95 protein-coding genes, 12 pseudogenes and 1 riboswitch are annotated in these 111,874 nt (G+C 69.9%); of the genes and pseudogenes, 59 read left to right on the top strand and 48 right to left on the bottom strand.

The features are described from left to right. Positions 1-82 precede the first annotated feature (82 nt). Positions 83-1,359, top strand: a pseudogene (locus ACTWQC_RS23055) (aminotransferase class I/II-fold pyridoxal phosphate-dependent enzyme). A gap of 297 nt (positions 1,360-1,656) precedes the next feature. Here ACTWQC_RS23055 and ACTWQC_RS23050 read toward each other — a convergent pair. After that, positions 1,657-2,733 (bottom strand): protein kinase family protein, encoded by a 1,077-nt coding sequence (locus ACTWQC_RS23050; RefSeq protein ID WP_443317695.1) that lies wholly within the window; start codon positions 2,731-2,733, stop codon positions 1,657-1,659. A gap of 136 nt (positions 2,734-2,869) precedes the next feature. Between ACTWQC_RS23050 and ACTWQC_RS23045 the strand changes: the two are divergent. Continuing rightward, positions 2,870-3,070 (top strand): annotated as a pseudogene (locus ACTWQC_RS23045) (IS982 family transposase); the annotation flags it as partial. A gap of 142 nt (positions 3,071-3,212) precedes the next feature. Here the strand turns inward: ACTWQC_RS23045 and ACTWQC_RS23040 are convergent. From ACTWQC_RS23040 to ACTWQC_RS23030, 3 genes are all read right to left on the bottom strand, one after another. Further along, positions 3,213-3,848, bottom strand: a complete 636-nt coding sequence (locus ACTWQC_RS23040) for a maleylpyruvate isomerase N-terminal domain-containing protein (RefSeq protein WP_443317684.1) — start codon at positions 3,846-3,848, stop codon at positions 3,213-3,215. Further along, positions 3,845-4,162: a hypothetical protein gene (locus tag ACTWQC_RS23035; protein WP_443317683.1), complete on the bottom strand. Its 318-nt coding sequence runs from the start codon at positions 4,160-4,162 to the stop codon at positions 3,845-3,847. The genes ACTWQC_RS23040 and ACTWQC_RS23035 overlap by 4 nt, the downstream gene beginning before the upstream one ends. A 263-nt stretch (positions 4,163-4,425) precedes the next feature. After that, positions 4,426-4,938: a GNAT family N-acetyltransferase gene (locus ACTWQC_RS23030; RefSeq protein WP_443317682.1), complete on the bottom strand. Its 513-nt coding sequence runs from the start codon at positions 4,936-4,938 to the stop codon at positions 4,426-4,428. A 75-nt stretch (positions 4,939-5,013) separates the two neighbouring features. Between ACTWQC_RS23030 and ACTWQC_RS23025 the strand changes: the two genes are divergently transcribed. From ACTWQC_RS23025 to ACTWQC_RS23010, 4 genes are all read left to right on the top strand, one after another. After that, the gene (locus ACTWQC_RS23025) at positions 5,014-5,436 is read left to right on the top strand and encodes a hypothetical protein (protein ID WP_443317681.1); all 423 of its coding nucleotides are present in this window, start codon (positions 5,014-5,016) and stop codon (positions 5,434-5,436) included. A 1,399-nt stretch (positions 5,437-6,835) separates the two neighbouring features. Then, on the top strand, positions 6,836-7,612 hold the full coding sequence (locus tag ACTWQC_RS23020) for a hypothetical protein (RefSeq protein WP_443317680.1): 777 nt from the start codon (positions 6,836-6,838) through the stop codon (positions 7,610-7,612). Next, positions 7,525-8,199 carry a recombinase family protein gene (locus ACTWQC_RS23015; protein WP_443317679.1) on the top strand — a complete coding sequence of 225 codons (675 nt, stop codon included), beginning with the start codon at positions 7,525-7,527 and terminating at the stop codon, positions 8,197-8,199. The genes ACTWQC_RS23020 and ACTWQC_RS23015 overlap by 88 nt, the downstream gene beginning before the upstream one ends. After that, positions 8,196-9,308, top strand: coding sequence for an ABC transporter substrate-binding protein (locus ACTWQC_RS23010; protein ID WP_443317678.1), 1,113 nt, complete (start codon positions 8,196-8,198; stop codon positions 9,306-9,308). Before ACTWQC_RS23015 ends, ACTWQC_RS23010 begins: the two co-directional genes overlap by 4 nt. Positions 9,309-9,461: 153 nt before the next feature. Here the strand turns inward: ACTWQC_RS23010 and ACTWQC_RS23005 are convergent. Together ACTWQC_RS23005 and ACTWQC_RS23000 are read right to left on the bottom strand one after the other, a co-directional pair. Next, positions 9,462-10,311, bottom strand: a pseudogene (locus tag ACTWQC_RS23005) (IS5 family transposase). 52 nt (positions 10,312-10,363) lie between these two features. Beyond that, positions 10,364-10,861: an N-acetyltransferase gene (locus ACTWQC_RS23000; RefSeq protein WP_443317677.1), complete on the bottom strand. Its 498-nt coding sequence runs from the start codon at positions 10,859-10,861 to the stop codon at positions 10,364-10,366. 47 nt (positions 10,862-10,908) lie between these two features. Between ACTWQC_RS23000 and ACTWQC_RS22995 the strand changes: the two are divergent. Next, positions 10,909-11,048, top strand: a pseudogene (locus tag ACTWQC_RS22995) (IS5/IS1182 family transposase); the annotation flags it as partial. Between the two features lie 30 nt (positions 11,049-11,078). Here the strand turns inward: ACTWQC_RS22995 and ACTWQC_RS22990 are convergent. Then, positions 11,079-11,357, bottom strand: a complete 279-nt coding sequence (locus ACTWQC_RS22990) for a hypothetical protein (RefSeq protein ID WP_443317676.1) — start codon at positions 11,355-11,357, stop codon at positions 11,079-11,081. A 167-nt stretch (positions 11,358-11,524) separates the two neighbouring features. Between ACTWQC_RS22990 and ACTWQC_RS22985 the strand changes: the two genes are divergently transcribed. From ACTWQC_RS22985 to ACTWQC_RS22940, 10 genes and pseudogenes are all read left to right on the top strand, one after another. Beyond that, entirely contained in the window at positions 11,525-12,553 is a 1,029-nt protein-coding gene (locus ACTWQC_RS22985) for an MBL fold metallo-hydrolase (protein ID WP_443317675.1), read from the top strand. A 114-nt stretch (positions 12,554-12,667) separates the two neighbouring features. Beyond that, positions 12,668-12,940 (top strand): transposase, encoded by a 273-nt coding sequence (locus ACTWQC_RS22980; RefSeq protein WP_443317674.1) that lies wholly within the window; start codon positions 12,668-12,670, stop codon positions 12,938-12,940. Then, positions 12,864-13,166: pseudogene (locus ACTWQC_RS22975) on the top strand (transposase); the annotation flags it as partial. The gene ACTWQC_RS22980 and the pseudogene ACTWQC_RS22975, both read left to right, overlap by 77 nt. Before the next feature lie 669 nt (positions 13,167-13,835). Then, positions 13,836-14,531 carry a type 1 glutamine amidotransferase domain-containing protein gene (locus tag ACTWQC_RS22970; RefSeq protein ID WP_443317673.1) on the top strand — a complete coding sequence of 232 codons (696 nt, stop codon included), beginning with the start codon at positions 13,836-13,838 and terminating at the stop codon, positions 14,529-14,531. A gap of 3 nt (positions 14,532-14,534) precedes the next feature. Then, on the top strand, positions 14,535-15,098 hold the full coding sequence (locus ACTWQC_RS22965) for a TetR/AcrR family transcriptional regulator (protein WP_443317672.1): 564 nt from the start codon (positions 14,535-14,537) through the stop codon (positions 15,096-15,098). Positions 15,099-15,335: 237 nt separating this feature from the next. Continuing rightward, complete coding sequence (locus tag ACTWQC_RS22960; protein ID WP_443317671.1) at positions 15,336-16,862, top strand: MFS transporter; 1,527 nt, start codon at positions 15,336-15,338, stop codon at positions 16,860-16,862. Positions 16,863-16,950: 88 nt separating this feature from the next. After that, positions 16,951-17,820 carry an aldo/keto reductase gene (locus ACTWQC_RS22955; protein WP_443317670.1) on the top strand — a complete coding sequence of 290 codons (870 nt, stop codon included), beginning with the start codon at positions 16,951-16,953 and terminating at the stop codon, positions 17,818-17,820. 56 nt (positions 17,821-17,876) lie between these two features. After that, positions 17,877-18,539, top strand: a complete 663-nt coding sequence (locus ACTWQC_RS22950; protein WP_443317669.1) for an NADPH-dependent F420 reductase — start codon at positions 17,877-17,879, stop codon at positions 18,537-18,539. A 56-nt stretch (positions 18,540-18,595) separates the two neighbouring features. Then, positions 18,596-19,546: a LysR family transcriptional regulator gene (locus tag ACTWQC_RS22945; protein WP_443317668.1), complete on the top strand. Its 951-nt coding sequence runs from the start codon at positions 18,596-18,598 to the stop codon at positions 19,544-19,546. A 297-nt stretch (positions 19,547-19,843) separates the two neighbouring features. Continuing rightward, entirely contained in the window at positions 19,844-20,083 is a 240-nt protein-coding gene (locus tag ACTWQC_RS22940) for a hypothetical protein (RefSeq protein WP_443317667.1), read from the top strand. On the opposite strand, the gene ACTWQC_RS22935 is transcribed toward ACTWQC_RS22940, so the two are convergent. Then, a complete protein-coding gene (locus tag ACTWQC_RS22935) occupies positions 20,067-20,519 on the bottom strand; it encodes an Lrp/AsnC family transcriptional regulator (protein ID WP_443317666.1) in 453 nt (150 codons plus the stop codon). The two genes, ACTWQC_RS22940 and ACTWQC_RS22935, sit on opposite strands and share 17 nt — an antisense overlap. Positions 20,520-20,666: 147 nt before the next feature. Here ACTWQC_RS22935 and ACTWQC_RS22930 point away from each other — a divergent pair, with 147 nt between their 5' ends. Together ACTWQC_RS22930 and ACTWQC_RS22925 are read left to right on the top strand one after the other, a co-directional pair. Further along, entirely contained in the window at positions 20,667-21,677 is a 1,011-nt protein-coding gene (locus ACTWQC_RS22930) for a DMT family transporter (RefSeq protein ID WP_443317665.1), read from the top strand. Between the two features lie 236 nt (positions 21,678-21,913). Next, positions 21,914-22,876 (top strand): quinone oxidoreductase family protein, encoded by a 963-nt coding sequence (locus ACTWQC_RS22925; protein ID WP_443317664.1) that lies wholly within the window; start codon positions 21,914-21,916, stop codon positions 22,874-22,876. Positions 22,877-22,998: 122 nt separating this feature from the next. Here the strand turns inward: ACTWQC_RS22925 and ACTWQC_RS22920 are convergent. From ACTWQC_RS22920 to ACTWQC_RS22910, 3 genes and pseudogenes are all read right to left on the bottom strand, one after another. Then, positions 22,999-24,391, bottom strand: a pseudogene (locus tag ACTWQC_RS22920) (NF041680 family putative transposase). A 115-nt stretch (positions 24,392-24,506) separates the two neighbouring features. Next, on the bottom strand, positions 24,507-24,722 hold the full coding sequence (locus ACTWQC_RS22915) for a hypothetical protein (protein WP_443317663.1): 216 nt from the start codon (positions 24,720-24,722) through the stop codon (positions 24,507-24,509). A gap of 185 nt (positions 24,723-24,907) precedes the next feature. Further along, positions 24,908-25,228, bottom strand: a complete 321-nt coding sequence (locus ACTWQC_RS22910) for a DUF6191 domain-containing protein (RefSeq protein WP_443317694.1) — start codon at positions 25,226-25,228, stop codon at positions 24,908-24,910. Positions 25,229-25,433: 205 nt separating this feature from the next. Between ACTWQC_RS22910 and ACTWQC_RS22905 the strand changes: the two are divergent. After that, positions 25,434-25,798, top strand: a pseudogene (locus ACTWQC_RS22905) (transposase); the annotation flags it as partial. Positions 25,799-26,119: 321 nt separating this feature from the next. After that, positions 26,120-26,611 carry a hypothetical protein gene (locus tag ACTWQC_RS22900; protein WP_443317662.1) on the top strand — a complete coding sequence of 164 codons (492 nt, stop codon included), beginning with the start codon at positions 26,120-26,122 and terminating at the stop codon, positions 26,609-26,611. Positions 26,612-26,814: 203 nt separating this feature from the next. Here the strand turns inward: ACTWQC_RS22900 and ACTWQC_RS22895 are convergent, their stop codons facing one another. After that, positions 26,815-27,228, bottom strand: a complete 414-nt coding sequence (locus tag ACTWQC_RS22895) for a pyridoxamine 5'-phosphate oxidase family protein (protein ID WP_443317661.1) — start codon at positions 27,226-27,228, stop codon at positions 26,815-26,817. 223 nt (positions 27,229-27,451) lie between these two features. On the opposite strand from ACTWQC_RS22895, the pseudogene ACTWQC_RS22890 reads away from it, so the two are divergent. Together ACTWQC_RS22890 and ACTWQC_RS22885 are read left to right on the top strand one after the other, a co-directional pair. Then, positions 27,452-27,687: pseudogene (locus ACTWQC_RS22890) on the top strand (DNA-binding protein); the annotation flags it as partial. Between the two features lie 276 nt (positions 27,688-27,963). After that, on the top strand, positions 27,964-28,224 hold the full coding sequence (locus ACTWQC_RS22885) for an SH3 domain-containing protein (protein WP_443317660.1): 261 nt from the start codon (positions 27,964-27,966) through the stop codon (positions 28,222-28,224). A gap of 716 nt (positions 28,225-28,940) precedes the next feature. Here the strand turns inward: ACTWQC_RS22885 and ACTWQC_RS22880 are convergent. Continuing rightward, a complete protein-coding gene (locus ACTWQC_RS22880) occupies positions 28,941-30,038 on the bottom strand; it encodes a TniQ family protein (protein WP_443317659.1) in 1,098 nt (365 codons plus the stop codon). A gap of 991 nt (positions 30,039-31,029) precedes the next feature. Between ACTWQC_RS22880 and tal the strand changes: the two genes are divergently transcribed. The 5 genes from tal (at position 31,030) to ACTWQC_RS22855 (ending at position 35,813) form a co-directional block, all read left to right on the top strand. Further along, positions 31,030-32,154 (top strand): transaldolase, encoded by a 1,125-nt coding sequence (gene tal, locus ACTWQC_RS22875; RefSeq protein ID WP_443317658.1) that lies wholly within the window; start codon positions 31,030-31,032, stop codon positions 32,152-32,154. Positions 32,155-32,156: 2 nt separating this feature from the next. Continuing rightward, positions 32,157-33,407: an NAD(P)/FAD-dependent oxidoreductase gene (locus ACTWQC_RS22870; RefSeq protein ID WP_443317657.1), complete on the top strand. Its 1,251-nt coding sequence runs from the start codon at positions 32,157-32,159 to the stop codon at positions 33,405-33,407. A gap of 187 nt (positions 33,408-33,594) precedes the next feature. Then, positions 33,595-33,957, top strand: a complete 363-nt coding sequence (locus tag ACTWQC_RS22865) for a DUF488 domain-containing protein (protein ID WP_443317656.1) — start codon at positions 33,595-33,597, stop codon at positions 33,955-33,957. Positions 33,958-34,210: 253 nt separating this feature from the next. Then, positions 34,211-34,924, top strand: coding sequence for a GTP cyclohydrolase I (gene folE / locus ACTWQC_RS22860; RefSeq protein WP_443317655.1), 714 nt, complete (start codon positions 34,211-34,213; stop codon positions 34,922-34,924). After that, positions 34,917-35,813, top strand: a complete 897-nt coding sequence (locus ACTWQC_RS22855) for a RibD family protein (RefSeq protein ID WP_443317654.1) — start codon at positions 34,917-34,919, stop codon at positions 35,811-35,813. The genes folE and ACTWQC_RS22855 overlap by 8 nt, the downstream gene beginning before the upstream one ends. Positions 35,814-36,185: 372 nt before the next feature. On the opposite strand, the gene ACTWQC_RS22850 is transcribed toward ACTWQC_RS22855, so the two are convergent. Together ACTWQC_RS22850 and ACTWQC_RS22845 are read right to left on the bottom strand one after the other, a co-directional pair. Continuing rightward, positions 36,186-36,581, bottom strand: coding sequence for a DinB/UmuC family translesion DNA polymerase (locus ACTWQC_RS22850; RefSeq protein ID WP_443317653.1), 396 nt, complete (start codon positions 36,579-36,581; stop codon positions 36,186-36,188). Positions 36,582-36,737: 156 nt separating this feature from the next. Then, positions 36,738-37,127 carry a VOC family protein gene (locus ACTWQC_RS22845; protein WP_443317652.1) on the bottom strand — a complete coding sequence of 130 codons (390 nt, stop codon included), beginning with the start codon at positions 37,125-37,127 and terminating at the stop codon, positions 36,738-36,740. 309 nt (positions 37,128-37,436) lie between these two features. On the opposite strand from ACTWQC_RS22845, the gene ACTWQC_RS22840 reads away from it, so the two are divergent. Next, positions 37,437-38,402, top strand: a complete 966-nt coding sequence (locus ACTWQC_RS22840; RefSeq protein WP_443317651.1) for an SDR family NAD(P)-dependent oxidoreductase — start codon at positions 37,437-37,439, stop codon at positions 38,400-38,402. A gap of 212 nt (positions 38,403-38,614) precedes the next feature. Here ACTWQC_RS22840 and ACTWQC_RS22835 read toward each other — a convergent pair. The 6 genes and pseudogenes from ACTWQC_RS22835 to ACTWQC_RS22810 all read right to left on the bottom strand — a co-directional run. Next, positions 38,615-38,923, bottom strand: a pseudogene (locus ACTWQC_RS22835) (SAM-dependent methyltransferase); the annotation flags it as partial. Between the two features lie 402 nt (positions 38,924-39,325). After that, entirely contained in the window at positions 39,326-39,871 is a 546-nt protein-coding gene (locus ACTWQC_RS22830; protein ID WP_443317650.1) for a thioredoxin family protein, read from the bottom strand. An 855-nt stretch (positions 39,872-40,726) separates the two neighbouring features. After that, the gene (gene tpg, locus ACTWQC_RS22825; protein WP_443317649.1) at positions 40,727-41,281 is read right to left on the bottom strand and encodes a telomere-protecting terminal protein Tpg; all 555 of its coding nucleotides are present in this window, start codon (positions 41,279-41,281) and stop codon (positions 40,727-40,729) included. 3 nt (positions 41,282-41,284) lie between these two features. Continuing rightward, complete coding sequence (gene tap / locus ACTWQC_RS22820; RefSeq protein ID WP_443317648.1) at positions 41,285-43,441, bottom strand: telomere-associated protein Tap; 2,157 nt, start codon at positions 43,439-43,441, stop codon at positions 41,285-41,287. A gap of 408 nt (positions 43,442-43,849) precedes the next feature. Then, positions 43,850-46,048 (bottom strand): bifunctional polysaccharide deacetylase/glycosyltransferase family 2 protein, encoded by a 2,199-nt coding sequence (locus tag ACTWQC_RS22815; RefSeq protein WP_443317647.1) that lies wholly within the window; start codon positions 46,046-46,048, stop codon positions 43,850-43,852. A gap of 1,303 nt (positions 46,049-47,351) precedes the next feature. Further along, the gene (locus ACTWQC_RS22810) at positions 47,352-47,609 is read right to left on the bottom strand and encodes a hypothetical protein (RefSeq protein WP_443317646.1); all 258 of its coding nucleotides are present in this window, start codon (positions 47,607-47,609) and stop codon (positions 47,352-47,354) included. 149 nt (positions 47,610-47,758) lie between these two features. Between ACTWQC_RS22810 and ACTWQC_RS22805 the strand changes: the two genes are divergently transcribed. Next, positions 47,759-48,181: a TIGR03618 family F420-dependent PPOX class oxidoreductase gene (locus ACTWQC_RS22805; protein WP_443317645.1), complete on the top strand. Its 423-nt coding sequence runs from the start codon at positions 47,759-47,761 to the stop codon at positions 48,179-48,181. Positions 48,182-48,252: 71 nt separating this feature from the next. On the opposite strand, the gene ACTWQC_RS22800 is transcribed toward ACTWQC_RS22805, so the two are convergent. The 6 genes and pseudogenes from ACTWQC_RS22800 to ACTWQC_RS22775 form a co-directional block, all read right to left on the bottom strand. Continuing rightward, the gene (locus ACTWQC_RS22800; protein WP_443317644.1) at positions 48,253-48,840 is read right to left on the bottom strand and encodes a GNAT family N-acetyltransferase; all 588 of its coding nucleotides are present in this window, start codon (positions 48,838-48,840) and stop codon (positions 48,253-48,255) included. Positions 48,841-48,903: 63 nt separating this feature from the next. Continuing rightward, on the bottom strand, positions 48,904-49,011 hold the full coding sequence (locus ACTWQC_RS22795) for a hypothetical protein (RefSeq protein ID WP_443317693.1): 108 nt from the start codon (positions 49,009-49,011) through the stop codon (positions 48,904-48,906). A 318-nt stretch (positions 49,012-49,329) separates the two neighbouring features. Beyond that, positions 49,330-49,581, bottom strand: a pseudogene (locus ACTWQC_RS22790) (DeoR family transcriptional regulator); the annotation flags it as partial. A gap of 234 nt (positions 49,582-49,815) precedes the next feature. Beyond that, positions 49,816-50,994 (bottom strand): hypothetical protein, encoded by a 1,179-nt coding sequence (locus ACTWQC_RS22785; RefSeq protein WP_443317643.1) that lies wholly within the window; start codon positions 50,992-50,994, stop codon positions 49,816-49,818. 61 nt (positions 50,995-51,055) lie between these two features. Beyond that, positions 51,056-51,868: a dioxygenase family protein gene (locus tag ACTWQC_RS22780; protein WP_443317642.1), complete on the bottom strand. Its 813-nt coding sequence runs from the start codon at positions 51,866-51,868 to the stop codon at positions 51,056-51,058. A 174-nt stretch (positions 51,869-52,042) separates the two neighbouring features. Further along, entirely contained in the window at positions 52,043-54,979 is a 2,937-nt protein-coding gene (locus tag ACTWQC_RS22775; protein ID WP_443317641.1) for an ATP-binding protein, read from the bottom strand. A 179-nt stretch (positions 54,980-55,158) separates the two neighbouring features. Between ACTWQC_RS22775 and ACTWQC_RS22770 the strand changes: the two genes are divergently transcribed. Further along, positions 55,159-59,736 carry a glycoside hydrolase family 2 TIM barrel-domain containing protein gene (locus ACTWQC_RS22770; RefSeq protein WP_443317640.1) on the top strand — a complete coding sequence of 1,526 codons (4,578 nt, stop codon included), beginning with the start codon at positions 55,159-55,161 and terminating at the stop codon, positions 59,734-59,736. Between the two features lie 602 nt (positions 59,737-60,338). Continuing rightward, positions 60,339-60,974, top strand: coding sequence for a peptidoglycan-binding domain-containing protein (locus ACTWQC_RS22765; RefSeq protein WP_443317639.1), 636 nt, complete (start codon positions 60,339-60,341; stop codon positions 60,972-60,974). Between the two features lie 107 nt (positions 60,975-61,081). Here ACTWQC_RS22765 and ACTWQC_RS22760 read toward each other — a convergent pair whose 3' ends face one another. Further along, positions 61,082-61,933: a DUF427 domain-containing protein gene (locus ACTWQC_RS22760; protein ID WP_443317638.1), complete on the bottom strand. Its 852-nt coding sequence runs from the start codon at positions 61,931-61,933 to the stop codon at positions 61,082-61,084. Positions 61,934-62,098: 165 nt separating this feature from the next. Next, on the bottom strand, positions 62,099-62,512 hold the full coding sequence (locus ACTWQC_RS22755; RefSeq protein WP_443317637.1) for an organic hydroperoxide resistance protein: 414 nt from the start codon (positions 62,510-62,512) through the stop codon (positions 62,099-62,101). Positions 62,513-62,611: 99 nt separating this feature from the next. On the opposite strand from ACTWQC_RS22755, the gene ACTWQC_RS22750 reads away from it, so the two are divergent. The 4 genes from ACTWQC_RS22750 (at position 62,612) to ACTWQC_RS22735 (ending at position 65,395) form a co-directional block, all read left to right on the top strand. Beyond that, positions 62,612-63,106, top strand: coding sequence for a MarR family winged helix-turn-helix transcriptional regulator (locus tag ACTWQC_RS22750; protein WP_443317636.1), 495 nt, complete (start codon positions 62,612-62,614; stop codon positions 63,104-63,106). Between the two features lie 58 nt (positions 63,107-63,164). Beyond that, on the top strand, positions 63,165-64,031 hold the full coding sequence (locus ACTWQC_RS22745; RefSeq protein ID WP_443317635.1) for an SDR family NAD(P)-dependent oxidoreductase: 867 nt from the start codon (positions 63,165-63,167) through the stop codon (positions 64,029-64,031). Further along, positions 64,021-64,623 carry a TetR/AcrR family transcriptional regulator gene (locus tag ACTWQC_RS22740; protein WP_443317634.1) on the top strand — a complete coding sequence of 201 codons (603 nt, stop codon included), beginning with the start codon at positions 64,021-64,023 and terminating at the stop codon, positions 64,621-64,623. The genes ACTWQC_RS22745 and ACTWQC_RS22740 overlap by 11 nt, the downstream gene beginning before the upstream one ends. 202 nt (positions 64,624-64,825) lie before the next feature. Next, complete coding sequence (locus ACTWQC_RS22735) at positions 64,826-65,395, top strand: extensin (RefSeq protein ID WP_443317633.1); 570 nt, start codon at positions 64,826-64,828, stop codon at positions 65,393-65,395. Positions 65,396-65,641: 246 nt separating this feature from the next. Here ACTWQC_RS22735 and ACTWQC_RS22730 read toward each other — a convergent pair whose 3' ends face one another. Continuing rightward, on the bottom strand, positions 65,642-67,147 hold the full coding sequence (locus tag ACTWQC_RS22730; protein ID WP_443317632.1) for an FAD-dependent monooxygenase: 1,506 nt from the start codon (positions 67,145-67,147) through the stop codon (positions 65,642-65,644). Positions 67,148-67,530: 383 nt separating this feature from the next. Between ACTWQC_RS22730 and ACTWQC_RS22725 the strand changes: the two genes are divergently transcribed. The 3 genes from ACTWQC_RS22725 to ACTWQC_RS22715 all read left to right on the top strand — a co-directional run bounded on the left by ACTWQC_RS22725 (position 67,531) and on the right by ACTWQC_RS22715 (position 69,822). Further along, positions 67,531-67,653: a hypothetical protein gene (locus tag ACTWQC_RS22725; RefSeq protein WP_443317631.1), complete on the top strand. Its 123-nt coding sequence runs from the start codon at positions 67,531-67,533 to the stop codon at positions 67,651-67,653. Positions 67,654-68,369: 716 nt separating this feature from the next. Next, positions 68,370-68,519, top strand: a complete 150-nt coding sequence (locus ACTWQC_RS22720; protein ID WP_443317630.1) for a hypothetical protein — start codon at positions 68,370-68,372, stop codon at positions 68,517-68,519. 238 nt (positions 68,520-68,757) lie between these two features. Then, on the top strand, positions 68,758-69,822 hold the full coding sequence (locus ACTWQC_RS22715; RefSeq protein WP_443317629.1) for a lytic murein transglycosylase: 1,065 nt from the start codon (positions 68,758-68,760) through the stop codon (positions 69,820-69,822). 113 nt (positions 69,823-69,935) lie between these two features. On the opposite strand, the gene ACTWQC_RS22710 is transcribed toward ACTWQC_RS22715, so the two are convergent. Both ACTWQC_RS22710 and ACTWQC_RS22705 read right to left on the bottom strand, forming a co-directional pair. Next, the gene (locus ACTWQC_RS22710; protein ID WP_443317628.1) at positions 69,936-71,519 is read right to left on the bottom strand and encodes a S8 family peptidase; all 1,584 of its coding nucleotides are present in this window, start codon (positions 71,517-71,519) and stop codon (positions 69,936-69,938) included. A gap of 226 nt (positions 71,520-71,745) precedes the next feature. Then, on the bottom strand, positions 71,746-74,007 hold the full coding sequence (locus ACTWQC_RS22705) for a family 2 encapsulin nanocompartment cargo protein terpene cyclase (protein ID WP_443317627.1): 2,262 nt from the start codon (positions 74,005-74,007) through the stop codon (positions 71,746-71,748). 380 nt (positions 74,008-74,387) lie between these two features. Between ACTWQC_RS22705 and ACTWQC_RS22700 the strand changes: the two genes are divergently transcribed. Beyond that, positions 74,388-75,221 (top strand): hypothetical protein, encoded by an 834-nt coding sequence (locus ACTWQC_RS22700; protein ID WP_443317626.1) that lies wholly within the window; start codon positions 74,388-74,390, stop codon positions 75,219-75,221. 8 nt (positions 75,222-75,229) lie between these two features. Further along, the gene (locus tag ACTWQC_RS22695; RefSeq protein WP_443317625.1) at positions 75,230-75,937 is read left to right on the top strand and encodes a class F sortase; all 708 of its coding nucleotides are present in this window, start codon (positions 75,230-75,232) and stop codon (positions 75,935-75,937) included. A gap of 140 nt (positions 75,938-76,077) precedes the next feature. On the opposite strand, the gene ACTWQC_RS22690 is transcribed toward ACTWQC_RS22695, so the two are convergent. Further along, positions 76,078-76,635, bottom strand: a complete 558-nt coding sequence (locus ACTWQC_RS22690; RefSeq protein ID WP_443317624.1) for a PadR family transcriptional regulator — start codon at positions 76,633-76,635, stop codon at positions 76,078-76,080. A gap of 108 nt (positions 76,636-76,743) precedes the next feature. Here ACTWQC_RS22690 and ACTWQC_RS22685 point away from each other — a divergent pair, with 108 nt between their 5' ends. Then, positions 76,744-77,175: a nuclear transport factor 2 family protein gene (locus ACTWQC_RS22685; RefSeq protein ID WP_443317623.1), complete on the top strand. Its 432-nt coding sequence runs from the start codon at positions 76,744-76,746 to the stop codon at positions 77,173-77,175. A 76-nt stretch (positions 77,176-77,251) separates the two neighbouring features. Beyond that, the gene (locus tag ACTWQC_RS22680; protein ID WP_443317622.1) at positions 77,252-77,608 is read left to right on the top strand and encodes a DUF2255 family protein; all 357 of its coding nucleotides are present in this window, start codon (positions 77,252-77,254) and stop codon (positions 77,606-77,608) included. A gap of 74 nt (positions 77,609-77,682) precedes the next feature. On the opposite strand, the gene ACTWQC_RS22675 is transcribed toward ACTWQC_RS22680, so the two are convergent. From ACTWQC_RS22675 to ACTWQC_RS22660, 4 genes are all read right to left on the bottom strand, one after another. Continuing rightward, positions 77,683-78,657, bottom strand: coding sequence for an acetylxylan esterase (locus tag ACTWQC_RS22675; RefSeq protein WP_443317621.1), 975 nt, complete (start codon positions 78,655-78,657; stop codon positions 77,683-77,685). Positions 78,658-78,829: 172 nt separating this feature from the next. Then, the gene (locus tag ACTWQC_RS22670) at positions 78,830-79,837 is read right to left on the bottom strand and encodes an alpha/beta fold hydrolase (RefSeq protein ID WP_443317620.1); all 1,008 of its coding nucleotides are present in this window, start codon (positions 79,835-79,837) and stop codon (positions 78,830-78,832) included. 506 nt (positions 79,838-80,343) lie between these two features. Continuing rightward, a complete protein-coding gene (locus ACTWQC_RS22665; RefSeq protein ID WP_443317619.1) occupies positions 80,344-80,760 on the bottom strand; it encodes an STAS domain-containing protein in 417 nt (138 codons plus the stop codon). A 208-nt stretch (positions 80,761-80,968) separates the two neighbouring features. Next, complete coding sequence (locus ACTWQC_RS22660; protein WP_443317618.1) at positions 80,969-82,744, bottom strand: ricin-type beta-trefoil lectin domain protein; 1,776 nt, start codon at positions 82,742-82,744, stop codon at positions 80,969-80,971. 124 nt (positions 82,745-82,868) lie between these two features. Here ACTWQC_RS22660 and ACTWQC_RS22655 point away from each other — a divergent pair, with 124 nt between their 5' ends. Then, positions 82,869-83,360: a GNAT family N-acetyltransferase gene (locus ACTWQC_RS22655; RefSeq protein WP_443317617.1), complete on the top strand. Its 492-nt coding sequence runs from the start codon at positions 82,869-82,871 to the stop codon at positions 83,358-83,360. A 23-nt stretch (positions 83,361-83,383) separates the two neighbouring features. On the opposite strand, the gene ligD is transcribed toward ACTWQC_RS22655, so the two are convergent. Further along, the gene (ligD, locus tag ACTWQC_RS22650) at positions 83,384-84,403 is read right to left on the bottom strand and encodes a non-homologous end-joining DNA ligase (protein ID WP_443317615.1); all 1,020 of its coding nucleotides are present in this window, start codon (positions 84,401-84,403) and stop codon (positions 83,384-83,386) included. Positions 84,404-84,602: 199 nt separating this feature from the next. Next, complete coding sequence (locus tag ACTWQC_RS22645) at positions 84,603-84,803, bottom strand: hypothetical protein (protein WP_443317614.1); 201 nt, start codon at positions 84,801-84,803, stop codon at positions 84,603-84,605. Positions 84,804-84,979: 176 nt separating this feature from the next. On the opposite strand from ACTWQC_RS22645, the gene ACTWQC_RS22640 reads away from it, so the two are divergent. Both ACTWQC_RS22640 and ACTWQC_RS22635 read left to right on the top strand, forming a co-directional pair. Next, positions 84,980-85,249: a hypothetical protein gene (locus ACTWQC_RS22640; protein WP_443317613.1), complete on the top strand. Its 270-nt coding sequence runs from the start codon at positions 84,980-84,982 to the stop codon at positions 85,247-85,249. 140 nt (positions 85,250-85,389) lie between these two features. After that, positions 85,390-87,183: a beta-ketoacyl-[acyl-carrier-protein] synthase family protein gene (locus ACTWQC_RS22635; protein ID WP_443317612.1), complete on the top strand. Its 1,794-nt coding sequence runs from the start codon at positions 85,390-85,392 to the stop codon at positions 87,181-87,183. Between the two features lie 102 nt (positions 87,184-87,285). On the opposite strand, the gene ACTWQC_RS22630 is transcribed toward ACTWQC_RS22635, so the two are convergent. Next, positions 87,286-88,257 carry a M23 family metallopeptidase gene (locus ACTWQC_RS22630; protein ID WP_443317611.1) on the bottom strand — a complete coding sequence of 324 codons (972 nt, stop codon included), beginning with the start codon at positions 88,255-88,257 and terminating at the stop codon, positions 87,286-87,288. 173 nt (positions 88,258-88,430) lie between these two features. Between ACTWQC_RS22630 and ACTWQC_RS22625 the strand changes: the two genes are divergently transcribed. Then, on the top strand, positions 88,431-88,928 hold the full coding sequence (locus ACTWQC_RS22625) for a cupin domain-containing protein (RefSeq protein ID WP_443317610.1): 498 nt from the start codon (positions 88,431-88,433) through the stop codon (positions 88,926-88,928). A 148-nt stretch (positions 88,929-89,076) separates the two neighbouring features. Here the strand turns inward: ACTWQC_RS22625 and ACTWQC_RS22620 are convergent, their stop codons facing one another. After that, on the bottom strand, positions 89,077-90,297 hold the full coding sequence (locus ACTWQC_RS22620) for a transglycosylase family protein (RefSeq protein ID WP_443317609.1): 1,221 nt from the start codon (positions 90,295-90,297) through the stop codon (positions 89,077-89,079). A 3-nt stretch (positions 90,298-90,300) separates the two neighbouring features. Further along, a riboswitch (cyclic di-AMP (ydaO/yuaA leader) is annotated at positions 90,301-90,477 on the bottom strand. Positions 90,478-90,973: 496 nt separating this feature from the next. On the opposite strand from ACTWQC_RS22620, the gene ACTWQC_RS22615 reads away from it, so the two are divergent. Together ACTWQC_RS22615 and ACTWQC_RS22610 are read left to right on the top strand one after the other, a co-directional pair. After that, on the top strand, positions 90,974-92,065 hold the full coding sequence (locus ACTWQC_RS22615; protein WP_443317608.1) for a permease: 1,092 nt from the start codon (positions 90,974-90,976) through the stop codon (positions 92,063-92,065). Next, positions 92,062-92,835 (top strand): TIGR03943 family putative permease subunit, encoded by a 774-nt coding sequence (locus tag ACTWQC_RS22610; RefSeq protein ID WP_443317607.1) that lies wholly within the window; start codon positions 92,062-92,064, stop codon positions 92,833-92,835. The genes ACTWQC_RS22615 and ACTWQC_RS22610 overlap by 4 nt, the downstream gene beginning before the upstream one ends. A 45-nt stretch (positions 92,836-92,880) precedes the next feature. Here ACTWQC_RS22610 and ACTWQC_RS22605 read toward each other — a convergent pair whose 3' ends face one another. After that, on the bottom strand, positions 92,881-94,107 hold the full coding sequence (locus tag ACTWQC_RS22605) for an acyl-CoA dehydrogenase family protein (RefSeq protein ID WP_443317606.1): 1,227 nt from the start codon (positions 94,105-94,107) through the stop codon (positions 92,881-92,883). A gap of 149 nt (positions 94,108-94,256) precedes the next feature. On the opposite strand from ACTWQC_RS22605, the gene ACTWQC_RS22600 reads away from it, so the two are divergent. Continuing rightward, positions 94,257-94,901 carry a TetR family transcriptional regulator gene (locus ACTWQC_RS22600; protein WP_443317605.1) on the top strand — a complete coding sequence of 215 codons (645 nt, stop codon included), beginning with the start codon at positions 94,257-94,259 and terminating at the stop codon, positions 94,899-94,901. Between the two features lie 115 nt (positions 94,902-95,016). Here ACTWQC_RS22600 and def read toward each other — a convergent pair whose 3' ends face one another. Further along, the gene (gene def / locus ACTWQC_RS22595) at positions 95,017-95,556 is read right to left on the bottom strand and encodes a peptide deformylase (protein WP_443317604.1); all 540 of its coding nucleotides are present in this window, start codon (positions 95,554-95,556) and stop codon (positions 95,017-95,019) included. A 187-nt stretch (positions 95,557-95,743) separates the two neighbouring features. Between def and ACTWQC_RS22590 the strand changes: the two genes are divergently transcribed. The 5 genes from ACTWQC_RS22590 to ACTWQC_RS22570 all read left to right on the top strand — a co-directional run bounded on the left by ACTWQC_RS22590 (position 95,744) and on the right by ACTWQC_RS22570 (position 100,412). Next, entirely contained in the window at positions 95,744-96,982 is a 1,239-nt protein-coding gene (locus ACTWQC_RS22590) for a MurT ligase domain-containing protein (protein ID WP_443317603.1), read from the top strand. A gap of 50 nt (positions 96,983-97,032) precedes the next feature. Next, entirely contained in the window at positions 97,033-97,761 is a 729-nt protein-coding gene (locus tag ACTWQC_RS22585) for a type 1 glutamine amidotransferase (protein WP_443317602.1), read from the top strand. Between the two features lie 184 nt (positions 97,762-97,945). Continuing rightward, entirely contained in the window at positions 97,946-98,971 is a 1,026-nt protein-coding gene (locus ACTWQC_RS22580) for a 6-phosphofructokinase (protein ID WP_443317601.1), read from the top strand. A gap of 166 nt (positions 98,972-99,137) precedes the next feature. Beyond that, on the top strand, positions 99,138-100,088 hold the full coding sequence (locus ACTWQC_RS22575) for a cytochrome c oxidase assembly protein (protein WP_443317600.1): 951 nt from the start codon (positions 99,138-99,140) through the stop codon (positions 100,086-100,088). A 156-nt stretch (positions 100,089-100,244) separates the two neighbouring features. Continuing rightward, entirely contained in the window at positions 100,245-100,412 is a 168-nt protein-coding gene (locus tag ACTWQC_RS22570) for a hypothetical protein (protein ID WP_443317599.1), read from the top strand. 129 nt (positions 100,413-100,541) lie between these two features. Here ACTWQC_RS22570 and ACTWQC_RS22565 read toward each other — a convergent pair whose 3' ends face one another. Continuing rightward, positions 100,542-101,069, bottom strand: coding sequence for a toll/interleukin-1 receptor domain-containing protein (locus ACTWQC_RS22565; RefSeq protein WP_443317598.1), 528 nt, complete (start codon positions 101,067-101,069; stop codon positions 100,542-100,544). 16 nt (positions 101,070-101,085) lie between these two features. After that, a complete protein-coding gene (gene helR / locus ACTWQC_RS22560; RefSeq protein ID WP_443317597.1) occupies positions 101,086-103,233 on the bottom strand; it encodes an RNA polymerase recycling motor ATPase HelR in 2,148 nt (715 codons plus the stop codon). A 248-nt stretch (positions 103,234-103,481) separates the two neighbouring features. On the opposite strand from helR, the gene ACTWQC_RS22555 reads away from it, so the two are divergent. Continuing rightward, positions 103,482-103,904, top strand: coding sequence for an SDR family oxidoreductase (locus ACTWQC_RS22555; protein ID WP_443317596.1), 423 nt, complete (start codon positions 103,482-103,484; stop codon positions 103,902-103,904). Between the two features lie 520 nt (positions 103,905-104,424). Further along, complete coding sequence (locus ACTWQC_RS22550; protein ID WP_443317595.1) at positions 104,425-105,618, top strand: aminotransferase class I/II-fold pyridoxal phosphate-dependent enzyme; 1,194 nt, start codon at positions 104,425-104,427, stop codon at positions 105,616-105,618. Positions 105,619-105,637: 19 nt separating this feature from the next. On the opposite strand, the gene ACTWQC_RS22545 is transcribed toward ACTWQC_RS22550, so the two are convergent. After that, the gene (locus ACTWQC_RS22545; RefSeq protein ID WP_443317692.1) at positions 105,638-107,620 is read right to left on the bottom strand and encodes a diguanylate cyclase domain-containing protein; all 1,983 of its coding nucleotides are present in this window, start codon (positions 107,618-107,620) and stop codon (positions 105,638-105,640) included. Positions 107,621-108,071: 451 nt separating this feature from the next. Continuing rightward, a complete protein-coding gene (locus ACTWQC_RS22540; protein ID WP_443317594.1) occupies positions 108,072-109,517 on the bottom strand; it encodes an FAD-dependent monooxygenase in 1,446 nt (481 codons plus the stop codon). A gap of 169 nt (positions 109,518-109,686) precedes the next feature. On the opposite strand from ACTWQC_RS22540, the gene ACTWQC_RS22535 reads away from it, so the two are divergent. Beyond that, complete coding sequence (locus tag ACTWQC_RS22535; protein ID WP_119102998.1) at positions 109,687-110,286, top strand: TetR/AcrR family transcriptional regulator; 600 nt, start codon at positions 109,687-109,689, stop codon at positions 110,284-110,286. A 164-nt stretch (positions 110,287-110,450) separates the two neighbouring features. Here ACTWQC_RS22535 and ACTWQC_RS22530 read toward each other — a convergent pair. Then, a pseudogene (locus ACTWQC_RS22530) lies at positions 110,451-111,294 on the bottom strand (IS5 family transposase). A 94-nt stretch (positions 111,295-111,388) separates the two neighbouring features. Here ACTWQC_RS22530 and ACTWQC_RS22525 point away from each other — a divergent pair. Beyond that, positions 111,389-111,760 (top strand): annotated as a pseudogene (locus tag ACTWQC_RS22525) (transposase); the annotation flags it as partial. Positions 111,761-111,874: the final 114 nt, after the last annotated feature.

Here is a 111,874-nt window from a genome sequence, read left to right as displayed (position 1 = left end):
CATGGCTGAGGTCATTGCATAACCGCACGGGCATCACGCCCAAGATGAAGCACAGGAAGTCATACATGACAAGGAAGTTCCCATGATTTCAACGGACTTGAGCGCCGACGCCCTGATCGAGCGCCTGGAGGCGGCGCGGCGGGACTACGCCGCACTGGTCGAGCGCGCCCTGTTGCTGGACCTCACCCGCGGCAAGCCGTCCACGCGCCAGGCTCGACTTGTCCGCCGAACTTCTCGCGCTGCCCGGTGACTGCCATGCCACCGCCGACGGCACCGACTGCCGCAACTACGGCGGGTTGCAAGGCCTGCGCGAACTCCGGGAGATCTTCAGCGAGTTCCTCCAAGTGCCAGTTGAGCAGCTGGTGGCCGCCGGCAACTCCAGCCTGGAACTGATGCACGACTGCCTGGTGCACGCGTTGCTCGGCACGCTCCCCGGATCGCGGCTCCGGTGGGCGGACGAGGAGCGGATCGCGTTCGTGTGCCCCGTCCCCGGGTACGACCGGCACTTCGCGCTGTGCGAGCGGTTCGGCATCGAGATGATCCCGGTGCCGATGACGGCCGAGGGCCCCGACATGACGGTCGTGGAGCGTCTGGTGCGCGAGGACGCCGCAGTCAAGGGCATCGTGCGTGCCCAAGTACAGCAACCCCGACGGCACGTGCTACAGCGACGAGACCGTGCGGCGGCTGGCGGCCATGCCCACGGCGGCACCGGACTTCCGGGTCTTCTGGGACAACGCCTACGCGGTGCACCATCTGACCGATGACGAGGTGCACATCGCCGACTTCCTCGCGGCCTGCGCGGACAGCGGCCACCCCGACCGGGCCTTCGTCTTCGGCTCCACCTCGAAGATCACCTTCGCCGGTGCCGGTGTCGCCTTCTTCGGTGCCTCCCCGGCCAACATCACCTGGCTACTCGGCCACAGCGCCAAGCGCTCTATCGGTCCCGACAAGGTCAACCAGCTGCGCCACGCGCTGTTCCTGAGCGATGCCGAGGGCTTGCGCGCGCACATGCGGCGCCACCGCGAGCTGCTGCGGCCGAAGTTCGACGCGGTGCAACGGATCCTCACCGAGGAGCTCGGCGGCACCGGCCTGGCCACCTGGTCCGTCCCCAGGGGCGGCTACTTCATCTGCCTCGACGTCCTCGAGGGGTGCGCCCGCGAGGTGGTGCGCCGGGCGGCCGAGGCCGGGATCGCGCTGACGCCCGCGGGAGCCACTCATCCCCATGGCGACGACCTGCGGGACCGCACCATCCGCATCGCCCCCAGCTACCCGGACCTGACGGAGCTGGAGCAGGCCATCGCCAGCCTGGCCACGTGCGTGCGGCTGGTCGGCTACGAGAGGTTCGGGCAGCGCGCATGACCACCGTCGTTCCGAACTGAGGGGTACGTCTGCCCCGTGGACGGGACGACGGCGCGATGGTCACGGTGCGGGACCGGAGGCGTGCGACCCCAGGCGGCGGAGCGCAAGCCTGGTTCGGGCATGGTCACGGTGGTCACGGATGCGGCAACGGGGCGCCCGAGTGATCCATTGTCCGAGCTGTTGCGCGGGTTTGATGTTGAATGCGCGCGTGGTCGGGCCAGCGTCGTGCCCTGGGGTGCTGCTGGAGGCCGACGTAGGGTGACTGATCCATGTCGAGTGCTGGCCTCCAGGCGTCCGTCAGCAAATGGAGGAGCTGTACATCCCGCCAAGCTGGCGGATCTCCTCCAGCGGGTACGGGGTCTGCCTGCTCTGGCGCTGGAGCTTGCGGTTGAAGTCCGATATCACGGCAGCGATCGGCGCGTGCCGGGCGATGATCGCTGCGGCCTTCTCTGGGATTCCTGTGGGGCGCTTGCCCTCTGCGTATTCGCGCACCAGCGCGTAGCGTCCGTCCCGGTCCTCCCTCTGGTACCCGTACAGAGCGGTGACCAGCCAGTTCACCAGATAGGTGGCGGTGTAACAGCGGTCGTAGGCCTGATGCCGGTCGAAGAAGTCGGCCTCGTCCTGTGACAGCTCGAAGCGGGAGGAGATCGCGAGGCCGTAGTCCGCGAAGTAGAGGCGCCGGCCGTCGGTGAGGATGTTCTCGAAGTGCGCGTCGAAGTGCAGGAGCCCCCGCGCGTTCATGAACGAGGTTCCGGCTTCCAGGTTCTTCTCCACCATGGCGCAGGCCCGGTCGGCGGCCTCGTCGCCTGCTTCGATCTGAGTGCCCAGCCACTGGTGCAGGCTCTGCGGTATGTACTCCAGGAACAGCGCGACGCTCGCCGAGGATTGCTGGAGAGCCTCGATCCGGCGACGCACCTGCGATCCGCCGCCCCAGTAGGCAACAGCCCGTTCGATGTCGGCCAGTTCCTCGGGCAGGGGCGTCGAGTCCGGCAGCACCCTCCAGTGGTACATCAGGGGGAAGCCCTCGTGTTCCGCCGCGAGCACCCAGTTCGCCGTCATGGTGTGCACGGCGAGTTCTCTCCAGGCCCCGAAGCCCGGCCCGCCGATGGTGCCGATGCCGTACTGGCAGAAGACGGGCAGCTCGAACAGGTTCGCCGTGGACCGGACGTGCTCAGGTTGCATCTCCAAGTCGGTGAGGGGCACCCGCTTCACGAAGACCGGGGTTCCGGCGACCTCCAGCAGGGCCGACTTCCCGCCGATGCCGGATCCGATCGGCACGGCCGTGTCCAGGAGCTCGCGCAGGGCGCGATCACTGCACAAGGCCAGGGATGTGGAGACGGCACTATGGGCGGTCAGTCGCGCACCGTGCGACATGTCAGGGCACTTCACTCGGCCTCCACCTTGGTGCCGACCTCGATTCTGCAATGGCTACGCAGTCCCACCGAGCGCAACGACGCGTGGCTCTGCGGTTCGGCCTCCAGAGCGGGCAGAGGGCGTCCAAGATCCGTGTGTGACGACAGACCTGAACACCCTCCTGACCGCACTCTACGTGAAGATCGACGACGAAATTGGAGGAACCCGGCGCCTCGGTAGACCCCCGCTGCTCAGTGACTCCGAACTCGTCTGTCTTGCTGTGGCCCAGGCCCTGCTCGGGTACCACTCGGAGGCCCGGTGGCTGCGCTACGCGAACAAGCACCTGACCGACATGTTCCACGGCTTCGTCGATCCGAGCGTGCCGGTTGTTCCGAATCTCTTCAAGCCGAGGCCGTTCAGTGGGATTCACGATAAGAACGGGGCAGCGAACGCAGGCTTATCTGAACTATGAAGTGATCAGCGTTGTGTGTTGAGGTCGGTCAGATAGCGTTGATCGCCGCGGGTGCTCGCTCCGCGCGGGTCAAAGCTCTTAGCAGCGCGGCTTGGCCGTGCCGTCCAGCGGCGAGTCGGGCCAGTAGCACGAGCACGGGGTCGAAGACGGCGTCCGGGAGATCTTGCGTGGTGACTCCCACGCTGACGGCGAGATCGTCCATGTGCACGGCGACCTCCAACATCCGCGTGACTAGAAAATCGTCAAGACGTAGCGTCCATCCCGTCTGCGGCATGAACACCGCTTGGTCGCCTGAACACCCAGCAAGATTGGTCTGCTGCTCAGCGAGCGCGGTGCGGGCGCGCTCGGCCAACGACAGCGCTCCTTCGGATGCGATGCCCTCGCCCTTCCCTCGGATGCCAGCGTTGACCTCCCCGTCGAGTGGTGCGTCGATCCAGGCTGCTCGCGCGTAATGTTCCAGCAACGGGATCGGTTGCCGTTGCGACTCGGGCTCTTCCAAGGCCGAGCTGACACTGAAGATCTGATAGGCGAGGTGGCCGGCCAGACCGCCGACCGTCATCTTGGCCAGCGCGCTGGGCCGCTCCCATGCCGCGTCAACTTCCGGAGTCCGCAGCAGTGATGCTGCTTGGCTCGCGGCGGCGAGGTAGGCGTCCATGACGCTCATGAAGTCCTCCGTGATCCGAGATCTCCGACATTATGGGCCTTGGGAGGTGCGTGGGTGGCAGCCTGCAGCCCGGCGGTGACGTGACGTCCGACGATGTCGGGGAACGCAGGCATGCCCAGGTTCACGGTCGCCTTGCGGCAGGCGATGAAGTTGTCGAGCTGGGCGAGTTTCTCTTCGGCGCCGGCGAGGCTGACCTGGAGTCCTTCGATTTCGCCGAGCCGATGCGCGCGATGAGGTTGTCGCGGATGTTGACGAGCCGTGCCCGTTGGGTCGGATCGGTCGTAGGAGTGAGCATCTGACACAAGCATGCTCATGGATGCAAGGGGTTCCGAAGGCGCGTGCGCAGGTGCCGATGGACACCTTCCGTTTCTCGAAGTAGGCGAGGAAAGCGTCCCGCTCCTCCTCGGTCGGGGTACTCTTCGCTGGGGCGAGTGGCTCGGCGGCGGGCGATGAACGCCCGGTGGGCCTCGATCGTCTCGGCGGGCTAGACCGCTGATGGTGGAGTCGGGTATTGGAACCGTCTGAATAGGGCGCTTGCGGCAGCCGCGTCCCTGGTGCGGGTGTCGGCTGGTCGCAGTCAACCTGGCTCTTCGGTGAACCGCTTGATCAGGAACCGTGCAGGGGCGGCGACCTCGTGGCGCAGGCCGTGGTCGTCGATGTAGTGGTAGCGGTCGAGGTAGTGGCAGCCGGTTTCCCGGTAACCGAGTCGGAGGTAGAGCGCGGCTGCGCGGTGGTTCTGGTCGTCCACGCCCAGGCCGATCTGGTCGTGCCCGCTGCGGCGGGCGTGGGATTCCGCTGCGCGGATGATGGCCGTCCCGATGCCCTGGGATCGCAGTTGCGGTGGCCAGACCCCCAGGCCGTTCAGTTCAGGGCATTCGGGGAAGCACTTGTGTACTTCGGGTGCTGTGCACCCTTGCCACAGAATCTGTGCCGACCCGACGGGGATTCCGTTGGACCAGGCGACCAGGAAGGTGCTGAGACCTTGCTGTTGCTTGTCAAACCGCATCGCGTGGCGTCGAGTTTGCCCGGGCGAGGGTATGTGCCTTTCCAGGAGTTCAAGATCTTCTTCCTGGCATTGTCGGATGTCCATGAGCTACTTCCTCATCTGTCGGTGGCTGACATCAGCCGCGTAGGCGGCCCAATCTCCTGCTGATGCCTTCTGCCATTGGACGGCGACCTGAATGTGGACGCCGAGCATCCGCGCGAGGACGGCAGCGGGGAGTTCGGCGGCGAGGGCGAACAGTGCGGTGGAGCGGTCCTGTCGGGGCTGCAGCCCGATCTTCTGCAGGCGAAGGGCGAACTGGTCATCGCCGATGGGCTGGCCTGGGCGGCCGCCGGGAAAGAGCCAGGGCACGTCCTCGGGTGTGCCGATCTTGGCTTTGCCGCGGTGAGTGGCAACGAGTTTGCGGATCAGATCGGCCAGGGGCTCGGGCATGATGACTGGCGAGATGACTGGCGAGGTGCCGAATGTGATCTCGACGTGGCTCTCGCCGAGGTGGACATCGTCGGTGGTGAGTCGACAGATGGTGGCGATCTTCTGGGCATAGAGGACCAGGAGCAGGCCGGCGATGCGGTCTGGTGTGGGTAGCGTGTCGTCGTGGAGGAGGCGCCGGGCGTCTGTCCATCGCTTCTCGCTGTCGATGGTGCTAGTGGGGCCGGTCAGCGGACGATGCCATAGGTCAGTCCCTGGGCATGTCGGTGCTGTACGGACCAGCGGACGAAGTGGCCCGTCTCCTCCCGGTAGCCGGCCTCGGTTTCTGAGCCCCAGGTCTCCAGGTCGCGCTGGGTGCCGGTTCCGAGTGTCCGGCCGTGGCTGGACAGCCAGTCGAGAAAGTTGACCGCGGCGGTGACATGGCAGTCGTCCTTGGGCGGCAGCTTGCGCAGTGCGGCCCGTCGGGAAGTCGGGGTGCGACCGGTCGGCGCCGTCTGCAGCCGACTGGTGCACTCGCTGCCAGCAGCGATGGGCGACCTGCAGCGGCTGCGGAGCCATCGCCCAGACCCGCAGCGGCACCTTCGAGACGCCCTTGTGCACCCGGTGCACCAACCCCGACCCCGACTTCTGGGGTCGGCTCTGAACCGTCGCGGTGATCCAGTTTTCCAGGGCGACGAGACGCTCGTCGCGGGACGGTAGGGCTCCGGTGGCGACCAGGACACTGCGAAGACGCGCGAGTGTCTTGTCCCGCGGGCAGTTCATCGAGAGCCTCACACATTCAGGGCCTGGACGTGAGTGGTGTACTCGTTCCCAAGGCGCCGGCGGAGCCTGCGGAGGTGGTGCCAGCGTGACAGGCCGCTCGTAGCGGCCCAGCTGCTCAGGAGATCTCGAACCGGTCTGCACCGCCACCTGGCAGCTCAGCACCCGCCCCTGCCAGAGATGCGTTTCCGACCGGATCGCCGTCGGCGTCCGGGCATCTGGCGCATCGGGGCTCGCCGTTGGGCGCTGACGCGACCGCGGTCTACCTGGACCGCTCGGGCCAAGTGATTCCCATGGACGTGACTGACGCGACTACGAAAGCGGCATTGGCCTGCAAACCCGTTAGCGGCAGGGACAACCCCCATCGATCCGGCACCGGCGTGGCCGTGTCCGGTCACGGATGGTGGAAGAAGGGGAACTGCAGCAACGACCGTGCCGATGTATGCAACTGCCTCTACGAGTGGTACACCGACAACTCCTGGCGACAGAAGGCGTGTTCGGAGAAGAAGAGGCTCAGGCCTTACGCTGGAAGCGGCGACCGTACGGTGGCACGCAAAAACTGCGACAACACTGCGGTGACGTCCTGGCGAAGCCACGTGGACGTCGATGTGGTCGATGAGGGTGACACCGGCGAGTGGCCGTACCGCCAGGCCGACGTCAGCTGCCGGGTGTACTAGTGCACTAGGAGAAGGCCCGGCGCAGCTGCGAAGCATCCCAGAGAGGGCCCAGCGTGCCGGAGCGCGATGTCACTGCACAGCCAGGCATGGTGCCCGCGGCCCGTCGGACCGCGGGCACCATGTTCGCTGCGCTGTATGGCGAGCTGGTCCCGCACGCCTGGCGCGATCCCGAGCTCGACGCCTACTCGCTGTTCTACCACCGGTCGCTCGCTATGGGCTGGCTCGACGACAGGTCGGCGGGGGGCGGCGTCGAGGACCACATGGTCCGCGCACCCGGATTGTGGGGCATGAACGACGCCGGGTGGAACCACCCCTCCGCCGCTTCGGCGGGACTGATCTCGTGGTTCCAGGTGGAGGCCAGCGCGGTGGCCGACGACCGGCCGCTCCCGGTACAGCCCTTCCTGCGGTGCGCCGAGGACGCGTCAGCGCGGGCCGGCGCGCTGGACCTGTCCGCGGTACAGGTCCTCCTGCCGGTTCAGGGGCTCGACCCCGCGTCGCGGCCGCCGTACGCGCCCGTGCCCTCGATCCTGACGGCCCACTGGTTCGCTGAGCGCGACCCGCGATCGAGGACTCCGGTAGAGGTCAGCATCAACAGTGGCCGGGACCCGGCGATCCCCGCCGTCGCAAGACAGCTCACCGAGCACCTCGGCCACCTCGACCAGGACGTTTTCGTTTGCGAGTCCCACGACATCGCTGGTCGGGACGACGTCCCCCCTCCGCCGTTCGACGACAGTCTCTGGAACGGCCCGCCCCGACACGGCGTGGTGCTGCGCGGCGAGCTTGCCCAGTGGTCGTGTGACGCGGTCGGATGGCTGGCCGAGGTCGTCGCCGACTCCGCCGCCCAGCTCGGCGTCCATTCGCCGCTCCTGCTCACCGTCACACGCTCACCTCGATAACGAGGAGCTCGCAATGCCGCTGCGCCTACGACCTTGCGGTCGCCCGTAGCACCGGTTGCAGGAACAGCACGATTGCCAGACGATCTACGCCGACGCGTCCAAGGGGGGTGAGCGCGGCAGCCCCACCCTCGACGCCGCCGTGCCGGAGGCCGCGACGAAGCCCACGAGGGTGTGCTACGGCCAGGTGCAGCACCGCCCAGCAGGAGCTCCAGAGCCGGCTCGACGCCCTGCACGAGGCGGGCGGTGACCCGATCTTCTCGGAGAGGATCAGCACCCGGATCAAGGTGCGGCCCGAGTTCGTGACGGCGATGGACTTCGCCCGCGCCATCAAGAAGGCCGTCCCACACCAGCGGGTCATCTTCACCGTCCACGAGATGAAGCGCCTCGGCCGCGGCGCCGCGGAGTTGCAGCTCAGCGAACAAATAATCGGTTGCCTGTTGGCGATGGCGGTGGATGCAATGTGCGGCATGGTCACCCAGGTGCGCCCGCCACGGCGAGATGAGATGAACGCGTACTACCGGGCCGTGCCACTCTGCGATCCGGACAAACTGCAACCGAATCGTCATACGGGAGACGCCAACGCATGAGTACGCCACCATCGCCACCTGGAGCGGAGCGGACTGACGGATCATCCGTCCAGATCGGCGCTCTCGTTCCGCTGACTCGGCCTGGCTGGGCCGAGGCAGGCCAACACTTGCTCGCTGGACTCAAGCTGGCCGTGTCCGAAGTCAATGACGCCGGCGGGATCGTCGGAAGACCACTCGAGCTGGTGGTCCGAGACACCGCGGCTGATCCACAGAGGGCCGCGGCGGCCGTAGATGAATTGGCTCGCCTGGGCGTGGCTGTCTTGGCAGGGGAGTATCACAGCATCGTCGCTCGCGCCGCTGCCGCCAGGGCCGACGCCCTCGGCCTGCCGTTCCTCTGCTCGTCAGCGGTTCTCGACGCGCTCACCGAACAGCCAACGGAATGGGTCGCGCGCCTCGCCCCGGCGCAGTCCCACGGCTGGCAGATCTACGCAGACTTCCTCCTCAGCGCGGGCTACAGTCGAATCGCCATAGCAGCCGAGTCGAGTGTCTACTGGGCATCTGGGGCCCGCATTCTGCGGGACTACCTCGCTCCACGCGGCGGCACCGTCATCGAACTCGACATGCGCGCGCTCGCCCCCACGGCCGTGTGCGACGAACTCGTCGACAATCGCGCGACAGCCCTCCTTCTTCTGGTCGGCCACCCGGAGCCGGCAGTGTCGATCGTCAAGTCTGTCCGCCGCGACCAGCGCCTCGCCGAGATCATGATTGGTGCTCCGGCCGGGCAACCGGAGTTCGCCGAATGGGCGACGTTGCTGGGCGACGACAGCGCCGCGATCCCGTTCTTGCGCTACCTGCCCGAGCGCCTCAGCCCACTCGGTGCACGAGTCGCGACGGCCCTCCGCGAGCGGCTGGCCGAAGCGCCCTCCTTCGTCGCCTTCGAGGGCTACGACACGGTCGCCGTCCTCGCCGATGTGCTGCGCTCTCACGGCGCGGACCGGGCGCGCACTGCCGAAGCCTGGCCGCGCGTTGCAGTCGAAGGCACCCGCGGGCAGATCCAGTTCTCCCGCACGCCAGGCATCAGCGTTTGGCAATGGGCTTGGACGCCAATCCAAGTCGTTGATCGAGATCCGGCGGAACCCGATCGCTTTCGGATCCTTCACGCCAGCTGAGAGAGCACGGAGGTCCGACTGCCCAGATCTGCCCGAACGTGAGGCTGTCTACCTGTCTACGTGTTAATACGGGGCTCTCAGCTTCGCGGCGGGGGCCCCGACCGCATTCTCAGACTCTCGCGCGGCAGCCGGCGCTAGGGCCCGTCTGTTGGATCACTTGGTCCAGAGGAAGATTGCTGCGATGTGCAGGGCGGCTTGGTAGATGCGGGCGGTCTTGTCGTATCGGGTGGCGATGCCGCGCCGCGCCACTGCTTGAGCCGATTGATGCAGCGCTCTACGGTGTTGCGCTGCTTGTAGGCGGTCTTGTCGAAGCCCGGTGGTCGTCCGCCGTGGCGCCCGCGCCGCTTTCGGTCGGCGATCTGGTCGGCCGACTGCGGGATGATCGCGTGGATGCCGCGGCGGCGCAGGTGCGCGCGGATGGCTTTGGACGGATACGCCTTGTCCGCGAGCACCGCCTTGGGCCTGGTGCGCGGGCGTCCGACCGGGCCCGGCACCCGCAGGGCGTCTATCAACAGCGGGAAGTGCGGAGCGTCGCCTGAATGCCCCGGGAGATGAGCAGGACCAGGGGCCGACAGCGGGGATCGGCCGCGAGGTGGATCTTCGTGGACTAGCCGCCGCGGGAGCGGCCGAGGGCGTGGTCGATCGGCTCGACGCCTACTCCCGCCCCTTTTACGGCCCCGGCGGCGTGCTGGTGAGCGCGAACGATTGTGGAGTCCACGGCCAATACCCACTCGCGCTCGCCCTCGGCATCCATTCGGGACACCAACGCGGTGAACCTTCTGCCAGGTCCCGTCGATCGCCCAGTTGCGTAGCCGGGTGTAAACGCCTTTCAGGACCCGTACTCCGGCGGAAGGTGCCGCCATTGCGCGCCGGTCTGGTACTTCCATGCGATCGCGTCGATCACCTGCCGGTGATCGCGCCACCGGCCCCAGCGACGCGGCGACCGGTCAGGGAGCAACGGCTCGATCCACGCCCACTGGGCATCCGTCAACGGCACATCCACACAACGATCAGACGATCTTGAAAGACAAGATCCAGGCACCGCCTCGGCCGTGTCACGAGGCGCGCGGCAGCGCGAGCCAGTCCTGCCAGGCAATGTCGCGGCCCAGATAACGGGGCTGCTGGAAAGGCCAGTCGGCGGCGATCCACTGCGGCACCAGCGCGTCGAGCGCGCGCTCCAGCTCGCCGTCGACGAGGTCGTCCACCACCCACCAGGAGACCTCTCCGTCGGAGCCGGTGCGCTCGGGCGGGTCGATGTAGACGCAGCCGAGGATCGCCGTCTCCTCCTCGTCCAGCAGCGCGTAGTTGAACGACTGGTGCGCGGCTATCTCCTTCTCGTGCCGCAGCAAGTCGATGCGGTCCTCTTCATAGGTCATCGTCTCCTTGGGCCAAGCCCAGGCCGGGCCGAAGATCTCCCACAAGCGCTCTCGGGAGCCCATCACGGCGGGGTAGTCGAGCGCGGTGTCCGCCTCCCGGATCGGCCGCAGGTGAAGCGCGGTGTTGGGCACGGGCACGTAGACGGGGTGGACGAAGTCGTCAGGCAGCCAGCTCATGAGGGCCGAGGCTACAACCGGTCGGCGCGGAATGATCCAGGCGGCGCGGGCGCAACGGCGGACGACCACCGGGCTTCGACAAGACCGCCTACAAGCGGCGCAACACCGTCGAGCGCTGCATCAATCGGCTCAAGCAGTGGCGCGGCGCGGCATCGCCACCCGATACGACAAGACCGCCCGCATCTAGTGTGGCTGGTCATCCGTGATGTGGACGATGTTAGGTCCGTCCTCGGTCGCGGTCAGCAGCGGAGGAGCGGCCGGTGCTCGGCTGCGCGGCCAGCAGCGTCGGCACCATCACGTAGAGCCAGCTCCACGGGATGTCCGGAACGGACGATACGAGGGCGGCACCGCCTGCGCAGGCGTTACTCCAACACAGGCACTGCGTCCCGACGAGCTCGATGTTCGTGCCGCTGAGCGGCTCATCACCACTCACGGCCAGGCTCCAGTCATCACCGGCGACGAGTTGGACGAGCTCGGAGCGCAGCGCGTCGACCATGTTCGCAAGGTCATCACCGCCATGCTTCGTGCACGGGCGCGCGGGTGTCGCCTCCGACGCCGATGGCCGTTCGTGAGTATCCGGGCGACGTACTCCCAGCCGTGCGGGCTCGCCTATCGTGATCCCGATCGGATCACGCTCCAGAACGGTCACCAGGGAGGATCACCATGACGTCTTCACCGCACCACGACGACTTAGCCAGCCACATCTCCAGGCGCCGCTTCGCCCAGCTCGCCGCCCTCGGACTCGCTGCTGGTGCCGGCTCGCTCGGTCTCACCTCGTCGGCCGTCGCCGCCGGAGTGGCCGGGCAGGTTTACTACGACCGTGCCCGTACGCTGGCCGGAAGCGACCCGGTCCTGCTCGGCCTCGTGACGGCACTGACCCCTGACGTCGACTTTCCTCGCCCGCCCGCGCCGGAGCCGCTGAAGATCTTCGACAATCTGGCCTTTCTGAGCGCGGGCTGGGTCTCCGCCATGGCGGTGCTGACCGACGACGGGATCGTGCTGATCGACGCGCTCACCTCCCCCGTGGAGGCCGAGGGCATTCTCGTCCCCGGGTTGCGTGAGCTGGGAGCCGATCCGGAGACGATCAAGTACGTCGTCGTCACGCACGGCCACGATGACCATTTCGGCGGCGCGCAGTACCTCGCCGACCGCTACGGAGCACGCGTTCTGATGACGCCGGCCGACTGGGATCTCATCGCCCGAACCCGTCCGGACAATGCCCCCACCCGGGACCTGGAGATCGCGGACGGGCAACAGCTCACGCTCGGCGGCACGACGATCCACCTGCACTACACTCCGGGCCACACCCCGGGCACCGTCTCGCCGATCATCCCGGTGCGGGCGGGCTGTGAGCGCCACACTGCCATGCTATGGGGTGGCATGAACCCGCCCAACACACTGACGGAGCTGAGCACCTACCGGGCGTCCATCCACTCCTTCCGGGACCGGATGCGGCAGGCGAGCGTGGACGTGGAACTGTCCAACCACCCCAACGACTACGGTCTCCAACGCGCCGAGCAGCTTCGGAACCGGCCCGACGGAGTCAACCCCTTCGTACTCGGCCAGCCGCGGACGCAGCGGTTCATGGCGGTGATGGACCTCATGCTGCGCGGGAGGATCGCTGACGCCGAAGCGGCCGAAGCCCGGGGCGAATCGCGTTCGCACGGCGCGTCGATGCAGCCGTGTTGCTGAGCACGTCCGGGTCCCGGTGATATCGCCGAGTTCGCCGCGGCCATCGGCGCGGAGCACGTCCTGACGTCGGCGACTGACCGTGGCAGGTGAGACGATTCGCCTGTTTGTGGCGGTGTGAGCACTCGGCCGTGGAACGTGGACGACGACTTGTGGGCGCTGATCGAACTACTACTGCCGCCTTGGCCCGAGCGGTCGCCGGGCCCGCGCCCGGTGCCGGACCGGCTGTGTCCGCAGGGCATCCTGTACGTCCTCTACAACGACATCGCCTGGCAACTCCTGCCGTTGGAGCTGGGGTTCGGCTCCGACAGGCGTGCTAGCGTCGCCTGGCGCGGTGGCAGCAGGCCGACGTCTTCGACCAACTGCACCGGATCCTCCTCGCCGAGCTGAACGCGGCCGGCGAACTCGACTGGTCCCGCGCGTGTGTCGACGGCTCCCCCATCCGCGCGAAAAAAAGGGGGGTTCCGGCACCGGCCCGTCGCCGGTCGACCGGCGCAAGACCGGCAGCAAACACCACCTGATCTGCGACGGACGCGGCACCCCGCTCAAGGTCATCACCACCGCGGCCAACGTCAACGACGTCACCCAGACCCTCGCCCTGGTCGACGGCATCCCGCTGTCGCAGAACGGCCAGGCCGTCCCCACAGACGTCCCCAGGCTCTGCTCGGAGACAAGGGCTACGACTTCAACCGGTTATGAGCTCGCAGACCTCTGCGTCCTCCTCGCCGTCGTCGAAAACCTCTGCCTCGCCCTGCTCTTCGAGGTCGGCCAGGAAGTCCTCCTTCATCTTCGACCCACGGAAACGGGTAGGCGCCGTCCGGCAGATTCGGCGTCTGCAGCAGCGGCACGTGAATCTCAACGACCATGGTGGGCACGGCGCCCATCGGTGCCCTCAGCAACTCCATGCGTCTCAGTCAGGGGTGCCCTAGCCGGCAGGAAGGGACTCAGTTCCAGTTCCTCGATCCGCCCTGCCAGGATCGTGCGCTGGTCGAGGACGGTGGCCTGGGATGCGTGGAAAGGTCGCTACGGAGCGTACGGAAGAGTCGGGTACACCGGCTGATCCTATTCCCGAAGAGCCATTGGAGTTCCAATGCCAGGCATTGGATTCCTCATTGGATACCTATCGGACTACGGCCTAATGTCGAGGACATCGCCGCTCTGACGATCTGCACTCAAAGCGTCAGCGATCGCAGAGTGTCAGCGGACGCAGCACGTCAGAGCGCGCGATACGCACCCACCCCGCCGGGCCCCGGTCAGCCGGGCCCGTACCCTTGGAGAAACACCAATGTCGAAGATCCTCTTCGTGATGACCGGCGTCGACTACTGGACGCTGGCTGATGGCACCAAGCACCCGACCGGTTTCTGGGCCGAGGAGGCCGTCGCCCCGTACGAGGCGTTCAGGGCAGCCGGCCACGAGATCGTCGTAGCCACCCCGGGCGGCGTCGTCCCCACGGTGGACAAGGGCAGCCTCGCCGCCGAGGTCAACGGCGGCCAGGAGAACGCCGACAAGATCGCGAACGCGCTCGCCGCGATGGCCGAGCTGCAGAACCCGATCCAGCTTGAGGACGTGAACCTCGACGACTACGCCGCGATCTTCTACCCCGGCGGTCACGGCCCCATGGAGGACCTCGCCGTCGATGCCACCTCCGGCAAGCTGCTGATCGACACCCTTCAGGCGGGTAAGCCGCTGGGTGTGGTCTGCCACGCCCCGGCCGCCCTGCTCGCGGCCGTGAAGACCGACGGGTCCAACGCCTTCGCGGGCTACCAGGTGGCTGCGTTCACCAATTCCGAGGAAGCGCAGGCCGGCTTCGCCGACAAGGCGAAGTGGCTGCTGGAGACCCGCCTGACGGAGGCGGGCGTGCAGGTGCAGGCAGGCGAGCCGTGGGCGCCGAACGTGGTCGTCGACCGCAACCTGGTCACCGGCCAGAACCCGGTCTCCTCCGCCCCGGTCGCCGCGGAACTGCTCAAGAAGCTGGCCTGAGCCATGGGCACTGACCGGCTGGGCGAGGTCCTGGACGCCACCTACGACTGTCTGACCCGGTACGGCGTGCGGCGCACCACCATGGACGACATCGCCACCACCATGGGCGTGTCCCGGTCAGCGGTCTACCAGTACGTCCGCAGCAAGGACGACGCCTTCCGGCAGCTCGCCCACCGCCTGCACACCCAGGCACTGGAGCGCGCCCGGCAGGCGGCGGCCGCCGAGGACGCCCCGTACGCCGAGCGCGTCCGGGGCGTCCTGGCCGCCAAGCTCGACTTGGTCCTCCAGCTCGCCGGGGACTCACCGCACGCCGCCGAATTGCTGGACGAAAAGGCCCGGCTGTTCGGCGGGATCTGCACCGCCTTCACCGCGGACCTGCGCCGCCTGCTGATCGGCCTGTTCACCGAGGCCGGCAGCGTGGGCGGTATCGAGCCCGGCGAGGCGGCCGATATCGCGATCGCCCTGGTCATCGGGCTGGAGTCGGTGGGCGGCGGCAGCCTGCTGCTGGAGCCGGCGAGCGACGCACTCCTGTCCGGCCTGCTGGGCGCCCCGGCCGCGACCCGCTGACCGCGCGCCCCGGGGCGTTCGTTCTCCCGTTTCCCTGTCTCTTCGCTCCGTGGGGCTGAGCCCTGCCCTTTTCCAGCCGGTTCAGCCACCGCAAGGCCCGCCGGGACGTGCCCCTGCACTGAACCGCCCCCAGCCAGTCACTGCCGCCCTGGCGGGAACGGCCAGGGCGGCAGTACCGCCCCTGACGGTCCATCACCCCCGTCCGCTACCTGATACCTCTTCTGAAAAGACGCCCTCATGCCGTCCAAGCACCGTGCTCCCACCGCGCCTGCCGGCGCTGGATACGGGCTCGTCTACATCCTCGGTCTCGCGGCCACTGTCGTGGCCATGATGCAGACCCTGGTCGTGCCCATCCTGGCCATCATCCGCGAGGAGTTGTCCCTGACCGCCTCCACCGCCAGCTGGCTGACCACCGCCACCCTGTTGTCCGCAGCCGTCTTCACCCCGTTGCTGGGGCGGCTCGGGGACATGCGCGGCAAGCGCCCCGTCCTCATCGGCATCCTGCTGGTCACCGTGGCCGGCTCCGTCCTCGGAGCCACCACCAGCTCCCTGCCCCTGCTGCTGACCGCCCGGGCGATGCAGGGCGCCTCCACCGCGATCTTCCCGCTGGCCCTGTCCGTGCTGCGCGATGAACTGGAGCCCCGCCGGCTGTCCGGCGCCATGGGCCTGGTCAGCGGCACCCTCGCGGTTGGCGCCGGACTCGCCCTGGTCGGCGCAGGCCTGCTCACCCAGGGCACCGATCCCGACTACCACCGCATCTTCTGGATGGCCACCGCCCTGTCCCTGATCGCTCTCGTGGGCGTCACCGCCGCCGTCCCGCCCTCCCGCGAGACCACTGGCGGACGCACCGACTGGGCCGGCGCGGCCACCCTGGCGGCCACCCTCGTCCTGTTCCTGCTGCCCGTCTCCCAGGGCAACACCTGGGGCTGGACGTCACCCCGTACCCTGATCCTGTTCGCCGCCGCGGCCGTCCTGGCCACGGTCTGGGTGGCCGTCGAGCGACACGTCAGCGAGCCCATGGTGGACATGACCATGTTCGTGCTCCGGCCGGTGCTGTTCACCAACATCGCCGGTGTGCTGCTCGGCTTCGGCATGTTCACCCAGTTCATCGGCATCACCTTCCTGGCCCAGACCCCCAGTGAACTGGCCGGCTACGGCTTCTCCGCCTCCGTGCTGGGCGCCGCGACCACGTACCTGCTGCCCGGCACCCTCGCCTCACTGATCGCCGCGCAGCTGGGCGGCACCCTGGTACGCCGCATCGGCGCCCGCGTCACCCTTGCTGCCGGCGCCGCCTCGGGCGTTGCCGGCTTCGCCTGGCTCGCCCTCGCCCACGGCAGCACCGCATCCGTCGCCAGCGCGGGCATCCTTACCGGCATCGCTGTCAGCTTCGGCTTCGCCGCCCTGCCCGCGATCATTGCCCAGGGCGTGCCCGCCCACCAGAGCGGCATCGCCAACAGCATCAACTCCATCGCGCGTTCGGTCGGCAGCTCCGCAGGCTCGGCCGTCATCGCCACCCTGCTGGCCGCCAACACCCTGCCTCATCTCCCGCCCGGCACCCCTGCGCTGCCGGCCGAGACGCAGTACAGCATCGTCTTCACCCTCGGTGCCCTGGCCTTCGCCCTCGTGGCCCTGGTCGCCCTCACCGGCCTCAACTTCAAGCGCACGACACCCAGCCGCATCGTGCTGCGGCCGCAACCGGCCAACAGCCTCCGGGCTCCGTCGACACCGCCACAACCTGCTCCGCTGACCACCACCGGCAACTGACCCTGACGATCAGCACATCCCTCTCGCTGAACAGCCCTACCCCGCCCGGGGGTTCAGCCCGACCAGCTCACAGATAAGGAACGCTCCCATGAGCACCAGCTCCCCGCGCCCCGCCGAGGCCTCCGGCACCTTCGCCCTCGGTGGCGACCTGCCCGTGAACCGCCTCGGCTACGGTGCCATGCAGCTGACCGGCCCCGGCGTCTGGGGCGAGCCCAAGGACCCCGATGAGGCCGTACGCGTCCTGCGCCGCGCCGTCGAACTCGGCGTCACCTTCATCGACACCGCCGATTCCTACGGCCCGTTCGTCAGCGAACGCCTCATCCGCAAGGCCCTCCACCCCTACAACGACGACATCGTCATCGCCACCAAGGGCGGCCTGACCCGGCCCGGCCCCGACGACTGGCGTCCGGTGGGCCGCCCCGAGTACCTGCGCCAGCAGCTGGAACTGAGCCTGCGCCACCTCGGCCTTCAGCGGATCGACCTCTACCAGCTGCACCGCATCGACCCGCGGGTGCCCCTCGCCGACCAACTCGGCGAGCTCGCCACCCTCCAGCAGGAGGGCAAGATCCGCCACATCGGCGTCTCCGAGGTGACCGTCGACCAGCTCAAACAAGCCCGCGGCATCGCCGAGATCGTCTCCGTGCAGAACCTGTACAACCTCGCCAACCGCAGCGCCGAGGACGTCCTCGAGTACGCCGAGGCCGAGAACATCGCCTTCATCCCGTGGTTCCCGATGGCCACCGGCGAACTCGCCCGCCCCGGCGGCCCGCTCGACGCCGCCGCCCAGCAGCACGGCGCCAGCCCCTCCCAGCTCGCCCTTGCCTGGCTGCTGCGCCGCTCCCCGGTCATGCTGCCCATCCCCGGCACCTCCCGCGCCACCCACCTCGAGGAGAACCTCCAGGCCGCGACCCTCACCCTGACCGACGGCGAGTTCGAGGCCCTCACCGACGCCGTGTGACACGGCCCGGCACAGCACCCCGCCCTGCGCACCACCCCGACCCAAGGAGACTCCCCATGAAGATCGGCATCATCGGCGCCGGCAACATCGGCGGCAACCTCACCCGGCGGCTGACCGCCCTCGGGCACGACGTGTCCGTCGCCAACTCCCGCGGCCCGCAAACCCTGACCGCGCTGGCCCAGGAGACCGGCGCCACCCCGGTAGCCGTGAGTGAAGCGGCCCGCGGCGCCGAGGTCGTGGTGGTCACCATCCCGCTCAAGAACACCCCCGACCTTCCGCCCGGCCTGTTCGACGGGGCCGCCGACGGGTTCGCCGTGATCGACACCGGCAACTACTACCCAAAGGAGCGCGACGGGAGGATCGCCGCCATCGAGAACGAGGGGCTCACCGAAAGCCGCTGGACCCAGCAGCACCTCGGTCACCCGGTGATCAAGGCGTTCAACGGCACCTATGCCCAGGACATCCTCGACAAGCCACGCCCGAAGGGCGACCCCGAGCGGATGGCACTGCCGGTCGCGGGCGACGACGAGGCCGCCAAGAACATCGTCCGCGACCTCATCGACGAGCTCGGCTTCGACACCGTGGACGCCGGCGGCATCGACGACTCCTGGCGCCAGCAGCCCGGCACCCCCGTCTACGGCCTGCGCGGCGGCCTCGACGCCGTGACCAAGGCTCTGGCCGAGGCGTCCGCCAAGCGCCCGCCCGCTTTCCGGGCGTAAGGCCGGCGGATGCCGCCACAGCCCGCCTTGCCATAGGGAACGGATAGAATTCCTTCGTGAGACATAAGGATCCCGATGGCCCGATCGGGGTACGGCAGTCCGCCGCGGCACCCCAAGCGGACCTGAACCTGCTGCGCACCTTCCTGGCCGTGTACCGCTCCGGTTCCTTCACCGCCGCCGCTGGACTGCTGAGCCTGTCCCAGCCCACGGTGACCACCCAGATCCGCGCCCTGGAGCGGCAGACGGGCCGCGAGCTGTTCCAGCGCCTGCCGCGCGGCGTCGCCCCGACACCCGTCGCCCACGACCTCGCGGCCCGCGTGGCCGCGCCCCTCGACACGCTCGCCGCCGTCGCCGGGCACGACACCGCACCAGACAAGCCCGCCGCCCCCGTCCATCTGGCAGGGCCTGCCGAGCTGCTGTGCACCCGTGTCCTGCCGACCCTCGCCCCGCTGGCCGCCGGCGGAGTACGGCTGCGCGTGACCACGGGCCTGACCGACCCGCTCCTGGAGGAGTTGCGCGCCGGACGCTATGACCTGGTGATCGCCACCGTCCGGCCGCGCGGGAGGGCGCTGGCCGCCGTGCCGCTGATGGACGAGGAGTTCGTCCTGGTCGCCGCGCCCGCCTGGGCCGGCCGCCTGAAGGAACGGCTGGCCGCCGAAGGCCCGGCCGCGCTGCACGCCGTCCCCCTGGTCACCTACGCCGAGGACCTGCCCATCGCCCGCCGCTACTGGCGCCACGTCTTCGGCACGCGGCTGTCCTGCCCCGCTGCCGTCACCGTCCCCGACCTGCGCGGCGTACTCGCCGCGGTCGCCGCGGGAGCCGGCTTCACCGTCCTGCCCCGCTTCCTGTGCCAGGGCGAACTCGCCTCCGGCGCCCTCGTGCCCCTGCACGAACCAGACGACCCGCCCATCAACACCGGCTACCTCGTCCAGCGCCCCGGCAGGCCCGACAACCCCGACGTCACGCGGGTCCGCGACCTTCTCCTCGAAGCAGGCCGCAGCTGGTGACTCCCCTGGTCCCCACCACCCAACGGCACGCCGTGACGGCCCGGGCCGCCCGGCAAGGGTGACTCCCCCGGTTCCCTCACCACCCAGCGGCACGCCGTGATGGTTCGGGCTGCCCGGCAGATCGGAATGGAACCCTGCACGGTTCGCCGACCCGGGCCACCGTGCCGGATCACCGTGCCGTTCACAGGCGATGAGGCCACCAGGAACAGCCCTACCGCGGCCGCCGCGAACGGCCGTCCGCCGGGATCGTCGCGGAGCGGGAGCGGACCCGCGAGGCGCTCCTCGGACTCGGCTGGGATGTGGCCCAGTGATGCCAACTTCCTGTGGCTGCCGACGGGCGATGCCTCGGAGTCGGTGGCTCAGGAGGGAGAACGGCGCGGACTGCTGGTCCGGGCCTTCCCGGGCAGTGGCCTGCGGGTGACCGTGGGCAGCCCCGAGGCGAACGACCTGCTGATCGCGGCGGCCAAGGAGACCGCAACCACCGGCCCGGCGACCCGCCGCGAGCGGGGTCGCGCCGGTGTCACGCCGGACCGATGACCTTCCTGCGCATGTGCCCGTAGACCACCGACGTCCGTACGTCGGCGAGTTCCGGGCGCTTCGTCAGCTTGTCCAGGACCACTGCGTGCAGATGGTCGGTGTCCCGGACGGCGACGTGTACGAGGAAGTCGTCGTGCCCGGTGAGGACGAAGATCGAGATGACCTCGGGCATCGCCTCCAGGAAGGTCTGGAAGTCCTCGATCACCGCACGTGTCGGCGGGCGGACCCGTACGGCGATCACCGCCTGCAGCCCGCGGCCGATCGCCGCGAGGTCTGCCTCCGCGTGAAATCCCGTCAGGATGCCGCTCCTGCGTAGCGACCGGATTCGCTCCAGACACGTGGACGGGGCGATACCGAGCTCCTGGGCCATGTCCCGGTTGGTGCGCCGACCGTCCTCCTGGAGCATCCGCACCAACGTCGAATCTAGTTCGTCCATGCTTGCCCCACCCCGCCGGATTCCGAAGGTAATTCGGACTCTTCGCATCACCTTCGATGATCTTGTTAGCCTCCAGCCTAGTTGACTGACGTTCGTTCGGTCTCGGTGTGGTCGGCGGCAGTGGGTAATGGAGAGGGGCGACTTGATATGCGTGAACGAGGACCCACGGTGCGGGCGGTGTGTGCGGTCATGGCGGCCGCGCTGTTCTGGAGCAGTTCGTACGCGGTGACCAAGCAGGTGCTGGAGGATGTCGGCCCGCTCGGCATCGGCGCCATCAGATTCACCCTCGCGGCGTTACTCCTGGGCGTGTTGGTACGGCTGAGCCGGCACCGCCCGGCCCGGCCGGACCCGCGGCAGCGGCGGCAGCTCTACCTGAGCGGGTTCCTCGGCATCACCGTGTACTTCATCCTGGAGAACGTCGGCGTCGACCTGTCCACGGCATCCGACGCGTCGCTGATCGTGGCCACCTACCCGCTGATGACGATGCTGGTGGAACTGGTCGTCTTCCGCACCCGGATGCCGCCGCTGAGGGTGACGGGCGTGCTGCTGGCCACCGTCGGCGCCTTCCTCGTCGTACGCAACGGGGCCGAGGTCGGCGGCAGTTCGCGCTGGCTGGGGGACATCCTGCTGCTGCTCGGCGGGCTGGCCTGGGCCGGCTACAACGTGCTCGGCAAGCACGCGAGCGCCGGCCAGGACGCCGCGAGCGTCACCTACTACCAGACCCTGGCGGGCGCGGCCAGCTTCCTGCTCGCGTCCCTGCTGGAAGCCGACGACTGGCGGATGCCGGGCGCGACCGCCTCATCGCTGCTGGTCTACCTGGCCGTTGCGTGCTCGGTCGGCGGCTTCCTGCTCTACAACTACGGCCTGCGCAGGATGGCGTCGAGCGTCGCGGTCAACATCCTCAACCTGGTCCCGGTCTTCGGCGTCATCGGCGCCGTCGTGATCAACGGGGAGTCGATCCGGCTCGCCCAGGTGACGGGAGGCGTGATCATCATCGTCGGGGTGGCGCTGGGCATGATCGAGCGGGGGCAGGGAGCCATGGCGAAGCCGGACGCGGGGGGAAGCGAGCCTTCCGGGACTGCGACCGCTCGGACTGCGGCGGAGGCGGGGCCCGTGCCGGACGAGCCCGAAGCGGCTGTACCGACGCGCATGGAGTGATCGACAGGGCTCGGTAGCCGCTAGGGGGTGTCGTTTCATACGGATCACTGAGGCGGGCCGCTGCGAAGATGCCAGCGATCCGAATGCAGCGGGCGAGGAGACTGGCGCCTCGCGCGGTGACGGCGGACTCGTCAGCGAACGTGTCGTCGGCGTTCCACGCAGTGAAATGCCCGCGGTGATCGCCGAGGCCTGCGTAGTTTGGCGGGGAGTAACGATCAGTCTCGGGAGGGGTGTTCATGCGTGCGATGCGGTTCGAGCGGTTCGGTGGTCCGGAAGTTCTGACGGAGGTCGATGTGCCGGACCCGGTGGCGAGTCCGGGCGAGACCCTCGTCGAGGTGGAGGCCGCGGGCGTCAACTTCGGTGACATCAAGCAGATCGCCGGCGAGCACACCGACGGTCCATATGCACCGAAGAGACCGCTACCGCGCATCCCCGGGCTGGAGGTCGTCGGCCGAACCGCGGACGGCCGGCGGGTCCTCGGCTATGTTCTGCAAGGAGGCTACGCCGCGAAGACGGCCGTCGCCGACCGCGACCTGGTCGCGTTACCGGAGGGGGTGAGCGCGGGCCAGGCGCTGGCTTTGCTCGTACAGGGGCTGACAGCATGGCATCTGCTGCGCTCGGTCGCCCGGATACGGCCCGGCGAGAGCGTCGTGGTCCATGCTGCCGCGGGCGGAACGGGCAGCCTCGCCGTCCAACTGGCCCGGGAGTTCGGGGCCGGACGCGTCATCGCCACGGCGTCGTCCGACGAGAAGCGCGCCTTCGCCCTCGAACTCGGCGCGGACGCGGCGATCGACGGCGACGCGGAGGGCTACAAGGAGCGCGTCCTCGACTCCAATCACGGACACCCGGTCGACATCATCCTGGACGCCATCGGTGGCCCCGTCTTCGACTCCGCCCTGGACGCACTCGGATACCTCGGGCGGCTTGTCACGTACGGCGGTTCCTCCCGGCAGGGCGCCTCTGCCATTGTCCCCAGCCGGCTCGCGGTGGACAGCATCACCGTCGCCGGCTTCTGGCTCATCCCGCTCATGGCCCAGAACGGGGCCGGTGGTCCGGCGCTCGAGGAACTGCTCGACCTCACGGCGCGGCGACGCCTGCGGCCCCTGGTCGGCGCCGAGTACGATCTCGGGCGCGCTCGCGACGCACACGAGGACCTGCTCAGCCGCCGCACCAAGGGGAAGCTGGTCCTCATCCCTTGAAGCTGCAGGCCCGTCGCCCTTCGCCCGAAGGGAAGCGAGCGGCGGTCCGGTGACTGCCCGCCAAGTCCTCGCATATGGCGCCTTCGATGCCGGCCATGGTCCAGGTACGCCTGAGCTTGTCGTTATCCGGTTCGACGCGGTTTCGTGCCCACCTTGTGGTGGGCAGGCCGGCTGAATGCCTCGCCGGTAGCGGGGACTCTGCCCACGTCATGGCAGGTGGCTGGGCGGTGGTTCTTCGAGCCCGGCGGGCGGCCGAGGCCGGGCCGGGACGGTTTCGGTGCACCGGCTGAGAGCCGGTCTTCGTGTACAGGTTTCTCAACCCCCTGCGGACGCGGGCGGGTGTGAGTCTGTCCGGCGGAGCTGGCTTCTCCCAGGAGCGCCGGAGATCGGTGGCCAGCGGGCGGGCGAGGCGAAGCTGGGCATAGGCGGCGATCACCAGCCACGTCCACCGGTCGGCCGCCTCCGAGCTACGAAGCCGGGGCTTGGTCAACCCGAGCGTCTGCTTGAACAGGCGGAACGCGTGCTCCAGGTCGAAGCGGCGGAGGAAGGACCGCCAGCAGCGGTCTAGGTCCTCCGCGGTGGCGGCGTGCCCGACCACCACAGCCAGACTGGCTTTTGGGCGGCGGTCCGTCGTGGTCGATCCAGGCCGCCCGCCGGGTCAGTCGGGGGTGCAGCCGGTCCCACGCCTACGCGGTCGTCTTCCCATACAGGCGGGGTCGGTGACGGTCGCGGCCTGCTCGGTGTCCAGGTGACGGGGTCGCCGAAGATGAACTCTCCGCCGTGCTTGGGTGGTCGGTGGGCTCGTAGACCCGCGGCGGTGTTGGCCGGCGCATGACGCGGTCGGAGCGGAGCCGGCCGAGGATCTCGACGGGCAGGTCGTTCAGCAGGTGGGCGATGCGGGGTGCGTCGTATCCGGCGTCCAGCACGACCAGGATCTCCGGGTCGCCTGGCTTCCTCTGGCCGGCGGCGACGAGCCGCTCGACGACCTCACGGATCTGGACCGTGGCCACCGCGGCGACGTCCGCGCCGGGCTCCAGGCGGACTGCGTCCAGTGCCGCAGTCGAGGACGTTCGGCCGGTCTCCAACGCGGCCACGATCGAGTACGGCCAGCCGGGCACCATCTGGTGCTTGCCCTCGCCCCGGCCGAAGGTACGGCAGAAGGCCCGCTCAGGACACGTGTTGGCGTCCGGCCGCAGCCATGACGAGACGTCCGCGGCCAGCACGATCCGATCGTCCGCCACCCGGGGCAACGGCATCCCGGCAAGCGCACGACGCAGCCTGGAGATGTCGATCCGCCCCTGGTTGAGACCGCCATACAGGGCTCCATGCCCCGGCGGTGTTCCGGCGCGAGCGCGAGGTCCACCAGCGTCTTGACCGGGCCCTCCGTGCACAGGAGCGCGTCCGTCAGCTCGAACAGCGCGTCCGGGCGGCCGTGAGGCACGCGTAGAAGTCCGCCCGGAACTGCGACAACGCGGCCAGTGACTCGTTCCGGACATCGGCTTGCAGAGGACTCACTCCGCGTCGTCCTGCCCAACCTCGAACTGGAGCAGACGCGGTGAGGCTTCGAACCCGTGACGGGAGTATGCCGGAACCGCCCGGTCACTGGAATGCACTGTCACCCGCTCAAGGCTCAGATCCACGCCATGCCGATGACCACATCACCGCGGACCATCACCATGCACCGATGCGAGGACTCGTTCTCCCGGGCCCATGCCACGAATCGGGGCACGAACTCATCCAGCGCAGTCTCGGGCGTTCCGTAGATCTCTTGCACCCAACGCCAGCGCAGCTCGGCGACAGCGGCTAACTCGTTGGGCTGGGCGGGGCGGACAGTGATGTCCTTCACGGCTTCATCCTGACGCAGAGCCACCAGCGCGGTGGCCGCTCCAGCCACTCCCACACCCACCAGGACCCTGGACGTACCGCCGGACTACACAGCAACCCAGGCCTATCTCGTTAAACGACAAGCTGAGAGCCTGTGTCTGAACTCCTGAGCTTGTTCTTTAAGGTCTGACTGTGACGGGTGGCCTTTTACTGGTCGGCCTGCGGCATCCGGACGACCGCGGTCCCTTCCTCCAGGTTTACCGTTGTCCGGTTCGGCGGCGCCCCGTCCTCCTCGTCGTCCCGCATCAGCAAAGCCGACTGACGCTCCTTGAGTTCGTTCTGCTTCCCGGGCGAAAGGCTCGCATGGAGCTGCTCAAACCCGGTCGCCGATATCTGGCCCTGCCGGACGCTGTTCCGCCACGGCAGCAGTCCGGCCCGCCCGGCACGGAGAAGCAGCTGATCTGCGAAGGCCACGGCGGTCAGCAGGATGACCAGCCCGGGCAAGGTCATGAAGACGGCGAATCCCATGCCCCCAGTATCCGGACCAGGGGGCGATGCCGACAGATCAGACGGTAGGGCCAACGTGAAACCCTCAGTCGTGCCGACCTCGAACATGATCACCCGAAAGGGGATTCCCCAGACGTGAACACGGCCTTCGCCTGATCCTGCGCTCCGACCAAAGAGGCACTTGACCAGCACGAAGGCCGTGGGGGAATGAGTCTGCTGCATCACGATGCATGCCCAGCCGGAGCCGTTCGTTGTGGCGTCACAATTCCGGGACAACTTCTACGGGTGTCTGACCGCCCGGCGTGACGAACTGTTCGAGCTCACCGACGCGTTGCTGTACGCGGACGGGCCGGTGAGAACACCGGTGGAGCTGACGCTGCTGGCCGACACCACCGCGGGCACGGCGCCCTGTACGGCGTCCTCAACCGCGGCCGCCTCGATACCGAGCGGCTGCGGCGGACGCTGGCCACACTGCCCCAGCCCAAGGCAGCCGACGGGCGGCTCGTGCTGACCGTGGACGTCAGCAACTGGCTGCGGCCGGACGCGCCGTGCAGCACGGAGCGGCTGTTCTGCCACACGTACGCCCGCAGCCGGGACCGAACCTGCTCCTCGCCCTCGCATGGAAGGTGATGGGAAATCAGGTGGCCGCTCTGACCGACCACTCGGACTCCTCCGACCGCTCCAGCCTCTTCGCCGATCTCGTTGCCGCAGCCACCGCGGGCTTCAGCGAGGAGGTCATCGTCGTCGTCCTTCCCGCACTGCTGGCATGGCGTCTGGGAGAGCGGGTCACCAGCCCCTATCTGCCCCGCGCAGGGCGCATCGTCCCGGTTACCGCCATGACCGCAGTCCGGCTTTCGTACCACGCGATGTACGGGCTAGCTCTCCGCGCTTCCGCTCGGATTCGGCGCGACGATGGTGAGCGGCCGCGGCTACAAGCTGGTAGCCGGGACCTTCCTCGGCAATGGATCAGGACCCCAGTACGACGAACTCAGGGACCGCCCCAGCCGACGCCCCGTGGCGGAGACCCGGTCGGTCGGCCCCCGGGACGTGTGGCGGCACCACATCAGGCTGAGGCTGGTCCTCGGACTCCTGACGGGAGTCGCAGTCGCACTGTTCTTCGGCTCACTCGCGGCCTACGAGTACGGCCTCAGGAACGGCGTCTTGGTCAGTGCGCTGCGGGGCTGTGGGCATGCCTCTTCTCCGGCCCGGTCGGCAACCTGGGCGTTGCCGCTGCCCTCACCGCCGTCCAGCTCTCCGTCAGGGGAGGGCACCCCGGTGCGTCTGATGTCCTTCCTGGAGAACGCCCGGCGCCGCAACCTGCTGCGGGCGGCGGGCCCGGCCTACCAGTTCCGCCATACCAGGCTGCAGGAGCGTCTCACCGATTCCGCGCGGCCCGAGGGATGATCGGCTCGCCTCTAGCTTCACGTCGGCCACCCGAGCCGCCATCCATAGTGTCGCCAGGAATTCCGAGCAGGACAGTGAACTAAGAGATCGACTCAGTTGGTCGATCGAAGGTAGGGCTGGCGATCTTCTTGAGGCTGGGGAGCCAGCGGCGGCCTGGGCATAGGCCGCAGAGCCGCCGCTGGGGCGTTAATGCTTGCCCGTGCCTACCTGTCCTCGCGCGGTGGGCTGGCGTCGTTGCCGCGGCGCAACGTTCTGACGGGGCAGCCGGGGTGCCATACCCGCACGACAAGGTCGCTGCCCTCTACCCAGGTCAGGACGGCTTCGGTGAGCTGCGCCTTGAACAGATGGAACGGTTCGGGCGGCGCGACCTCGTCGGCGTAGCGCGCGATCGTGAGGGGATCGGTTACCTCGATGGCGGTTCCGCACAGGCGCGCGTCGCTGCCGTCGGCAGCGGTACCCGCCCCAGGGTTGGCATGGAGCGCGAAGCGTTGATCACGGCGAAGATCGTGAGCCTTTCGGGAGTTCGGCATCATGCCGAGCCACATGTGGCCGAACCGGAAGTCCGCCTCGAGGCCCGTCACACGCGGGGAACCGTCCTTCCGCAGCGTGGCGAGCACATGGTGTCGGTACGCCTGGAACCTTTCCTGCATGGTCTTGACGAAGGCGGGCTCCGCCGCCTGGAAATCTGCCCAGCTGAAGGTCGTGCTCCTCAGCTAACCCTGGATACCGGACACCTCCTGTCGGGATTGCGGACTGACTCTGCCTACGGCCTCAAGCCCAGGGTCAGGCAGTCTCAGCGGCTGACGCGGCGGTAGCAGATGAGGCTCGTGGCGATGCCGACGAATCAAGAAGACCTCGGTGCCCCGCTTCCGCGACCGTCAGGGCTTCAAGGACCTGGTCAGCGGCTCGAAGAAGCTGCCGCGGGGCGGCGAGGTCGTGTCAAGAAGGCGCCCAAGGGCAGCCTCCAGGCCGTGGCGGTCAAGAAGGCGGTGACGAAGAAGACGGCCGGGAAGAAGGTCACGGCGAAGAAGGCTGCGCCGGCGAAGGAGGCCACCGCCAAGAAGGCGCTGGCGAGATGGCCGCCATGGCTGTCGCTCACGTTCTCATCTTCATCGACCCGGCAGACCGCATCAATCTGTCCTAAGAGCTTCAGCCTACTGGGGTGCCGAGCCTCCAGGTGGCAGCGAATAAGGCAGCCCTCTTGGTGGGAGATCCGCATATCCGCGCCTGAGCGGCAACGCACCCCGCCAGCTTCCAGCCCTTCCACGTTCCGACGACCTAGTCTGCGGTCAGCACACCCGAGTGCCGGGCGAGGCGATCACAGCAGCACCGGCCATGACCTGGAGGAAGCGATGCCCAGCCCGCAGCAGCCTTTCGGCACTGTCGTCAGCAGCATTGGCGTCAACCTGCGCAAGTACCCCAGCACCGATTCGGCCATCACCGGAACAGTCAGCCACGGCGCTGAAATCGGCCTGAAGAGCAAGGTCCATGCCCAGGTCATCGACGGCAACAGCATCTGGTACCTGCTGCGGGACGAGCCCGTCTGGGTCGCGGCCCGGCACGTCGACAACACCGGACAGGTTCCCCTTTCCAAGGATGTGGAGCCCGCGTAGCAGCCCGTGGGCTGAAAGATACGACAGAGGATTTGCCAACACGCGGGGGTGACTTCCCCCTCTGCAGCCACCGTCCTGATCCTCCCCGCCCCGGGAGCACCAGGACTCCACCACGCCCTGCACGCCAGCCAGTCGGGAAGGCGCCCTCGACGCTCTCCGCCTTCTCCGGGGTGTCCGGCGCCGTGACGGTACGTCTGGACCGGCTTGCCGACTCCCGCAGATCGAGTTGCGTAGATCCAACAGGCCAAAGGTGAGCATCAGGTCATCCACCGGCTCCCCGGGGGTGGGGCCTGGTGCCCAGCGCGTAGCGCCACGAGGATGCCTTGGCCGCACTGATCCGGGGCCCGCCCCGCGCCGCCGCCTCGTTCTCCTGCCAGCACACGGCCACGGCGTACGCGTCGTGCCTGGTCAGTTCCCCGGTAGTTCCGAACCGGAACAACGGGCCTACGCACGCCGGGGAGACGCGAGGAGGAAGGGCGGAGCTCCTTGCCTCCCGGTGCTCCGACACATGCCATCCAGCGCTCCAGTGCTTGGGCAAACGTGAGGATCGCGTCCGCCAGTCCGGCTTCCCCCGCGGCCGCGCTGCTGAGGCTCGGCGTAGTGAGCGCATTCGTCCGCCAGGTGCCCGGAGGGGTTCCGTCTCGATCACGACATCGACTATTTCTGCTCCTGCTGGATGCGTGCGGGGCAGTCTGCAGAGGGCACCCAGCGACAGCTCAGAGCACGACCGTTGCAATAGGGGCAGACCTCGGAGATCGAGGACAGATGCTTGCCGAACACCCAGCGCAGGCAGGAATTCGCCCGGAACAGGCCGCGGTCGCATGGCCGTTGGTGAAGGTTTGGGAGCCAACTCCAGCGCCGCTCTTCCTTCCTGCGCCCCGCGGCCTTGCGGTCGGGCTGGTGCGGATGCAGCTCGAGCCAGTACCGCAGCGGCTCGCTCTCCCGGCCGTCCACGATGCCAGGTTCGCCGAACCGGTCGGCGAGGCCGGACAACCAGGCCCTGCGGAAGCCTGCTTGCTGCCGCGCAGCTGCTCCCACGCGTCCATTGCCTCGGCCATTACCACCGCTTCGGGGTAAACCACGGCCGGGGCGGCCTGGTGGCGACGCAATCTGGGGCCGACGCCAAGGGCGTCCTCCCGCGCCCGCCACAGCTCTCGGGCGACCTGCTTGGACGCCCACCACCACAGCATCACCTGATGAGCGTCGGCCACCAGGGCATCCCCCGCCGGCCCCAGCCGGTGATCGAAGGCCCGGTGCTGCTGCAGAGCGCGCCCGAGATCGGGGACAGGCGTGGTGTCGATGAGGTAGCCGCCGCCATCCCCGCACTGCCAGCGCCGTCCGCAGCTGCACGGCCGCCACCGGTGCCCCGCTGCGACCAGCCACGCGCCCTCCTCGCGACACAGCGGGCAGGCCTTCAGCGGCCCGGCGCCGGGCTCTTCGGGCCACACCGTGATGCGCACCGCGGCGCGGGAGACGGTCGGCATCCGGTCGGGGCGGAGGTTGGGCAGCGCACGGCGCAGCTGGTGTTCGTCCCGTTCCACCAGCGTGGCCAGACGGGTCGCGGCTTCTTCGCTGACGAGCACCTCCTGGAGGTTCGGCCGTACGCGGGTGGTGGCCGCTGCCGGCAGGCGTCCGTGGTGCAGCACCTTCAGCAGGTGTGGCAGCTCCATGCCGTTGGCGGCCGCGGTGCGGCTGAGGTAGGAGGCGTTCGTCTCGCCGTGGATCAGCGGAACCCGGATCGGGAGGTCCAGTGGCTTGACCGGCGTGCTGGTCGTTCGGGCTCGTGCTGGCGAGCCGGTGGTGCCCTGAGTCATGAGCAGACCGTGGCACACCGGCGCTCCCCGGGTTCGGTGGACGCGACCGGGCTAGGGATGCGCCCCATGCCGCGGCGACACGTTCTTCCGCTGGTCAGTAACACCCTGAAGATCCGGTCGACTCAGGTCACCATCCACCTGTGGATCAGGGGATAGCGGCTGTAGCAACCGGAGTCTTCGGTCTGATGGGCGCCGCCGTTGGGGGTGTCGCCGCGGCATGGGGTGCCCGTGTGGGCGCGGAGCGGACTGCACGCGCCACGCAGCGGTAGGACATCCCCGCCCAGGCACCACGGCGGATCGCCGCGTACAGATCGACCTTGGACTTCGGTGGCGCCATCGCACCCTCATCCCGCAGAGCACCCCAGGCTCCCACCGCAAGGCCCGGGCGTTGCCAGAACACAGATCCATCGCCCTCCGGCGAAACCGGGCCTTCGCCGCTCTGAGTGACAAGTGGCGTCAGCTCCCACGTACAAAACCAGGTGCTCCGCTGAGGCAGGCAGGCCGAGTAGTCGAGCCTGGGACCGGCAATATCAGACCTGATGGTGGTGGCATAGGTCCGCGGTGTCCGTCTCGCGTAGACGCGACAGTTCCGTGCCACGGCCGAGGCGCTTATTTCATGGACGGCGGAGATCACCCGCTGGGCGGGGCGCGGTGGAACAGCAATGGGCGGCAAAGGTCGCCGCAGCGTCCAGCGCACCAGCAGCACCCGACGCCGGCCCGGAGTCGTTGTCGGTGGGCAGGCGCGTGTGCCCGTAGAGAGCATCTCTGCCTGCGTTTGCCAAATGGGCCCATGCCCAGCAGGCTGAAGTTGATCGCTCTCGTGCGGCGGAGGGACCCAGTGCCCCCGCGGAGGGCTCCGAGATAGCGGCCCGGCATGTGACCTCGGCGCTGGTGGGCATCCTCAACGTCGGCGTGCACCTTCCCAGGCGGGATCCCCAGGAACGTGACCGGCGGTTCCCGCTCCGCCCCGCGAAGCGGGAAGGAGGAGGCTGTGAGCGACCCATTGACTGCGCTCAGTGCCTGCGGGGTTTCGGTATGGCTCGACGATCTGAGCCGGGAACGGCTGGTATCGGGCAGTCTCGCCGAGCTGGTCGCCGACAACCACGTGGTGGGAGTGACCACCAACCCCACCATCTTCGCCAAGGCCATCACAGCGGGCGACGCCTACGACGCGCAGCTGCGCGACTTGTCCGTCCGGGGAGTCGAGGTCGGGGAGGCGCTGCGGGCGCTGACCACGTTCGACGTCCGCACCGCCTGTGACGTGCTGCGGCCGGTCTACGACGCCACGGATGGGGTGGACGGGCGGGTTTCGATCGAGGTCGACCCGCGCCTCGCCCACGACACCGGGGCGACCATCGCCGAGGCACGGGCCCTGTGGTGGCTGGTCGACCGGTCGAATCTGTTCATCAAGATTCCGGCCGCCCGTCAAGGGCTGCCGTCGATCGCCGCGTGCCTGGCCGAGGGGATCAGCATCAACGTCACGTTGATCTTCTCTCTGTCCCGCTACGACGCGGTCATGGATGCCTTCCTCGACGGGATGGAACGCGCCCGGCAGGCCGGGCATGACCTCTCTTCGCTCGGGTCGGTGGCGTCGTTCTTCGTCTCCCGCCTCGACGCCGAGGTCGACGCGCGACTGGGCAAGATCGGCACGGCGGAGGCTGCCGAGCTGCGCGGCCGAGCCGCGGTCGCCAATGCCCGGCTCGCCTATCAGCACTACGAGCAGGTGTTTTCCTCGCCGCGCTGGGAGGCGTTGCGCGATGCCGGTGCCCGCCCGCAGCGGCCGCTGTGGGCATCGACCTCGACCAAGGACCCGGCCTACCCCGACACCCGGTACGTGGTCGACCTCGTCGCGCCCGGTGTGGTCAACACCATGCCCGAGGCCACCCTTCGTGCAGTCGCCGACCACGCTCAGGTGCCCACCGACTCGGTGCGCGGCCACTACGCCGAAGCGCAACAAGTACTGAACCGGCTGCAGGCCCTCGGCATCGACTACGACGACGTGGTGCAAAAGCTCGAGGACGACGGCGTGGCCGCGTTCGACGCGAGCTGGGACCAGCTCCGCGAACAACTGTCCGCCACCCTGCACGCACAGCCCGCAGGACCGTACAGGAGCTGACTATGGCTTCGGACACGACGCACCTGATCGTCGGAGCGAGCCTGGCGGGGGCGAAGGCCGCGCAGACCCTGCGCGAGCAGGGCTTCGAGGGCCGGATCGTCCTGGTCGGCGAGGAGAACGAGCGCCCCTACGAGCGGCCGCCGCTCTCGAAGGGATATCTGCTGGGCAAGGCCGAGCAGGAGGAGATCTACGTCCACCCGCCCCAGTGGTACGCCGAGCACGATGTCGACCTGCGCCTCGGCGCCACGGTCACTGCCCTTGACCCAGCCGCCCACGAAGTGACCCTCGCGGACGGCAGCCGCCTGGGCTACTCAAAGCTGCTGCTGACCACCGGTTCCTCGCCGCGCCGCCTTCCGGTGCCTGGCGCCGACCTCGACGGCGTGCTCTACCTGCGCCGACTCGAAGACAGCAACCGCATGAAGGAGACCTTCGGGTCCGCATCCCGTATCGCGGTCATCGGCGCGGGCTGGATCGGCCTGGAGACCGCTGCCGCCGCCCGCGCCGGCGGTGTCGAGGTGACCATGCTGGAGAGGTCAGAATTGCCGTTGCTACGGGTGCTGGGCCGCGAGGCCGCCCAGATCTTCGCCGACCTGCACACCGACCAGGGGGTCGACCTGCGCTTCGGTGTCCAGGTCGCCGGGATCACCGGCACCGGCGGACACGCGAGCGGCGTGCTGCTGGCCGACGGCAGCCGCATCGACGCCGACGCGGTCATCGCCGGCGTCGGGATCACCCCCAACAGCCAACTGGCCACAGCCGCCGGCCTCGACGTCGACAACGGCATCCGCGTGGACGCTCACCTGCGCTCCTCTCACCTGGACATTTACGCTGCCGGCGACGTCGCCAACGCCTTCCATCCTCTGCTCGGCAAACACATCCGCGTCGAACACTGGGCCAACGCCCTGCACCAACCGCAGGTCGCGGCCAAGGCCATGCTCGGCCAGGACGTGGCCTACGACCGCGTGCCGTACTTCTTCACCGACCAGTACGACCTGGGCATGGAGTACACCGGCTATGTCGAACCTGGCGCCTACGACCAGGTGGTTTTCCGCGGCAGGACCAGCACAGGTGAATTCATCGCGTTCTGGCTCGCCGACGGCCGGGTACTGGCCGGGATGAATGTCAACGTCTGGGACGTCACCGACCCCATCAGCGCCCTGGTGACCTCCGGCCGAGCGGTGGACGCCAAGAAGCTCGCCGACACCGACGTGCCCCTGACTGACCTTCTCGACCACCCCGACCGGGTCGGGTGATACCGGAAGGGCGTCCGCTCAGGTGACGGTCACACCGTCCGGATCGGGTCCTACATGGCCGGTGCCGGACAGGCCCCGGCGTGAGCAGACGAACCTGCCTGACGACAAGTGGCGCGGCTCGAGATCATCTCTCGTTACTACGTGTTGTCGAAGAAGCGGAGTACTCAGCTTACGAGGAGGCCCCTCCATGGCACGCAAGAGGTCGGTGCACGTCCGCAGGGTCTACGAGGCTCCGGCGCAGGCCGACGGCGCCAGAGTGCTGGTCGACCGGGTCTGGCCCCGGGGAATGACCAAGGAGAAGGCCCACCTCGACGAGTGGTGCAAGCAGGTCGCACCGTCCACGGAGCTGCGCAAGTGGTACAGCCACGACCCCGAGCGTTTCGCGGAATTCAGCCGCCGTTACCGGACCGAGCTCAAAGATCCGCAGCACGCAGACGCACTGGCGCACCTGCGCGACCTCGCCAGGGACCGGACCCTGACACTCCTCACCGCAACCAAGCATCCCGAGATCAGCGAGGCGGAGGTGCTCGCCGAGCTGCTCCGGGGCTGACAGCGTGGGTCAGCTGAGCTCCACTCTCGCCGGCGGACCCACGGGAGGCCTTTGCGAAACGGACACGGAAGATGCACAACCGCAGCGTCGGTAGGTGCACACGCGACGGGTAGCGCGACGGCGCCGACGGACACGGCACCTCAGTGCGCTGCCGCGGGAGGCGTCGTGAACTCGCTCAGCGGTCACGCAGAGATCGGTCGATAATGGAAGCGGCCAACTCCAGCGAGACATTCGTCCCGTCTTGAGGCTGCATATGAACGATCAATCCACGCACATGAACGGTCCTCCGCCCGTCGTAGGGCTGGTCGGCGAACGGCTGGTGCCCCTCACGGACGAGGTTGAGTGGGCGGCCGTGTCTCCGCGGCAGATCACCCCCGAAGAGTGGCAGCGGTTCGAGGTCTACCTGAAGGAGATCTTCGGGGCGCTGGGCCTGGCCGTCGGGTCAGCGGCCACGGCCGACACCCCCCGCCGCTTCCTCCGCGCCCTCTTCGACGCCACCAGCGGGTACGAAGGCGACGAGAAGCTGGTCACCGCCTTCGAGACCGAATGCCACGGCGGTTCGGACTGCCGGATCAGCCAGATCGTCGAAGGGCCGATCCCGTTCTTCTCCCTGTGCGAGCACCACAGCCTGCCCTTCTTCGGCAAGGCGTACATCGGCTACATCGCCCACGAACACATCCTCGGACTGTCCAAGCTGACCAGACTGGTGCGGCTGTTCGCCCGCCGGTTCTCGATGCAGGAGCGCATCGGCCGCCAGCTCGCCGAATCGTTGCAGCAGCTCCTGCAGCCACACGGCGTCGCGGTCCACTTGGAAGCGGTACATCTGTGCACGCAGATGCGCGGGGTACGGGAGATCGAGTCCAGTACCCGTACCACCCACTGGCGGGGTACCTACGACGAGGATCCGCAACTGCGTGCCGAATTCTTCACGCTGTGCGGCCAACGGGGCCTGGCCGGACATGGCTGAGCACACCGCCACGCACCCCGCCGGCGGAACACCGCCAGGCTCGTTGGAGCCCCTGGAGCTGCTGTACGAGGAGGCCGGGCAGCCCCGCTTCGGTCTGCCCCCGGCGCTCGCCACGGCCTACGGCGGCGATCTGGGCTTTACCCCGCCGTGCGTCTACGCGAACTTCGTCACCTCGATCGACGGAGTCGTCGCCCTCGGCCCCGAATACCCGTCCTCCGGCTCGGCGATCAGCGGGCGCGAACCGGCGGACCGCTTCGTCATGGGACTGCTGCGCGCCTGCGCCGACGCCGTACTCATCGGAGCGGGCACGCTCCGGGCCACGCCCGGCCACCGATGGACGCCCGACCACGTCTGTCCGCAAGCAGCCCCCGACTTCGCCGAGCTACGGCGCAGCCTGGGACGCGCCACCCAACCGGACCTGGTCGTGGTCACCGCGAGCGGCGACGTGCCCACCGAGCACCCAGCCCTGCAGTCGGGCGCGCTCGTGGCCACCACAGTGGACGGCGCCCGCCGACTGGACGGACGTCTGCCGGCAGCGTGCACGATACTCACCGCAGTCGAAGGATCCACCCTCCGTATGGCCGACGTCCTCGCAGCCCTCCGCGCCCACGGACGCACCGCGGTGCTCACCGAGGGCGGGCCGCACCTCATCGGTCACCTGCTCGGTGAGGACCTGCTGGACGAACTGTTCCTCACGACATCCCCGGTGCTGGCCGGCCGTACCGACACCTCCCGACCTGGGCTGATCGAAGGGCTCGAACTGCTGCCGAACCGGCCGGCGTGGATGGAACTGATCAGCACGCGGCGACGGGATTCGTACCTGTTCCTCCGCTACCGACTTCGGCCGCCACGCGCACACGCCGGCCCGGAATCAGCGTTGCCCCGTTGACGCAGGCCGAATGCGACGCCGATTTCGCGCGCTCAGGCCGTGCCATCGGCCGCGTCGTCCTGGGCGACGAGGCCGTAGACGGTGGCGACCGAGGGGTGCTCGTCAGCGGTCGTGATCGGCGTCCTGTTTCTGGAGGACGTGGCTGGCGAGGCGCGAGATCTTGGTGAGGGACTGGCCGTAGAGGGGAACGAGGAGACCCACGACGTGGTCGACGATTCGATGGAGTCGTCGTGGACGAAGGGTGGACCAAGCGGCACCGCTCGGCGTCGTCGGCCAGGGTCCGGGGCCACTTGCCGCTGGGCATGGTCGGGAAGTTCGCGTACACGGTCCAAGCTGATCTGCTGGGTCACAGTGTCGGCCGGGATGATGCGTTCAGCGCGGAGCGTGACGCCGCGGACACGGCGCGCTGCAGCCCGAGCGCGCCGAAGGAGGCGTAGACGGCGAGGCGGAGGTCTCGGTGCGGGCGGAGGCCTCGAGGAGGGCACGGGAGCGGACCAGGTTCGAACGGTCGGCGAAGGTCAGCGTGAGGGTCAGGGCGCGAGCGGTCTGGTGGCGGGTGCGGAGCCGCTCGCCGAGGACGACGGCCATGTCCAGCAGTGCTGTTTGGATGAGGGCCGGGTCCAGGTCGGCCAGTGCGGCTGCGGCCGGCAGCGCCTGTACGAGCGGAGTCGTCTCCCGGAGCAGGTCGAACAGCATCCGGTAGAGGGCCTCCTCCGTGCCCGGGCGGCAGCGCACATGCAGCAGTGCACGCTTCCGGCCTGTGCCCATGGACGGCACCTCCCGCCCATGTCATGAGTCAAGAAGTTGGCAGAGTTTGATCTTGCTCGGGTCGGGATCCTCCATCTTTGGAGGGGCTCCTCATCGTGTTCGCGTGAGCGTGGGTAGGCGACCGGAAGTAGGTCTGGCGCGGTGTGCGGCCTCCGATCAGGGGCGGCGGCCCGCAAGGACGCAGAACTCGTTCCCCTCCGGGTCGGCAAGACAGACCCAGCTCTCATCGCCGGTTTGGCCGACGTCGGCGTGTCGAGCACCTAGGTCGAGCAGGCGACGGACCTCTTCGTCTTGCTCCCTGTCGGTTGGGTTGACGTCGATGTGGAGCCTGTTCTTGACGGTCTTGCCCTCGGGCACGTGCGCGAATGTCAACGTCGGTGACACTGGGCCAAGGTGGTTCTTGCCCTCAGGCACCATAGGGGAGCCAATGGTGACGATTCCGTCGCCTTCGTCTTGCACCTCGTAGTCAAGGACCGAGCACCAGAACCGGGCGAGACCGTTGGGATCGGCACAGTCGATCGCAAGCTCGGTGAACTTACTGGTCATGTCAGGACCTCCCGGTCAAGTAGCGGGTCCGCCAAAGGCCACACGGCAACCGCAGTGTTCGACGGCGAGGTAAGCCGCACGTGGTGTGCGTTCGTCGAGGGCCTGGTGGGGGTCGCAGAGTGTTGTAGGTGTGGCGGAACAGGTTGACTTCGACGGCGGCTGTAGTTGGCGCGTTTCGCCAACTACAGCGCTCAGCAGATCGGCGTGGGTTCGCACTATTGGGTACGGCATCACATCAGGCCTGCTCTGCCGAGTGGTTGGCTCTGCTGCCTTGCCATAGAGCGCGCTCCAATGCGTAGCGTTCGGTTCATGATCACACCTCAGCACAAGATTGGATCGGGGTTCGGAGCCCGAAGCACCGCGGACGACGTCCTGCGCGGGATCGACCTCTCCGGAAAGCTCGCGATCGTCACCGGCGGCTACTCAGGCCTCGGTCTGGAGACGACACGCGCGCTCGCCGGTGCCGGCGCCCATGTCGTCGTTCCCGCCCGGCGGCGAGCGACCGCTCATGAAGCGGTCAACGGCATCGACAACGTCGAGGTCGACGAGCTCGACCTCGCCGACCTGGTGAGCGTCCGGGGATTCGCCGAGCGCTTCCTCGCTTCGGGCCGCAGCGTCGATGTCGTCATCAACAACGCCGCAATCATGGCCTGCCCGGAAACGCGGGTCGGCCCCGGCTGGGAGGCGCAGTTCGCGATCAACCATCTTGGTCACTACGCGCTCGTCAACCGGCTCTGGCCGGCGATCTCGCGCGGCCGGGCCCGCGTCGTTGCCGTTTCCTCCGCCGCCCACCACCGCGCGGGGATCCAATGGGACGACGTGCAGTTCGAGCACGGCTACGACAAGGTCCAGGCCTACGCACAGGCGAAAACGGCCAACGCACTGTTCGCCGTGCACCTCGACGCACTCGGACGCGACGCCGGAGTGCGGGCGTTCTCGCTGCATCCCGGCAAAATCCTCACCCCGCTGCAGCGCCACCTTTCCGACGAGGAGATGGTCGCCGCCGGCTGGATCGACGCGGACGGCAACCTGGTCGACCCCACGTTCAAGACGCCCGAGCAAGGCGCGGCAACGCAGGTATGGGCGGCGACCTCCCCGCAGCTGGCGGACAGGGGCGGCGTCTACTGCGAGGACTGCGACATCGCCGAGCCCGCCGCGGGCGATGACGCGCCGGCCGGCGTGCGCGATTACGCGTCCGATCCCGAGCAGGCCGCGCGTCTGTGGACGCTCTCGGCCGAGCTCACCGGCATCGACGCGTTTGCGGCAACCGCCTAGGGTCCGCGAGCGGGGTGCGCACCGCACGGCAGCCCCAGGGCCGGCCCTGCAAGCTGGTCACGACGGCGGCCCTTCCCTCACCATCGCTCGCCTGACATGTGTCCCACCGCATTCCCGTTGGCAGATAGCAAAGCTCTGACCTGCAGGGCTGCCAGATGATCTGAAAATGCGGGCTGGTGTCATTCCCACATGAGTTGGCCTCCGCGGAAGGGTCACGCGGCTGGCAGCGGTGCCGGTTCGGCAGGGCCTTTCCACCAGACGAAGACCTCGGTGCTCGGCCGACGTTCGGAGAACCGGCCCGACGGGGAGACCTCCCGCAGTAGTCGACGCAGGTCGGCCTCGAAGTCGTCGCGGCGCGTGCCGAACAGGCGCGGAGCCGAGAACGACATCGAGAACACCCACGCGACGACGTCGTCACCCCTGCGCTCCAGAGCCTGTCCGCCGGGAAGGGCACGGCGCTGGGGACCGGAGAATCCCGCCCGGGTGAGCACCGAGGCCTCATCGCCGGGTGTTCCCTGCGGCACGGAGCATGCCCCGGATGGTTGCCGTATCGTGGCCCGGCCGATCCGCGAGACCTGTACGACTGTCGGTCACCGGCGGGGATGTACCCCCTGCCGCACGGCGCGCCTGGTCTGCAGCTGTGATGCGTCGTGGAGTTCGGCGATCGCCTCGGCCGGGTCGGGATGGTCGGACAGGTCGATGTCCGCGGGTCTGCGGCGTAGCTGATCAGCCCGAGAAGACGGATGTCGGCTTCCTGCAGCTCCGCTGCCAGTCGGGGTCGGCAGCGGAGCTGCCGCGCGTCTGAGGGGCGCGCGGCGGAACCTGCTCGTCTTCGGCAAGGAACTCCTTCAGGGCCCGGCCGGGGTGGTGCGGAACCGCAGCGCGGTCCGCCCGGCGTAGAGCCCCCGGGGAGAGGGGTGCGATCAATCCCGCCATTTGATGGAGCAGCCCAGGCTCGGCCGGTGCGGCTCGGGTACCGGCTCACCGGCCAGAACGTGAGTGATCGCATCCTGGAGCAGTTCACCGGTGACCGGCTTGCCGCTCCCCGGCGTGGAGTCGTCCATCGCGCCGCGGTAGGCCAGCCGCCGCTGCGTGTCGTAGAGGAAGAAATCCGGCGTGCAAGCGGCCTGGTAGGCCCGGGCGACCGTCTGCTCGGAGTCCACCAGGTACGGGAAACTCCAGCCTGCCCGCCGGGCCTGCTCAGCCAGATGCTCGGGCCGGTCATCCGGATACGCGTGCGTGTCGTTGGCGCACACGCCCACCACCGTCAGGTCCGGGTGGCGGGCGAGCAGCCTTCCCAGCCCGGCCTCGACGTGGCGTACGTAAGGACAGTGGTTGCACAAGAACGCGACCAACAGCCCAGGCGCAGCAGCGAAGTCGTCGCGGCGGACCGTCCGACCTGCCAGATCGGGCAGCGCGAAGTCCGGTGCGGGCGTACCCAGTGGCACCATCTGTGACGAGACAGCCATACGGGCGATCCTAGGGGCCTTGGATCGCGGCACCGTTCCGGCTCGCCCACCCTGGCGACCTTCTCGCTTTACGGAGCTCGGGTCGCTGGTCGAAAGGCCTTGTCCCGAGCTTTGCGTGGTGCCGAGGTTCAAAGCTGGGCGGCACCGCGGACGTCGCCGTGCCGCACCGAACCGCCGCGCCGCCAGGAGCCGCAGATGGCCCGCTCGCTGATGGATGCGGTCACCGTGGACTTCCGCCTGGAGAAGCCGCACGACGCCTACGGCACGCCCTGGAACGGGTCTTGGCAACCCGCCTGGAGGGCCTGAGCCGCCGCACGCTCCGGAAACCGTGCAGGTCGAAGACGGTCGGGGAGCCGGAGACCATCGCTGATCTCTGGCTACCCGACCACAGGTGTGACTGACCATTCCAGCGGGCGAGTTGAGCTTTGGCCACCCCTCACCAGTCGAAGCACGCCCTTGGGCCTGCGGTTTACGAGGCGCGCGCTCGTGAGCTCGCGGCGGGCGATGACGCCAGGATCGGTGACGAGGAGATCCGAATGGGCCATCGAGCACGCCTCGCCGGCAGTTCGCGACCTGGTGCGGCACATGCCGGTTCGCAGCCCTGGTCGCAGTCGGCTGGACGCGCTCTACTACCAGCTCGACGCAGCCCTTCGCCGCTGATCAGCGAGGCACGCCCCTCTCTGGCCCCCGACGGAACGGCAAAGCCCGCCACCACGTTCCCCAGATCAACGCGTGCGCCGGTCAGTTCGCCGACACCCTGGACTCGACACGCTCAGCTCGCCGGATCAACTGCTAACTCGCCGGCTGAAGTGCTCAATCACATGTGGTCGGGACTTCCGGAGGCCTCGGACTTTCTCAGAACGACACGTCGAAGTAGTCGACGTCCGTGAACTCGACTTCCAGGCCCTGGGCGCGTCGTCCGCTGTCCTGGAAATAGATCTCTTGCAGTCCTTCGGCGACGATCTGGCGCAACTGCTGGTCGCTGGCGCCCTGCTGCTGGGCCTGGAAGAGGCGGTTGGCGTACTCGGGCGGGAGGTGCACGGTCAGCCGTCGCAGCCGCGGGTCGTCGGTGGTGCCGATCGGCGCGGTGTAGCCGAAGCGGGCCCGGGTCTCGATGGTGATGCCGGTGGCAGCGGCGGCCTGCTTGCGGCGGCGCTGCCGCACCCGCGGCTGCCAGCGGCGGCGGACCTCGGCATCGATCCGGTCCGCGATGGCCCGCGGCGGCTTCCTCCGCTCACCCTTGAGATAGCGCTCCACGGAGCGCTGGGTGACCTCGAGCAGGTCAGCCACGGCCTTGGTGGTCTTCAGCTTCCCCAGCAGGAACTCCACCCGCTTCTGGGTCGACTTCGGGGGCTCACGGGTGAAAACCTCCTGGTCCGCGCGGTGGAGGGCGTCGTGGATGTCCGTCACGGCTTACTCTCCTTCGTCCATGACGGCGTCGCCACCCTTGATGTGGCGGGCCGGGTTGTAGCCCTGCTCCATCAGGTCGACCGCCCACGCCATCTCCTGGACCCCCTCCAGCTTGGCCAGGCCGGGGGCGGCGCCGAGGCGGAACGTGCCCGGAAGCACCTTGCCGTCGTCGGTGAGCGGAAGGAAGTCCAGCGGCGAAGGGCCGGCCGACGGGTAGACGACGCAGTCGGACAGCACGGCGAGGGGGTACAGGCCGGACGCCTTGGCGGTGTTGAGCATCTTGCGGTGCATGTTCACCCTCGCCTTGGAGATGACCGCGGCCCGAATGTCCGGCCGCCAGGTCGGGCGCTCCAGCGCGGGCCAGCGCTCCCCGTCGCGGTAGTGGCGGCCCTGCGGGCGCTCCCTGAGTTTGCCGATGCCGCCCTTGATCGTCGACTTGATCGCGGACAGCACGCACGCCAGGGCCGGGTCGACGTCCTTGTGGTGCTCCATCGCGGCCAGGAACACGGCCTCGCCGACGTCCTTGCCGACCGGGATACCGAGGCCGGCCATCGTCGTCACGTATGCGTCCTTGAGCCGGTCGTGCCACGGGTCCAGGTACGCACCGGTCTCGTGGCGCAGATACGCCTCGAGCGGCCGCACGTCGGCCCCGAGCTCCACCGCGTACGCCACGGTCGGCGTGGCGTACCAGGCCGGGCCCTCCGGCCGCTGCCCGGACGGGGTGAACGGCGACGGGAGGCGTGGGTCCAGCTCGATGTGCGAGAGGTCCACGAACCAGGAGCCCGGGTGCTTCTTGTCGAACACGGGCGCCTTCACGTGGAAGGGCTCGCCGAGGCCGACCGTCAGGCGGGCGGCGGCCGCGAGGAAGGCCGTGTTGATGTCGATGCCGACCGCCCAGGGCAGCAGGCACTCGGCATCCTCCAGCAGCTTCGGATCGCGCACCCACTGGTACGCCTCCTCGTCCAGGAATCCGCCGGACCAGCCCTGGGCGACGGGGTGCTCGATGGGGGCCTCCGGCGGCGCCGGGTCCACCGGCTGCGTCAGCGCGCCGGGGTTCGGCCCGGAGACCCAGGTGCCGGAGGCGTTGTCGCGTACGGCGCGGGTCGGCGGGCGCAAGCTCGTCATCAGCTCCAGCCCCGACACGGCGGTGGAGCCGCGCGGGGTGATGACGCGGGTGGCGTAGACGCCCAGGATGCGGGCGAGTTCCGCGGGGTGCAGCTCGGCTGCGTTGCCCCAGGCGCGGGTGTCGAGCGCCTCCCAGGACAGGATCGCCAGTTGTACGCACTGGCGCTGCCCGCCCTGTGCTGGGCGGTAGATCCGCGCCCACGGCCCGAACCCGCGCTGCGTGAGCTTCCACGTCGCGCGGGCGATCTGCTTGACCACCGTGTGGTCCTCCGGCAGCCGCAGCGACCGGCGCGCCTCCGGGCCCTCCAGCCGCGCGGGCAGGCCGAACCCCTCGGCAGCGGACTCGGTCAGCACGATCAGCGGGTCGGCGTCCTTGCCGTTGCGGTGCAGCCGCGCAGCGCCGATGCCGGACTCCGTGAGTGTCCACTCCACCAGTGCCGGGACGGTCGTCGCCGGACAGTCCAGCACCACGCCGCCGATGCAGTACGCGGCCCCGTCCCCATCCAGCACGGCGAGGGGGCCGTTCGGGAACCGCGGATCCACAGCGGGCGCGGCGGCCTTCTTCGCCGCTGGACGGCGCGCCGTCGACGTCCTCGCCGTGCTCCTGGTTGCGGCCGCGGGCCGGGAACTCGTAGCCGCCGGAGCCGGAACAGCCCCGGGCGCAGCCGGCGCCGGCGGACCGGCAGCAGGCCCGCCGGCAACGCCCAACGGCCCGGCGGCAACTTCCGGCGCGGCCGGCGCCACAGCCGGCACACTCCCTGTCCCGGCCTCCTCCGAGGGAACCGGGTACAACGCGGCAAGGCCCTCCAGAAGACGGATATAGGCCGCACGCTTCGGCGGCCGCGGCTCCTTACGGCCCGCCTCCCAATCGGCCACCGTCTCCCGCCGCACCTTCAGCGCCCTGGCCACCTGAGCCTGCGTCAGGCTCGCCGCCGTACGCAGCCGCTCCCGCTCCCCCGGCGGCGGCAGAATCCCGCCCGCCTTCTCCAGCAAAGCGTCCACCGCCGCAAACAGGCTCTCCTGCTCCCCAGGCATGAGCAAACACCACCTCCCACCCCGACACTAGCGGAAACACACACGAGACGTACACGGAACACGCCCAAACCCAAGGGCGTCCTTACACGTTCACCCATCCCCTGACAACCCCTACGGAGCAGCGAGCGGCGCGACAGGAACCGGGGCAGACGCAAGACCACACGCACGACAACGCGCGGGCACAGACCCACGCACGAACACGCCGGCCCCTGCACAGCCCGGCGAACAGCTCCCGCCCAACGCCCCTGCCAGGGGCTGCCTGCCGGGAACACCGGCACCGGCTCCTGGGGATGCCGGACATCGGCATAAAGGGGGGAAGCAGGAGCAGTGAAGGATGAGGCAATGCCGGACACAGACCACGGACAGCGTTCACGCGAGAGGCCATCCAGCCCCGGAGAGGGGGAAGGTTCACCGCTCGGGACTGGAAGGCTGAGGAGGCAGCATGACCTCTCCCGTGCGCCTGAGCCGCTGCCAGGGCAACCGGTAACCCTTAACCGCAGTGAGACAGGCCTGAATAAGGACCAGATACATCAACTGGCGGTAGACCACCTGCTGGAGGGGAAGTGCCCACAGCGGCCGGAGCCTCTCGCCGTCGAGGCGGAAGGCGTAACCGGCGCAGAGCAACTGCACCACCAGCACGGCCGTCCACGCGGCCATCGTGCCCAGGGGATGGCGGAACACCAGGCCATAGAGAGTCAGGATGTCGATCAGCGGGGCCAGGAGCGGAGTAATGATCTGGAAGACCGCCAGCAGCGGCAGACCCACCCGGCCGAAATGGCCCGCATGGCCGGGCTCGATCAGAGCCCGGCGGTGTTTCCACGCGGCCTGGATGGTCCCGTAGCTCCACCGGTAACGCTGGCGCCACAGCTCCCGCAACGAACCCGGAGCCTCGGTCCAGGCCCGGGCGTCCGGGGCGTAGCCGACCTCCCAACCCGCCCGGTGCAGAGCCATGGTGACGTCGGTGTCCTCCGCGAGGGTGTCCGCACTCATCATCCCGCAGCTGCGCAGAGCCGCGGCGCGGAAAGCCCCCACGGCGCCCGGGATGGTCGGCAGGCAGTACAGCAGGTCATACATCCGGCGGTCGAGATTGAAACCCATGACGTACTCGATGTGCTGCCACCGCCCCAGCAGCCGCCCCCGGTTGCCGACCTTCGCATTGCCGGCCACCGCGCCGACCCGGGGATCGGCGAACGGCTGGATGAGATGATGGACCGTCCAGGGGTCGAAGACGGTATCGGCGTCCATCAGCACGACCAGATCACAGGACGCGGCCCGGATACCGGTGTTCAGAGCCGACGGCTTGCCCCCGTTGGGCTGCCGGATGACGGTCAGCCCAGCGATACCCAAGGAAGCGGCGATACCGGCGGTGGCATCGGTGGAACCGTCATCCACGACGATGATCTCGACAGGGTGACGGCCGGCGGACAGGGAACGCAGGGTCGTGGCGATGCACAACTCCTCGTTGAAGGCCGGGATCACCACACTCACGGGTTCGGTGACGGGCCGGTTGTCGCCGGGGCCCGGCGGCCCGCGGCGGCGGTGGCGGTGGGCGTGGTGGTGGGCCAGGACGAGCAGCAGCAGGCACCGTCCCAGAATCAGCGAGCCGACCACCAGGAGCAGTGTGGTGACGACCGAGACGGCCGTCGCCGAGACGCCCACGGCGGCCACGAAGATCTTTCCCTGCCACAGCCGAGCCCCCTCGACGGGGTGGGTGAGGGCGCCCGCGCCGACGATGTCGTCGACGGTGGTGAACCGGTAGCCCTGCGCCTTGAGCTGGGGGATCAAGGTGTCCAGGGCCTTCACGGTCTGCGACCTGTCACCCCCCGCGTCGTGCAGCAACAGAACGGCCCCCTGCCCCGGGGCCTGCGGCAGCGCGGCATCCACGATCCGCCCGGCACCCGGCCGCTCCCAGTCCCGGGTATCACGATCGATGAACGCCAGAAGATAGCCCCTCTCCCCCAGGCGCCGGGCCACAGACCATGACCGGTCATCCAGCGCGCCGGGCGTGGAGGAATACGGCATCCGCAACACGGAGCTGTTGATACCGGCCGCACCGGCCAGGGCAAGCTGGGTCAGGGCCAGTTCCCGGTCCGTCTCACCCGCCGACACCGCCGTCAGGTCCGGATGGGAAAAGGTGTGCACGCCGATCTCGTGGCCCGAGCGGACCAGATCCCGCACCAGACCCGGATGACGGGCCGCCTGCTGACCCGTCACAAAGAACGTCCCGGGAACACGGTAACGATCCAGCACCGCCCGCACCCTAGGCGTCCACGTGGCATCGGGACCGTCATCGAAGGTAAGGACCACCGTCCTCGCCGGAGTTCGGTAACTGCGCACCTGCCCCCGGGTGGTGTCCACAACCGGACCGCCACCGGCGATATGCCGCGGCACAGAAGCGGCCGGCCCCGCGGCGCGTGGCTGCTGATCACCCGCGAAACCCCGGGTCGTCAGCCCCTGAACCAGCAGAACCGACACCAGAAACGCCAGCAGGACGAGCGGAACGACGACCCGGAAACGACGCCCCCGCCGGGATCGCCCCGGTCCAGGTACGCGCACGGCACGGGAGGGCGCTGGGCGGTGGGGGGACCGGTGACGCCCCTGGTGCATCAGGGGGCCTCGACCGCCGGCGGGGTGGTGGGCGGCACCGTACCCGAGTCCGAGGTCGGCGGGACCTCCGGAGCCGGGGCTGGAGCAGGCGGCACCAGCGGCGCAGGGGCCGGCGGGGACTCAGGCGCAGGCGGCGGAGCGGGCGGGGCAGGCGGCGGCTCAGGCGCAGGCGCGGCAGGCGGCGGGGCGGGGGCCGGCGCAGGCGCAGGAGGAGGTGGGACGGCAGGCGTCTGCCCGCCATCCGGCGCCGGAGCAGGAGCGGGTGGCGAGTCACCCGGGGCCGGCGCCTGCCCCGGGGACGCCGGCTCCTGCGGCCCAGGACTCAGGACAGGCGCTGGTACGCCCGGCACCGCCAACCCCCCAGGCGCAAACGGCACAACTGCACCAGGCACGCCAGGCGGAGTAACGAGCCCCGGAACAAGCGGGCTCCCCGGGGCGGCGACCGTCCCGGCACCAGGCAGGAAACCGCCCAACGGCCCAGGGCCGCCGGGCACCACCAGAATTGCGCCCCCAGGACCCTGCACAACCGGAGGGAACAAAGGAGCCGGAACATCACCGCCGCCGGCACCGGGGAAACCAGGGCCATCGGCTCCCGGCTCGGCGGGCGGAGCGAACACACCCGGCAGCGGCACAATCGCCCCCGGCGCGAAAGGCGTTGCACCCACCAGACTCAGACCCACAGCAGCCAGATACGCCGCCGCCAGCCCCGCCAACCCGTACCCGGCACGACGCACCAGCCGCGCACGACGGCCCGAGGAATCCACGAACACCGGACCATGCGGAACCGCCGACGCCCCACCCCCCGCATACCCTGAAAAAAGCCGATACGCCATGCATTCAGCCTAAACTCGACCCACGACATGTCCAGCAGACGACCAACAAATCGCCCCCCACAGCCGGCCAAGAGGCGACCAGCCGACGCCCGCGCGGGTCGCCCCCCGGGGGCACCACGGTCAGCACCCGCGCCACGAACGCCCCAAGCGCCATCCTCACCACGGCAGCAACCCCAACTACTTCAAAACCCACCAGCAACAACCGGGATCGGGCGGGCCACGATCACCCAGCAGCCAGACGGCCCAGCGGCCGGACGGACCGACGGCCCGACGGCCGGGCGCAACCCCGCCGACTGATGCCTACGCTGCACCGCGGCCGCCCCGCACAAGCCCGGGGCGAGACGGGCGGGCCGGGGCGATTGACGCCACGGATGCCCGCACGCACCCGCCTTGTCCGCACACCCAGCCACACAGATGACATCTCGTCACATGACAACCCCCACCCCATCCCACCTCCCCTTGCCCCCAAGTCACGCCCCCGCGGTCCCCTGCGAACCCGCAGACACCCCGCCGATGCCCAGCCGCCGGGCAACCCGGCTCATCCCCTGCGACATGCGGGACGGCACCAAGTCCGGCGCCGGGATGCCGACCGGCCGGACGCGGCCGTTGTGCAGTGCGGTGAACCGCCAGCCATCGTCCGCACTGAGAGCCACGAGAGTCTGCCGGGACAGGCGCCGCTTGGGCAGTTCGGATCGCCACGGCATGAGGACCGACGCCGTTCCGTGCACGATCGCGGCTCCTGGGGCTGGGTACCGGATCCCCTCCACGTCACCCACCAGAGCCGACCCGGCGAGCACCCCCGAAGGGGAATTCGGGGCAGGGAGCCGGGGCAGGATGGTGCGGGCGGCCGGTGACGGCCAGGGAACGAGCGTGAGGGGTGCCAGGAGTGCAGGAGCTCGGCGACGACATACGAGAGCGGCTGGCGGCGGCGGTCGTCTGGTCCGTGGCGACCACATGCCCCGACGGGGCACCGCACGTGAGTCCCATGTGGGTCGATGTGGACGGGGACCACCCCTGGTTCAACACCTCGGTGGGCAGGGTCAAATTACGGAATCTCCGCCACGACCCGCGCGTGTGTCTCTCCCACCACGCCGACCCCTTCGACCGCATCCAGATCCACGGCCGCGTCACCCGCTTCGTTCAGGGCCCGCGGGCGGAGCACGACATGGACCGGCTCGCGCGCAAGCACCTGGGCACGCCGTATGAGTGGCTGCTGCCCGAGGAGCAGCGGGTGACCGTGGTGATCGAGCCCCTGCGCGTGCGCCGAATCGTCGGCGTCGAACCCCTCAAACGGCGGTGAACAACAAGCCGGACCGGAGCACCGAGGTCAGCAGGCAGGACCCCGGCTGTCCGAGGCCGCCGCAACCCGCGTCAGGCGATCCCCCGCCCCTTCACCGCGGGCCACTCCGATGCCAGCAGCGCGTAGACCAGCGTGTCCCGCCATGTGCCGTCCGGCCGCCTGGCGTGCCGGCGCAGCGTCCCCTCACTGCGCGCCCCGATCCCGATCACGGCGTCTCGCGAGCGCACGTCATCATGATCGATCTGCCACTGCACGCGGCCGAAACGCAGCGTGTCGAAGGCGTTGTGCAGCAGCAGGAGGTGCATTTCGGCGAGGGCCGGGGTGTTCCAGAGGGAGCGCCCCAGCCAGTGCCATCCGATGTCCAGGCGCTCGTCGGCGACGGAGATGTCCAGGTACGCGATCCAGCCCACCGCCCGGTACGTCGGACGGTCGACGGCCGCGAAGAGGATCGCGTCGCCCGCGGCCTGCTGCGCCAGCCGCTGCTCCACGATCATGCGCATCTCGTACTCGGAGCCCGGTGAGACCACGGGCAGCCAGCGCCACACCTCGTCGTCCCCGCCGCCTGCCGCGAAGAGGTCCGGAACGTGGTGGAAGGCGAGGGGCTCGAGGCGGATGTGCCAGCCCTCGATGACCACCGGAGCGGGTGTCCGTGCTGCCATGGCGGCACGTTATCCAGACGCATGCCCGAAGGGACAGATTCGCCGGTTCGCCGCGCGCGTGCCTCACTCGGCGATCATGCGGGTGTCGAATTTCAGCCCGTCGATGTCATAGGTGTCCATCAGGGTCTCGAGGTTGCGCTGGTACCAGGCTCTGGCGTCCGGGTTCGCCAGGTCGATGATCCCGGCGGTGCCGTTCCACCAGGTCCACCTCGCACGGCTTGGTGCTGTCCGCGGCGTCCTTCAGCAGGTAGTCGTGGTCGACCGCGTACCGGTAGTTGCCGGAGTCGAGGTCGACCCAGAGGGTGACCCAGATGCCGAAGTAGAAGCCCATCGTCGAGACCGTTTTCGTGGAGGTCGGTGGCGTAGTCGAGCAGCTTCTCCTGGTCGACCTTGGCGTAGAACTGCGCCCAGGAGTTCCACATCGGCTTGGCGTACTGCTCGTACGTGGCGTCGTTCTGCCTGGGCCTGCCGACGATCCCGAACGTAGTCGGCGATCCGCTCCTTCTCCGGGGCGTGCCGCGCGGCCTTGTAACGCAGGGGAAGGTCGTACGCGATCGCGTTGATCACGGCGCCGCCGTGCGTACGGGTGACCATCTGCTGGCGGGCGAGCTCGTCGAGATCGCGCCGGATGGTGGCAGCGGAAACACTCAACTCGGCCGCGGCGGCCTCGACTTCGATCCGCCCGTCGCGCGTGAGCATCTCCAGGAGCGCGCTCCATCGGGCCTGTGGTGGTGCCGCCATGCCGTCTCCCCCCTTCCGTGGTTCTCGTGCCCATGGAACCACGAGCCGGGTACCCGCAGCCTGGGAGGATACGACTGGTCAAGCATTGATAGGGGGCATAATCAACAATTTCGCGCAGCATCACCGCATGCCAGGGGGTCTGACCGCGGGGGCGGCCGGCTGACCGGCCGCCCCCGGCTCCGCGTATCGGGCGGCATCCCGTGGACGGGGCCCGGGGAGGACGCCGTCCCGTCGTCAGCCCGTGAAGCGGACGATCTCGGGCACCAGGTCCCCGCGCCGCGCGATCCCGGCCGTCCAGAGGGCGTTGCTGCCCGGGACCGTCGTCGTACTCCTGACGACGACTTCCGGGGCGGCGGCTTCGTCCCAGCGCTTTTCTTCACTGTTCCACCGCAGGGCGACGGACACCGCGCCCTTGCCGCCGGTCGCCCACAGCGAGCCGTCACCGGCGCGCCCGACGGTGCGAAGCCGGCCGTCCGCCACATCCGGAGTCGGCGCGGACTTCCAGGTCTTGCCGTCCCAGTGCAGGGCGTAGGGCCGGTCGGAGTCCGCACTCGCGCTGCCGCCGACCGCCCAGATGTCGTCGGGGGCCAGGGCGGTGACCCCGCCGAGCCACGTCGTCTTCCCGTCCGCTCCCGGCGCGTCGGACTTCTTCCAGGAGGTCCCGTCCCAGTGGAGTACGAGCGGGGTCTGCGGGGAATCCGCGTCGGCGGCGTACGCCGCGCCGACGGCCCAGACGTCGTCCTCCGCCAGGGCCACGATGCCGCTCAGCTCGCCCTTGCCGACATCCGGCAGGTCCTGCCGCTGCCAGCTGTCGCCGTCCCAGGACTGGATGGCGGGCACGCTGTCCTTGATGGATCCGGGAACCGCGCGGCCGGCCGTCCAGACGCCGTCGTCGCCACTGACCGTGATCGCGTCGGACATGACGCGGCCGGCCGGGTCCCTCGCCAGCGCACGGTCGGTCCACTTCTCGCCGTCCCAGTGGGACGAGCCGGTGCCGGCCACCCAGATGTCCTCGGCGGACCGTACGGCGAGGGCCTGCGGGAAGTTCCCGTTGGGGAGGGTGGATTCCTGGGTCCAGGACTCGCCGTCCCACCGCAGGGCCAGGGCTTCGACTTCCGTGTCGCTCTTGAGGCGGTAGCCGACGGCCCAGGCCTGCCGCTCGTCGAGCGCCGCCACCGCGGTGAGGTCGCCCTTCTCGACCGGGACCGGCGTCCGCTGCCAGTCGTCCGCCCGCCGGTCCTTGTCCGTCACGGCCGATGCCGAGCCCGCCGCGACCTGCTCTTCGCCCCAGGCCTGGAAGCCGATCAGCCCGGCGGCGACCAGCGCCGCGGCCGCGACGGCGGAAGCGAGCGCCGCCCGCCGGTGCCGCGTCCGCCGCGTCATCGCGCCATCGCCGGGTGTGCTCTGTGTCATGTGGGTATCCCCTTGTACGTCTGCGCCCTTGAGCCTGGTGCTGTCGTCGTCAGGCATGGCGTCAGGCCGTGGTCTTGATGACGAAGTCGAAGGTGCCGGTGTAGCCGCCGCCTTCCTTGGCCGTGAGCGCGATCACGCAGGCGCGGTTGAAGCTTCCGTCCCCGGCGTTGAGGGCCGCGAAGTCCCGGCCGTAGGCCTGCGTGTCGTCCGGGAAGTACAGCTGCGTGACGAGCAGCGGGCCGCCCGAAACCTGGACCTGGGTGTGGATGTGGGGCGTGCGCCGGCCCCAACGTCCCCAGTAGTCCCGCGGAATGATGGTGTCCAGGCGGTATTTGCCGCGTGCGGAGGTGAACTGGTGGCCGCGCAGCGAGAAACCCGCCGTGTCGTAGTCGCCGTTCTGGTCGCACTGCCAGAACTCGATCTGGCAGTCGGCGAGCGGAGTGCACGCGGTGTCGTAAACGACGCCGCTCAGCTGCAGTTCAACGCCGCTGATGGCGGGGGTGATGAAGTTCGTCCGCTGAGGGGACTGGGGTTTGAAGAGCGGTCCCTCCATGATCTCCGGGGTTTCCTGTCCGGAGCAGGCAGGGGTCAAGGCGAGCGGTGCGCCGGCCGTCCGCGGAGCGGCCGCTGCCATCGGTGCCGCGTCCGCCGCCTCTGCCGCATCCGCCGCGGCGGACAGGCCCGTTGACGAGATACCTGTGGCCGCGACGGCGACCGAGGTCACGCCGAGCGAGCCGACACGGATGAAGTTCCGGCGGGACCGAGAGTCCTGGCCGGGGCCGGAGTCCCCGTGCCCGGGATCGTGCTGATCCGGGTCGCGCGGATCCAGGTCGCGCGGATCCGGGTCATGGTGATCGTGCCGCATGGGGGGCATGGGGGGCTCCTTGCCTCGCAGGAGGTGTCACCCGATCGGTCCCGAGTGGGGGACGGGACCGTCGGGCCGGTCTCGGTGCAGGACACGGGGGGATGGCCGCCCGTGCCGGGCAACGAGCCTGCGGCAGATGACGTACGGGCGCATCGACCGGATGACCGAGGACTTCCCCCGGCGTTACGGAACCTCGCCGTCCGCTGCGGACGGCCGGCGCCCCGACGGCGGTGCCGCGCTCCTGGCCGGACCCCCAGCCGCGCTTCCGGTCGTACCCACAGCGCTTCCAGCCGCGCTCCCCGCCGTACGCGCGCGTGCGGCGACCCACAGCGCGATCTTCGTCCGCGACCGCAGTCCCAGCTTGTCGCGGATGTGGTCGAGGTGCGTCGCGACCGTACGGGGCGAGAGGCTCAGCCGCGCGCCGATCCGCCGGTTGGTGAGCCCTTCCGCCACCAGCTCGGCGACCTGCAACTCCCGCTCCGTCAGCGGGCAGGCGCCCGCCTCGCCATCCTGGCGGCCGTTCTCCGGCCGCAGCTCACGCAGGGCGTACGCGATCAGACGCCGCCCGCGGAGCAGCTGCCCGTCGGCCTCCGCCGTACCGGCGGCCGACGCGTCGAGTCCGCGTCGGGCCCGCTCCACCGTGGCACCGACCCATCGCCGCCACTCCGCCTCGGGCCGCATGCCGATCCGCTCGCGCACCGCGGCGGCGGCCGCGAAGAGCCGCAGCGCGCGCCGGAGTTCACCGCGCTCCGCCGCCACGATCGCCAGGCCCTCCACCGGGTACATGGCGTGGAAGCTGTCCGGCGGCGCCTGCCGCAGCACCTCGGCGAACGCCTCCTCGGCAGCGGCCAGTTCGCCCGCGGCGAGGTGGAGCGCACCGGCGGTGTGGCCTGCCGCGTTCCGGTGCTGTGGCGTGCCCAGTTCGCGGAGGACCGGCAGGCACTCGGCCATCAGCTCCTGTGCTTCGGCGACGGCACCCACATGGTGCAGCCCCCAGGCGAGCCGGTGCAGGCACACGGCGGTGGCAAGGGGGCGGCCGAGCGTACGGGTGATCTTCAGGCACTCCCGGTACACCGCGACCGCGGCGCCGAACTCGCGCTCGCAGACCAGCGCCACCGCGCGGGCGTCCAGCGCGTCGGCGAGAGCCGCGGGGTCGTCGTTCCCGCGCGCGACGCGCACCGCTTCCTCGGCCAGCCGCAGCCCTTCGGCGCAGTCCGCCTGCTGGCAGGCGACGCGGACGGCCAACGCGAGCGCGTCGGCGCGGTGGCGCGACCGGGGCACGCGCGCGAGGGCGGTGGTCAGCAGCTCCCGACAGGCCGTCAACTGGTCCTGCTCACGGCGGACCCGGGCCATGGCCACCACCAGCCGCAGGTGCCGGTCACCGCTGTCGGCCACGTCGGACCCACCGGACGCGTCGGCCACGTCGGACCCGCGGGACCCGCCAGACGCGTCGGACGCGTCGGACACGTCGGCTTCGACGGCTGCGTCGACCGCGGTGCAGGCCACCGCAGCGGCGAGGTTCTCCTGCTCGGCGAGCAGTTCCGGGGGCACGACACCGACGGACGCCATGTCCGTGGAGGGGCGGGTCAGGTCCGCCAGCCAGTCCAGGGCCCGCTTCCGGACCTCGTAGAGCTCACCGGACGCTTCGAGTCGGCGCAGCCCGTACGCGCGGATCGGGCTCAGCTGCCGGAACCGCGCGCGCTCTCCCTCCGCGCCTGCGTACGGGCTCCCGTACGGACTCCCGTACGCGCTTGCGTGCGGCCCTTCGTACGCGCTTCCGTCCTGGGGCGCGGGCGGGCTTGCGTACCGGCCACCGTCGCCGGGCACGCGGACGAGCAGCGACTTCGCCTCCAGAGCGCACAGCAGCCGCAGCACCGCATCCGGCTCGATGTCGCCTGCGGCGCAGACCGCGCGCGCCCCCGCGATGTCGAAGCCGCCCACCAGGACCGACACGCGACGGAAGACGGCCTGCTCGGCGGGGTCCAGCAGGCGGTGGCTCCACTCGATCGCGGCCGCGAGTTCGCGGTGCCGGGCGGGCCCGACCCGGCTTCCGTCCGTGAGCAGGCCGAGCTGGTCGTCGAGCCCTGCCAGGATCTGGCCGAGCGGCAGGCCTGCGACCCGGCGCGCCGCCAACTCGATGGCCAGCGGCAGTCCGTCCAGCCGACGGCAGATCTCTGCCACCAGGTCCACATGGCCCGCTGTGCCTGCCGTGGAGGCCGTGCCTGAGGTAGCCGGTGTCGCCGCAGTGGCCGCCGTAGCCGCAGAATCCGCACTGCCCGCCGTGAGTTCGAAGCCGGGGGCGCAGGCGCGAGCACGCTCCACGAACAGCCGGACCGCGTCCGAGCGCAGTGCCTCGGCGACGTCCCCGGGTGCACCGCCCGCCGCCGGCAGGGTGAGTTCGCCGACCCGGAAGACCACCTCGCCGGGGACACGGAGCGCCTCCCGGCTCGTCGCCACGATGCGCAGGCCCGGGCAGCGGCGCAGCAGCAGCGCGGCCAACTCCGCGCATTCTTCGGCCAGATGCTCGCAGTTGTCGAGCACCAGCAGCAGCCCGGGAACGCTCAACGCGCGGACGAGGGACTCGGTGACGCCGCTCTCCGGGGCGCCGTCTCGTTCCGCGACGCCGAGTACCGCGGCGACGTACTGCGGGAGCCCGGCGCCCTCGCGCAGCAGGTCGAGCTCCACCAGCCGGGCCTCGCCCTTCCGTCCGCTGCGCGAACCGCCCACCAGCTCCAGCGCCAGCCGTGACTTTCCGCATCCGCCCGGTCCGATCAGTGTCAGCAGGCGCGAGGACCGCAGCAGCGTACGCAGCCCGGTCAGCTCCTCGGCGCGTCCGACGAAACGATCCAGCGCTCCGGGTAACTCGCCTCCCGGCGGAGGCCCGTAGGGCGCCGTGCGAGGCTCCTCCGGCTCCGCGCGCTCCGCCTGCCACTCCCCCTCCGACGGCTCCACCGGCGCCGATACGACGGCAGTGCGGGCCCGGAAGGCACGCTGCCGGCACGCGTTGGAGCAGTACTTGGCCGGGCGGCCTCCCGTCGGCCTGTCACCCTTCCCCCGCCTGCCCGCGGCGGCGGCCACCTGACTCCCGCACACCACGCACCTGCGCGTCGTCGACGCCATCGCGGCACCTCACGTATCGAAGCCCGGCCCCGCCAGGCGGAGCGATCGAGCCGTCAACGCTAGTACCCGGAACTGTGAAGCCATCGCACCACACATCTTGGCGCAGCAAGGCCTGTTGGCTACCGTTCGGTCCTGTTGATTCTGGAGCGATTCGCGCCCGCAGAAGGGTGGACCACCAGATGCCCCGACTCCGTAGGACTTTCCGCGGGCTCGCCGTACTGGCCCTCGCCGGGGCGCTGGCAGCGCCCGTCCCCTCCGCGGCGGCGGGCGGCCCCGCCCACCCTCCCGCGGATGTGTACAAGCTCCTGGAGGACCCCGAGGCGACCGGGATCGGACAGGAGCCGGCGCACGCCGAGTTGACGCCGTACAGCGACACCGCGAGCGCGCTCGAGGGCGGGCCGGACAGCCCGTGGACCGCGTCGCTCGACGGTACGTGGAAGCTCCATATGTCGGACCGTCCCGAGGAGGTTCCGGAGGGCTTCGCCTCGGAGGGGTACGACACGGGCGGGAGCGGCTGGCGGAGCGTCCGCGTGCCGCACACCTGGCAGACGGACGGCCTCGACCACCCCATGTTCCGCAACATACCTACCGAGATGTATCCCGACGATCCGCCGAAGGTCCCGCACGACATCAACCCCACCGGCGCGTATGTCCGTACCTTCGAGCTGCCGGACAGCTGGCAGGAGCGGCGGACCTTCCTGCGCTTCGAAGGCGTCACCAGCGGCTACCTGCTCTGGGTCAACGGCTCGTACGCGGGCTACGACCAAGGCGGCTACACGCCCGCCGAGTTCGACATCAGCGAGCACCTGCACACGGGCAGGAACACCGTCGCGGTCCAGGTCCACCGCTGGAGCTCGGGAGCCCATCTCGAGGACTACGACCAGTGGCGGTTCGCAGGCATCTTCCGCTCCGTCGAGCTGTATTCGACCCCTGCGACCGCTGTGCGCGACGTCACCATCAGGACCGACCTGGATGCGGCGTACCGCGACGCGCGGCTGACCGCCGAGGTCGAAGTGGGCGCCAGGGGCGCGGCCGGGGGTGCGGCGGAGACCTCGCGGAAGGTCACCGGAACCCTCTATGATCAGCGCGGGCACAAGGTGACAACGATGTCGGGCGAGGTCGACCCCAGTAGCGGCACCGCGTCCGCCACCCTCAGCGCCGAAGTCGCCGATCCCGCCAAGTGGACCGACGAGACGCCCAACCTCCACACGCTCGTCGTACAACTCTCCCGCACCGACGGCCGGGTGACGCACACCACCGCCCAGCCGGTCGGCTTCCGCGAGATCGAGATCAAGGACAAACGGCTGCTCGTCAACGGCAAGCGCATCCTCATCAAGGGCGTCAACCGTTCCGAGACCGACCCCCAGACCGGCCGTTACGCGAGCCGTGGGCGCACCGCGTCCGATGTCTCCCTGATGAAGCGGCTCAACATCAACTCGGTACGCACCTCCCACTACCCGTCGGATCCGCACCTGTACGAACTGGCCGATGCTCAAGGCCTGTGGATCGATGACGAGGTGGACATCGAGACCCACCACCACGATGGCTGCCCCGACAACTGCCTGGCCGAGCGCCCCGAGTGGCAACGTGCGTTCATGGACCGCCTGACGGCGATGTACGAGCGGGACAAGAACCACCCCAGCGTGCTGATGTGGGACACGGGCAACGAGGCGGGGCTCGGCAAGGCGCACTTTGCGATGGCCGATTTCCTCGAGAAGCACGATCCGTCCCGCCCGGTCTACCACCAGCCGAACGTCCCGGACGGCGACGCCCCGTTCGCCGACGTGTGGGGCCCGCGCTATCCCTCCCCCAAGGGCCTTGAGGACAAGGCGAAGTCCACGGGCAAGCCCATCATCATGGGCGAGTACGCGCACGCCATGGGCAACTCGCTCGGCAACTTCCGGGAGTTCTGGGACGTCGTCCGCGCCTACCCCCAGGTCCAGGGCGGCTACATCTGGGACTGGGCGGAGCAGAACATCACCCAGCCCCTGATCACGACGCCCGATTCCTCGGGGAACGGCATCCTCTCGTACATCACCGGGAAGCCGGAGCACGTGCCCGGGCGCAGCGGCAAGGCGCTCGCGCTCTCCGGTCTCGACGACTTCGTGGAGGTCTACCGCGACCCGAAGCTCGACGCGGTCACCGACGCCCTCACCGTGGACGCCTGGGTCGAACCGGACGACTGGACCGGCGACTTCACCGTGATCGCCAAGGGGAACCACAGCTACGCGCTCAAGATGAAGGACCAGGACACCCTGGAGTTCTTCGTCTACGGCGACGGCGCCTGGCACTCCGCGGAAGCGGAAGTCCCCGGCGACTGGTACGGCCAGTGGCACCGGATCTCGGGCACTTACGACGGTGCGGCACTGCGGTTCTTCATCGACGGTGAGCAGGCTGCTGCGTCCAGTTGGAAGGGGACGGTCGCGTACTCGGCCCAACCGGTGAACATCGGCCGGGACCCGGAGACCGGCCAGGAGAACATCACCACCCGCATGGCCCACGGCACCATCGACCAGGTGCGCGTCTACCACAAGGCGCTCACACCGCAGCAGCTCACCACAGACCCCGCGTCCGAGGCGGTCCTGGCCCTGGACTTCGACCAGCTCACCGAGGAGGGCGCGTACCACTCCTACGGGTCGGGCACCGGCGGCGTGGACGGCGTGGTCTCCGCCGACCGCACCGTGCAGCCCGAGGCCCGCGCCATGGCCGCCGTCCACGCGCCCATACGGATCACGGACGCGGATGCGGACGTGGGCTCCGGTGCCGGAGAGATCACCCTGCTCAACGAGCGCTCCTTCACCGCCACCGGCGATCTGCGGCTGCGGTGGAAAGTCACCGAAGGGGCCAGGACCCTCGCCCAGGGCTCCCGGCCGTTCGCCCTCGACCCCGGCGAACGGGCGGATGTCCGGCTGCCGGAGCCCCCGGCCAACCCCAAGGACGCCGACCGCCAACTGACCGTGGAGGCAGTGCAGGCGAAGGACACCGCCTGGGCGAAGGCCGGCCACACCGTCGCGGTCGAGCAGTTCGGCATCGGCGGCAAACAGCTCGCCGGGGTGCTGAAGGCCCAGGCGCCCCGCGCGGTCCGGACCACCGAGGCCGGTACCCGGATCATCGTCACCGGGGAGGGCTTCTCCTACGCATTCGACCGCGAGAGCGGCGAGCTGATCTCCATGAAGGCCGACGGGCGCGAACTGCTCGGCCAGGGACCCGAACTGGATGCCTGGCGGCCCCCGGTCAGCAATGAGATCGGGTCGGAGGAGGGGCCCTGGCGCGAGGCGGGCCTGGACCGGCTGCGGACCGAGCCGGGGAAGGTCACGGTCGCCGAACAGGGCGGGGCGGTCGCCATCACCGTTCCCAGCAAAGCCGCCGCCCCCGGCGTCGAGGACTCCTCGTTCACGCAGACTCTCCGGTACACGGTCACCGGCACCGGCGAGATGCGCATCGACCACCGCGTCGAAGCACAGGGCAGGGCCCGTGAGGTGCCCTACCTTCCCCGCATCGGCCTCGCCCTGCGGCTTCCGGACCGCTACTCCACCTTCACCTGGTACGGGCGGGGGCCGCAGGAGAACTACAGCGACCGCGAGGACGGCGCTCCCGTCGGTGTGTACTCCACCGGCGTGGACGAGCAGTTCTCCGGCTACACCCGGCCGCAGGACTACGGGAACCACGAGGACGTCCGCTGGGCGTCCCTGTCCGACGGCAGGAGCGGACTCCTGGTCTCCGGAGACTTCTCAGCGGGCGTGACCCCGTACTCCGGGATCGACCGGGCCGCATACCCGTTCGCGCTCCGTGAGAACCCGGCAGGCAACACGCTGCACCTCGACCACGCCGTCAGCGGGGTGAGCGAGACGTTCCACTCCGTGCTGCCGGAGTATCAGGTGCAGCCGGACCAGGAGTACGCGTACACCCTGCGGCTGCGCCCGCTGACCGGTGCCGAGGCGCGTACGGGGACCCCGCGGGGCCCGGTGGTCTGCACGCCCGGCGCGACGCTGACCGCCGAGGACACCAGCCTGGCGGCAGGCGAGTCGACGGCGGCGGAACTGACCGTCACCAACCCCTGCGACCGGCCTCTGAAGGATGTCGCCGCGGTTTTCGCTCCGGCCGCGGGCTGGACCGCCGACCCCGGCTCCTCCGCGCTCGGCGACCTGGCAGCGGGCGAGTCCGCGACCGTACACGCCGTGATCACGCGCGGCGAGAAGACGCCGGACGGCAGGCGGCCCGTGGTCGCCGAAGTGTCCGCGACCTCCGCGGGCGGGGCGAGGGTGGGCAGCGAGGCGGCGGCCGTCCTCGACGGCACCCCGCCTCCGCCTCGCGGAGACGTGCCCGTGTCCGGGATGGACTTCATCACCGCGGACAACGGCTGGGGTCCGGTCGAACGCGACGCCAGCAATGGCGAGTCCGCGCCGGGCGACGGAAAGACCCTCACCATCGGCGGCACGACGTACGAGCACGGCCTGGGCGTGCACGCCGAATCGGCAGTGGAGGTCTATCTGGGCGGCAACTGCTCGACGTTCACAGCCGAAGTCGGTCTGGACGACGAGACGGGCCCGAACGGCAGCGCCGCTTTCGAGGTCTACGCGGACGGCAAGCGCGTCTACGCGAGCGAGGTGCTCACGGGCGACGACGCGGCCGTCTCCGTCGAGGCCGCCGTGGCCGGTGCCCAGGTGCTTCGGCTGCGGGTCACCGACGGCAGCGACGGCAACGCGCACGACCACGCGGACTGGGCGGCGGCCGTGGTGCACTGCCGGACGGCGTGAGGAATTCACCACCGCTCCGCCCGGGGCCGCCCGCCGACGGCATTCACACCTCAACCAGCCCCAACGCACCCCGAATTGGTGAGCCATGCTCGTTGAATTCCGGCACGGCGAATACCGCCGCCGACAGCCAGAAAATCGGCATTTTCCTCCCGTTTCGTGGAACTGCTGTGCCGGGCCCGTGGACAAGTGCGTGCACGCTTGTAACTGGCGCGTACGTTCCGATAATTTGTGTCGCTCCCGGCGGGACGACGGCGCAAGGTCCCGGGCACACTGACCGATCAAGGGCCTTTTTGCGCTTGTCCATCGAGTGAGGAGGACCGTCGGTGGCGGAAGAGAAGTGCTCCACGTGCGGGGCGACCGTCCGTCGGGGCGGCGAGCCGTTGTGCGAGTGCGCGCCGATGACCGCGGATGCGGCGGTAGCGGCGGCCTTCGACCCATTCCGGCCACGCACGATGCCTGAGAAGGCGTCACGAAGGGTGCCACCGCCTCTCTCACCGGCGCGGCCCGGCGAAGAACCGGAAGAACCGGAACTGGCGCCGGATCCCGCATCCGAACCGGAGACGGCATCGGCGTCGGACTCGGATGCGGATGCGGAACCGGTCGTGGAGCCGGCCCGCAAAGGCACCCGCCGCCGCCCGGGTCGGCGCAAGGTCGCGATCATGGCCACCGTGGCCGCTTCCGTCGTCATAGGATCCGTCCTGGTCACTACCGGGCTGCTCAACGACGACCGGACGTCCGACGACGAGAGCGGACCGCGCAACCCGTACCGCGCCGCATCACCCGAACCCACTCCCGGCGTAGCGGAAACCGGCTCTTCGCCCAGGCCCGCGGACCGCTCGGGTGCCGTACCTTCGTCGGCGTCCGCGGGCAGCCTCGCATCCGGGACAGGCGGGGACGCGAAGGGCACGCGCCGGAGTCCGGACGCGGATTCGCCCGCGAGCGGCCTCGGCGACGACGGGGCCTCCATGGACCCGGCGCCCCCTGCGACAGGCGGGAGTTCAGCAGACGGCATTGCCGAGGACGGCTCGTCAGGTCTCGGAGAGATGCCGGTCCTCTCGGAGGGCGACCGGGGCTCCGAAGTGGTGAAACTGCAGCAGCTGCTCGAGATGAGCCCTGCGGACGGCATCTACGACGAAGAGGTCACGCGCAAGGTCCACGACTTCCAAAGCGAGAAGGGCATCAACGACGACCCTCTCGGTGTCTACGGACCCAGCACACGCCGCGCCCTCGAAGCTTGAGCCTCTCGTGGGCAGGACGAGAACTGAACAGGCGGTCTTCGTCCACACCGGAGAACCGGCTCGCGAGGTGCACGGGCATCCGCGCATCCCCATTGGCCTGGTTCGCCCTACCGGGCCGACTCGCCGGGCGGTTCGGGGCGGCTCGCTGCGGGAGCGCTGAAGACGGTGACCGGCCTCTCCAGGCGTTCGCCGTCGACGATGATGTCGACGGCCTCGTTGTAGAAGGCCACCCGGTCCTTGATGGCGCTCGCGGCCGCGAGCGGCTCCGGGTAGCTCCAGGCGACACCGGGCCGTACGTCACCGCCGCCCGCCCACGACCAGTACTCGGTCGCCACACCCTTGTACGGGCAGCGGGTCGTCAGGTCGGTGGGGGTGAACAGGTCGAGGCGGACGTCCTCGCGAGGGATGTAGTAGCGGATGGGCAGATGGGTCTCGAAGAGGAGCACCGGCTTACGCGTGTCCGCGACGACCGTGCCCTCGATCTCGACCTGGACGTGCCGCGTGCTGGGCAGCGCGTCGACCCGCTTGTACGGGTCGCGCGGGTGCACGAAGATCTCCTCTTCCTCCTCGTACCAGTGGTCGAGGACCTCCCGCCCGAACCATTCGAAGGAGATGTGCCCGGCCAGCTCCTCGCCGGGGTAGGTCCATGCCGCCCGCGGGATGGTCTCGCCGGCGACCTCGAGATCGTAGAAGACGGTCGCTCCCGCGTGGCGCCGGGTCGCGGGCTTCTCGGTCTCCCGCATCAGGTCCGTCCGGACGTCCTCCCGCGGGAAGGCGTACAGCGGCACCGGGCGGCCGGGCTCCCACACCAGGAGCGGGCGGCGGCTGTCGACGACCGTGACGTCGCCCTTCGTCCCGCGTACCCAGCGCTCGCTGGGCTCCCAGATCACGCTGTCGGACGGGTCGGGCCGGTGGCGGAGGACCGGCACGGCTGCCAGGTTCTCGTTCGGTGGGGTCATGAGTCCCTCCTACCCGAGCAGGCCTCACCTCCGATTGTTCCGCTCCGTGGACCACCCTGCCCAGCGGGAATCCGTACGCTGCGCGTCCGGGCGTGCCCGGAGCCCGGCCCCTGGTGGCAGGACAGGCGGGGGCCGGGCTCCGGGGGCCGGGAAGGCCGGGGGCGGTTACTCGACGACGAGCTCGACCGGCAGGTTGCCGCGGGTGGCCTTGGAGTACGGGCAGAAGGCGTGGGTCTTCTCGAGGAGGTCCCGGCCCGCCTCGCCCTGCAGGTGCTCGGGCAGCTCGACCCGCATGACCACGGAGAGCCCGAAGCCCCCGTCGGTGTCCTTGCCGATGCTGACCTCGGCGGTCACCGAGGCGTCCTTGACGTCGATCTTCTCCTGGCGGCCTATGAGACCCATCGCGCTGGCGAAGCAGGCGGCGTAGCCGGCGGCGAAGAGCTGCTCGGGGTTGGTGCCCTCGCCGTTGCCGCCCAGGGGCTGCGGGTGGGCGAGCGGCAGGTCGATCTGACCGTCGGAGCTGACTGCGCGGCCTTCGCGGCCGTTGGCGGTGGCGACGGCGGTGTAGAGCGCGTCCATGGAGTTCCATCCCTCTCGTCCGTGGGAACCGACAGCCAGGAGTACAGCACACAATTCAGTTGTGTGCAACTTAATGGTGCCCGCGTTACTCTGGATCCCATGGACGCGATGACGACCGTGCGGGACGACGACTTCCTCCGCCTCGACCACCAGATCTGCTTCTCGCTGCACGCCGCCTCGCGCGCCTTCAACGGCGTCTACCGCACCGCGCTCAAGGACCTCGGCCTCACCTACCCGCAGTACCTGGTGATGCTGGTGCTCTGGGAGCACGGCGAGCTGCCGGTCAAGCGGATCGGCGAACATCTGCGGCTGGACTCGGGGACCCTCTCCCCGCTGCTCAAGCGCCTGGAGTCGGCGGGTTACGTCGAGCGACGGCGCAGCGCGGACGACGAGCGCTCCGTCACCGCCCGCCCCACGGCGGCGGGCACAGCGCTCCGCGAGAAGGCGCTGGATGTACCCCGCAGGATCGCCGCGGCGACCGGCCTCACGCTGGGCGAGATCCGCGACCTGCGCGCCCACCTGAACGCCCTGACCACCGCCCTGGACGCCGCCGATCCCGACGCCCTGCCGCCCGGCGACTGCGTGAGCGAGTGATCCTGATCTAGAGCGTCTCTCTAGAAAAAGGTTCTAGATGAGGGATACCGTGGCGCCCATGAGCCCGGTATCGACAGCCGTAGTCACAGGCGGCAACCGTGGGATCGGATATGCGGTCGCGCAGGAGCTGGCGCGGCAGGGATGCAGAGTCGTCATCGTCGCGCGGGACGAGAAGCGCGGCGAAGCGGCCCGATCGGCGCTCGCGGCGGCCGGCGGTCCGGACGCCGCCCTCGTCGCCGGCGACCTCTCGAGCCTCTCCGGCGTACGTTCCACGGCCGAAGCGCTGCTCGCCTCCTGCCCTCGTATCGATGCGCTGGTCCACAACGCCGGTGTCTGGCCGACTCACCCGGTCCGCGGCGAGGACGGCCTGGAGCAGGCGTTCGTCACCAACCACCTCGCGCCGTTCCTCCTCAACCACCTGCTGGAACCGAGGCTGGTCTCCTCACGGGCGCGTGTGGTCCAGGTCAGTGCCGCCCTCTACGTCAGGGGGCGAGTGGATCTCCAACGCACGCCCACGGGCGCCGACTTCCACCCGCTGCGCACGTACGCGGACACGAAGCTGTGCAACCTGCTGCTGGTCCCGCTGTTCACGCGGCGCTGGAACGATGCCGGGGTGAGGATCAACGCAGCGCACCCCGGAGTGATCCGTACCGGACTCGGCGACCGCGACGGCGTCCCCGGCCGGCTGCTGAAGGCCGTGAAGCTGTTGTGGAAGCCGCCGCGAGCGGGCGCGGCGCCCATAGTGCGGCTGGCCCATGGGGAGGCCGCCGCGGAACTCACCGGCCGGTACTTCCACGTCCACCGCGAGAAGCCGCTGGCCCCGATGGCCCGTGACGCCGAACTGGCGCAGCGGGTCTGGGCGCAGGCCCTGGAGCTCACCGGGCTGCAGCAGACACCGCCGCCTTCGCCACGCCATGTCGCCTAAGCAGCAGCGCGGCGAGGAGACGGCCCGGCGGCTGCTCGATGCCGCGCTCGACGTCCACGAGCAGAAGGGGCCGGAAGGCTTCACGGTGCAGGCCGTGACCAAGGCGAGCGGAATCAGTCTGGGCAGCCTCTACCACCACTTCGGCAGCCTGGACGGGCTCGCCGCCGCGCTCTACATCCGCTGCATGGCCAACCTGCTCGACACCCTGATCGCGGCGCTCGGGCGGACCAGGACCCCACGCACCGGGATCCGCGCTCTGGTCCTGGCCTACCTCCGGTTCGTCGAGACGGAACCGGCCCAGGCCCGCTTCATCCACGCCTCCGCCTACGCGGGTTTCGTCCCGGCGCACGCGGCGTCCATCACCGCGGCCAAGGCGCCCCGTATCGAGAGGATGCTCGCGTGGCTCCGCCCGCACGCCGAAGCCGGGCGCGTGGTCGATCTGCCCGACTCGCTGACGGAGATGCTCCTCATCGGCCCGGTAGCGGAAACCGCGCGCCGCCGGCTCGCCGGCGACCCCACGATCGACCTCCGACAGGCCTCCCGCCACCTGCCCGAGCGCATCTGGCAATCCCTCCGCGGGCCGCACGCCTGAAGCGTGGGGGCGGGTACCGTGTGTGACGTTCGGCACCGGGCGCGGGTGCCCGTATCGGACAGAGCCCGACATGTCGGGTGGCAACGGCGGGAGCGGGTTCCACGCACCGTGTAACGACTGCGCATCGGATGGGCGTTCGGCTGCGGAATCAGGTTAACTGGTGCGCCGCAAGAGGCGACGCCACCAGGGAGACGCGAGCGAGATGGCCAAACACCGCCGACCCACGCGCGTACAGCAGGCCCGTGCCACGACGCTCAAGACGGCCGCCGCGCTGGGCGTTGCCGGCGCCCTCGCCCTCGCCCTCCACTCGACCGTCGGCGACGACAAGCCCGCCCAGGCGCGTTCCGGCACCAACGCCGAGCAGCAGCAGCCGCAGCAGCTGCCCGACAGCGAGCCGACCGCCACGGAGGAGCCCACGACGGCCGGGCTCTCCCCCACGGCCTCCAAGGAGCCGAAGCTCCTGGAGGAGCGTTCTCAGGACGCAATCCGGACGAGCCGCACCGAAGCGCGGACTCCGGACTCCGCGACCACAGCCGCGGCCGCTCCCACCGCCACGCCGACCAGCGCTCCCACCTCCGATGCGGCGGCGCAACCGGCGAACCCGGCTCCCACGAAGTCCTCCTCGCCCGAGTCGACCCCGACGACAGAACCAGCCGACTCGACCGCCCCCACCGACCAGCCGAGCGAACAGCCCTCGGACGGCGGTGACCAGGGGCTGGTGGGCGGCGTCATCGGCGGCGTCGGCGGCGCGGTCGGCGGCCTCCTCCGCTGAGGCGCCCGGCAGGCGGCAAGATGCACGTATGACCCGTGCCCCGTACGCCCCTGCGTCTCCCGGTTCTGCTGCTTCCTCTCACGCTCGCGCCCTGCGGGACCGCGCGACCTGGTGACCGGGGCGGGCTCGATTGGTCTTGCTGAGGTCGGCGTACTTGCGGGGGCTTCGAGCCGGCGGGGTACGGCACCGGACCGCGCCGAACTCGGTCGGAGATAGGTCCCGCCCTTTCGAGCCACAACTGCGCGCTCAGCTGGCGGCAGCGCCGAACCACTTGGGCAGCCGGCTGAGCAGATCCTGCTGATCTTCACCGACCCACGCCACGTGACCGTCCGGCCGCAGCAGCGCACCGGGCACGTCCAGTTCCTCGCTGACGTCGACGACGTGGTCGACCCGATCTGCCCAGCCCGCCACCGAGAGCCGGCCGGTCTGGTCGAGCAGTAGCCCGCGGCCGCCGTGCATCAGCTCGTAGAGGCGCCCCCGCTTCAGCCCCACGTCCCGCATCCGCCGGCCGAGCAGTTCATGCCCCTCGCCGAAGTCGTAGCGGAGCCCGATCGCAGTGATCTTCTCGATCAGGTATCGGTTCACGTCCTCGAAGTCCATCAGTTCCGACACCAGCCTGCGCACTGACCGGGGACCCGGCTCGGGGGACAGCAGCTCCATCTGCGCGCGGGTGTTGTCCAGCACGCGGGCGCCCACCGGGTGCCGTTCGGCGTGGTAACTGTCCAGCAGTCCCTCCGGGGCCCAGCCGCCGACCTCGGCCGCCAGTTTCCAGCCGAGGTTGAACGCGTCCTGCACGCCCAGGTTGAGCCCCTGCCCACCGGTCGGCGGATGGATGTGCGCCGCGTCGCCGGCCAGCAGCACCCGGCCGACCCGGTAGCGCTCGGCCTGCCGGGTGGCGTCGCCGAAGCGGGAGAGCCAGCGCGGTGAGTGCACGCCGAAGTCGGTACCGGCGAACACCCGCAGTTGTTGCTTGAACTCCTCGAGGGTCGGCGGGACCGAGCGGTCCTCGGCCACCCCCTCGGCGGGCACGATGACGCGGTACATCCCGTCCCCGAGGGGCATGGTGCCGAACCGCAGATGGGTCTTGCGGACTTCGGCCACCACGGCGGCCAGCGTCTCCGCTGGCACGGCCACCTCCATCTCGCCCAGCAGCGTCTCGACCCTGGTGGGCTCGCCGGGGAAGCCGACGCCGAGCAGCTTGCGCACCGTGCTGCGGCCGCCGTCGCAGCCGACGAGGTAGCGCGAGCGCAGCTGCGTGCCTCCCCCTCCCCCGGCGGCTACGCCCCCATTGCCGGGGGGACCCCCACTGGCTACGCCCCCATTGGCGGGGGTGCCCCCACTGGCCAGCTCGACGGTCACCCCGTGTTCGTCCTGGCTCAGCCCGACCAGTTCGCAGCCGCGCCGGATCTCGGCGCCGAGCCCGGCGGCGTGCTCGGTCAGCAGGCGCTCGGTGACGCTCTGCGGGATGGCGAGGACGTACGAATGTGCGGTGTCCAGCCGGTCAGGCCACGGCTTGTCGATGCCGGCGAAGAAACCGCCGACCGCGAACTGCTCGCCGAGCGCGAGGAACCGCTCCAGCAGACCGCGCTGGTCCATCACCTCGACGCTGCGCGCGTGCAGGCCGAGCGCGCGGGCCTGCCCGGTCGGCTCCGCCTCCTTCTCCAGCACGAGCGCGTGCACGCCGTGCAGCCGCAACTCGCCGGCCAGCATCAACCCGGTCGGTCCGCCACCGGCAACGATCACGTCAATCATGAAAGCCCCCCATTCAACAACGTTGCATTTCGGCCAGCTGCTCCGCGCAGTCCGGCGGCGCGCACACCCGCACCTCCGCGCCGCGTGCCCCCAACCGCACCGCGAGTCCCACCGGCGGTTCGACGTCCCGCGAGACCCACATGTCAACAAAAGGGCACGTACTTCGCGAATCCCTGATTTCCGCAGGTTCTGGCTTCGATCGGAGATTCTGCAGCACGACCCGGGTCTTGCCGCAAGGCCCCCGGTGCGCTATACGTTGAGAGTGGCAAGGAGTGGGTAACCTCCTTGCCTTTGTCTTTCGTCGTCCGCTGTGGACGGACAAGCCCCTTCCGAAGCGGTGACGCGCCGCGTACGGCGATGCCGGCAGTCCAGGAGAATTCCCCATGAGCCTGCGGTTGCAGCCGCGGAACGAGAGGTTCTTCACCCTCTTCGGCAAGGCTGGCTCGAGCGTCGTCGAGAGCGCGGCCATTCTCATGGAGTTCGTCGCCGCGCCGCACGAGCGCTGAGCGGAGCTCGCCAAACGCATGCACGACACCGAGCACGCCGGCGACGACACCACTTAAGTCCGGGTGCCGTTAACGAACCACCTATTCGTTTTCGGCGTCCTCGGCGCATGATCGCCATCATGCCGGGCCAACCTGGCGTTCAGCGGGGGCAACTCAAGCGCTAAAGGGCCAACTGAAGCGCTAGGTCACAGGTGGCTGACCGTAGCGCCGGTTTTCGTTTCCGATGTTCCCGGCCCACCGCGCGGGTGACGGCCCCCGTGCCGGGGCGGGCCCGGTGGGACACTGCGGCGGTGTCGGGATTCGCGCGGGATACGAAGTACTGCGCCGCAGCGCCAGTGCCGCCCGGGGCTCGAGGCTCTCAGACGCTGGGCTTCCGGAGAAGGGCGGCGATCCCACACGTCTGAACGTGCCGAGCCCGGCGAACGCCGACTGCGCCGGCACGTGCACCTGGGTCCGCACGTGGACAACGCGCTGTCCACCAAGGCTGTCTGGGACATCTCGGCAACCACCCCGGACGGCATGGCTCTATCGGTCAAGACCCGTCGGCTCACCCTGGCTCCGGGTCGACCACCTCTTCGGACCTCGATCTCTTCGCGGGGCGGGACACCGACGGTGACGGGGAGCCTGACGCCGGCGAGGAAGTCTGCCGCAGCGCGAGCGACACGGCACATGAGGCCTGCCGCCTCACCGCTCCCAGGAGCGGCACGTACTGGGCGATGGTGCAGGACTGGCTCACCGGCCAGGCGGTGGACGATGCCGAACTGCTCGTCGCCACCGTTCCGGAGGACGACCAGGGCAACCTGACCGTGCGAGGCCCGGGCGCGGCCGTACCGGCCGGGTCGGACTACACCGCGACCCTGACGTGAAACGAGCCGCGGATGGAGAAGGGCACCACCTGGTTCGCGCTCGTCGCGCTCGCGCCGGACAAGCGCAGCCCGGCCGGCAGCGCGGGCTCGATGTTCGTCAGGATCGACCGGCCGTAGTCCGTCCGTAAAAAATTCCCCGGTGTCGCGACGGACCGGGTGGCCGGCCGCGTAGAACACGTGAGCCGCGGCCACGTTCCGGCGCGGCACTGGGGAGTGGGGACCGAAGGGGGCCGGGGCTATGGCTGGACGGTACGGCAGTCGAATACGAAGAGGTGTGACGGGTACGGCGGTCGCCGCGGCGGCCATGGCGGCGCTGACCGCGTCACAGGCTCCAGGCGTCCTCGCGCGCGCCTCCGCCCCCGATCAGGAGGTCACCCCGCCCCCGGGCCCGCCGATTTCGGGCAACACGCCCTATTACACGGAACTGCCCCCGCTGGCGGCACCCGGCAACAGCCCTGCTGGCCCCACCGTCACCACCAGCCCGGGCGCAGGCGCCATCCCGTCCACCGTCCTCGCCGCGTACCAGCAGGCCGAGGCCGAACTCGCGCGGAGCCACCCCGGATGCCATCTGCCCTGGCAGCTCCTCGCAGCCATCGGCCAGGTCGAATCCGCCCAGGCGCGCGGCGGGCGGGTGGACGCCGACGGCACCACGCACGCTCCCATCCTCGGGCCACAGCTCAACGGCCGCGGTTTCGCCGCCATCTCCGACACCGACGACGGGGTGTACGACGGCGACCGCTCCTACGACCGCGCGGTCGGCCCGATGCAGTTCATCCCGTCCACCTGGGCCGCCTGGGGCGCCGACGGCAACGGGGACGGCGAGCGGAACCCGAGCAACATCTACGACGCGGCCCTCGCCGCCGGCCGCTACCTCTGCGCGGACGGACGCGATCTTTCGGACCCGTACGACCTGGACCGCGCGATCCTCGGCTACAACCACTCGCAGGAGTACCTGCGGACCGTCAAGTCCTGGTTCGCGTACTTCAGGACCGGTCACCGGGAGGTCCCGGACGCCCACCCCGCCGGCGGGCGCTCGGGCCCGGACTCTCCCGCGCCGCGCCCGAAGCCGTCGTCCACCCGCGCCAAGGCCGAGCCGAGCGCCCCGAGCAGCCAGGAGCCGGACTCCGGCCGGACTTCACCCAAGCCCTCTTCCTCGCGGACGACGGACCGGCCCGACGACCCGGAGCCCAGCAAGCCCCGGGTCACCCTGCCGGACACTGATGCCGAGCTGCCCGACGGCGGCGTCGTCCCGCTGCCGACGGAAGACGCCGCCGTCCCGACGTCCGCTTCACTGCACCCATAGGCTTCCGCGCGGCGCGAGAACGCGTGGGAGGGGGCAGCCCGCGGCGGCGGGCTGCCCCTGGGGGTGCAGTACATCAGCGGCAGGGGATCGGAGTCCGCAGGATCAGAACTCGATCAGAACTGGAGCGACCAGGCGTCGATCTTGCCCGTGTCGAGCCTGGCGTTGTCGCTGACCCTGAGCTTCCAGGTGCCGTTGGCGATCTCCGAGGATGCGTTCACCGAGTAGGTGGTGATCAGGTTGTCCGCGCTGCCGCCCGTGCCGTAGCTCTTCAGCCGGTAGGCCGTACCGTCCGGGGCGATCAAGTCGACCTGCAGGTCACCGATGTAGGTGTGCTTGATGTCGACCGACACGGCGAGCCCTGCGGGCGCGTTGCCGGCGACACCGGTGACCGTGATCGGGGACGCGGTGGTGGCGTAGTCGTAGATCGGGTAGTCGGTGGTGTTCTCGAACCTCGGGCCCGGAGGCTGGGGGCTGCCGCCTCCGACGTTCAGCAGCCGGTTCGGAGAGCCGCTGCCCGGGTTGGGCACAGCCCCCGTACTGGCGGCCGCCGTCAGGGCACTGGAGACCTGCGCCGGGGTGGCGGAGGGGTTGCCGGCCAGATAGAGCGCCGCCGCCCCGGCCACGTGCGGGGTGGCCATCGACGTACCGGAGATGGTGTTGGTGGCGCTGTCGCTGCTGTTCCACGCCGACGTGATGGAGGAGCCCGGCGCGAAGATGTCGAGCACGCTGCCGTAGTTGGAGAAGCTGGAGCGGTAGTCGGTCCTGGTCGTGGAGCCGACCGTGATGGCTTCCGCCACGCGGGCCGGCGAGGAGTAGGCGGCGTTGACGCCCTCGTTGCCCGCCGCGACGGCGTACGTGACGCCGGAGGCGATGGAGTTGCGTACGGCGGCGTCGAGCACGGTGTCCACGCCGCCGCCGAGGCTCATGTTGGCCACGGCGGGCTTGACGGCGTTCCGCGTCACCCAGTCGATGCCCGCGACGACTTGGGCGGTGGTGCCGGAGCCCTCGTCGTCTAGCACCCGCACACCGACGATCTTCGCTTTCTTGGCGACACCGTACGCGTTTCCGGCCACCGTGCCTGCCACGTGCGTCCCGTGGCCGTTGCCGTCCTGGGCGGTGCTGTCGTTGTCGATGGCGTCGTAGCCGTAGCTCGCCCGGCCGCCGAAGTCGGTGTGGCTGATCCGGACGCCGGTGTCGATGACATACGCCGTGACGCCGCTGCCTGCGGAGTCCGGATAGGTGTAACTGCTGTTCAGCGGAAGGAACTTCTGGTCGATGCGGTCCAGTCCCCAGGACGGCGGGTTGGGCTGGGTGCCCATGGTGGAGAGCCTGCGGTTCTGCACCACCGACTCCACGGCCGGGTCCGCGGCGAACTTCTTGGCCTGCCCATCGGAGACTTCCACGGCGTATCCGTTGAGGGCCGTGCCGTAGGTCTTCTCGATCTTCGCGTCGAAACGCTTCGCCAGGGCCTTGCCTTTGGCCGATTCGGCGTCCACCGCCTCTTCGTCGAGGACGACGATGTAGCTGTCCTTGATTGCTCCGGGGGCTCCGTCGTTGTGGATCCGGCCTTCCGCCTCGCTGCCCGCTGAAGCGGCTGCCGGAAGCGCCGTTCCAGCGCCGAGCACGAGTGCGGTCGCGACCGCGACCGCCGTGGCGGTTCCTGTGAGCCTTCGCCGTGAATGACGCATCACTGCCATGTGAGGGTCCTCCTCATCGGTGATGTGCATGTGGGGGGTGACCGGATCCGGGCCGCCGCGGGGCTGCGGCCGGATCCGGGCACGGCGGTGCCACGCAGGTGAAGGGAGGTGATGGCGTACGAGGCAGCCGTCAGCGCCAGGTTGACGTACCGGCAGAAAACACGCAAGAGTCCGTCAAAGTTGTCATATGAGCGACTAAATCCCCCGAGCGAACCTCGGTTGACGGTCAGGACGACAGCAGCGGGATCCGCACGGCCGAGGTTCCCAGGCCGGTCGGGCCGCCGAACTGCGCCGGCGTTCCCGTGCGACGGCGCAGGTCGGCCTCCGCGTACCGGTGGCAGCCCTGGTGCCAAGTCAGGATCCCGGCAAGCCAGTTGCGCAGCTCCTCCACGTACCCGTCCAGGATCTTCCGGGCCTCAGCGCCCAGCTTGAAGTCGTCGTACAGGACCGGCAGTTCATTCGCCGCCACATGCTGGAACTGACGCATCCGGGAGGTCATCAGGTCGCCCACGATCGCGACGGCGGCCGGATAGTCGCAGTCGAAGAAGTTCTGGACGACGAGGACCCCGTTGTGGACCTCGCCCTCGAACTCGATCTCCTTCTGGTAGGAGAAGGTGTCGTTCATCAGGGCCGCGTAGTCGGCTGCGGCGTTCTCCAGGGACCGCATCGGCCCGCTGTCGTAGATCTCCGGCGGGACTTGCTGCCCGTGCGCGAGACGGCACAGGCTCATCGTGAGGTCGGAGCCGAAGGTCCTGCGGCGCATCTCGATGTAGTCGACCGGGTCGGGGATGCGGTTCTGGGCCTGGTTGGCGAGTTCCCACAGCCAGCTGGAGGTCATGTCCTCGATGGCGGTACGGAACTTCCGACGTGCGCTCACCTCCATCGGACCCGCCGTACGGGCCCACAGGTCGGCCAGAGCGCGCTCCAAGGCGTTCGCGGGAACGGGCGTGGCGGAGGAGTCGACCGGCATGAAGGCGGAGAGCCGGTCGTTCGCCGCCTTGGCGCCCGCCAGGTCCCGGGTCCGGCCGAAGACGGCGGGGTAGTAGTCGTCCCCGTACGTGCCCCAGGTCAGCCACTGCGACGTCAGGTCGAGTCCACCGGGGGTCGCGTCGGGGTCGATCCCCGCGGCGCACAGCGGGAAGTCGAAGCCGGCGAGCCGGTCCTCGCTCCAGATGCCGGAGCCGGGGATGCCGGGCTGCTCTTCGAGCATCCCCATCCGGTGCGCCCACTCGAGGGTATGGCGCCGCGAGGCCTCCAGGTGCGGGCTGAGCCGGGTGGTGAACGGCATGAAGAAGTCCGGTAGTTGGGAGGGGCCGACCCGCTGGTACGGGATGTGGGTGAACCTCCGGACGCGCCTGGCACCGCTCCGCCCGGCTCCGGCCCGCGCTGCGACCTGCCGGATGTCCGCCACGGCGGTTCCGAGCCCGCTGGGCATCGGGGAAAAGCACGGTGCGGACGCGGGCGAGGAGGACGAGCACCCGAACGAGGAGGAGGTGGCTCCGCCGTTCATGTAGCGGCTGGAGCGCATGTGCCACTCGTGGCCGCCCGACTGCCAGTCCTGCAGCCCCTTGACGTACGCCAGGACGTCCGCGCAGGACTTCGGGTCCAGGCCCTTCTCGGCGAAGAGCGGGCCGAGTTCGGTGAGCGTGGTGTCCTCGAACTGCTGGAGGCGTGAGGTGAGCAGGTCGCCCACCGCGTCTGCCGCCTCCTGGGTCGTGCAGCCCAGGAAGGTCTCCAGGACCAGGACTCCGTTGGCGAGTTCACCCTCCTCCTCGGTCTCCCGCTGGTAGGAGAACAAGTCATTGCGCAGGTGCACCCCGTCCGAGAAGGCGTCCCGGAGCACCCGCAGCGGCCGGCATGCGGCAACCGCCGCCGGGACCTCGGCCCCCACCGCGTACTCGACGAGGCCGGCCGACCAGGGCGCGCCGCCGACCTTGCGGCGCATCTCGATGTACTCCACCGGGTTGGGGATCCGGTGCGCGTTGATGTTGGAGAGTTCCCAGAGGGATTCGTTGAGGAGATTCCGGGTGCTCTCGGCGAACCGGGCCCGCCACTGGGCGGACATGGCGGGCACGGTCCTGGCCCACAGGTCCGCCAGGCCCGCCTCGACCGGGTTGGTCGGTTCCGGGGTCCCGTCGGCCAGGTCCATGGGCATGAAGGCGGGCAGCCTGTCCAGGTACGCCTTCCCGCCCTCCCGGTCCTGAGAGCGCTTGAAGGTCTCCAGGAAATGGTCGTCGAAGAAGAAGACCCACACGTACCAGTCGGTCACCAGCGCGAGGTCCGGGCCCGACGCATCGGGGTGGGTGTATGCGCACAGCAGCGCGTAGTCATGGGAGTCGAGGTCGTGCTCGTCCCAGATGCCCGAGCCCTCCAGCATCCCCATGCCGCGGGCCCACCCCTTGGAATGGGCCCGCGCCTGTTCCAGGTGGGGATTGAGTCGTGCCGGATACGGCATGTAGAAGTCAGGCAGTTCGAAGGGCTGCGTCACAGTGCCCGGGCCTTTCCTCAGAAGGTCGTCTCCGCGTCGGCTCAGCACTACCCAGGCCCTACCTGGCTATCCGGCGGCCTACAACAGTCATATGAACGCCACCAGGGCGTATGGCGGCTCGGCGGCCCGCAGGCGCTCGTTGGGCGCGGCCCGCGCCAAGCCGACGCCGTACGCGCGACGTCGCCGGCGAAAAAACGATTGCCGATCCGACCAATCCGCTCCCGGGGTGGCTCCGAATGCCGGATGACAACGCCGTTCGCCCGGACGGTCGTTGGGAGCTCCGGCTCCCGTTCGGCCCCGGGAACGCGCGGCGACCGGAGAACGGAAACCGCTCTGCGGCCCTGCTGACGCACGGGCCGTACGGAAGGGGATGCTCGACCGTGATAGCCAGGAACTCCGCACGACTGGCGGCGCTCGCCGCACTGCCCGCCATCCTCACCTTCGCGGCGGCCGCCCCGTCGCTCGCCGACGACCACATCGAGTCGCATCAGATCGACCTGAAACCGCTGAACGACTCGGGTGCCACCGGGACGGTGTGGCTGAGCCTCGAAGGCCAGGAAATGACCGTCAAGGTCGAGGCCGAGGGACTCGTCCCCGGCCAGCCCCACGCGCAGCACCTCCACGGCTCGACCGACGGTCACGACTTCCAGTGCCCGGACGAGAGCGCCGACAAGGACGGCGATGGGATCATCAACAACACCGAAGCCACAGTGCACTACGGCGACATCAACATCTCGCTCACCACCGATGGCGACACCAGCGCGGAGAAGAGCGGGCTCGCCGTCGACCGCATGCCCAAGGCGGACGCCGAGGGCAAGCTCTCGTACGAGCGCACCATCCCCGTGTCGCAGGACGTGGTCGATCAGATCAAGGACCTTCACGTGGTGCAGCACGGTATCGACCCGAACGGCAACAAGCAGTACGACTTCGAAGGCGCGGGCAAGAGCGAACTCGACCCCAAGCTGCCCCAGGAGGCCACCGCCCCGGCCAACTGCGGCATCGTCAAGGGCGCGGCCATCGGCTCGGTTCCGGTCGGCGGCGTCGAGACCGGCGGCGAGGAAGCGGCCGAGAGCACGTTGGGGACGCCCTCCGTGGTCGCGATGGGCAGCGGCATGGCGCTGATCGGGGTGGCCGGTGTGCTGACAGCGGCACGGCAGCGGAACGCCAGGCTCCGTAAGGCGGTCGCCGGGCGGTCCCAGGGGAGCGGTGCATGAGCCCGCGCATGAGCGGACCGAGGACCCCCTCCCGCCGTGCCGTCCGTCGCGGCGCCGGTACGGTCCTCGCCCTGACCGCCGCGGCCCTTCTGGTCTCCGGGTGTGCGCAGCAGGAACAGGCTCCGCCGCGCGCGGTCCCGCCCCCGCCGGCCCCGGCTCAGGGCGCCGCCGACGACACCGGGGCGGAGGGGGGCGGCGCCCAGGAGGGCGATTCCGGGGCTGAGCAGGAGGCCGGAGGGCAGCAGAAGGCCCAGGCCATGCCGTCGTCGCCGCCGGAGCGGATCTCCATCCCCTCGATCAAGGTCTCCTCGTCCCTGGTGAAGCTGGGCCGCGGCGAGGGCGGCGCGATGGAGACACCGGCCGAGCCGGCCAAGGCGGGCTGGTACGCGCCCGGTCCCACACCGGGCTCCGTCGGGCCGTCGGTCGTCGCCGGGCACGTCACCTGGAACAGCGAGAAGGCGGTGTTCTTCCGCCTCTCCACGCTCAAGGCCGGGGACAAGGTCGACGTGACACGGCGCGACGGCCGTACCGCCGAGTTCACCGTCGACCGGGTCGAGCAGTACAGCAAGGACCGCTTCCCCACCACGAAGGTGTACGGCAACGTCGACCACGCGGGACTGCGCCTGATCACCTGCGCCGGCACCTTCTCCGAGTCCGAGCACCGCTACGCCGACAACATCGTCGTCTACGCCTCCCTGACGGGCAGTCGCGGGTGACGGCACGGGTCCGGCTCCTCGCCGATCGATGCGGCGAGGGGCCGGGGGCCCGACAGGCGAGGCCGGTGCCGGTGGGGGCCGGTGAGCTGCAGGGGCCGGTGAGTTTCCGGGGCCGGTGAGTTTCAGGGGCTCGGTGCGGGTCAGGTGCCCGTTCGGTCGCGCAGGATGCCCGCGGTCCTCAGGCACCAGTCGCGGTTGCCCCGCTCGAACTCCCGCCCGCGCAGACAGGTCAGGTACGGGCCGATCCGTGCGCCGCGCCGCAGGTAGGTCTCCTCGTCCAGGTCGCCGCGCAGCCGGTGCAGCAGCTTGTCGAAGACCTCGATCTTGGCCTCCGCGGCCTTCGCGCGCTCCTCGAGCTGGGCGATGACCGGCTCGGCGCCGATCACGTCGACGGCCTGGACCTTGACCAGGAGGTCGTCCCGGATGAACGACGGCTTGGCCGCCGCGGCCGCGAAGCGCTCGAGTTCGGCGATCCCCTCGTCCGTAACGGTGAACAGGCGCTTGTTCGGCCGCGTCTCCTGAACGACCTGCCGTCCGCTGACGAGTCCGGTCCTCTCCAGCTTGGTGAGTTCGAGGTAGAGCTGCTGCGGCAGGGCGTGCCAGAAGTTGGCGACGCCGATGTCGAATGCCTTGGCCAGCTGGTAGCCGCTGTACTCGCCGTCCAGCAGTGCGGCCAGGACCGCGTGGCGCAGAGCCATCCTCCCGGCTCCTCCCTCTCCGGATTCCCCTCTTCAGGGGGCTGGTGTGCGGTCCCCATCATAGTCAAGAATGTGAGTAGTCATGTTGATGACCATGAGGGAGGGCGTATGTCGACAGCGGAGCGTTTTCGCAAGGCCGTGGAGGAGCGCGATCTGGCCGCGCTGGAAGGGCTTTTCACACCGGACATCCGGTTCTTCAGCCCGGTGAAGTTCACCCCCTTCGAGGGCCGGCCCATGGTGCTGGGGCTCTTCGGCGTACTGCTACGCACGTTCGAGGACTTCCGGTACGTCGGCCGGTTCGAGGGCGTGGCCGAGACGACCACCGACGGTGAGGAGACCGACGCGCACACCCTGGTCTTCAGGGCGACCGTGAACGGCAAGGAGATCCACGGGATCGATCTGCTGCAGTTCGACGACGAGGGCCTGATCAAGGAGTTCACGGTGATGGTCCGCCCCAAGTCCGCGGTGGAAGTGCTCGGCGATGCGGTGCTCGCGGGGCTGGTCGCCGACGGCCTGGTCCCGGCGGCAGCCGGTCACTGAGCCCGGCCTGCTGAGCGACCGAGCCGCTGGGCCCGTCCCGCGTGCGGCACCACCGGCCCGGTGCCATGGTGGTCACATGGACGTGACCCAGCTCGATCAGGTGAAAGAGATCGCGATGCGGACACGGCGCAGGGACGGCTCCTGGTCGAGCCGTCCCATCTGGGTGGTCGTCGTGGACCGGAAGGCATACGTGCGCTCGTACCGCGGCGGCGAAGGTGACTGGTACAGGCGCGCCCGGGCGGACGGCAGCGGCGAGATCCAGGTCGGCGACGAGGTCGTGTCCGTGCGGCTGGAATCCGTTCACGACGACGCGCTCAACCAGCGCGTCTCGGAGGCGTACCGCGACAAGTACGCGGCGGACTCCCCGGGGCCGACCGAGAGCATGGTCGGCGGCGAGGCGCTGGCCACCACGATGCGGTTGACGCCGGCGTAGCGCGAGCCCCGGCCCGCAACCCTGGGCCGTTACGCGTACGCGCCTGCCCGTACGCCCGACCCGTACGCCCGTCTCTAGCGCTCCGCCAACCGCTGAGGCAACCACCGCAGTTGGGCCTCCTCGTGGAACGGCCCCCCGCCCTCGTGGTCGTTGAACGAGTAGACCTCGATGCGCTTGTCGTCGCCCGCGTAGGCGTTGAAGGCGGCGAACACGGTGGAGGGCGGGCAGGTCTGGTCCTCCAGGGCGGTGGAGAAGAGCGCGGGGGCCCGGCCCCTGGCGGCGAAGTGAACTCCGTCGAAGTAGGAGAGCGTACGGAAGACCTGCGCGTCCCGGCCGCGGTGCGTCTGGAGGAAGCTGCCGATCTCCCGGTACGGAAGCCGGTCGGTGAGCGTCGCGGCCCGTTCGAAGTGGCACAGGAACGGCACATCGGGTGCGATCGCGGCCAGGTCCGGTACGAGTGCGCCCACGGCGAGGGTGATGCCGCCGCCCTGGCTCATACCGGTGGCCGCCGTGCGCGCCGCGTCCGCGAGCGGGTGGGAGCGAGCAGCCTCGACCGCACGCACCGCGTCGGTGATCAGACGGCGGTAGTAGTAGCCGTGCGGGTCCTCGATGCCGCGGGTCATGAAACCCGGGAAGGCGGGACCGCCGCCGACCGGGTCCGCCGTGTCTCCGCCGCTCCAGCCGCTGCCCTGGCCCCGGGTGTCCATCACGAAGTGCGCGAAGCCCGCGGAAGACCACAGGAGGTGGGTATGCGGAAGCCCGCGCCCGCCGCCGTAGGAGAGGAACTCGACCACGAGCGGCAGCGGTTCGCGCGCCCCGGCCGGGTGAAGGAACCAGCCCTTGATGGGGTGGCCCCCGAAACCGGCGAAGGTGACGTCGTACACCTCCACCGCGGTGAGCGGGGTGCGGACGGGTTCGAACCGGGCGCCCTGCTCGTGGCTGCGGGCCTCGGCGAGCGTCTTCTCCCAGAACAGGTCGAAGTCCTCGGGCTCGGACAGCTGCGGCCGGTAGCTGCGCAGTGCGTCGAGCGGAAGGTCGAACAGGGCCATGCGCACCCTTTCCCTCTCGGCGGGACAACACGGGAGAACGAGATCGGCCTCCGAGCTTCTCACGGAGGCGGAGATGCAGGGAGACGGCCGGAGAACCCGGGCTCCATACGGCCGTACGGAGCCCGGGTTCCGGGTTTCTCTCCTCGCCCTGCGGCTCGGCTCCTTGCCCTGCCTACTGCTGGGCTTCGGTGTCCGGCTTGGCCTCGGCGCCTTCGGCGTCCGGCTTGGCCTCGGCGGCGTCGCCGTCCTGCTTGGCCTCGGTGCCTTCGGCGTCCGGCTTGGCCTCGGCGCTGTCGTTGTTCTGCTTGGCCTCGGCGCCTTCGGCGTCCGGCTTGGCCTCGGTGGCGTCGGCGGCCTTCTCGATCAGCCTGCTGACGTCCTCGGGGTGGCTGATCATCGGGACGTGCGAGGAGTCGATCTCGACGGTCTCGGATCCGGCGCGCTTGGCCATGAACCGCTCCAGGTCGGGCGCGATGGTCTGGTCCTGTTTGGCGACGAGATACCAGGAGGGGATCTTCTTCCAGGCCGCTGCCTGGGCCTCCTCCATGAAGGCGGCGGCGCTGATCGGGCGCTGGACGGCGGCCATCACGTTGGTGATGTCCTCCGGCACGTCGGCCGCGAACCTCTCGTGGAACTTGGCGGGGTCGAGGTAGGCGTCGATGCCCTTGGTGCCGTCGGCCGCGGTGAAGGGCACCTGCAGCAGGGGCAGCGGCGGGAGCGGGTTCGGGATCTTCCGTGCGAAGAGCTCGGAGGCGCTCTCACCCTTCTCGGGGGCCAGACCCGCGATGTAGACGAGGGCCTTCACATCGGGATCGTTCGCCGCGGCCTGGGTGATCACCTCGCCGCCGTAGGAGTGGCCCGCCAGGACGATGGGGCCTTCGATGCTCTCGAGGAAGTCGGCGAGGTAGGTGGCGTCGCTCTGCAGCCCGCGCAGCGGGTTGGCCGGGGCCTTGACCGTATATCCCCAGCTCTGCAGCTGTTTGATGACGGCGCCCCAGCTGGAGCCGTCGGCGAAGGCGTCGTGCACGAGCACGATGGTGGGCTTGACGGGTTCCTCGTGGGGGGAGGCCGAGTCGATCGGTTCGGCCGAGGCGAGCGGGGTGAGGAGCATGGCGAGGCTCATGCCCGCGCCCGCGGTGCTCAGGGCGACGGCACGCAGCGGTAGGCGCCGGATTTTCATGGATTTCCTCCAGGAGGCAGCTCGAAGTGACGTCGGGCCTACGAGGGCAGGGGGGAACACGACGCGAGCCGCTTGCCGGGGAGTTCGCGGGAGGACACGCCGAAATACCCTTGCCAGGGCGGGTGTTGATGTCCTCGTGAGGTTCCCGGGCGCTTCGCGACGGGGTGTTCGTGTTCGATGCACGGTCGGGGGGATCCGGCGCGCAATGCTGTCCTACGCGGCCCGGTGACGGGAGCCGGTCACCTGCCGACGGGGGCGGGGTACCGGCCTGCTCAGATTCTGCATTCCTGCGTGCAGGCCTGCCTGGGCGCCTTCCTGCCCTCTGGGGCCGGACGGCCCACAGCGGCGCGCGCGGCCACGGGCGCGCCCGGAGCCGTAAGTCGGCCGAGTCGTCCGCGCGGTCAGCGGCCCGCGTGCCGGTGCCGCCGCCGCTCGTAATGCACACTTTCGTGCGGCGGAGCCCGAAGGCCGCACGCCGGAGGCCGAGGCGGAAGCGTGATGTCCTGTCAGGCCAGAGCGGCCCGGGGGTCCCCCGCGGGATGCGGGACGCCGCTCACCCGGGCAGCCGGGTCCGGCCGGGCGTGACCGCGCCCGTGCCGGTCCGGGGGCTCCCGGAAGAGGCCGGCGGTGCCGGTGTCCTTCAGCAGCTTCGTCACCTGGCGGCCGAGGCCGGACAGGTGGAAGGGGATGCCGGCGGCGTCGGCGGACCTGCGCGCACCGATCAGCACGTTGAGTCCCGCGCAGTCACAGAAAGCGACGCCGCTGAGGTCCACGGTGAGGCTCGTCAGGGAAGCCTGCAGACAGTGCGCGAGGGCGAGGCGCAGCCTCGGGGCGGTGTCGATGTCCAGTTCGCCGGTCACCGAGATCACCGCGGCCTGACCGGCCATGTCGGTGCGTACCTCGAACGGGTCGGGGAGCTGCATGGTCTCCACCTCCGAAATACCACGTCCTCGGACGATTGACGCCTTGGTGACCGGTCGACCGCCAGCTGCACACTTCGGGCACCGCACCCTATTGGGGCGAGCATGACTGATCGTCCATCCGTGGCATTTCGCCTGTCAACCGCGAAAGTGTTTTCGCCTGAGGAGGGGCCGTTCCGGCTCCCCTGCAGATCCCCGGCCGACCCCCGGATCAGCGCGCCGTTGCGGGGTCCGCGGTCCAGCGCTGATCGCTCCGGCCGACGGCCGGGTCCAGGTCCAGATCGCTGCCTGGGTAGGCCGCCTCGGGCGTGAGGGCGAAGTCCGGCGCGATCCGGGGCCGTATGGTGCCCGTGCGGCCGATGATGAAGAGCAGGTTCATGCCGTTCTCGCCCTCGACCGAGGAACAGGTCCAGATGCCGACGCCCCGGTCGGTGTCGCCCCGGGAATCCAGGCAGTAGTCCGGGTCGGCGTACGACTGCACGACGCCGATCGGGTCCACGCGCCACAGCTGCGTCGGGGTCCCGGTGCACGGGGCCGTGATGACGTCCGTGCGGTTCTCCAGCTCTCCGTACTCGATGTCCAGGCACAGGCCGGAACTCGCGTTGACGACCGGGGCGAAGTCGTCGCCCGGGAGGCGAGGGGGCGGCGGGGCCTCGGCGGTCTTCGACGGGCTGGGGGTGCGGCTGGGGGCCTTGGTCGTCTTGGTGGGCTTCGGCGAGGGCGAGGGGGTGGGCTTCTTCTCGGGCGGCGGCTTGCTGGTGGAGCTCGCGGTGGGGGGCGGAGCGGGTGCGGAGGTGCTGGGGGTGGGCGTGACCGGCGGCGCCGAGGTCGTCTCCGTGCTCCCGGCAGTCGGCTCGCCGTCGCCGGAGACGGGCGTGAGCAGGGCGGCGCCGACGGCGGCGGTCGCCGCGGCGGCCACCGCGACGAGTACGAAGGGCCGGGAGGTCCACCACTCACGGCCCCCCGTGCCGTCGTCGGGCTCCGGCCTGCCGGCGGACGCGGACATGCCGGCGAGCGTGTCAGCGGTCGCGGCGGCGGGCTCGGCCGCGGAGCCAGGCGTGGCGGAGCCGGGCATGGCGGGGTCTGCGCCCGCGGCGGGCGGGCGGTCCGCATGCACCGTCTCCGGGTCGGGAAGGCCGGGGACCGGGCCCGCGGTGATGTAGGCGGCTCCGCCCCACCCGAGCAGCCCTTCGGCCAGGACGGTCCGCGGGTGCTCCGCCATCCGGACCATGTCGTCGAGGACCCGGGTGCAGGAGGGGCACTCGGCCAGGTGCCGGGTCAGGTCCTCGCTGTGCCGCCGGTCCTCCGGCCGTACCGCGGCCTCGATGATGCGGCGGAACCCCTGGCACTTCCGGTCGCCGCTGCGCTTGAGGTACGTCTGCAGATAGGCCTGCTGCATGGCCTCCTGCGCCCGTTCCTTCGCCTCGGCGACGGAATCCGGGGGGATGCCGAGGTAGATCGCGGTTTCCGTGTCCGGCTCGTCCTCCACCACCCCGTACCAGAGGGCACCCCGGGTGCGCTCCGGCAGCCCGTAGAAGGCGGCGAGCATGGCGGAGGTGTCCTCGAGCCGCAGGCCCCGCGGCTCCGGCCGGTCGGGCGAGGACTCGGCGTTCTCGTCGATCCAGTCGGCGAAGCCGGTTTCGAGCCGGACGCGCCGACTGCCTCCGGCCCAGCCGACGGCCACCCGCTGGACCAGCATCAGCAGGTGGTGCCGCCAGGTGCCCTTCGGGTCGATGCCCCGGCACGCCGCCTGCGCGGCGCGGCCGAAGGCCTGCGCGGCGAGCTGGTTGCCTGCGACCTGGTTGGCGCCGCACAACCGCGCGTAGGAGAGGACCGCGGGCAGGTGGCGGCGGCGGAGTTCCTGCGTCGCCGGGTAGGCCGACGGTGCTCCGGCGCGGATCCGCTCGGTGAGGTCGGCGTCGGGCACGGTGGCATAGCCGCGGGTGTCGGTCGTGGGGCTCTGATCGGTCTTGTGGAGCTCAGGCACCCTTTCGACTCCCCTGACGCACTCGGCTCGCTGGTCTCCTACGGCCTGCCCGAAGCGCCGGGCAGGAGGCATCCACATGACCGGCGTGCAACGGAGGAGCCCATAGTGGTGGGAGTGACGGCGGATGGGAAAGGGGTTTCCCGCGGTAAGTGCAGGAAATGCGGGGCGAGATGGGCTGCCGGGACCCCGTACGTCGCCCGCCGTCCGGAAAATCACTTGCCGCCGCGGGGAGAATGGCCGGTCCGAGCAGGAGATCGACGACGCGCTCGCCGAGGATCCGAGCGCCGACCTGGTCCCGCCCACCGGGGTGTTCCTCCTCGCGCGCGACCGGCAGGGCGTCGCCGGCGCCGTCGGCCTGCGCCGGCCGGCACCGCGGATCACCGAGCTCACCCGCCTGTTCGTGCACCCCCGCCGGCGGCGCGGTGGCGGCGGCGCGCGCCTGCTCGCGGCGGCCGAGCGTGCAGCCCGGGAGCTGGGAGCCACGACCATGCGGCTGGAGACGCGCAGCGACCTCGTCGAGGCCAGGAACCTCTACGCCCGGCAGGGCTATACGGAGATCCCGCCCTACAACAACGCCCCTTACGCGGAGCACTGGTTCGAGAAGCACCTCGGCTGAGGCACCTGCGGACGGCCGCGGCCTCAGCGGCTCCCGACCGGGCGCTCCCGCACCACCTCCCGGGCGGGCTTGTCGTCACGCAGGCCCTCGAAGCGCGGGTGGCGCAGCTTGCCGTCCCCGGTCCACTCGGTGAAGGCGATCTCGGCGACGAGTTCGGGCCGGACCCAGTGCGCGCCCCGCTCGCGGATCCTGCCTCCGGCGAAGGGCTGCCGGTCACAGGCCAGTTCATCGAGGCGCTCGCGCAGCGCCGTGAGCGTTCGGCGGTCGTAGCCGGTCCCCACCTTGCCCGCGTACCGCAGCCGGCCGCCCTCGTAGTAGCCCACGAGCAGCGCCCCGAACCCGGTCCTGCTGCCCGCCGGTTCCGTGAAGCCGCCGATCACCATCTCCTGCCGCTGCGCGCACTTGAACTTCAGCCAGTCGCGCGAGCGCCTGGCCGCGTACGTGCTGTCCGCGCGCTTGGCGATCAGGCCTTCCCAGCCCCACCCGCACGCCTGGCGCAGGTACGCCTCCCCTTGCGCGTTGCGATGGGCGGTGAACCGCAGCGGTGAGGAGAAGGTGAGGGAGCGGCGCAGAAGTGCCTTGCGGGTGCGCAAAGGCAGCCGGGTCAGGTCGTAGCCGTCGAGCCACAACAGGTCGAAGACGTAGTAGCGGACCGCGACACCTGTAGCCCTGGCGGCTCTGGGGTTCTCGATGCCCATGCGCTGCTGCAGCCGGGCGAAGCTCGTACGGCTGCCCTCGAAGGCGACCACCTCGCCGTCCACGACGAAGCCGGTGTTCTGCTGCCGCGCCAGCGCTTCGGCCACCTCCGGGTAGGCGCCGGAGAGCGGCAGGCCGCTTCTGGAGGACAGGGCCGCTCCCTCCGGATCCCGTACGGCGAGGCACCGCTGACCGTCGAGCTTGCGCTCGAACAGCCACCCCGGGTCGGAGAAGTAGTCGCTGGTCAGGGTGGCCAGCATGGGGCGCACTTCGCGGGGGTCCGGGCGCGGGTCGCCGCGGAGCAGCTTCCGCTCCTCGGCGGGCAGGTCGTCCAGTGGACCGGTCACGCTGCGCAGCCGCCCTTCTCTCTCGACATGCGAGGTGTGCGGTACGGGTTCCCTGGCAGAAGCAGGCGATTCCCCGCTGAAGGTTCTCATGGTCCCCGGCGGCCGAGAGCGGTCCCGCGCGGCGGGCGGGGCCGGCGGGCGGGCTGCGGAGCCGGCGCTGGCACGGCTGATAGCGACGCCTGGGCGTGGTCGGAGAGACCTACCGGAAGGGCGCGGCGGGGCGGCTGATGCGCGCCGCGGAACTCCTGACCGCAGGGGGCTCGGCCGGGGCGGCGCTGCTCGGCGAGCGCAGCCGGATGGCCGCGGCGGTGGCCTGCGGGGCGCTGCTGGCGGGGTCGGCCTGCTTGCGGTTCGGGGTGTTCCACGCCGGTCTCGCGTCCGCTCGGGACCCCAAGTACACGGTGCCTCCGCAGCGGGACCGGTTGGAGCGGGATCGGTCGGAGCAGGAGCGGCGGAGCGGCAGCAGTCGGAGCGGGGGCGACGGGGCGAGGCGGGCTGAACGGCCGCTGCGCCGATCCGGTGACCTTCGGCCGCGCCCTGTGCTGCCACGGATCACGGCGGCGCGAGGATCGTCCGATGAACCCTCCATCCGGCCACCCGGCACCCCATCTCGACCCGGGCGAGGCGAACAAGGGCCAGGACCAGGAAGCGGAGCGCGCCGCGAACGAGTGGCGCGGCCAGCGGCGGGCGGCTCGCAGGGTGGTCGCCGGGTACGCGCAGAGCCCGGAGGATCTGGCCCTCCTGCTCGAGGCCCTGGAGCTGCACCCGGACACCGACGGCCCGGCGCGCGGAACCAGACGCACGGACGGAACAGGCAGTAAGGGCGGAACGTCCGACACGGAGTGAATCCGGACACATAGGCGCTTTATTGCCGTCGATTGGGATCTGCGTCACTTACCGGCACCGCAGGGCGAATTTACGGTTGCGGGGCATATCCCCCCTTACCGATCCGTCGTCATGCGCGCGGACGCCGAGAGGACAGCAACGTGACGGAACAGCCCAACTCGCCCTGGATATCCGAGAACTCCCATTCCTGCACCTGCGGTGAGCTGGTGCCCGGTGACGTGCTCGTGGTCGAGCGCACCAAGCGGTTCGCCGTACTGGACGCCGCCCCCGAGGACCAGGAGAACGTGCGGCTGACGCTGCGGGCGCTCCACGGCGGCCCGGACTTCCACGCGGTGCACCCGCGCTCCGGGATGGTCGAGGTGGCGGGCGAGCGCGTGGATCCGCAGGCGATCCCGCTGGTCGTCCCGACGGGGCCCGGCGCGGACTTCCGTGACGGGGACCGCATGACGGTGCTGCGCTCCGCCCAGCCGGAGCGTGAGGAACGTCACTACGTCCGGCGCGAAGGCGCTTGGGAGCTCGAGGACGGTCAGGGCGAGGACGGTCAGCTCGAGGGCGGTCAGGGCGAGGACGGCGGCGCGGGCGCACCCATGCCGGACGACGAGATGCGGGCGCTGATGGCTCTCGACCCGCGGGCCATCGTCTGCCGGCTCGACCCGGTGGCGCGCCCCGGGCGCGGCGGGCGGCGCGTGGTCGTCACGGGTGTGGGCGCCATCACACCGCTCGGCGGCGACGCGGCTGCCACCTGGCAGGGCCTCCTCGAGGGCCGGAGCGGTGTCCGGCGGCTCGACGGCGAGGAGTTCGAAGGGCTGGGTGTACGGATAGCCGCGCCCTCCGCCGTGGATCCGGCGGAGCAGCTGCCGCGGGCCCGGGCCCGTACGATGAGCCGCTGCGCCCAGTTCGCGGTGCTGGCCGCCCGGGAGGCGTGGGCCGACGCCGGGTTCGACCAGGCGGAAGTGGCCGAGGGCACACTGGACGCCCAGCGCGTCGGCGTCTCGATCGGCACCATCATCGGCGGCGCTCCGGTCCTGGTCGACGCCGACCGCACCTTGAAGGAGCGTGGCGAGCGTCACGTCTCGCCGCACACGGCGCCGATGATCGTGCCCAGCGGCCCCGCCGCGCAGGTGGCCATCGACATGGGGGCGCGCGCCGAGGCCCGTACGGTCGTGAGCGCCTGCGCCTCGGGGACCGAGGCGATCGGTCAGGCCATCGACCGGATCCGGGACGGGCACACCGATGTCATGGTCGCGGGCGGCACGGAAGCGGTCATCATCCCGGCCATCATGGCGTCCTTCACCGCGATGCGCGCCCTGTCGCCGGGGGCGGAGGGGCCGGAGAAGGCGTCGCGGCCGTTCGACAGGGCACGGGACGGATTCGTGGTCGGCGAGGGTGCGGGGCTGCTGATCCTGGAGTCCGAGGAGCACGCACGCGCGCGTGGCGCACGGATCTACTGCGAGGCGGCGGGCTGGGGCGTTTCGGCCGATGCCTTCCACATGGCCGCGCCGCGCCCGGACGGTGCCGGGGTGGTCGACGCGCTGCACAAGGCGCTGATCGACGCCGGGGCCAAGCCGGACGAGGTGATGCACGTCAACGCCCATGCCACCGCGACCGGCAGCGGCGACGCCGCAGAGGCGGAGGCGCTGCGGACCGTCTTCGGTGACGACGCGGAGCTGCCGGTCACGGCGCCGAAGGGCGCGCTGGGGCATCTGCAGGGCGCGGCGGGCGGTGTGGAGGCCGTGGCCGCAGTGCTGACGCTGCATCACGGGGTGGTACCGCCCACCGTGGGGTGCGAGGAGCCGGACGCGGGCCTGGGCCTCGACGTGGTCACCGGGGCTCCGCGCCCGCTGCCGGAGTCGGGTGACCTCGCCCTGAGCAACTCCTTCGGATTCGGCGGGCACAACGCCGTACTGGCGCTCAGGCGCGTCCGGGCGGCCTGACACTCGCCTGACGGGCCTTCAAGGACTGGGGGCCGGAGGGCTCCGGAGGGCTCCGGAGGGCTCCGGAGGGCTTCTTCTGCCCCGCCGCTTCCATCCCGACCGTCAGATGCTGACACCCTTGCTGCGCAGATACGCCAGCGGGTTGATGTCCGAGCCGTAGTCCGGGCCGGTCCGCACCTCGAAGTGCAGGTGCGGACCGGTGGTGTTCCCGGTCGAGCCGGACCTGCCTATGCGCTGTCCGCCGTTGACCGGCTGCCCCTCGCGGACAGCGAGCGCTGAGAGGTGCGCGTACTGGCTGTACTTGCCATCGTTGTGCCGGATGACGACCTGGTAGCCGTACGCGCCGCCCCAGCCCGCCGAGACCACCTGCCCGCTCGCCACGGCACGCACGGAAGTGCCGGTGGAAACGGGGAAGTCGACACCCGTGTGGTAGCCGCTGGACCAGCCGGAGCCCGAGGCACGGTACGGCGTGCCGATGGTGGTGTCGGCGACCGGGGCGATGAAGTCCAGTGCTGCGGAGGAGCCGGACCCCTGCTGACTGTCCGCCCGCTCGGCACGCTGATCCCCCGGGGAACTCCCGGCCTTCCGGGGCTTCTTGCCGGACTTCTCCGGCCGCTCCGTCTTCGCCGGCTTCCGCGCCTGCCCGCCTTTCTCCTCGATGACGAGCTTCTGGCCGGGGTGGATCAGGTCCGGGTTGCCGCCGATGACCTCGCGGTTGTCCTCGTACAGCCGCTCCCACCCGCCGTCGACGTCCCGTACGCGGGCGATGGCGAAGAGCGTGTCGCCGCTGACGACCGTATAGGACTCGGGTTTTGTACGGTTCGGGAGCTCTTTCCGGTGCCCGTTGGCCCGGTGCCCGTTGGCCCGGTGCCCGTTGGCCGCTGTCGCCAACTGCCGGGCCTTGGCGGCGAGGTCGGCGCGCTGCGCATGGTCCCCGGTGCCGGCGGGTGCTGCGTCGGCCCCGGATACGGCGACCAGCGGCAGAGCCATTCCCGCGCCGCCCGCGGTGACCGTGAGGGATGCCTGGGAGATGCGGTTCGGCTGGTACCGGCGGTGGCGTCCACGTGCGGGCATAGAGCGCTTCCTCTCCTGCGCGGCCGCGCCAAGATTAGGGCGGGCATTCCGCCCGCCACAAGAGCCTCGTTTTCCGGAAGATCCAAGTCCGGTACGGTCCATGAAACGCTGTCACGTCGCAAGCCCGTAAATAATCAGTTCCGTTACGCCGGACCACGATGCGGAGGCAGCACATGAGGAATCCCATTCCCTCGGCCGAGGAACTCGCCATGATGTACGGCCTGGAGCCGCTGCCCCTGGAAGGCGGTCTCTTCCGCGAAACGTGGGCCGGTCCTCCGCAGTCCGGGGGCCGTCCCGCGGGCACGGCGATCCTTTTCCTGCTGTCGGCGCAGAACGACCTCTTCTCCGCGATGCACCGGCTGCCGCACGACGAGGTCTGGCACTTCTACCTCGGGGACCCGGTGGAACTGCTGCTCCTGGAGCGGGACGGCGCATCGCGGGTGGAGGTGCTCGGCCAGGACGTGCGCGCCGGGCAGCACATCCAGTACGTCGTGCCGGGCGGCACCTGGATGGGCGCGCGGGTGCGGCCCGGCGGCAGCCACGCGCTCCTGGGATGCACGCTGGCCCCCGGGTTCCTCCCCGCGGACTACGAGGGCGGCGAGGCGGACGAGCTGGCCGCGCGCTACCCGCGGCACGGTGATCTCATCCGGGCCCTGTGCCGCAGCTCGTGACCCGTCTTCCGTATCCACCTCGTATCCACCCTCGTATCCATCCCCGTATCCACACCGGCACAGCACGACGAGGCGCCCGCCCCCGGCATAGCAGGGAGCGGGCGCCTCATGGAGTCAGGAGAGAAGACTCCGGCCGCGTCGAACCGTGTCAGATGCTGACGCCGTGCGCACGCAGGTAGGCGAGCGGGTCGATGTCCGAGCCGTAGTCCGGGCCGGTCCGCACCTCGAAGTGCAGGTGCGGGCCACTGCTGTTGCCGGTGGAGCCGGACAGGCCGATCTGCTGGCCGCCGGTCACCGCCTGGCCGGGCGAGACGGACAGCGAGGACAGGTGGGCGTACTGGCTGTACTTGCCGTCCGCGTGGCGGATGACGACCTGGTTGCCGTACGCGCCGCCCCAGCCCGCCGAGACGACCTCACCCGGGCCGATGGACTTCACCGAAGTGCCGGTGGGCACGGGGAAGTCGGCACCGGTGTGGTAGCCGCTGGACCACATGGAGCCGGCCTGGTGGTACGGCGTGCCGAGGGCCGGGTTGGAGACCGGGGCGGTGAAGCCGGAGGCGCTCTGCTCGGAAGCCGGCTTGGCCTCCTGCTTCGGGGCCTCCTGCTTCGGGGCCTGGGCCTTGGGCGCCGCGGGCTTGGGGGCCTGCTTCTTCGGAGCCTCCTGCTTGGGGGCCTGCTGCTGCGGCGCGGCCTCGGCCTTGCCGCCGCCCAGGGCCAGCTTCTGGCCCGGGTGGATCAGGTCCGGGTCGCCGCCGACGACCTGGCGGTTGTCCTGGTAGACCCGCTGCCAGCCGCCGTCGATGTGCTTGGCGGTGGCGATCTTGTAGAGCGAGTCGCCCTTGACGACGGTGTAGGACTCGGGCTTCGCCGCGCCCTTGTCCGCCGTGTCGGCCTTGTCCTCGGCGGGGGCCGGGGCGGGCTTGGTCTCGGGCTTGGTCTCGGGCTTGCCCTGGGCCTGCTCGCCGCCGGTGGAGATCGCGGGGGCCGGACCGCCCTTGGCCAGGCCGGCCTTGGGGCCGCACGCGGGCCAGGCACCGGGGCCCTGGGTGTCGAGCACCTTCTCGGCGACGGCGATCTGCTGGTCCTTGGTGGCCAGGTCGGCGCGCTCGGCGTAGTCGGTGCCGCCGAAGGCCTCCCAGGTGCTCTGCGTGAACTGCAGGCCTCCGAAGAAGCCGTTGCCGTTGTTGATGCTCCAGTTGCTGGTGCTCTCGCACTCCGCGACCTTGTCCCAGGTGTCGACGGAGGCGGCGCTCGCCTGGCCGGCGGTGATGAAGGACAGACCGATACCGGCGCCGCTTGCGGCGGCGGCGAAAGTGGCGCGGGAAATCCGGCCGGGCTTGAAGCGGCGATGACGTCCGCGTGCAGACATAGGGATCTTCCTCTCCTACGCCTGCGAGGTGAGCTGTCGGGTTCGGGCTGGAGTTGCCCGGCCGTGACTTACGCAGCGGCGAGCGCTGCGGCACGTCTTCACCCCAAGCCGGACCACGCCGAGCGCGGTACGGCACTTACCTTTGGTTCCCCCGCTCCTGCCGTGGTGCGTTGTCGTTTCTCCCTCCGCCGGCGGCAGGACTCGGCGCTCCGGCAACAGGGCGCCCGCCCCTTTCGATGGGCAGGCAGCGGAAAAGTAAACACATCCATTTCTTCGCCACAAGTGGCGTGCATTCGCCTGATTCGCCATTGAACAGATCGACTCGGTAATGCGTCACGCTGCGCTGCCGATCTTGGTCCCAGAGCAATAGGCATTACTACTGAACGGCTCTCACAATGGGCAGTCCGTAACCAAGTTGGGAAAATCGCCGCCATTCGAGTGCGCGAAGTCACATTTAACCGGCGGTCTTTGTGAGATGGGTCACCGGCCGACTAATTGTCCGATTTGGCATCTGAATTCAGCTTTGGTGGATTGCAGGCATTAGAAGCCTCTTTGCCGCCCGAGAATCTATCCGGCGAAACGGATGAATGCGGACCAAGTTCCGGAGATGCGCCACAGCCGGGCCCTCTCCCGCGGCTATCGTGAACACCCCGGTCGCGGATCTTGCGGAGTCGGAGTGCAGAGAGCGGAAGAGCTGATCGACACCAGGTCACAGGCGCCGCCGGAAGCCGGTGCGAACCCATCCCGTACGAGCTCCGGCGTGGGGCACCCCGACCGCCGTACGGGCCCCGACCGCGGTACGGGCGCCGACCGCCGGGCGTGGCCGCTCGCCGCGGCCGGAGCGCTCGCCCTCGCGGTGGCGGCCGCGGCGGCCACCGGGGTGGTCGGATGGCCGGAGCCCGGGGCCGTGCAGGCCTGGCGGACGATCTGCCTCGCCATCACGGTGCAGGCCCTGCCGTTCCTGCTGCTGGGCACCGCGCTCTCGGGAGCCATCAACGCCTTCGTCCCCGCGCACGTCTTCAGCCGCGCCCTGCCGAAGCGGCCCGCGCTCGCCGTCCCCGTCGCCAGCGCCGCGGGCGTCGTCCTGCCGGGGTGCGAATGCGCGTCCGTGCCGGTGGCGGGGAGCCTGATCCGCCGCGGGGTGCCGCCCGCGGCCGCGCTGGCCTTCCTCCTGTCCGCCCCCGCGGTGAATCCGATCGTGCTCGCTTCCACGGCCGTCGCCTTCCCGGGCGCCCCCGAGATGGTGGCGGCCCGGTTGCTCGCCTCGCTCGCGACCTCGGCGGTCATGGGCTGGCTCTGGATCCGCCTCGGCCGCGCGGAGTGGCTGCGGCTGCCGGCGCACCGGACCGGGCACCGGCCGGGACACAGCAGGTGGGAGGAGTTCCGGCTCGGCTTCCAGCACGACTTCCTGCACGCCGGCGGCTTCCTGGTGCTCGGGGCGATGGCCGCGGCGACCTTCAACGTCGCCGTGGAGCGCTCCGTGCTGGACACCTTCGCCGGATCGCCCTGGCTCTCCGTCATCTTCCTCGCCGCGCTGGCGATCGTGCTCGCCGTCTGCTCGGAGGCCGACGCCTTCGTCGCGGCGTCGCTGACCGGGTTCTCCCCCACCGCCCGGCTGGCGTTCATGGTGGTCGGGCCGATGGTCGACGTGAAGCTGATCGCCCTGCAGTCGGGCACCTTCGGACGCGCCTTCGCCGTACGGTTCTCGGCGGCCACCGCCGTGGTGGCCGTCGCCTGCAGCGCGCTGACCGGGTGGTGGGTGCTGTGAGGCGGAACGTCCAGGTGCTGCTGCTCCTGCTGTCGGGCGCCGGAGTGCTGCACATCTCGCTCTTCAGCGAGGTGTATCTGCGGTACGTGAAGGAGGGCCTGCGGCCGCTACTGATCGTCTCGGGCGTGCTGCTGGTCGCCCTGGGGACGGTGGGCGCGGCTCGGGACGGCTTCCCCTTCGCCAAGCCCGCTGCCCGGTCCGATGCCCACGACGCGGACGCCGACGGGGACGCCGGCGCGGATCACGGGCACGGGCACGATCACGGCAAAGGCCCGCGGATCGCCTGGCTGCTCTTCCTCCCCGCGATCACCCTGCTGTTCTTCACGCCGCCCGCCCTCGGCTCGTACACCGCCGCGCGGGAGAGCGACACAGCGGTCGCGGACGGGGAGCGGTTCTCCCCGCTGCCCGGTGGGTCCCCGCTCGTCATGCCCCTGTCGGACTTCAGCTCGCGGGCGCGGCAGGACCCCGGCCGGAGCCTGGAGGGCCGTACGGTCTCGATGACCGGCTTCGTCACGCCGGGCAAGAGCGGCGGCTGGTACCTGACCCGCCTGGTGCTGAGCTGCTGCGCAGCCGACTCGCAGTCGGTCAAGGTCCGGATGCTCGGCACCGCTCCCCCGCCGGCCGACGCGTGGGTCACCGTCACCGGCACCTGGCACCCCGTGGGCACGGTGGGCACGCCCTCGGCCGCGGCGGCGCTCGACGTGGCCGGCGTGCGGCGCGTCCCCCAGCCCGCGAACCCGTACGCGGACGCCGCGCCGCCCGCGGCCTGATCCGGCGATCCGTCCACGGGCGTCGCAGTGCGCCCACGGCGACGCTCAGCGGATGGGCATGCCCGAGAGGGTGCGGGCGATGACCAGACGCTGGATCTCGCTCGTCCCCTCAAAAATGGTGTATATCGCAGCATCCCGGTGCATACGCTCCACCGGGTACTCGCGTGTGAAGCCGTTGCCGCCCAGGATCTGCATCGCCTTGGCCGTGACCGACTTGGCCACCTCCCCGGCGTACAGCTTGGACATCGAGCCCTCGGCCGAGGTGAAGGGCCTGCCCGCCGCGGCCATCCAGGAGGCGCGCCACACCAGCAGGCGGGCCGCGTCGACCTGTGTGCGCATGTCGGCCAGTTGGAAGGCGACGCCCTGGTTGTCGATGATCGGGCGGCCGAACTGCACGCGGGTCTTCGCGTAGTCCAGCGCGACCTCGTACGCGGCGCGGGCGATGCCGACGGCCTGGGCGCCGACGGCGGGACGTGAGGCCTCGAAGGTGGCCATGGCGGCATTCTTCACGCGCTCGCCGCCGGCCTTCGCCCGCTCACGCGCGCGTGCGAGGCGCTCGTCGAGCTTCTCCTTGCCGCCGAGCAGGCAATGGCCGGGGACGCGGACGTCCTCGAGGACGACCTCGGCGGTGTGGGAGGCCCGGATGCCGTGCTTCTTGAACTTCTGGCCCTGGGAGAGGCCGGGAGTGCCCGGGGGCACGATGAAGGACGCGTGGCCCTTGGAGCCGAGCCCGGGGTCGACGACGGCGACGACGACGTGGACGTTCGCGATGCCGCCGTTGGTCGCCCAGGTCTTGGTGCCGTTGATCACCCACTCGTCCTTGGCCTCGTCGTAGACCGCACGGGTGCGCATGGCGGCGACGTCGGAGCCCGCGTCGGGCTCGGAGGAGCAGAAGGCGGCGACCTTGACGTCGCCCGCGTCACCGTACATCTGGGGGATCCAGGTGCCGACCTGCTCCTCGGTGCCGTTGGCCAGGACGCCGACGGCCGCGAGGCCGGTGCCGACGATGGACAGGCCGATGCCCGCGTCGCCCCAGAAGAGCTCCTCCATGGCCATGGGGATGCCGAGCCCGGTCGGGTCGAAGAACTGCTGGGCGTAGAAGTCGAGGGAGTACAGGCCGATCTTGGCGGCTTCCTGGATGACGGGCCACGGCGTCTCTTCGCGTTCGTCCCACTCGGCGGCGGCCGGCCGCATGACATCCGCGGCGAAGCCGTGGATCCAGTCCCGGACAGCCTTCTGGTCGTCGTTGAGTTCGAGCGTGAACTCGGCCATGTCCCCTCCACCTGCTTGTTACTTGCGGTAACCGCAGTGTGTTACCAGCCAGTAGAGCCTGTCAACTCCCCACTCCCCTCCCGTTGCCCCCCGTGGCCAGGTGTTACGTTGCGCGTGCACGAGCAAGCGGACGGGCGGGGAGACACCTCATGGAGACCAGTCAGCGGGATGATCAGCAGCGCGCCACGGAGCGGCGGCGCAGGGAACTGCTGGAGGCCGCGGACCGGGTGGTGCTGCGCGACGGGCCCGGCGCTTCCATGAACGCCATCGCCGCCGAGGCCGGGATCACCAAGCCGATCCTCTACCGCCACTTCGGCGACAAGGGCGGTCTGTACCGTGCCCTCGCCGCGCGCCACACCGACGCCCTGCTCGACAGCCTGCGCGCAGCGCTCGACGCCCCCACGGACCGCCGCGACCGGGTCGAGCACACGCTGGACACGTACCTCGCCGCCATCGAGGCGCGGCCCCAGGTCTACCGCTTCCTCATGCACCCCTCGGACGACACCCAGCCCGGGGAGCAGGGCTTCGACGTGGGCCGCCACTCCGCCCCGCTGCTGCGCAGGATGGGCGAGGAGCTCGCCCAGGTGATCGCCGAGCGGGTCGACCTCGGCCCCGGGGGCGACGAGCTGGCGCGGGTCTGGGGGCACGGCATCGTCGGCATGATGCACGCGGCGGGCGACTGGTGGCTGCGCGAACGCCCCTGCTCCCGCGCCCAGTTGGTGCGCAGCCTGGCCGACCTGCTCTGGGGCCGGCTGGCCGCGGCGGGCGACCGGATGGGCGGCCCCGGCTTCTGACGTACGGCCGTACGTCCCCTGCTTCCCCCTGCCGGACGACTCCTGCTTTCCCTGCCGTACGCCCGTAGCCGGTACGGCCCGCTGTTCCGCCCCACCGTACGTCCCGCTGTGCGGCCTACGAGGCCCAGGGCGCGCGGCGGGCCGCCCGCAGTGCACGATGACGCCGCAGGCCCCTCAGGCGGTCGGTGAAGACCCTGCCGTCCAGGTGGTCCATCTCGTGCTGCAGACAGCGCGCGAAGAAGCCGGTGCCCTCGACGCGCACCGGCTCACCGGTCCGGTCGGCGCCCTCGACGACCGCGTGGTCGAAGCGGCGCGTCCCGGCCTCGATACCCGGGAGGGAGAGACAGCCCTCAGGGCCCGTCACGGTCACGCCGTCGGCCTCGACGAGACGGGGGTTGACCACATGGCCGAGATGCCGCCGGTCCTCGTCGTCGGGGCAGTCGTATACGAAGACGCGCAGCGGGAGGCCGACCTGGTTCGCGGCGAGGCCGACGCCGTGGGCCGCGTACATGGTGGCGTACAGGTCCTCGATCAGCTGGGTGAGGGCCCCGTCGAAGGCGGTGACCGGCCTGCAGGGGGCATGCAGCACCGGATCTCCCAGCAGCCGCATCGGCCGCACGAGTCCGGAACTGCCGGGAATCACACTGTGTCGCACAGCCCAAGGGTAGGTCCGGGCCGGGACCGGCAGGTCGGCCGGGGGTTGCGGGTTCTGGCCCACGGGAGGATCTCGATAGGCTGACCCTCTACCGAAGCCTCCCGGCTGGCGATTCGGCGCGGAGGGGGGCGTTCCACCGACGGACCGGGGGCGGGCGCGGCGCCGGATGCAAGGAGGAACAAGGACGATGGCAGGCAACTCGGAGCCGCTGTCGCCGCGGGCCAAGCTGGCCGTGACGGCGGGCAAGGCCGCGGCGGCGGTGTCGCGGGCGGCGGGCCGCGGAAGCGGATCGGTGATCGGCGGCCGGGTGGCCCTCAGACTCGAGCCCGACCTCCTCGCCCGGCTGGCCCAGCACCTGGACGTCGTTCTGGTGTCGGCGACCAACGGCAAGACCACGACGACCCGGCTGATCGCCGAGGCGCTGCGGGCCAGCGGCCCGGTGGTCTCCAATGCGCTCGGCGCGAACATGCCGGCGGGCATCACCTCCGCGCTCGCCGGCGGCTCCGACGCCCGGTTCGGCGTCATCGAGGTCGACGAGAAGTACCTCGCGGGCGTGGCCAGGGACGTCGGCCCCAAGGCCATCGCCCTGCTCAACCTCTCCCGCGACCAGCTCGACCGTGCCGCGGAGACCCGTATGCTCGCCGAGAAGTGGCGCGAGGGCCTGTCGGGCGTCAAGGCCACGGTGATCGCCAACTGCGACGACCCGCTGGTCGTATGGGCCGCCTCATCCTCCCCGAACGTGGTCTGGGTCGCGGCAGGGCAGGAGTGGAAGGACGACGCCTGGTCCTGCCCGTCCTGCGGCGGCGTGCTGCAGCGCCCCGGCGACGACTGGATGTGCGGTGACTGCGGCTTCCGCCGCCCCGTGCCGACCTGGGCGCTCAACGGCGACCACGTCCTCGACCCGCACGGCTCCGCGTGGCCGATCCGGCTCCAGCTCCCGGGCCGGGCGAACAAGGCGAACGCCACCACGTCCGCCGCCGTGGCCGCCGCCTTCGGCGTGCCGCCGCAGGTGGCGCTGGAGCGGATGTACCAGGTGCAGGCGGTCGCCGGGCGCTATGACGTCGTCGGCTTCCAGGGCCGCGAGCTGCGGCTGCTGCTGGCGAAGAACCCGGCCGGCTGGCTGGAGACCTTCTCGCTGATCGACCCGCCGCCCACGCCGGTGATCCTCTCCGTGAACGCGCGCGGCGCGGACGGCACCGACACCTCCTGGCTGTGGGACGTCGACTACACCCGGCTGGCCGGCCACCCGATCTGCGTCATCGGCGACCGTAGACTGGACCTGGCGGTACGGCTCGAGGTCGCGGGCCTGGACTTCCGGGTCTGCGAGACCCTGGACGAGGCCGTGCAGCTGTGCCCGCCCGGCCGGATCGAGACCATCGCCAACTACACCGCGTTCCAGGACCTGCGCCGCCGCGTCGGCAACTGACCGGGAACCGACGAGACCTGATCACGAGAACCGGACAAGGACGAGCGAGCATGAGCGATACCGGCCTGCGCCTGGTGTGGGTCTACCCCGACCTGCTGAGCACGTACGGTGACCAGGGCAACGTCCTGGTCGTGGAGCGGCGGGCCCGGCAGCGGGGTCTGCAGGTGGCGCGCGTCGACGTGCGCTCCGACCAGCCGCTGCCCACCTCGGGCGACATCTATCTGATCGGCGGCGGCGAGGACCGGCCGCAGCGGCTCGCGGCCGAGCGGCTGCGCCGCGACGGCGGGCTGAACCGCGCGGTCGCCAACGGCGCAATCCTCTTCTCGGTCTGCGCCGGCTACCAGATCCTGGGCCACGAGTTCATCAACGACCTCGGCGAGCGGGAGCCGGGGCTCGGGCTGCTCGACGTGGTCAGCACCCGGGGCGAGGGCGCGCGGTGCGTGGGCGACGTGCTGGCCGACATCGACGCCCAGCTGAACCTGCCGCCGCTGACCGGGTTCGAGAACCACCAGGGCATCACGCACCTCGGCCCGACCGCCCGCCCGTTCGCCAAGGTCCGGTTCGGCAACGGCAACGGCAACGGCGACGGCTTCGAGGGCGCGTACAACGACACCGTCTTCGGCACGTACATGCACGGCCCTGTGCTGGCCCGCAATCCGCACATCGCGGACATGCTGCTGAAGCTGGCGCTGGACGTGAACGCGCTGCCGCCGGTCGACGACCGCTGGTACGAGGCGCTGCGCCAGGAGCGGATCGCCGCCGCCACCCAGCCCGCCTGACAGGAAGCGCGTCCCACCTGACAAGAACCCTGTCCACCTGACAGAACCGTGTCCGCCTGACGGTCGGATGCTTCGCCCGCCGCCCGGCGCTTGTAGGGTGGCGGGGCGCTTGTAGATTGAGCGAGTCCCGCCGGACGACGGGGTCCGGCCGCCGGTCTTTAAGGTTCCTGAGGTATTTCGAGCAATGCGCATTGGTGTGCTCACATCCGGCGGCGACTGCCCCGGTCTGAACGCCGTCATCCGGTCCGTGGTGCACCGCGCCGTGGCGGATCACGGCGACGACGTCATCGGCTTCCACGATGGGTGGAAGGGGCTTCTGGAGTGCGACTACCGGAAGCTCGACCTGGACGCGGTGGGCGGCATCCTGGCCCGCGGCGGCACCATCCTCGGCTCGTCCCGGGTGCAGCCCGCGCACCTGCGGGACGGCGTCGAGCGGGCCAAGGGCCATGTCGCGGACCTCGGCCTCGACGCGATCATTCCGATCGGCGGTGAGGGCACGCTCAAGGCGGCGCGCATGCTGTCGGACGCGGGCCTGCCGATCGTCGGCGTGCCCAAGACCATCGACAACGACATCGCCTCGACCGATGTGACCTTCGGTTTCGACACGGCCGTGGGCGTGGCGACCGAGGCCCTGGACCGGCTGAAGACGACGGCCGAGTCGCACCAGCGGGTGCTGATCGTCGAGGTCATGGGGCGGCACACGGGCTGGATCGCGCTGCACTCGGGCATGGCGGCCGGCGCGCACGCGATCGTCGTGCCCGAGCGGCCCTTCGACATCGGCGAGTTGACGGAGGTCGTCGGGCGGCGCTTCTCGGCGGGCAAGAAGTTCGCGATCGTCGTGGTCGCGGAGGGCGCGAAGCCGCGCGAGGGCTCGATGGAGTTCGACGAGGGCGGCAAGGACATATACGGCCACGAGCGGTTCGCGGGCGTGGCCCGGCAGCTGTCCATCGAGCTGGAGGAGCGCCTGGGCAAGGAGGCCCGCCCGGTGATCCTGGGCCATGTGCAGCGCGGCGGCACCCCCACCGCGTACGACCGCGTGCTCGCCACCCGCTTCGGCTGGCACGCCGTGGAGGCAGCGCACCGGGGCGACTTCGGGATGATGACGGCGCTGCGCGGCACGGAGATCACGCTGGTGCCGCTCGCGGAGGCGGTGGAGACGCTGAAGACCGTGCCCCCGGAGCGGTACACCGAGGCCGAGTGCGTGCTGTGAGTTCGCTCGGTGGGCTCGACGGCTAGGTCTGTGAGCTCGATGTGAGCTGACCCCGGCACCCGGCCTCGGCACCAGGCGTTCGCACCGGCTGCCCCCGGCCTCAGGCCCGGCCGGGGGCGGTTCTAGTCTGGTGCGGACACATCGGTGCGAAACAGGAGCGGGGCGGATGGATCACAGCGGGCACGGCATGACGATGGATCTGCCGCCGTTCACGCTGGGCCGGGGCCTGGAGTTCACCGGAGATCCGTTCTTCCTGGTCGGCTGCCTGCTCGCACTGGGCCTGTACGGGTGGGGGGTCGCGCGGCTGCGGCGGCGCGGCGACGCCTGGCCCCTGGGCCGTACGGTCTCGTTCGTCATCGGTGTGCTCACGGTCGCGCTGGTGATGTGCACGGCGCTCAACGACTACGGCATGGTCATGTTCAGCGTGCACATGGTGCAGCACATGGTGATCAGCATGCTGTCGCCGATCCTGCTGCTGCTCGGCGCGCCGGTGACCCTGGCGCTGCGGGCGCTGCCGTCGGCGGGCCGGGACCGCAAGGGGCCGCGCGAGCTGCTCGTGGCCCTGCTGCACAGCCGGTACGTACGGATCGTCTCGCATCCGGCGTTCACGATCCCGCTGTTCATCGCCAGCCTCTACGCCCTCTACTTCACGCCGCTCTTCGACTTCCTCATGGGCAGCAAGCCCGGACACATCGCGATGATGGTGCACTTCCTCGCGGTGGGCCTGGCGTTCTTCTGGCCGATCATGGGCGTGGACCCGGGGCCGCACCGCCCCGGCTACGTGATGCGGATGCTGGAGTTGTTCGCGGGCATGCCGTTCCACGCGTTCTTCGGGATCGCGCTGATGATGGCCACCGCGCCGATGGTCGGCACGTACATGCACCCGCCGGGGTCGCTGGGGATCGACGCGCTGGACGACCAGCAGTGGGCGGGCGGTATCGCCTGGGCGTTCAGCGAGATCCCGTCGGTGGTGGTGCTCGTTGCGCTGGTCTTCCAGTGGTACCGGTCCGAGCAGCGGCAGGCGCGGCGTAGGGACCGGGCCGCGGACCGCGATGGGGACAAGGAGCTGGAGGCGTACAACGCCTACCTCGCGTCGCTGCAGGCGCGCGGCCGATAGCCCCGGGGGAGGGGGCAGCCGGGCCGGGGGCCGGCCGGCCCCCGGGGCCGGGGGCCGGCTGGCCAGTAGCGGTACGGGCCGCCCGCGGGGGACGATGGTCTTCTGGCCCGTGGCCCGGCGCATGTGGTGCCCGGGCGGCCGGGAGGAGGATGCGGGATGCCCGGATCTGCGAAGACCATGGCGGTTCTGACGGTGGGGGCCCTGGTTCTGGTGACCGCCTACACCGTCGCCCTCGGGAGCAGCGGCTGGCTCTGGTTCGGCTGGGTGGTGCTCGGCCTGATCACGATCGGCGTGATGGCGACCGACCACACACACAGCGCGTAGGAACGCCCCCTCGGGACCTGCCGGAGGGCCGGGCGCTCCCCCGGCTCACCCGGGCGCGCCGGTCCTCTCGCGTCCTGTCCCGGCCCCGACGACTGTACGCGGGCCCAAGCGCCTGTACGCCGACCGCGGCTATGACTTCGACCAGTACCGCCGACTGCTGTGGAAACGCGGGATCAAGCCGGTGATCAGATCGAGTATGTCCAGCGTGACCGAATCCACCACGTCAGTGCAGGTCGATGTCGCATAGCGGTGCCGCGCCCGGGAGTTGGGGAGCAGCACCTGCTGGGCGAGCGGCCCGGAACGCAATTCCTCTTCTACGGGTACCCCGGCTGGCGGGTCCCAGCGCTGGACAGCGGCCTCGTGGCCGATGGTCTCCAGCCGTTGTCTGATCCACACCGCCCAGGGTCGGTCTGGACCCGCATAACTCACGGTGAAGCGGCTCGGGTTGCCAGAGCCCAGTTCGGCTTCCAGTGCTACGGATTCCTCAGCGGCCGGCAGCTGATGTTCCAGCGCTTCGCAACGCCGCTCCGCTTCGACGGCCTGCCGCTGGAACTGGTCCTGGTCCAGGGCCCGCTGGAGTCGCGAGATCTCTGCTTGCTTGCAGCCTGCCGCGCTCGCCCAGTAATCGGCGACGGTCGATGCACAAGCGGCGATCACGTTGTCCTGGCCGACGTCAGGAGCTCGTGAGGATGACGAGTTGCTGGGTCGCCCGGGTCATCGCGACATAGCGGTCGACCGCTCCTTCGACACCCTTACCGAACTCCTCTGGGTCGACGAGGACGACCAGGTCGAACTCGAGCCCCTTCGAGAGCTCCGGGGTCAGCGACCGGACACGGGACGTCGCCCGGAACGTGGGATCGCCGATGACGCAGGCGGTCCCGTCGGCATGCGCAGCGAGCCAGGTGCCGAGGATCGCGTCCAGATCCGAAACGGATCCGTGGACGACGGGGCTGCCGCCGCTGCGGATGGAGGTCGGCACATTGGCGTCCGGGAGCTCGGCTCGGATGACCAGCTCGGCTTCAGCCATGACCTCTTCTGGCGTGCGGTAGTTGATGCTCAGGGAGGCCACGTTGATCCGGTCGAGCCCGATCCGCTCGAGCCGTTCCTGCCACGACTCTGTGAACCCGTGCCTGGCCTGGGCGCGGTCCCCGACAATGGTGAAGCTCCGGGACGGGCAGCGGAGCAGCAGCATGTGCCACTGCGCGTCGGTCAGTTCTTGCGCCTCGTCCACGATGATGTGCGCGAACGGGCCGACGAGAGGTTCCGGGTTGGCGCTGGGCTGCGCGGTCTCGTCGATCAGGCTGTCCTGCAGGTCCTGTCCGCGCAGCATCGTCACCGCACCTTCACCGTCGTCATCGGCCTCCAGCAGACCGTCGATGACGTCGGCCCTGCGCGCACGTTCGGCGGCGACAGAGGCGTCGCGCCGACGCTTGCGTCGTGACGCCTCCGGGTCGCCGAGCCGCTGCCGTGCCGCGTCCAGGAGCGGCAGGTCGGACACCGTCCAGGCCTGAGCGTCCTCGCGCTGCAGCTTGCGAACGTCATCAGGGCTGAGCCGGGGAGCACACTTGCGAAGGTAGGCGGGCACCGACCACAGATCTCCGACGAGGTCACTCGCCTCGAGTATCGGCCACGCACGGTTGAGGGTCCTGATCAGCTCTCTGTCCTGCAGCAGCGACCTCCGGAGCAGGTCGGGCGGGGCGTCGCTGTCGTCCTTGTCCATCAGGATCGTGAGCAGCTCCTCCCGGATCTGGTCACGCGCCTCGTTGTGCGGAGTACCTGGTTCCACTGCTTCGAACGCCGCCGCCCAATCGTCGGCGCTCAGCCAGATGTCGGACCAGTGGGTCGAAACCGTCATCCCCTCGGTGGGCGGCTCCTCGTAGATACCGACCGCCGGCTCGATCGCCTTCACCAGATCCGCGGACGACTTCAGAAGGGCCACGCTCGGGTCAGTCTCGATCGCTGCTCCGGCTCCCTCGGCGACGAGGTCCCGCAGGGTGCAGGTCTGCACGCCCTCCTCTCCCAGGCTGGGCAGGACATCGGCGACGTAGGCCAGGTAGGGCTGGTGCGGACCGACGAACAGCACGCCGCCCCGACGGTGACCGAGGCGAGGGTCGGAGTAGAGGAGGTGGGCGGCGCGGTGCAGAGCGACGACGGTCTTGCCCGTACCCGGACCACCGTCGACGACCAGAGCGCCGCGGGATCCCGCCCGGATGACGGCGTCCTGGTCAGCCTGGATGGTGGCGAGCACGTCACGCATCCGGGCCGACCGGTTGCTGCCCAGGCTGGCGATGAACGCGGACTGGTCGTCGAGCGCGGCGTGCCCCTCGAGCCCGTCAGCGGTGAACACTTCGTCCCAGTAGTCGCTGATCCGGCCGCGGGTCCAGCGATACCTGCGGCGGCTTGCCAGACCCATCGGGTTGGCGTGGGTCGCTGCGAAGAACGGCTCGGCCGCGGGGGAGCGCCAGTCGAGCAGCAGCCGGCGCCCCGCGCTGTCGGTGAGGCCAAGGCGTCCGATGTACACGGGCTCGGGATTGTCCGTACTGACGATGTGTCCCAGGCACAGGTCCAAACCGAAGCGGCGCAAAGCGCGCAGGCGACCGGTCAGCCGATGAATCTCCGTGTCCCGGTCCATCGCCTCCCGGCCGATGCCGCCGGGAGCCCTGCGCTCGGCCTCGAGGCGGTCGGACAGTTCGGCGATCGCTTGCTCGAGGCTCTCCGCGATGGCCGCGAAGTGCTGCTCGTCGCCGTCGATCAGCGCCGGGCCGGCCTTGGGAGAGAGGCGGCCGGGAAGGTCGAACACGCTGGTGGTCAGGGGGTTCATGTCATCAGCTCCGGTCCGCGGTCGCTGCCGCGACGTCCGGCGGCGCGCACACCCGCACCCCGGTGTCGAGTGGCCGCAACGGCAGGGCGCGCCCCACCATCGGCTCGATGTCACCGCACAACCCATAAACCGACAACAACACATGCACTTCGTGAATCTCCTATTTCTGCAGGTTCTGACCTCGGCCCGCGATTCTGCCCCACGACCCGGATCTTGCCGCAAGCCCCCCAGTGCGCTATAAGTTGAGAATGGCAAGGAGTGGGTATTCCTCTTTGCCTTCGCCGCCCGTCGTGAACGGACAAGCCCTTCGCGAGGCGGCGACGCGCCGCGTACGGCGGTTTCGTCGGCCCAGGAGGATCTCCCATGGGCCTACATGCAGCCGCGGAACGAGAAGTTCTCACCCTCTTCAGCAAGGCCGGCTCGAACGTCGTCGAGAGCGCCGCCATTGCCCCCGGCCATATCCCCACCCTCCGCCCGCGCCGTGGCCGTTCACGGCGCTCTGCGGGACACCATGCTCCGTCACAGCCCCCCGCATTGGCAGGCCCGAGGACGTCGCGGCCGCCGTGGTCTTCCACGCCTCCGATGAGACGGCCCACATCACCGGCCAAATCCTCGGTATCGACGGCGGCCTGTCGGGCCATCAGTCCTTCATCGCCGCCATACGGACCTGAACCGCGACGCGCCGCTCCCGGCGCCCCATCGAGGACACCGGGCCACCGCCTCCGGTCTCCTCGGCAACGACCGTACGGACCCGCTCGGGCAGCGTGTCCGTCAGTTGACCCCTCCCGATCCCTCCGGGCGGTGCTCCGTTGCAGCTGGTCGGCCAGCACACATGAGGAGCGCAAGCCCGTGGAGGCCGTCGAGCGCCTGCGCGCGCATGACGACGAGCTGGCCATGTGTCAGCTCAATCAACGCTGCCCCTGCCAGAGTGAGGCCTCTCTCCCGGACGTTGGTGCCCGGCCGAGTGCTCGCGCCAAGCCGGATGCAACCGGTGACAAACAACGATCGCAGCATTACACACTCCGGCAGGATGAGGCTTGCAGTTGACCGATCTTGACCGGGTGAAAGTTTCGTATTGTGGTTTCGTCCTCTCATCCGGAAATATTCGCTCCGCATGTTTGCGGTGAGGGCCGCTATGCAAGACGAGCCAAAAGGGTTGCCCATGCCGGAAGCGCAGGAAGAAGGCCATGGATGAGCGTCATAGAAAAGTGCACCTCGTACACCCGTTCCCGAGACCTCAAAAAAAGGGGATGGTACCCCTTCTACTTAAATTTCAGCGAGCGGGACCGCGGCGTTGCCCGCCTTCCTGACGGACGCAGAGTCATCATGTGCGGTTCAAATGACTACCTGGGACTGAGCGCTGAGCCGCGGGTAAGCGATGCCGCCGCCGAAGCCTCGCACCGGTACGGCGGAGGCTGCACCGGTTCCCGCCTCCTGAATGGCAACCTCGCCCTCCACGACCACCTGGAGAAGGAACTCGCCCAGTTCTTCGGCAAGCCGGCTGCCCTGCTGCTGGCCACCGGCTATCAGACCAACCTCGCTGCTGTCGCTGGGCTCTGCGGTCCGGGCGACTACGTACTCATCGACAAGCAGGCGCACGCTTCCCTTATCGACGCCGCTCGGCTCAGCCGCGCCAGAGTCCAGTGGTTCGCTCATAACGACACGGAGGAACTGACCCGTAAGCTTGAGCGACTCCCTGAGAACGTCGGCAGGATGGTTTTGGTCGACGGTGTCTACAGCATGGAGGGAGACCTCTGCCCGCTGCCGGAACTCATTCAGGTGTGCCGGCAGCATGAAGCCACTCTGCTTGTCGACGACGCACATGGCGCGGGCGTGTTGGCCAAAGGGAGGGGAACCTGTGCTCACTACGGTCTCATGGATGAGGTGCCACTCGTCACGCTCACCTTCTCCAAGGCTTTCGGATCGGCTGGAGGAGCAATCCTCGGCGATGAGGATGTGATTGAGTACCTCCGCCACCACGCCCGTAGTCTGTTGTTCTCCGCGAGCTTGAGTCCGGCCAACACAGCGGCAACCTTGGAGTCTCTGAGCATCCTTCAGGACGAGCCCTGGCGCTGTGAAGCCGTCATCTCCAAGGCCACATTCATGCGACGGGAGCTGGCGTCCCTTGGTTACCCCATGGGTACCAGCCAAACTCCCATAGTCCCTATCGATACGGTGAACGAACAGCGCACGCTCTTGGCGTGGAATCTCCTGATGCAGCAGGGGGTTTATGTCAACGCGGTACTTCCTCCGGCCGCGTCGCCCCGCCTGAGAACCAGCTATATCGCCGTGCACACCGAGGAGCATCTCGCGCAAGCACTCGAGGGATTCGTCGCGGTCCGCGGACAGCTGCTCGCAGAGCCGGCCCGGGCCCACTCAACCTGATGAAGAAGCCGGGTGCCTGCTATCGGTCTCTTCTACCCCGGGAAACACAGGATCCGTTGTCGGCAGGAGTGGAGCCCGGACTTTCACTGCTGTACGTCGGCGGCTGGTGCACCTCAATGCGTCCCCTGCCTGCGGCCTTCGCCGCGTACATCGCCAGGTCGGCTCTGCGCATCAATTCATCGGGGGTGATCTCCGGGGTGGCCACCGCGATTCCGATCGACGCCGCGACCACCGCCTCGGTACCGCCGATGCAGTAGGGCTTCGACAGTGCGGACAACAGCCGCTCGGCCACCTCCCGCGTCCGGGGCCCACACAGCCCCGCCTCCCCCTCCAGCAATGCGGCGAACTCGTCCCCCCCGAGGCGGGCAACGGTGTCCCCGGCGCGTACCGCGGCCTGCAGCCGCAGCGCAGCCTGGATGAGCAGCTCATCGCCCACCGCGTGACCCGCCGAATCGTTGACCGACTTGAAGCCGTCAAGGTCCAGGAAGAGCACTGCGGGCGGGGCACGGTGGGCCGATCGCTTGGCCAGAGCGTGCTTGAGCCGGTCCGCGAACAAAGCACGATTGGGTAGGCCGGTCAACGTATCGTGGAACGCCAAATGCTCCAGCCGCGCCTGCAGCGCAGCGCGCTCGCTCACGTCCCGGCTATTGATGATCAATCCATTGGCATGGCGGCTGATCGTTGACTCGGTGTGGCGCCATTGTCCGTCGGCCGCCCGAATCCGGCAGGACACGCGGCGGCTGGGGCTGTGGCTGCTGAGTCCGCCTTCCTCCCGCAGCTTCCCCATGGTATTCGTCAGCGGCGCCACGTCGTCGTGATGGATGAGCAGGGCCAGGTGGGTGCCGAGCAGATCCTCGGGTCGGTACCCGAAGACCTGTCGCACCGACGGACTGATATAGAGCAGGACACAGTCCTGTCCGGCAATAGCGATGACGTCACTCGAACTCTGGACGAGAGTACGGAAGTGGTCCTCACGGACGGCAACCTCTCGCGCAAGGCACAGATTCTCGGCGTGCGCGACGCCCGCACGCGCGCTGAGTGTCAACAGTACGGAGCCTCCGACGAGCAGCGTGACTGCATCGAGGCGGCCACCGGCCAAGAGGTGCGCCGCCACGGCAACCGCACAAACGACTACGGGGACGAACGCAGCCACCACTCCAGCCACGGGCAGCTGCCGCCGGTGGACCCCAAGGGCGCTGCCGCCGCCAGGCATCCACGGCGCTGCGGCGATGAGGAACATACCGGTCATCGAGCATGTCTCCGTGAGGGGGATCGTGGTCGCGACCACAGGCTCGGTCGAGAAGATGCGGAGCATGTCACTCACCGCGAAGAGGGTGAGACCAACCGCCCCGAAGTTGACCGCTGCGCGTTCCCCCGGCCGCATGGCGAACCGCATGACCAGCAGCAGTCCCAGGACGAGGATGTCTGCAACAACGCGGCCGAGATCGGACAGTGCTCTGAGCACGTCGCCGCCCAAATCCGCCCGCTGCAAAAGGAACACCCAGCCGAGCGTGAACAGCGATCCAGCGATCATCCAGCCGTCCAGGAGCCGGCGCAGCCAGATCAGCACCATGCCGCCTTCGCTGGCCGCGACGACCAACGCGGCCACGCCCATACCGAGCGCGATGGCGATTCCCGCCACGGCCAGCATTTCGATCGCCCGATAGAGCACACCCGTGGACGACTCCAGCAGCGCGGTGAGTTGGCGCAGCACAAACTCGTGCACGCCGGCCGCACCCGTCGATACACCGAGCAACATCAGGCGCAGCCGCACCCGCCCCGTGGCCGTTCGCGCACGCGCCAGGAGGGAGAAGGCAGCGACACCGTGCGCAGCGGGCACCCCGACATCCGCCACCAGCAGTGCCGAGTGGGCAAATCGCCCGCCCACGGCCGCAGCGATCGCCGAGCCGATACAGATGGCCTGGCCCGCTCCGGCCACATACGGCCAGCTGCTGCGTAGCTCCCCCTGTGGCGAACCATCACCGTCAGCACACCTCAGCACCAGACGCAACGCGAACTCCCCGAGACGGTCTCCGGCTCAGATGCCTCATCCCCGAACCTCGACGGCGGAGTAGGGGACGGCAAAAAAGTAGAGCGCTCCATTGCCTTACCGGGATGCGCGATTCCTCGTTCACCTGAAATAACGACAGATGCCTGCCCTACGGGATACTGGCGAGGTCTGGATGGTAAGGGCCGGTGGCGGTCGCTACCTCATCCGCTGCTCGAGGTGGCGTTCGTCTTCACCCTGCCGGTCAACCATTGGACGCGATCGGCCGCGGCAGGGGCCACGCCGTCGTCCACGCCCACCTGGCGCAGACGGCCTGGCACACCGGATACGCGCTCTGCGCCGCTGACACCTAGGCCCCTGTCGTTCGGATCAGCCCGGCCGTGAGGTGCGGCACCTCTCGACCTGCCCTGACCCCGCGACGCCGGGATGATCCAGCCGAGAGGGCCTAGCCCAGATACCGGGCCACCGCCTCCTCGATCCCCGCCGCGTCCGCACCCTCCGCCGCCCAGGCCACGTATCCGTCGGGCCGTACCAGGACGGTCGTCCGGCGGTCGCCCGCCCAGCGCTCCACGGTCAGCCACCCCTCACGGACACCGGGGCCTTCGTACGTCCCGGGCGTGATCAGCACGAACCGGCCGCCGCGCAGCGCCTCGTAGAGCCGGCCGTCCTTCAGGGCGACGTCGGGGACGCGGGTGCCGGTGAGGCGGTGGGCGCCGCGGGGGGCGGGGTAGGCGTAGCCGATCCCGGTGATCTGACCCAGGGCCTTGCGCTGGACGGGCGGGGCCATGTCGACGAACGCGGAGACAAGGGCGCGGGCGGCACGCAGCAGCGGATTCCGCGCGCGGGCCAGCCGGACCAGTCCGCCACTGCTGCGCAGCACCGCCCTGCCGACCGGGTGGCGCTCGGCCTCGTAGCTGTCGAGGAGCCCTTCGGGCGCCCGGCCCTGGACGGCCGCGGCGAGCTTCCAGCTCAGGTTGGCGGCGTCCTGGAGGCCGGTGTTCATGCCCTGCCCGCCGGCCGGGGAGTGGATGTGCGCGGCGTCCCCGGCGAGGAAGACCCGCCCGACCCGGTAGTGCGGTGCCTGGCGCTCGTCACTGTGGAAACGGGAGAGCCAGCGGGCGTCGTGCATGCCGTAGTCGGCGCCGAGGGCACGGCGGGTGATCTCCTTGACCTCGTCGAGGTCGAGCGGGGCGTCGTCGGAGACCTCGTTGCGGCGGTTCCAGCCCATGACCCGGTACCAGCCGTCGCCGAAGGAGGCGATCATCGCGAAGGCGTCGCCGCGGCCGTTGACGGTGAGGACGCCCTCGGGCTTCTCGGCCAGCCGGACATCGGCCAGGATCAGCGACTTGATGACGGAGACACCGGGGAAGTCCAGGCCGATCGCCTCCCGCACGGCGCTCCGGTGACCGTCGGCGCCGACGACATAGGCCGCCCGGCGGGTGACGACCGCCCCGTCCGCGCCGCGCACGTCGAGGTCGACCCCCTCGTCGTCCTGCCGCAGCCCCACGACCTCGCTCTCGTACGCGAACTCGACCCCAGCCTCCCGGGCCCGCCGCTCCAGGAGCCGCTCGACCTCGTACTGCGGGGTGATGAGCAGGAACGGGAAACGCGAGGGCAGCGTGCTCAGATCGAGGGAGAGGCGGCGGAAGAGCCGCAGGCCGGTGATGGTGTCGCCGGTGGTGAGGAGTTCGTCGGCGAGGCCGCGGGCGTCGAGCTGCTCCAGGGTGCGGGCGTGCACCCCGAAGGCGCGGGAGAGGTTGCTGATCTTGCGCGGCCGCTTCTCGACGAGGGTCACGGTGACGCCGGCTGTGGCGAGGTCACCGGCGAGGAGGAGACCGGTGGGGCCGGAGCCGACGACGATCACGGTGCGGTGGGTGGCGGTGCCGTTCATGGTGGCCTCCTGTTGCCAGCGCTTGCTTGCCATCGCCTATTGCCAACAAATGTTGGCCAACGCTCGTTGACGAAGATAGCGAGACGCGAAGGAGGGTGTCAACAGTCGTTGGCAAACAACTGTTGGCGAACACTTGTTGACCCACACCCGTTGGCCTACGCTTGTTGGCATGAACGGCAGCGACAGCACCTCCACGGTTCCCGGCTCCGGCGCCCCCCGCCGCTCCGACGCCACTCGCGGCGCGATCCTCGCGGCGGCCCGCGAGCGCTTCGCGACCGACGGCTACGAGCGAGCCACCATCCGCGCCATCGCCAAGGACGCGAACATCGATCCGTCGATGGTGATGCGGTACTACCGCAACAAGGAGGGCCTCTTCGCGGCGGCCGTCGCCATCGACCTGCGGCTGCCGGACGTGAGCGGGGCGGACCGCCGGCAGGACGCGGGGCGGATCCTCGTCGAGCACTTCCTCGACATGTGGGAGAACAACGAGGTCCTCACCGCCCTGCTGCGGGTCGGCGTGACCAACCAGGCCGGGGCGGAGCGCATGCAGGGCATCCTGCGGGACCAGCTGCTGCCGGTCGCCCGGCAGGTGTGCCCCGACCCCGAGCAGGTCCCGGCACGGGCGGCACTCATGGCGTCGCAGCTGCTGGGGCTGGCGCTCACGCGGTACGTGCTGCGGATGCCGCCGGCGGTGGGGCTGGCGCGGGCGGAGATCGTGGCATGGCTGGCACCGACGATCCAGCGGTACCTGACCGCGCCGAGTCCCTGAGGCTTGCCGAGCACTCGTATCCGCCGGGGCCACGGGACCGGTAGGGCGCTGGAAGGCCACCCCGTACATGAGACCCGCCGGGCGACGAGAAATCCGGGCCCAGGAGGCCAGCCGAGCGCCGAGAACCCGCCGAGCCCCTGACACGCCTAGGCGGTCTCGTTGGATCATCGGCCGGACCAGAGGAAGATGCCTGCGATGTGGAGTCCGGCCAGGTAGATGGTGGCGGTCTTCTCGTAGCGGGTGGCGATGCCTCGCCACTGCTTCAGGCGGTTGATGCACCGCTCGACGGTGTTGCGCTGCTTGCATGCCTCCCGGTCGAAGGCCGGTGGCCGGCCGCCTTGGCTGCCCCGTCGCAGCCGGTGTCCGCGCTGGTCAGCGGGACGGGGATCACTGCCCGGATGCCGCGCTTGCGCAGGTGCTCGCGGCTCGCGCGGGAAGAGGACGCCTTATCCGCCAGAACCACGTCCGGTCTGGTGCGTGGCCGTCCTCGGCGGCGGGGAACCCGCAGGCGGGCCATGACGTCCGGGAAGGCAGGTGCGTCGCCGACCTGGCCTGCGGTCAGGACGAACGCGAGAGGCCGGCAGCGGTCGTCGGCAGCAAGGTGGATCTTTGTGGTCAGTCCGCCCCGGCACCGGCCGATGGCATGGTCGTCCGGTTCGCCGGCCGGGGCCCCTTTTTGCGGGCCCCGGCCGCATGCTGGTGAGCCCGCACGATCGTGGAGTCCACCGAGACCGCCCAGTTGAGGTCTTCCTCCGCGTCGGCCTGGGCCATCAGCGCGGTGAATACCCGCTCCCAGGTCCCGTCGACGGCCCACATCCGCAGCCGGTTGTGGACCCCTCGCCAGTTGCCGTACTTCTCCGGCAGATGGACCCACTGGGTACCGGTCTGGAACTTGTAGGCGATCGCGTCGATCACCTCACGATGGTCCCGCCAGCGGCCACCCCGTTTCGGCGTCCGGTCCGGGAGTAAGGGCTCAATCCGCGCCCACTGCGCATCAGTCAACGGCACACCCGGACCAACGGCCGACTGATCCAAACGAAACTGCCTAGTAGTGCTTCGTTAGCTCTGTCGATCTTGCCTGGTTGGGGGCATGGTTGTCGGGATGAGGCTCGGGGAGGTGGAACGGCTCCGGGGTGAGTTATCGGAGTTCGTTGCTGATGTGTTCGGTTCGCTGCCGCGCCGGGATCAGCGGCGGTGGGGCGCGTGTTATCTGCGGGGTCTGATGCTGGACGGGCGGCGCAAGTCGATCCAGCCGATGGCCGATCGGCTGCCGGACGGCAACATGCAGGCCCTGCAGCAGTTCGTGAACCAGTCGCCATGGGAGTGGACGCCGGTGCGGCAGCGGATCGCCCAACGCTTGTGCGAGGTGATCCAGCCTGAGGTGTGGGTGGTGGACGACGTGTCCTTCCCCAAGTGCGGGACAGCGTCGGTCGGGGTGGCCCGCCAGTACTGCGGAGCCCTGGGGGCCCGTAGCTGAATAACTGTCAGAGTGGATCTGCTGGGCGATCTTCGTGGGGTGGCAGGCGGGCTTTGAGCTGTTCCAGGGTGCGGGCGGGTGATCCGGGCAGCGGGGTGACGGCGACACGGT

Source organism: Streptomyces sp. 8N616 (assembly GCF_052246385.1).
Taxonomy (GTDB): Bacteria; Actinomycetota; Actinomycetes; order Streptomycetales; family Streptomycetaceae; genus Streptomyces.
Note: the sequence above shows the minus strand (reverse complement) of the source record. Positions and strands in the feature narration are given on the sequence as shown.

What these genes read in the sequence shown, in the direction of transcription:
- ACTWQC_RS22670 (WP_443317620.1), bottom strand. Translation starts at nt 79,837, where the DNA reads ATGAAAATCCGGCGCCTACCGCTGCGTGCCGTCGCCCTGAGCACCGCG.
- ACTWQC_RS23030 (WP_443317682.1), bottom strand. Translation starts at nt 4,938, where the DNA reads ATGGACATCCGACAATGCCAGGAAGAAGATCTTGAACTCCTGGAAAGG.
- ACTWQC_RS22580 (WP_443317601.1), top strand. Translation starts at nt 97,946, where the DNA reads ATGCGCATTGGTGTGCTCACATCCGGCGGCGACTGCCCCGGTCTGAAC.
- ACTWQC_RS22950 (WP_443317669.1), top strand. Translation starts at nt 17,877, where the DNA reads ATGAAGATCGGCATCATCGGCGCCGGCAACATCGGCGGCAACCTCACC.
- ACTWQC_RS22730 (WP_443317632.1), bottom strand. Translation starts at nt 67,147, where the DNA reads ATGATTGACGTGATCGTTGCCGGTGGCGGACCGACCGGGTTGATGCTG.
- ACTWQC_RS22960 (WP_443317671.1), top strand. Translation starts at nt 15,336, where the DNA reads ATGCCGTCCAAGCACCGTGCTCCCACCGCGCCTGCCGGCGCTGGATAC.
- ACTWQC_RS22625 (WP_443317610.1), top strand. Translation starts at nt 88,431, where the DNA reads ATGAGGAATCCCATTCCCTCGGCCGAGGAACTCGCCATGATGTACGGC.
- ACTWQC_RS22940 (WP_443317667.1), top strand. Translation starts at nt 19,844, where the DNA reads ATGTGGCCCAGTGATGCCAACTTCCTGTGGCTGCCGACGGGCGATGCC.
- ACTWQC_RS22955 (WP_443317670.1), top strand. Translation starts at nt 16,951, where the DNA reads ATGAGCACCAGCTCCCCGCGCCCCGCCGAGGCCTCCGGCACCTTCGCC.
- ACTWQC_RS22900 (WP_443317662.1), top strand. Translation starts at nt 26,120, where the DNA reads ATGGTGAGCGGCCGCGGCTACAAGCTGGTAGCCGGGACCTTCCTCGGC.
- ACTWQC_RS22870 (WP_443317657.1), top strand. Translation starts at nt 32,157, where the DNA reads ATGGCTTCGGACACGACGCACCTGATCGTCGGAGCGAGCCTGGCGGGG.
- ACTWQC_RS22570 (WP_443317599.1), top strand. Translation starts at nt 100,245, where the DNA reads ATGCCCGGATCTGCGAAGACCATGGCGGTTCTGACGGTGGGGGCCCTG.
- ACTWQC_RS22655 (WP_443317617.1), top strand. Translation starts at nt 82,869, where the DNA reads ATGGGAAAGGGGTTTCCCGCGGTAAGTGCAGGAAATGCGGGGCGAGAT.
- ACTWQC_RS22785 (WP_443317643.1), bottom strand. Translation starts at nt 50,994, where the DNA reads ATGACACAGAGCACACCCGGCGATGGCGCGATGACGCGGCGGACGCGG.
- ACTWQC_RS22535 (WP_119102998.1), top strand. Translation starts at nt 109,687, where the DNA reads ATGAACGGCAGCGACAGCACCTCCACGGTTCCCGGCTCCGGCGCCCCC.
- ACTWQC_RS22725 (WP_443317631.1), top strand. Translation starts at nt 67,531, where the DNA reads ATGAGCCTGCGGTTGCAGCCGCGGAACGAGAGGTTCTTCACCCTCTTC.
- ACTWQC_RS22675 (WP_443317621.1), bottom strand. Translation starts at nt 78,657, where the DNA reads ATGGCCCTGTTCGACCTTCCGCTCGACGCACTGCGCAGCTACCGGCCG.
- ACTWQC_RS22715 (WP_443317629.1), top strand. Translation starts at nt 68,758, where the DNA reads ATGGCTGGACGGTACGGCAGTCGAATACGAAGAGGTGTGACGGGTACG.
- ACTWQC_RS22755 (WP_443317637.1), bottom strand. Translation starts at nt 62,512, where the DNA reads ATGGACGCGCTCTACACCGCCGTCGCCACCGCCAACGGCCGCGAAGGC.
- ACTWQC_RS22775 (WP_443317641.1), bottom strand. Translation starts at nt 54,979, where the DNA reads ATGGCGTCGACGACGCGCAGGTGCGTGGTGTGCGGGAGTCAGGTGGCC.
- ACTWQC_RS22850 (WP_443317653.1), bottom strand. Translation starts at nt 36,581, where the DNA reads ATGGGCACAGGCCGGAAGCGTGCACTGCTGCATGTGCGCTGCCGCCCG.
- ACTWQC_RS22620 (WP_443317609.1), bottom strand. Translation starts at nt 90,297, where the DNA reads ATGTCTGCACGCGGACGTCATCGCCGCTTCAAGCCCGGCCGGATTTCC.
- ACTWQC_RS23035 (WP_443317683.1), bottom strand. Translation starts at nt 4,162, where the DNA reads ATGAGCATGCTTGTGTCAGATGCTCACTCCTACGACCGATCCGACCCA.
- ACTWQC_RS22665 (WP_443317619.1), bottom strand. Translation starts at nt 80,760, where the DNA reads ATGCAGCTCCCCGACCCGTTCGAGGTACGCACCGACATGGCCGGTCAG.
- ACTWQC_RS22990 (WP_443317676.1), bottom strand. Translation starts at nt 11,357, where the DNA reads ATGGTCGACGCGCTGCGCTCCGAGCTCGTCCAACTCGTCGCCGGTGAT.
- ACTWQC_RS22720 (WP_443317630.1), top strand. Translation starts at nt 68,370, where the DNA reads ATGGTGCAGGACTGGCTCACCGGCCAGGCGGTGGACGATGCCGAACTG.
- ACTWQC_RS22630 (WP_443317611.1), bottom strand. Translation starts at nt 88,257, where the DNA reads ATGCCCGCACGTGGACGCCACCGCCGGTACCAGCCGAACCGCATCTCC.
- ACTWQC_RS22780 (WP_443317642.1), bottom strand. Translation starts at nt 51,868, where the DNA reads ATGCCCCCCATGCGGCACGATCACCATGACCCGGATCCGCGCGACCTG.
- ACTWQC_RS22830 (WP_443317650.1), bottom strand. Translation starts at nt 39,871, where the DNA reads ATGGCTGTCTCGTCACAGATGGTGCCACTGGGTACGCCCGCACCGGAC.
- ACTWQC_RS22970 (WP_443317673.1), top strand. Translation starts at nt 13,836, where the DNA reads ATGTCGAAGATCCTCTTCGTGATGACCGGCGTCGACTACTGGACGCTG.
- ACTWQC_RS23015 (WP_443317679.1), top strand. Translation starts at nt 7,525, where the DNA reads ATGGCTGGCCGAGGTCGTCGCCGACTCCGCCGCCCAGCTCGGCGTCCA.
- ACTWQC_RS22600 (WP_443317605.1), top strand. Translation starts at nt 94,257, where the DNA reads ATGGAGACCAGTCAGCGGGATGATCAGCAGCGCGCCACGGAGCGGCGG.
- ACTWQC_RS22555 (WP_443317596.1), top strand. Translation starts at nt 103,482, where the DNA reads ATGGCAAGGAGTGGGTATTCCTCTTTGCCTTCGCCGCCCGTCGTGAAC.
- ACTWQC_RS22770 (WP_443317640.1), top strand. Translation starts at nt 55,159, where the DNA reads ATGCCCCGACTCCGTAGGACTTTCCGCGGGCTCGCCGTACTGGCCCTC.
- ACTWQC_RS23050 (WP_443317695.1), bottom strand. Translation starts at nt 2,733, where the DNA reads ATGTCGCACGGTGCGCGACTGACCGCCCATAGTGCCGTCTCCACATCC.
- ACTWQC_RS22865 (WP_443317656.1), top strand. Translation starts at nt 33,595, where the DNA reads ATGGCACGCAAGAGGTCGGTGCACGTCCGCAGGGTCTACGAGGCTCCG.
- ACTWQC_RS22540 (WP_443317594.1), bottom strand. Translation starts at nt 109,517, where the DNA reads ATGAACGGCACCGCCACCCACCGCACCGTGATCGTCGTCGGCTCCGGC.
- folE (WP_443317655.1), top strand. Translation starts at nt 34,211, where the DNA reads ATGAACGATCAATCCACGCACATGAACGGTCCTCCGCCCGTCGTAGGG.
- ACTWQC_RS22885 (WP_443317660.1), top strand. Translation starts at nt 27,964, where the DNA reads ATGCCCAGCCCGCAGCAGCCTTTCGGCACTGTCGTCAGCAGCATTGGC.
- ACTWQC_RS23000 (WP_443317677.1), bottom strand. Translation starts at nt 10,861, where the DNA reads ATGAGCTGGCTGCCTGACGACTTCGTCCACCCCGTCTACGTGCCCGTG.
- ACTWQC_RS22750 (WP_443317636.1), top strand. Translation starts at nt 62,612, where the DNA reads ATGGACGCGATGACGACCGTGCGGGACGACGACTTCCTCCGCCTCGAC.
- ACTWQC_RS22590 (WP_443317603.1), top strand. Translation starts at nt 95,744, where the DNA reads ATGGCAGGCAACTCGGAGCCGCTGTCGCCGCGGGCCAAGCTGGCCGTG.
- ACTWQC_RS22845 (WP_443317652.1), bottom strand. Translation starts at nt 37,127, where the DNA reads ATGACCAGTAAGTTCACCGAGCTTGCGATCGACTGTGCCGATCCCAAC.
- ACTWQC_RS23020 (WP_443317680.1), top strand. Translation starts at nt 6,836, where the DNA reads ATGTTCGCTGCGCTGTATGGCGAGCTGGTCCCGCACGCCTGGCGCGAT.
- ACTWQC_RS22710 (WP_443317628.1), bottom strand. Translation starts at nt 71,519, where the DNA reads ATGGCAGTGATGCGTCATTCACGGCGAAGGCTCACAGGAACCGCCACG.
- ACTWQC_RS22840 (WP_443317651.1), top strand. Translation starts at nt 37,437, where the DNA reads ATGATCACACCTCAGCACAAGATTGGATCGGGGTTCGGAGCCCGAAGC.
- ACTWQC_RS22985 (WP_443317675.1), top strand. Translation starts at nt 11,525, where the DNA reads ATGACGTCTTCACCGCACCACGACGACTTAGCCAGCCACATCTCCAGG.
- ACTWQC_RS22605 (WP_443317606.1), bottom strand. Translation starts at nt 94,107, where the DNA reads ATGGCCGAGTTCACGCTCGAACTCAACGACGACCAGAAGGCTGTCCGG.
- ACTWQC_RS23010 (WP_443317678.1), top strand. Translation starts at nt 8,196, where the DNA reads ATGAGTACGCCACCATCGCCACCTGGAGCGGAGCGGACTGACGGATCA.
- tap (WP_443317648.1), bottom strand. Translation starts at nt 43,441, where the DNA reads ATGCCTGGGGAGCAGGAGAGCCTGTTTGCGGCGGTGGACGCTTTGCTG.
- ACTWQC_RS22760 (WP_443317638.1), bottom strand. Translation starts at nt 61,933, where the DNA reads ATGACCCCACCGAACGAGAACCTGGCAGCCGTGCCGGTCCTCCGCCAC.
- ACTWQC_RS22695 (WP_443317625.1), top strand. Translation starts at nt 75,230, where the DNA reads ATGAGCGGACCGAGGACCCCCTCCCGCCGTGCCGTCCGTCGCGGCGCC.
- ACTWQC_RS22965 (WP_443317672.1), top strand. Translation starts at nt 14,535, where the DNA reads ATGGGCACTGACCGGCTGGGCGAGGTCCTGGACGCCACCTACGACTGT.
- ACTWQC_RS22745 (WP_443317635.1), top strand. Translation starts at nt 63,165, where the DNA reads ATGAGCCCGGTATCGACAGCCGTAGTCACAGGCGGCAACCGTGGGATC.
- helR (WP_443317597.1), bottom strand. Translation starts at nt 103,233, where the DNA reads ATGAACCCCCTGACCACCAGCGTGTTCGACCTTCCCGGCCGCCTCTCT.
- ACTWQC_RS22910 (WP_443317694.1), bottom strand. Translation starts at nt 25,228, where the DNA reads ATGGGATTCGCCGTCTTCATGACCTTGCCCGGGCTGGTCATCCTGCTG.
- ACTWQC_RS22680 (WP_443317622.1), top strand. Translation starts at nt 77,252, where the DNA reads ATGGACGTGACCCAGCTCGATCAGGTGAAAGAGATCGCGATGCGGACA.
- ACTWQC_RS22930 (WP_443317665.1), top strand. Translation starts at nt 20,667, where the DNA reads ATGCGTGAACGAGGACCCACGGTGCGGGCGGTGTGTGCGGTCATGGCG.
- ACTWQC_RS22640 (WP_443317613.1), top strand. Translation starts at nt 84,980, where the DNA reads ATGAACCCTCCATCCGGCCACCCGGCACCCCATCTCGACCCGGGCGAG.
- ACTWQC_RS22800 (WP_443317644.1), bottom strand. Translation starts at nt 48,840, where the DNA reads ATGGCAGCACGGACACCCGCTCCGGTGGTCATCGAGGGCTGGCACATC.
- ACTWQC_RS22685 (WP_443317623.1), top strand. Translation starts at nt 76,744, where the DNA reads ATGTCGACAGCGGAGCGTTTTCGCAAGGCCGTGGAGGAGCGCGATCTG.
- ACTWQC_RS22935 (WP_443317666.1), bottom strand. Translation starts at nt 20,519, where the DNA reads ATGGACGAACTAGATTCGACGTTGGTGCGGATGCTCCAGGAGGACGGT.
- ACTWQC_RS22740 (WP_443317634.1), top strand. Translation starts at nt 64,021, where the DNA reads ATGTCGCCTAAGCAGCAGCGCGGCGAGGAGACGGCCCGGCGGCTGCTC.
- ACTWQC_RS22880 (WP_443317659.1), bottom strand. Translation starts at nt 30,038, where the DNA reads ATGACTCAGGGCACCACCGGCTCGCCAGCACGAGCCCGAACGACCAGC.
- ACTWQC_RS22585 (WP_443317602.1), top strand. Translation starts at nt 97,033, where the DNA reads ATGAGCGATACCGGCCTGCGCCTGGTGTGGGTCTACCCCGACCTGCTG.
- ACTWQC_RS22855 (WP_443317654.1), top strand. Translation starts at nt 34,917, where the DNA reads ATGGCTGAGCACACCGCCACGCACCCCGCCGGCGGAACACCGCCAGGC.
- ACTWQC_RS22815 (WP_443317647.1), bottom strand. Translation starts at nt 46,048, where the DNA reads ATGCACCAGGGGCGTCACCGGTCCCCCCACCGCCCAGCGCCCTCCCGT.
- ACTWQC_RS22550 (WP_443317595.1), top strand. Translation starts at nt 104,425, where the DNA reads ATGAGCGTCATAGAAAAGTGCACCTCGTACACCCGTTCCCGAGACCTC.
- ACTWQC_RS22575 (WP_443317600.1), top strand. Translation starts at nt 99,138, where the DNA reads ATGGATCACAGCGGGCACGGCATGACGATGGATCTGCCGCCGTTCACG.
- ACTWQC_RS22925 (WP_443317664.1), top strand. Translation starts at nt 21,914, where the DNA reads ATGCGTGCGATGCGGTTCGAGCGGTTCGGTGGTCCGGAAGTTCTGACG.
- ACTWQC_RS23040 (WP_443317684.1), bottom strand. Translation starts at nt 3,848, where the DNA reads ATGAGCGTCATGGACGCCTACCTCGCCGCCGCGAGCCAAGCAGCATCA.
- ACTWQC_RS22690 (WP_443317624.1), bottom strand. Translation starts at nt 76,635, where the DNA reads ATGGCTCTGCGCCACGCGGTCCTGGCCGCACTGCTGGACGGCGAGTAC.
- ACTWQC_RS22735 (WP_443317633.1), top strand. Translation starts at nt 64,826, where the DNA reads ATGGCCAAACACCGCCGACCCACGCGCGTACAGCAGGCCCGTGCCACG.